Below are 110,241 nucleotides of genomic sequence, written 5' to 3' on the forward strand. Positions count from 1 at the left end.
AGATTATCGCTGGACGTGATGCGGTGAACGCGGGTGGCTCGTCCGGCATTGCGGAACAGGCTGACCAGGCGTTCGGCCTCGTTCTGCGAATCCTCGAGGATCAGCAGCCGTATGGTTTTTTTTTCGATGGCCATGAGGTTTTGCTTGGAAGGCGCCGAAGAGCGGGCGCAAAAAGGCGACGGATGGTCTGTTCCGGCAATCTACAGCGACTTCCAGAGTGAGTCAAAGTCTTCATCCCCGCCCTTGCCAGGCTCCTTCGGTGCTGTGACGGAGGTCCCGGATGGGGCCTTGGTCTCGTCCAGTGCGCGGTACTCGAACTGGCTGAAACTGCCGGTGCTGGTCTGCTTGCGACTGAGTATGGCGCGGGTTTCGTCGCCATTGTGGTTGATCACCACCTTGTTGCTCTCCTGGAAGGGCAGGCGAGGTGTGATCAGCGTAGCCGGGCGCGAGATCACGCGAATCTCCGGCAGCAGCAGGGCACGCAGGTACTGGCTGTTCTGTTCGCTCTTGCGTACCAGTTGGACACCGCAAGGCTGTGCATGGGGCGCGATCAACTCGATGCCCATCTGGGTACCGCCGCCGCGTACCTGGCGGATCCAGCGCACCAGCGCCACGCTCCAGCCCTGATCGGGGGCGTCCTGGGTGCCCAGCAGTTCGCCCGCCTGCAGCTGCACCGGGACTTCCTTGGGCCAGCTCAGGCAATAACCGCCCGGGCTGTGATTAACGATAGGCAGCTCGTAGCTGGGATAGGCGTCCGTCACTTCCTCGACGGGTTGCTCCCCGGCCTTCGCGGACTTGTACTGGATCTCCTCCATGGGAATGCCGTGTTCCCATTGGCTCTCGCGTTGGGCATCGAAGGCCACTGCCCAGACATCCGGGCCGCTGCCCGAGCCCAGTTTGTTGGCCTTGAACTGGGCGCTGCGCGGCGCCTCCTCGTGCTTCAGTACCTCGGAGAAGCTGCGCTTGCCGGCCAGATTGAAGTGCACGGCCGACATGCCGATGCACAGGGTCAGGCTGCCGCGGCCCGGGTTGCGCTGGAAGGTGCGCTCGGCGATGTCGCCCCAGGCCGAGGCCAGGTGCTGCAGCAGGTCCGGCGGCATGCCTTCGGGTACCTGCAGGCGGCGTGGTTCGCTGCTGTCCGGCGGCAGCAGGAGATGTTCCTTGAGGGCATCAACCAGCGCATGCGGATCGAGGCCCAGCAGGTTGTGCAGTTCGGCGTCACCGAACAGCGACTTGTAGCGGGGCGGGCCATCCAGTTGCGGGGCGATGGCGAACAGGCTGTTCGGATCATCGGCGCGGTGCAGGCTGGCTAGCGAGCTCCAGCTTTCCAGGGCCTCGGCCAGGCGCGCAATGCCACTCTGGCGCATCTGATTGCAGCGCGCGCAGCCGAGCAGCAAGGCGCCGAGGTAGATCTGCTCCTGGCTAAGGCTCTTGCCATTGCGGGCCAGGCCATCGCGCACCTGTACCTGCTGCAGGCCATGCAGGCGAGCGATGCGGTACAGCTGGTGCAGTTCCAGCCACAGGCCTTCGGGGACCGGGCAGTACAGCTGACTGGCGCGCATCAGTGGGCCGCACAGGGCATGGCTGGCACGCTGCAGGGCAACGGTCAGCAGCTGTGCGCGCTCCTTGGCGAAGCGTGGCAGTTCCTGGGTGATGATCAGCTTGTAGCCGATGGCCATGTGGTTCTGCAGGGCCTGGCACAGGTTGGCCACCTTGCGCGGACGCTCATCGAGCACGATGGACTGATTGAGGAAGTGGCGCTCCAGATGGCTGGTGACGAAGTACACCTCGGGGCGCAGCAGTTCGAGCAGTTGCAGGCGGTTGTCGCTGGGCGTGATCAGCTGGTTCAGCTCGATCAGGCTCTGGTACAGCTGGCGCGCGGTCTCGCCGATGTTGGCCTTGGGCAGAGCGGCGATCCAGCGCTTCAGCTCGCGCGGGTTGGCATCACAGAAGGACAGGCCCTGTCTGTCAGGAGTGGGGACGCGAAGGAGCAGGTGAGGGCTCTGTTTATCCATACCAGGGTGAGGTCCGTAACTGGCGGGGCGGCGTCCTGGCCACCGGGTTTTTTCGGAACTCTAGCAGCATCGCGGCAGGGCCGCAGCCCTGCTCGGGACAATTGCGGAGTCTTGCTGATTCGGACTCCGAGCTCCTCTGGATGTTCCTTAAGCCGTTTCGCCGAGGCCGCCGCCGATTCCCTGGCAGCAGCCTGGCGAGAAGGCTCAGCTGCGCGGCAGGGCCAGCGCCTGGCCCATGCGTACCGGGCTGCCGGCGACCACGCCCTCGGCCCACTGCACCTGTTTCGGCCCGAACAGCACGATGGCGGTGGAGCCCAGTTTGAAGCGGCCCAGTTCGCCGCCTTTGCTCAGCTCGATGGCGGCGCGGGCGGCCTCGTCGTAACGGGTGGTCTTCAGCTCGCGCTTGGGCGGAGTCACCAGGCCGGCCCAGACCGTCTCGACGCTGGCGACGATCATGGCGCCGACCAGCACCACGGCCATCGGGCCGCGCTCGGTATCGAACAGGCAGACCACGCGCTCGTTGCGGGCGAACAGCTCTGGCACGTTCTCCGCGGTGGTCTGGTTGACCGAGAACAGGCGTCCCGGCACATAGACCATCTCCTTCAGCGTGCCGGCCAGCGGCATGTGCACGCGGTGATAGTCCTTGGGCGACAGGTAGACGGTGGCGAAGTCGCCGCCCATGAATGGAGCGGCGCGCTCGGCATCGCCGCCGAGCAGCTCCTGCACGCTGAAGCTGTGGCCCTTGGCCTGGAAGCAGCGACCCTGCTCGATCGGGCCGAGCTGGCTGATCGCGCCGTCGGCCGGGCAGAGCACGGCGCCGGGTGTCTCGTCCAGCGGGCGGGCGCCGTCTTTCAGGGCGCGGGTGAAGAAGGCGTTGAAGTGCTCGTAGGCAGTCAGCTCCTCGACTTGGGCCTCGGCCATGTTGACCTGGTACTGCTTGGCGAACCAGCCGATCAGGCGATCCTTGAACCAGGCGGCGCGGCACTCGGCGGCGAAGCCGATCAGGCGTGACAGCAGGTGGTGCGGCAGCAGGTACTGGCTGAGGATAAACAGGCGCTGTTTCATCGGTATTCCTTGCATCAATGTTCGATCGGGGTGTCGGGCAGATTGCCCCATTCGGACCAGGAGCCGGCATAGGCCTTGACTCGCGGATAGCCCAGCGCCTTGGCCACCAGGTAGGTGAAGCCGGAGCGGCGATGGGTCTGGCAATGGGTAATCACTTCCTTGTCCTTGGTAATGCCAAGGCCTTCCAGGACCTCGGCCATGTCGGCACGGATGCGCAGACCGCGCTGCGGGTCCATGCCGGCGGTCCACTCGAAGTTGACCGCGCCGGGCACGTGGCCGCCGCGTGCGGCGAGCACCTTTTCGCCGCTGAATTCGGCTGGCGAGCGGGCATCCCATACCGCCAGGTCGGTTGCACCCAGGCGGCGCTGCAGATAGGCGCGGCTGGCGGTGGGGCCGTCATGCAGGGTCAGGTGCGCAAGGCCGGCGGCGGCCGGCGGAGTCGTCTGGCTCAGTTCACGGTCTTCGCTCAGCCAGGCCTGCAGACCGCCGTTGAGGAAGTGGTAACGGCCGTGGCCGATCACGTCGAGCAGCCAGATGAAGCGTCCGGCCCAGCCGCCGCCCTCGTCGTCATACACCACGTAGACCGCGTTGGCGTTGTGGCCCAGCTCACCGAACAGGGCCTCCAGCTGCGCCTGCTCCGGCAACAGACCGGGCGCCGGCGGCTGGCCCAGCTGGGTGCGCTTGCTGTCGACCCAGCGGGCGCCGGGTATGTGCCCCTCGGCATAGCGGGCCGCCGGGCTCAGGTCGACCAGAATCAGCTCGGGTGCCTGCAGGCGGGTAGCCAGGTCGGCCGGCTCGATCACCAGCGGCAGGCCGGAGAAGGCGGGCATGCGGAGCCTCCGGAAATGGGAAAGGACGGATTGTAGCGGAAAGGTCAGGTGCCGCGGCGGGCAAAGGTGGCCAGGGCGCGCTCGATGCATTGCACGGTTTTGCCGAACACCTGCAGGGGCGTGGCGCCGATCTCACCGCCGCCCTGGTCCGCCACCAGCAGCATCACCACCCGGCCATTGCTGGCCAGCGAGCGCAGCAGCAGGTGTTCGCCATCGAACAGGGCCTTGAGCGTCCCCGGCAGCAGGGCGGAGACCTGGGCCAGGTTGGCCGGGTTCAGGCGCAGCTGGCCGGGTTCGGCCAGCAGGCGGCGCAATACCTGGCTCTGCGCCGGATCCAGGCGCAGCTGCGCCGCCGCGTCCGGCAGGCCGGCGACCTGCTGGGCCTGCAGGCGGCTGTGGGTGCGGTCGGCCAGCAGTATCAGTACCCGCTGCATGCCACTGGCCTGCAGGGCCTGGCAGGCGCTGTCGGTCAGCTGCAGCACGTTGGCGAATGGCGAGGGTTGCGCCAGCAGCTTGGCGCAGTGCTGTTTCCACAAGTCCAGCTGCGGATTGACCGCCGGGGCGGGTGCCTGCAGGTCCTTCAGACGACAGGCATCCCATGGCCACAGCAGCGCCTCGGCCGGGTGCCATAGGTCAGGCATTTCGTACTGGCGAGCGCTCTGCGCGGCCTGCTGGTGAACCAGTTGCTGCATCTCCGGCAGGGCGACCTGCAGGTACAGTCCGGTCAGGCGCTGCCAGCGCAGGTGGTGCTCACAGGCCCAGTTGTGGTGGCTGGATAGGGCCAGGCCGTTGGCCAGCAGGATGCTGTTGCCGGGCTGGGTCAGCCAGCGGCGCAGGTTGGTGTCTTCGTCGAGCAATTGCTGCTGGTGCAGTGGATGCTCGTTGTCGCGGGCGATGTGCAGGGCCTTGACCAGCAGGCGGCGGTCCTCGACCAGCAGGCGATAGCCCTGGACGATCCACTCCGGCATGCGCCAGTGCCGGGCCAGGGTCAGGCACAGCGCCGGCAGCGACACGCCGAGCAGTTCGCGCTCGACCTTGCAGGGCGGCTCGCCCCGCCCGAGCACGCGGCGCTCCCAGGCCTCGAACAGCTGCGGGTGTATGGCCACCAGCGGCCACAACGGGGCGAGGAACAGCAGGCTGCCCCAGTGAATTTCCTGCCACAGACGGGCCAGGCGCCCGGCGAACAGACCGTTGGCCTGCTGCGTGGCGTGCAGGCTGATCAGCTGCAACTGGCGCAGGGGCAGGGAGATCTGCGCCTCGTCCAGCACCGGCATCTGCTCGAGAAGCGTTTCCGCACGTTTCAGGCCGAGGCGGTTGAGCGCCATCTCCAGGCTTTCGGCCGGTTCGCCGAGGCTGCCAGTGTGCCGGTTGGTCTCGCGCAATACGGCGAGGGCGATGGCCGGGCTGTCCTGCATCTGCTCGGCGATCTCGCGCAGGGACTTGCGGCTGTCCTGCAGGGCACGGCGAACCGCCTCGTGGTGGCGGGCGGCGATGGGCAGGCGAACCTCGTCCAGCTGCTTGAGCCAGGCGTCGAGGCTGCGCGGTATGGGCTTGTCTGTGGGCATGCGGGTTGAGCCAAACTGGCTTTTCGCCTTTACTGCCTATAGTCTGGCGCAATACTTCCGATAATTAGAAGGGTTGTTTTACAGAACCCTTTCGACTGGCTCTTCAAGCTTAAATTCCCATGGTCAAGATCATCGGCATCCTGGTTGTTTTCGGCTGCGTTTTCGGCGGCTTCATTCTGTCCGGCGGCAAGTTCATGGCGCTGGTGCACCCCTTCGAGGTGATGATCATCGGCGGCGCCGCCCTGGGGGCCTTCCTCCAGGCCAACCCCGGCAGCGCCTTCATGACCGTGTTCAAGAAGTCGCTGGCGATGTTCAGCAGCCGCTTCACCCACGCCTTCTACCTGGAAGTGCTGAAGCTGCTCTACGAGATCCTCAACAAGAGTCGCCGCGAGGGCATGATGGCCATCGAGGCCGACGTCGAGGACCCCAACGCCAGTCCGATCTTCAGCAAGTACCCGGCCATCCTCAAGGATGCGCAGATGACCGCGTTCATCTGCGATTACCTGCGCATCATGTCCTCCGGCAACATGGCGCCCCACGAGCTGGAAAACCTCTTCGACATGGAGATTTCCAGCCTGAAGGAAGAACTGGAGCACCCGGCCCATGCGGTGTCCAAGGTGGCCGACGGCATGCCGGCAATGGGTATCGTGGCGGCAGTACTGGGTATCGTGATCACCATGTCCATCCTCGCCACCGCCGACAACGCGCAGATCGGTGAGAAGGTGGGTACGGCGCTGGTCGGTACTTTCCTCGGCATTCTCGCCTCCTACGGTTTCTTCGCCCCGCTGGCCGACGCCCTGACGCATGACGCCAAGGAAGAGCTGAACCTCTACGAATCGATCAAGGCCACCCTGGTGGCATCCGCCTCCGGCATGCCGCCGACGCTGGCCGTGGAATTCGGCCGCAAGGTGTTGTTGCCGGCGCATCGGCCGAGCTTCAGCGAGCTCGAACAGGCCATGCGTGGCAACTGAGTTGGGTTGCTGAACCATGGAGAACAACCAGCCGATACTGGTCAAGCGGGTCAAGAAGGTTGCTGGCGGCCACCACGGTGGCGCCTGGAAGATCGCCTTCGCCGACTTCGCCACGGCCATGATGGCGTTCTTCATGGTGATGTGGCTGATGTCCTCGGCCACGCCCGAACAGAAGAAGGCCATTTCCGGCTACTTCCAGGACCCCATTGGCTTTACCGAAAGCGCCAGCCCCTATGTCATCGACCTAGGCGGTACGCCGACCCCGGCGCCCGACCGCACCCTCAACCCCGAGCTGAAGGATGCGCCGGACGCCGCCGAGGCGGCGGTCGATGCCAAGGACGACCAGGCCGAGATGGACGCCAGTCAGGCCGAGACGCTGGCCGAGCAGGTGGAGCGCGAGCGCCTGGAGCTGTTGCTGCAGGAGCTGCAGACCAAGGTCGACGAAGACCCGCAGCTGCAGAAGTTCAAGGACCAGATCCTCTTCGAGATCACCCAGGATGGTCTGCGCATCCAGATCATGGATGCCGAGAACCGGCCGATGTTCGATATCGGCAGCGCCCGTCTGCAGCCCTATTTCGAAGACATCCTGCTGATCCTCGCCGAGACCATCAAGGCGGTGCCGAACAAGATCAGCGTCAGCGGCCATACCGACGCCAAGCCTTTCGCCGGTCAGGCCGAGTTCGGCAACTGGGAGCTGTCGGCCAGTCGTGCCAACGCCGCGCGGCGCACCCTGGTCGCCGGCGGCTACCCGGAGCCGCGGGTGGCGCGGGTGGTGGGCTATGCCTCGTCGGCACTGTTTGATCGCAAGGACCCGTTCAATCCGGTGAACCGCCGGATCGACATCATCGTCCTGACCAAGAAGGCTCAGCGCGCCATCGAGGGCGAGCAGGATGGTGACGGCACCGCCGAGGCCGCCGAGCCGCCAGCGCCCACCGAGGCGGTGGCGCCGGGCTCGGAGCCGGCGGCGCCGGGCGAGCCGGCCCAGGCGGATGAGCTGCGCCAGCGCCTGAACATCTTCGAGGACGGCGCGCTGCAGTTCGACCAGCCCCAGGAATGAAAGAGGCCGCGATCATCGCGGCCTCTTCGTTTTCCGTCTCTATCAATAATCGGGTTCGGGCAGGCTGGCCAGGATATGCCGGTAGCTGGCCATCCGCTGTGGCTGGATACGTCCGTCTTCCAGGGCCTTGAGCAGGGCGCAGCCCGGTTCGCGGTCATGCTTGCAGTCGCGGAAGCGGCAGGTACCGAGCAGGTCGCGGAACTCGATGAAGCCGGCTTCCACGTCGTCACGACTGACATGGCCGAGCCCGAACTCGCGGATACCGGGCGAGTCGATCAGCTCGCCGCCGCCGGGGAAGTGGAACAGTCGTGCGGTGGTGGTGGTGTGGGTGCCCTTGCCGGTGACTTCCGACAGTGGCCCGACGCGGGTATCGACGCCCGGCAGCAGGCTGTTGACCAGCGACGACTTGCCCACTCCGGATTGACCGACGAATACGCTGACGTGGCCGTCCAGGCGCGCCCGCAGCTGATCCATGCCGTCGCCTTCGTGGGCCGACACCTCCAGCAGCGGATAGCCCAGCTGACGGTAGGTGGTGAGCAGGCCGTTGAGGTGTTCGGAGTTCTGCTCGTCAACCAGGTCAGCCTTGTTCAGCAGCAGCTGCGGCTGGATGCCGGCGTGCTCGGCGGCGATCAGGTAGCGGTCGATCAGGTTGGCGTGGGCGTGCGGCAGCGGGGCGAAGACGATGACGATCAGATCGACGTTGCCGGCCACTGGCTTGAGCACGCCACGCATGTCCGGGCGGCACAGCTCGGAAGTGCGTGGCAGTTGGGCGACGATCACCCCGTTGCCCTGGTTGCCGGGGCGCCACACCACGCGGTCGCCGGTGACCAGCGTTGGCAGGTTGGCGCGCAGGTGGCAGCGCTGCACCTGGCCGGCGAGCTCGCCTTCCAGCGCCTCGACCTCGACCTGGACGCCGAAGTGGGCGATCACCAGGCCTGTCTGCTCAGGGCCCAGGTCGCCACCCTCCAGCTCTTCGAGCATGCGCGATTCACGCTTGGCGGCACGAGCGGCGCGCTCTTCCTGGACCTTGTCGATGCGCCAGTTCTGCCGGCGGGTGAGTTGGCGTTTGGCCATGGCCTTTCCGATCAATAAGAAAACGGCGGCGAGTTTAGCACGGGGTCCGGCTGGCCCTGGCCTCGGCCTGCTGGTACAACAGGCGCCATGCTCGAACTCCTGCGCTCCCGCTATCCCGCCGTCCTCGCCCTGCTGGCCCAGTTCCTGGCCGTGCTCGGCGTGGCGCTGGCGCTGTTTGTCCTGGCGCAGCTGGGGAGCTGGCGCCCGACCCCTTGGCAGGCCGCCCTGGTGCAGGGCGTGCTGGCGGCTGCTCTGGGTCACTGGCTGGGGCTGCGCCGCTGGTGGCTGCCGCTGAACCTGGCCTTCGTTCCCGGCTTGCTGGCGCTGCAGAGCCGCGAGTGGCCGGCCTGGTGGTTCCTGGCCGCCTTCGTCGTGTTGCTGCTGATCAACTGGAACAGCTTCCGCGAGCGGGTGCCGCTCTACCTGAGCGGCGCACGTACCCGCCAATGCCTGAGCGAGCGGCTGGCGGGCTTGCCTGCCGATTTTCATTTCGTCGACCTGGGCTGTGGCCTGGGCGGCGCCCTGGTGCAGCTGGCGCGCGACTACCCGGCAGCGCGACTGACAGGAGTGGAGACGGCGCCGCTGGTGTTCCTGCTGGCCTGGTTGCGCTGCCTGCCGTATCGCAACTGCCAGGTGCGCTACCGCAGCCTGTGGCAGGAAGACTTGGCCGCCTACGATGCGGTGTACTGCTTCCTCTCGCCGACGCCCATGGCCGATCTGTGGGCCAAGGCGCGCCGCGAGATGCGCCCGGGCAGCCTGCTGATCAGCAATAGCTTCGAGATCCCGGGAGTCGCGCCCGGCGAGATCATCGAGCTGAATGACTGGCGCGATTCGCGGCTGCTGCTCTGGCACCTCTGAGCGGCTAAACTGGCGCCAATCTAGAAGGAGCCGAACTCATGCCGCAGAACCCCAACAACCTGATCTGGATCGACCTGGAAATGACCGGGCTGGAGCCGGAGCGGGACGTGATCATCGAGATGGCCACCATCGTCACCGACAGCGAGCTGAACATCCTCGCCGAGGGCCCGGTGATCGCCGTGCACCAGAGTGACGAGGTGCTGGCCGGCATGGACGAGTGGAACACCCGCACCCATGGCGACAGCGGCCTGACCCAGCGCGTGCGCGAGAGCAAGATCGGCCCGGCCGAGGCCGAGGCGCAGACCATCGCCTTCCTCGAGCATTGGGTGCCCAAAGGCAAGTCGCCGATCTGCGGCAACAGCATCGGCCAGGACCGCCGCTTCCTCTACAAGTACATGCAGAACCTGGAAGCCTACTTCCACTACCGCTATCTGGACGTGTCGACTCTGAAGATCCTCGCCGGCATGTGGGCGCCGCAGGTCAAGGACTCGTTCCAGAAGCAGGGTACCCACCAGGCGCTGGACGACATCCGCGAGTCCATCGCCGAGCTCAAGCACTATCGTCAGCACTTCCTCAAGGTCTGACCCCGAACGAAAAGGCCCGCTTAATGCGGGCCTTTTTCATGGTGCCGGGCCAGCGCCCATTCGACATGCTCGCGCACCAGCGCCGAGGGGTGTTCGCGCCGGACCTTGAGCGCCTCCAGCACCGGGATGCTCGACGGCGCATTGCCCAGGCCCACAGCCAGGTTGCGCAGCCAGTTCTCGTAGCCGGTTCGGCGCAGCGGCGAGCCTTCGGTGCGGCTGAGAAACTCCTCCTCGCTCCACAGAAACAGCTCGGCCAGCGAGCTGTTGTCCAGGCCATGGCGCGGCTGGAAGTCGCCCTGCTCGGTGGGGCGGGCGAAGCGGTTCCACGGGCAGACGATCTGGCAGTCGTCGCAGCCGAACACCCGATTGCCGATCGGCGCGCGCAGCTCCTCGGGAATCGGGCCCTTGAGCTCGATGGTCAGGTAGGAAATGCAGCGCCGCGCATCCAGCACGTAAGGGCCGACGAAGGCGTTGGTCGGGCACACGTCCAGGCAGGAGCTGCAGCGTCCGCAGTGCTCGGTCGCGTGTGGCGGGTCCACCGGCAGGGGAATGTCGACGAACAGCTCGCCGAGGAAGAACCAGCTGCCGGCCTTGCGGTTGAGCACCAGGGTGTTCTTGCCGATCCAGCCGAGGCCGGCCTTTTCCGCGATGGCCTTTTCCAGCACCGGGGCGCTGTCGACGAAGGCGCGGTGGCCGAACGGGCCGACGGCGCCCTGGATGCGTTCGGCCAGTTGCTGCAGGCGCTTGCGGATCAGCTTGTGGTAGTCGCGGCCCAGGGCATAGCGCGACACATAGGCGCTCTCCGGCTCGGCCAGGCGCTGGGCCATCTGCGTGTCGCCGGGCATGTAGTCCATGCGCAGTGACACCACCCGCAAGGTTCCGGGCACCAGCTCGTCCGGGTGCGAGCGCTTGCTGCCATGGGCGGCCATGTATTCCATCTCGCCCTGGTAGCCGGCGTCCAGCCAGCGCTGCAGATGCTGCTCGTGCTCGCCCAGCTCGACATCGGCGATGCCGACCTGCTGGAAGCCCAGCTCGCGTCCCCAGTCCTTGATGGACTGCGCCAGTTGAGCGAGGTCGAGGTGCGAATCGGGCATGACGGGACGGCAGGGCAGGGGAGATGGGTATAATTCTGCCAGACCTCGCCCGAATCGCCGAACCATGCCTGTCAGTCACGACCTGCCTCTTCCTCTCTTTACCGCCGCCCAGGTGCGCGAACTGGACGCCCGCCTGATCGCCGCCGGCACGCCTGGCTTCGAATTGATGCAGCGCGCCGCCCATGCCGCCTGGCGCGCGTTGCGTCAGCACTGGCCGCAGGCCGGGGCAGTCACCGTGCTGGCCGGTGCCGGCAACAACGCTGGCGACGGCTACCTGGTGGCCGAGTTGGCGCATAGATTCGGCTGGAGCGTGCGGGTGCTGGCCGTTGCTGCGCCGGAGATGCTGACCGGTGGTGCCGCGGCGGCTCGCGATGCGGCGCGGGCGGCCGGAGTCGCCATAGATGGTTGGAGCGACAGCAGCGAATTGCGCGGCGTACTGGTCGATGCGCTGCTGGGCACCGGTTTCAAGGGCGATCTGCGTCCGCCCTACGACTCTGCCGTCGAGGCGATCAATGCTTCCGGCTTGCCGGTGCTGGCGCTGGATCTGCCTTCCGGCCTGTGTGCCGATACCGGGCGAGTAGCCGAGCAGGCGGTGCGCGCCGATCTGACCGTCAGCTTTATTGGTCTCAAGCTCGGCCTGTTCACCGGCGATGCACCTGACTGGGTGGGCGAGCTGTTGTTCGACGACCTGCAGGCCGATCCGCAGTTGGTCGCCCGGCAGCCATACGCGGCGCTGCGCCTGGCCGGCACTGTGCTGCCGCAGCCGGCGCCGCGCGCCCGTACCGCGCACAAGGGCCAGTTCGGTCATGTGCTGGTGATCGGCGGCGATCGTGGCTTTGGTGGTGCCGCCTTGCTCAGTGCCGAGAGCGCCCTGCGTGCCGGTGCCGGCCTTGTGTCCTTGGCGACCCGTCCGGAGCATGTGGCGGCCAGCCTGGCGCGCCTGCCGGAAGTGATGTGCCAGGCCAGCGAGTCCACCTATCAGCTGCCAGGCCTGTGCGAGCGCGCGGATGTGCTGGTGGTCGGTCCCGGTCTCGGTCAGCGCGCCTGGGGGCGCAGCCTGCTCAGCGCGGCAGCGGCCAGTCCGCGGCCACAGGTGTGGGATGCCGACGCGCTCAATCTGCTGGCGGATGGCGCCGTGACGCTGCCGGCCGACAGCGTGATCACCCCGCACCCGGGCGAGGCCGGCCGGCTGCTCGGGCGCTCGACCGCCGAGGTGCAGTTCGATCGTCCTGCTGCGGGACTGGCACTGGCGCAGAAGTATCAGGCGGTGGTGGTGCTCAAGGGCGCCGGCAGCCTGGTGGCTGCGCCGGATGGTCGTCTGCGCCTGTGCGACCGCGGCCATCCTGCCATGGCCACCGCTGGCCTGGGCGATGTGCTGGCCGGCCTGATCGGCGCCTTGCGCGGTCAGGGTCTGGACGCCTTCGACGCCGCCTGTCTTGGCGTCTGGCTGCATGCCTGTGCTGGCCAGCGGCTCGGCGAGCAGGGGCGCGGCCTGGCGGCCAGCGATCTAATTCCGACCATTCGTCAGTTGTTGCAGGAGCATGCGCCGTGTTTAAGGTGATCCGGTCTGAGGCGACCCCGTCAGAAGTGACCCTCTATGCCGAGGGGGAAGACGCCATGCACGAGCTGGGTGCCCGCATCGCCCAGGCGACCGGCGGTCGTGGAGTGATCTACCTGCATGGCGATCTCGGCGCCGGCAAGACCACCCTGTCGCGCGGCATCCTGCGTGGCCTGGGGCATGGCGGGGCGGTGAAGAGCCCGACCTTCACCCTGGTCGAGCCCTATGAGCTGGGCGAGTTGCGGGTGTTCCATTTCGACCTGTACCGCCTGGCCGACCCGGAGGAGCTGGAGTTCCTCGGCATCCGTGACTACTTCGAGGGTGACGCGCTGTGCCTGATCGAGTGGCCGCAGCGCGGCGCCGGCGTTTTGCCAAAGGCGGACCTGGACATTACCATTAGCCCGCAAGGAGTCGGCCGCGCGCTGCAGTTGCAGCCACATAGCGCGAGGGCCGAGGCGTGGTGTGCTGCCTTATAAGAGTTTGTAAATAAAAATGGGGAAGGCTATGCGCATGCGTGCGCTGTTTGGCGGGATCGGGGTAATGCTGGCCGCGCTGGCTGCCGATGTACTGGCCGCCACGGAAATCCGCAGCGTGCGGCTGTGGCGTGCTCCGGATAACACGCGCCTGGTCTTCGATCTGTCCGGCCCGGTGCAGCACAGCGTGTTCACCCTGGCCGCCCCCAATCGCATCGTCATCGACGTCAACGGCGCCCTGCTCTCCACCAAGCTGGAGCAGCTTTCGCTGAGCAATACCCCAATCACCGGCATCCGTTCTGCCCAGCGCTCGCCCACCGATCTGCGCCTGGTCCTCGACCTGGCCGCCACCGTGACGCCGAAAAGCTTCAGCCTGGCGCCCAACCAGCAATACGGCCATCGCCTGGTAGTCGACCTGTTCGATCAGGAAGCCGGCGCGGCGCCCAGCGTGCCCCAGGCGCCGCAGGTCAACTCGCCCAACGTCGCCAGCAATCCGCCGCCCGTGGTCGCCGCCCCTGGCGCCGCGCCGGCCAAGCTGCCGCCGGTACCGGGCGGCAAGCGCGATATCGTCATCGCCATCGACGCCGGCCATGGCGGCGAAGACCCCGGCGCCCTCGGCCCGGGCCGCAAGATTTACGAGAAGAGCGTGACCCTGGCCATCGCCAGGGAGCTGCAGCGCCAGATCAATGCCGAGAAGGGCTTCCGTGGCGAGCTGGTGCGCACCGGCGACTACTTCATTCCGCTGCGCAAGCGCACCGAGATCGCCCGCAAGAAGGGTGCCGACCTGTTCGTCTCCATTCACGCCGACGCCGCGCCGCGGGCTGCCGCCTTCGGTGCCTCGGTGTATGCCCTGTCCGACCGTGGTGCGACTTCGGAGACGGCGCGCTGGCTGGCCGACAGCGAGAACCAGTCCGACCTGATCGGTGGCGCCGGCAGCGTCAGCCTGGACGACAAGGACCGCGTGCTGGCCGGCGTGCTGCTTGATCTGTCGATGACCGCCTCGTTGTCCTCCAGCCTCAACGTGGGGCAGAAGGTGCTGAGCAACATGGGCAGCATCACCTCGCTGCACAAGCGCCGGGTCGAGCAGGCCGGGTTCATGGTGCTGAAGTCGCCGGACATTCCCTCGATCCTGGTTGAGACCGGTTTCATCTCCAACCCTAACGAGGCGAAGAAGCTGTCCACCGTGGCTCACCAGCAGGCCCTGGCGCGCTCCATCACCGCGGGCGTGCGGCAGTTCTTCCAGCAGAACCCGCCGCCCGGCACCTACATCGCCATGCTGCGCGACTCCGGCAAGATCGCCGCCGGCCCGCGCGAGCATGTAGTCAGCTCCGGTGAGAGCCTGGCGCTGATCGCCCAGCGCTACCAGGTCAGCCTGGCGTCGCTGCGCAGCGCCAATTCGCTGAAGAATGACACCATCAAGGTCGGCCAGACCCTGAGCATCCCGGCCACCGCCCTGGCGGCCCAGCCATGAGCGAGCTGCGGCGCATCCAGCTGCTGAGTCCGCGGCTGGCGAACCAGATTGCCGCCGGTGAAGTGGTCGAACGCCCGGCCTCGGTGATCAAGGAGCTGCTCGAAAACAGTCTGGACGCCGGGGCGCGCCGGGTTGATGTTGAAGTCGAGCAGGGCGGCATCAAGCTGCTGCGGGTGCGCGACGACGGTGGTGGCATTCCCGCCGACGATCTGCCGCTGGCCCTGGCGCGTCACGCCACCAGCAAGATCCGCGAATTGGAAGATCTGGAGGCAGTCTGTAGCCTGGGTTTCCGCGGCGAGGCGCTGGCTTCGATCAGCTCCGTCGCCCGCCTGACCATGACCTCGCGCACCGCCGATGCCGAGCAGGCCTGGCAGGTGGAGACCGAGGGACGCGACATGGAGGCGCGGGTGCAGCCCGCGGCGCACCCGGTCGGTACCTCGGTGGAAGTGCGCGACCTGTTCTTCAATACCCCCGCGCGGCGCAAGTTCCTGCGGGCGGAAAAGACCGAATTCGATCACCTGCAGGAAGTCATCAAGCGCCTGGCCCTGGCCCGCTTCGACGTGGCTTTCCACCTGCGTCACAACGGCAAGACGGTGTTCGCCCTGCACGAGGCGCCGGACGCCATCAGTCGCGCCCGCCGCGTGGCCAGTGTATGCGGCCCGGCCTTCCTCGAGCAGGCGCTGCCGATCGAGGTCGAGCGCAGTGGTCTGCGCCTGTGGGGCTGGGTCGGCCTGCCGACCTTCTCGCGCAGCCAGGCGGACCTGCAGTATTTCTACGTCAATGGCCGCATGGTGCGCGACAAGCTGGTGGCCCACGCCGTGCGCCAGGCCTATCGCGACGTGCTATTCAACGGCCGTCACCCGACCTTCGTGCTGTTCCTCGAGATCGATCCGGGCGTGGTCGACGTCAACGTGCACCCGACCAAGCACGAGGTGCGTTTCCGCGACAGCCGCATGGTCCACGACTTCCTCTACGGCACCCTGCACCGGGCGCTGGGCGAAGTGCGCCCGGAGGATCAGTTGGCGGCGCCTGCCGCCGTGCAGCAGATGGTTCGCCCCAGCGGCCTGGCCGCCGGCGAATTCGGCCCCCAGGGTGAGATGGGCCTGGCTGCCCAGGTGCTGGAGCAGCCGCTGGCCCAGGTATCGGTCTGGCGTTCGCCGGGCGCCGGCTACCAGGCGCCGCGTAGCGAATCAGCGTTACCGGCGGCCGAAGCCCAGGGTGCGTATCGCGAGTATTTCGCGCCGTTACCCGAGTCGCCGGCGCCGGTCGGCCTGCCGCAGAGCCAGGGCGATATCCCGCCGCTGGGCTATGCGCTGGCGCAGCTCAAGGGCGTGTACATCCTCGCAGAGAATGCCGTCGGTCTGGTGCTGGTGGACATGCATGCGGCCCACGAACGCATCACCTACGAGCGCCTGAAAACTGCCATGGCCAGTGAAGGCCTGCGCGGTCAGCCGCTGCTGGTGCCGGAATCCATTGCCATGAGCCAGCGCGAGGCCGATTGCGCGGAGGAGCATGGCCAGTGGTTCCAGCGCCTGGGCTTCGAGCTGCAGCGCCTGGGCGAGGAAAGCCTGGCGATCCGGCAGATTCCGGCGCTGCTCAAACAGGCCGAGGCCACCCAACTGGTACGCGATGTGCTCGCCGATCTTCTCGAATACGGCACCAGTGACCGCATCCAGGCTCATCTCAACGAGCTGCTGGCGACCATGGCCTGCCATGGCGCCGTGCGCGCCAACCGCCGCCTGACCCTGCCCGAGATGAACGCCCTGCTGCGCGACATGGAGCACACCGAGCGCAGCGGCCAGTGCAACCACGGTCGCCCGACCTGGACGCAGCTGGGCATGGACGATCTCGACAAGCTTTTCCTGCGCGGCCGCTGAGGCCGCGGCTCCGCCATGACTGAGTGCCTGCCTCCCGCCATCTTCCTGATGGGGCCGACTGCTTCCGGAAAGACCGATCTGGCTCTGGCGCTCGCCGACGAGCTGCCCTGCGAGTTGATCAGCGTCGACTCGGCGCTGATCTACCGCGACATGGACATCGGTACGGCCAAGCCGGACAAGGCCACGCTGGAGCGCTATCCGCACCGCCTGGTGGATATCCGTGACCCATCCGAAAGCTACTCGGCGGCCGAATTCCGGGCCGACGCGCTCGCCGCCATGGCGGAAATCACCGCGCGCGGGCGCATTCCCCTGCTGGTGGGCGGCACCATGCTGTATTACAAGGCGTTGCTGGAGGGGCTGGCGGACATGCCCAGTGCCGATCCGGCGGTGCGTGCCGAGCTGGAGGCCTGGGCCGCTGCCGAGGGATGGGAGGCGCTGCACCAGGAGCTGGCGCGGGTCGATCCTCAGTCCGCGGCGCGCATTCACCCGAATGACCCGCAGCGCCTCACCCGGGCCCTGGAGGTCTATCGGGTCAGCGGCCTCAGCATGAGCGCACACCGTGAGCGCCAAACGGCTCAAAATAGCGGCTCAGAGGCGCCTGGCGCGGGGCAATTGCCTTATACTGTCGCGCAATTCGCCATTGCTCCCGAGCAGCGCCAGGTGCTGCACGAGCGGATCGCTCGTCGATTTCACCTGATGCTGGAACAGGGCTTTGTCGAAGAGGTCGAAGCGTTGCGCCAGCGGGGCGACTTGCACGCGGGGCTGCCATCGATCCGTGCGGTGGGCTATCGCCAGGTATGGGATTACCTGGAGGGTGGCCTGAACCGCGAGGAAATGACGGAGCGGGGGATCATCGCCACGCGTCAGCTGGCCAAGCGCCAGTTCACCTGGCTGCGTGGCTGGGAAAACCTGCATTGGCTGGACAGCCTGGCCAGTGACAATCTGATGCGTACCTTGAAATACCTGAGGGCGGTCTCCATATTGTGATGAGACCCGTCTATTCGCCGTCTATCCTTGGCTTTTGAGGCTTATACGGCATAAGCCATCTTTGCTTTACTACATTTGACCCTTAAGGAGTGCGGCACATGTCAAAAGGGCATTCGCTACAAGACCCTTACCTGAATACCCTGCGTAAGGAACGCGTACCGGTTTCTATCTATCTGGTGAACGGCATCAAGCTGCAGGGCCAGATCGAATCCTTCGACCAGTTCGTGATTTTGCTGAAGAACACTGTCAGCCAGATGGTCTACAAGCACGCCATTTCCACCGTGGTGCCGAGCCGCCCGGTGCGCCTGCCTAGTGCGACCGAAGGCGAGCAGGTCGAGCCGGGCAACGCCTGATAGGAGCCTGACTTGTTCTTCGAGCGTCACGGCGGTGGTGAACGGGCCATCCTTGTCCATCTGGAAGGCGGCAACCCCGAGGCGGCCGAAGACCCGCAGGAGTTTCAGGATCTGGCGTTGTCGGCGGGTGCCGACATGGTGGCTCTGGTCACCGTGTCGCGGCACATGCCTACCGCCAAGTTCCTGATCGGCAGCGGCAAGGTCGAGGAGTTGCGTGACCTGGTCAAGGCCGAAGAGGCCGAGCTGGTCATCTTCAACCACACCCTCACGCCCAGTCAGGAGCGTAACCTCGAACGCGTCTTCGAGTGCCGCGTGCTCGATCGCACCGGTCTGATCCTCGACATCTTCGCCCAGCGCGCGCGCACCCACGAGGGCAAGCTGCAGGTCGAACTGGCGCAGCTGGACCATATGAGCACGCGCCTGGTGCGCGGCTGGACCCACCTCGAGCGGCAGAAGGGCGGTATCGGCCTGCGCGGTCCAGGTGAGACCCAGCTGGAAACCGACCGCCGCTTGCTGCGCGTGCGCATTCGGCAGATCAAGCAGAAGCTGGAGAAGGTACGCAGCCAGCGCGAGCAGGCTCGCCGCGGCCGTCGGCGTGCGGACATTCCTTCCGTTTCCCTGGTCGGCTACACCAACGCCGGCAAGTCCACCCTGTTCAATTCACTGACCACTTCCGAGGTCTATGCGGCCGACCAGTTGTTTGCCACTCTCGACCCGACCCTGCGCCGGCTGGAGCTGGATGACCTGGGGCCGGTGGTGCTGGCCGATACCGTGGGGTTCATTCGTCACCTGCCGCACAAACTGGTGGAGGCGTTTCGCGCCACGCTGGAGGAGTCGAGCAACTCCGATCTGCTGCTGCACGTGATCGACTCCCATGAGCCGGAGCGTGACCAGCAGATCGAACAGGTCATGGCGGTGCTTGGCGAAATCGGTGCCAACGAGCTGCCGATGCTCGAGGTGTACAACAAGATTGATCTGGTCGAGGGCGTCGAGCCGCAGATTCAGCGCGATGGCGATGGCAAGCCCGAGCGGGTATGGCTGTCGGCGCGCGATGGCAAGGGCCTGGAGCTGCTGCGCCAGGCGGTCGCCGAGCTGCTCGGCGAGGATCTGTTTGTCGGCACCTTGCGTCTGCCGCAGCGCCTGGGGCGCCTGCGCGCGCAGTTCTTTGCGCTGAACGCGGTACAGAGCGAGGCGCATGACGAGGCGGGCGACACTCTGCTGGCGATCCGTCTGCCGCGCGCCGAGCTCAATCGCCTGGTCAGTCGTGAGGGGATGAAGCCGCAGGACTTCCTCGAGCAACACACTTTGCAATAAAGCCCGCGCCGTCGCTTTTGCGGCGACTTGGGGGCTTTCTGTAGCATGGGCCGGCGCGCCGCGGGCGCGTCTTCGCTTTATTTGATGGAGAGCGCTATGGCTTGGAATGAGCCGGGTGGCAACTCGAACAACCAGGATCCCTGGGGCGGCCGCAAAGGCGGTGGACGCCAGGGCCCGCCTGACCTCGACGAAGCCTTCCGCAAGCTGCAGGAGAGCCTCAACGGCATCTTCGGCGGTAAAAAACGTGACAGTGACGGCCAAGGCGGCGGATGGGGCATCCTCCTGATCGGCGCGGCGCTGCTGTTCGCGGTCTGGCTGTGGAATGCCATCTACATCGTCGATGCCCAGGAGCAGGCGGTGGTTCTGCGCCTCGGCAAGTACCACGAGACGGTCGGCCAAGGCTTGAACATCTACTTCCCGCCGATTGACAAGAAATTCCAGGAGAACGTGACTCGCGAGCGTTCCTTCTCCAAGGAAGGGCAGATGCTCACCGAGGACGAGAACATCGTCGAGGTGCCGCTGACCGTCCAGTACAAGATCAGCAATCTCAAGGACTTCGTGCTCAACGTCGATACTCCCGAGATCAGCCTGCAGCATGCCACCGAGAGCGCCCTGCGCCACGTTGCCGGCTCCACCTCGATGGACGAGGTCATCACCCTCGGCCGCGAGCAGATGGGGCTGGAGGTCAGCAAGCGTCTGCAGGACTTCCTCGATAACTACGGCACCGGTATCACCGTCACCCAGGTCAACATCCAGCGCGCCACGGCTCCAGCCGAGGTCAAGGATGCCTTCGACGACGTGATCCGCGCCCGTGAAGACGAGCAGCGCGAGAAGAACCAGGCCGAGACCTACGCCAACGGCGTGGTGCCCGAGGCCCGTGGTCAGGCCCAGCGCATCATCGAGGACGCCAATGGCTACCGCGATGAAGTGGTGGCCCGTGCCCAGGGTGAGGCCGACCGCTTCAGCAAGCTGCTGACTGAGTACCGCAAGGCGCCGGAAGTGACCCGTCAGCGTTTGTATCTGGACACCATGCAGCAGGTCTTCAGCAGCACCAGCAAGGTGCTGGTGACCGGCAAGGAAGGGCAGAACAACCTGCTCTATCTGCCGCTGGACAAGATGATCGATAGCCGTGGTGGTGCAGGTGCCAACGCTGCAGGCGCGCCGAGCGCCAGTGGTGACGCCGGCGCCCGTGTCATCAATAACATCGAGCGTGGCGATCTGCGCACCAGGGAGAGCCGCTGATGAGCAACAAATCGCTGTTTGCCCTGATTGCCGGGGTAGTGGTTGCCGTTCTGGCGTGGAACAGCCTGTACATCGTTACCCAGACCGAGAAGGCCGTCCTGTTGCAGTTCGGTAAGATCCAGGTGGCCGACGTGCCGCCGGGTCTGCACGTCAAAGTCCCGGTGATGAACCAGGTGCGCAAGTTCGATGCGCGTCTGCTGACCCTGGAATCGCCGATCCAGCGCGTGCTGACCCTGGAGAAGAAGGCCGTGATGGTCGACGCCTACGCCAAGTGGCGAGTCGCCGATGCCCAGCGCTACTACACCGCGACCTCCGGCATCCGTCAGATCGCCGATGATCGTCTGTCACAGCGCCTGATCACCGCGCTGGCCAACCAGTTCGGTACCCGCACCCTGCATGAAGTGGTCTCCGGTGAGCGTGACGCGCTGATGGCGGCCATCACCAAGTCGCTCAACGGCATGGCGCAAAAGGAGCTGGGCATCGAGGTGGTGGACGTTCGCGTCAAGGCTATCGACCTGCCGAAAGAGGTCTATCGCAGCGTGTTCGATCGCATGAGCTCGGAGCGTGAACGTGAGGCCCGCGAGCATCGTGCCAAGGGCCGCGAGCTGGCCGAAGGTATCCGTGCCGACGCCGACCGGCAGAAGCGCGTGATCCTCGCCGAAGCCTATCGCGAGGCCGAGGAAATCCGCGGTGATGGCGACGCCAAGTCCGCCGCGATCTATGCCGGAGCCTACGGCCAGGACGCCGAGTTCTATGCGTTCTACCGCAGCCTGGGCGCCTATCGCGACAGCTTCTCGAGCAAGAGCGATGTGCTGGTGCTGGATCCGGATAGCGAATTCTTCCGCTATCTGCAGCAGTCCAAACCCTGATTGAGGTCACCCCGAGGCGGCCGTTCGGCCGCCTCGGGGTGACCTCCGGGGAAAACGTGTTATCATGCGGCAGCCGGGAAAAAGCCCGGCTTTTTTGCGTCTGCGGGAATCATGTGGCAGGAACTGGGCATCGCGTTTTGTCTGATGTTGGTGCTGGAAGGCATCCTGCCCTTCCTCTATCCGCGGCGTTGGCGCGGAACGATCGCGCAACTGGCACAACTGCCCGACCGGCAGCTGCGTCTCATGGGGCTGGCCAGCATGCTGCTGGGGACCACCCTCCTGTATCTGCTTCACTGAAGGCTGCCGCCCGTACCGAGAGGGGAATGGCGAAATGGCAACGGTAGACCGCTGGCTGCTGCCAGATGGCATCGAAGAAGTACTGCCGCCGGAAGCGGCACTGATCGAGGCGGCGCGCCGTCAGGTGCTGGATCTGTTCCAGCGCTGGGGCTACGAGTTCGTCGTCACTCCGCACATCGAATACCTCGAGTCCCTGCTCACCGGTGCCGGCCAGGACCTGGATCTGCGCACCTTCAAGGTGACCGATCCGCTGTCCGGACGGCAGATGGGCTTCCGCGCCGACATCACGCCGCAAGTGGCGCGGATGGATGCGCACACCCTGCGTCGCGAAGGCCCGAGCCGCCTGTGCTATGCCGGCAGCGTGCTGCACGCCAAGCCGCGAGCACTCGCCACCTCGCGCAGCCCGATCCAGCTGGGCGCCGAACTGTACGGCGACGCCAGCCCGGCCAGCGATGTGGAAGTCATCAGCCTGATGCTCGATACCCTGGACCTGGCCGGTGTGCCGGATGTGCACATGGACCTCGGTCATGTCGGCATCTACCGCGGCCTGGCCCGCGCCTCCGGCCTGTCCGGCGAGGCCGAGCAGCAGCTGTTCGACGCCCTGCAGCGTAAGGCCATCGACGAGGTCGACGCGCTCACCGAATCCCTGCAACCGCACCTGGCCAACATGCTCCGTGCGTTGGTCGAACTGTGTGGCGGTCGCGAAGTGCTGGACCTGGCCCAGGCCTGCCTGGTCGAGGCGCCGGCCGAAGTGCATGCCGCGCTGGATCAGCTGGTGGCCATCGCCGACCAGCTGGAGCTGCGCTACCCGGAGTTGCCGCTGTACTTCGATCTCGGCGAGCTGCGTGGCTACCACTACCACACCGGTGTGGTGTTCGCTGCGTTCGTGCCGGGCGTCGGCCAGTCGATCGCCCAGGGCGGCCGTTACGACGACGTCGGTGGCAATTTCGGTCGGGCGCGCCCGGCCACCGGTTTCTCCACCGATCTGAAGACCCTGGTCACCCTCGGCGACATGCGTGTTGACGAGCCGGCCGCCGGGGTCTGGGCGCCGGATCATCACGATCTGTACCTGTGGCAGGCCGTACAGCGCCTGCGCAGCGAAGGCGTACGAGTGGTCCAGGCTCTGCCTGGACAGGATGTAAGCGCGGCGGGCGAGGCGGGTTGTGATCGCCTGCTGCAGCTGCGCGATGGACGTTGGCAGTTGGCGCCGCTGGCTTCCTGATGGTTTTCCGTCGGCTATGGCCGGCATCGAGCTTCCAAAGAGGACAAGTGTTATGGGTAAGAATGTCGTGGTCCTGGGCACCCAGTGGGGTGATGAGGGCAAGGGCAAGATCGTCGATCTGCTGACCGAGCAGGCCGCCGCGGTAGTGCGCTACCAGGGCGGTCACAATGCCGGCCACACGCTGGTGATCGACGGCGAGAAGACCGTGCTGCACCTGATCCCGTCCGGCATCCTGCGCGAAGGTGTGCAGTGCCTGATCGGCAATGGCGTGGTAGTCGCCCCCGACGCCCTGATGCGCGAGATCACCAAGCTGGAAGAGAAGGGCGTACCGGTGCGTGAGCGCCTGCGCATCAGCCCGTCCTGCCCGCTGATCCTGTCCTACCACGTGGCCCTCGACCAGGCCCGCGAGAAGGCCCGTGGCGACGCCAAGATCGGCACCACCGGTCGTGGCATCGGCCCTGCGTACGAAGACAAGGTGGCCCGTCGCGGCCTGCGCATCGGTGACCTGTTCCACCGCGAACGCTTCGCCTCCAAGCTGGGCGAGCTGCTGGACTACCACAACTTCGTGTTGGTCAATTACTACAAAGAGCCGGCCATCGACTTCCAGGCCACCCTGGACGAGTGCATGGCGTTCGCCGAGCTGCTGCGCCCGATGATGACCGACGTCACCGCTGACCTGCACGAGCTGCGCCGCGCCGGCAAGGACATCATGTTCGAAGGTGCCCAGGGCTCGCTGCTGGACATCGACCACGGCACCTACCCGTACGTCACCAGCTCCAACACCACCGCCGGCGGCACCGCCACCGGCTCCGGTTTCGGCCCGCTGTACCTGGACTACATCCTCGGTATCACCAAGGCCTACACCACCCGCGTCGGCTCCGGCCCGTTCCCCACCGAGCTGTTCGACGAGACCGGCGCCTTCCTGGCCAAGCGTGGCCACGAGTTCGGTTCGACTACCGGCCGTGCCCGCCGCTGTGGCTGGTTCGATGCCGTGATCCTGCGTCGCGCCATCGAGATCAACAGCATCTCCGGTCTGTGCCTGACCAAGCTGGACGTGCTCGACGGTCTGGAAAGCATCAGCATCTGCACCGGTTACAAGGGCGCCCAGGGCAACCTGCTGGTGGATGCGCCGACCGACGCCGACAGCTATATCGGTCTGCAGCCGGTGTACGAGGAAATGCCGGGCTGGAGCGAGTCGACTCTGGGTGCCAAGAGCCTGGAAGAGCTGCCTGCGGCCGCTCGTGCCTACATCAAGCGGGTGGAAGAGCTGGTCGGCGCGCCGATCGACATCATCTCCACCGGCCCGGACCGCAACGAGACCATCGTTCTGCGTCACCCGTTCGCCTGATACCACTGTCACGAAAAAGGCCGCTCTGAGCGGCCTTTTTTGTGGGCGCGATTCCAGCGGAGCAAATCGCGGGCAATAAAAAGGCCGGCTTGTGGCCGGCCTTCAGGGGGTGGTACTGGCTTATTTTTGGTAAGCCGCTACCGCCTTCAGAATTGCTTGGCGGGCTTCGTCGGCGTTGCCCCAGCCTTCGACCTTGACCCACTTGCCCTTCTCGAGATCCTTGTAGTTCTCGAAGAAGTGCTTGATCTGCTCCAGCAGCAGAGCCGGCAGATCGGTGTATTCCTGCACGTCCTTGTAGATCACGCTCAGCTTGTCGTGCGGGACGGCGATCAGCTTGGCGTCACCGCCGGCTTCGTCGGTCATGTTCAGCACGCCGACCGGACGGCAGCGGATGACCGAACCCGGGGCTACCGGATACGGGGTCACGACCAGCACGTCGAGGGGGTCGCCGTCGTCGGCCAGGGTGTGCGGGATGAAACCGTAGTTGGCCGGGTAGAACATCGGGGTGGCCATGAAGCGGTCGACGAACAGGCAATCGGTGTCGTGATCGATTTCGTATTTGATCGGCGCGTGGTTGGCCGGAATCTCGATGGCGACGTAGATGTCGTTCGGCACGTCTTTGCCGGCCGGGACTTTGCTGTAGCTCATGGTGGATACCCCAGGGTTGGGCCAAAAAAGTGGGCGGATTATAGGCACATTCCGGTGACGTTACTACGCCCGCGTGCTCATCCGTTGGTCGTGTCGCGATAGTCCGGATGGCTTTCCTGCAAGGTGCGCAGGCGCGTCAGCGGGTCCTGGCGGTAGAAGGCGGCGAGCTGGCCGTAGACGGCCGGGAAGGCCTCCTGCAGCAGGTCGGGCGCGGTGAAGAAGTACTCGCTGGTGACGGCGAAGAACTCGGCCGGGTTCTCCGCCGCGTAGGGATTGATGGCGGTTTCCGCCTCAGGGTCGGCATCGAGCTGGGCATTCATGCCGTCATAGGCGGGCTGCATGGCCTGCGCCCAGGCCTGGATGCGCATGTCGCGGTGCAGCGGCGGCAGGCCGTTGGCGTCGCCGTTGAGCATGTCCAGCTTGTGCGACAGCTCGTGGATCACCAGGTTGTAGGCATCCCAACCGCCGCCAGCTTGCACCCCGGGCCAGGCGAGGATCACCGGGCCCTGTAGCCAGGCCTCGCCGCTACGCTCATCGTCCCACTCGTGTTCGATGCCGCTGGCATCGCGATGGCGCTGCGGGCTGACGAAATCGTCCGGGTACAGGACGATCTCGTGGAAGCCCTGATACCAGTCCTGGTCGGCCAGATGCAGCAGCGGCAGCTCGGCCTGGGCGGCCAGGGTCAGGCGGTCGACTTCGTCCAGCTCGACGCCGGGCAGGGCAGTCAGGCGCTTGTGATGGAGAAACAGGATGGCGCGCTGGAACAGACGCTGTTCCTCGGCCTCGCTCAGGCCGTCGAGAATTGGCAGGCGCGCGCGTGCCTCATGCCAGTGGCGGGTCGTGTAGGGCGAGCGGGAGAGGATGCGCTGGCGGCGCCAGGCGCGGAACGACCACATGGGATGTCTCAAGGATGCGGCGGACGGGACGGTCCCATCCGCCGGCCGGTCAGTCGCCCAGTTCCAGGGTGTAGTTCTTGAAGCGGGTGTCTTCGCGGAAGCCGATGGACTCGTAGGTCTTCTGCGCCACCTCGTTGCTCACGCTGGTGGCTACGCGCATGCGCACGGCGTTGGTTTCCTTGGCCATCTGCTTGGCGGTCTGCAGCAGACGGTCGGCGACCAGCATGCGGCGGGCGTCCTCGGCAACGAAGATGTCGTTGAGGATCCACACGCGCTTGAGCGACAGCGAGGAGTAGCTGGGGAACAGCTGGCAGTAGCCGAGCAGCTTGTCCTCGTCGTCGGCCAGGGCCAGGTAGATGATTGATTCCTTGCGCTTGAGGCGGGTCTCGAGGAACTTGCGCGAGGAGTCCGGGAACGGCAGCTCGCCATAGAACTCACGGTACTTGATGAACAGCGGGGTCAGCAGGTCCAGGTGCTCCAGGGTGGCTTGGACAATGCGCATGGCGGGCCTCGGCGTTTATGGAGTGGTGAAATTGGCACTGTGCCAATGGTCGGGTCGATGCTGCCGAAAGCGGATGGAAAGCGCAATCCAAGCAAGCGTTTGATTATGCCCAGGGCTCGGGCCGGCGGCGCCGTCCGCTCTGCGACGGCACTCACCGGCCCGCCCGAGATTATTCATAGGCGACCATGCAGGGCCTCGGTGAACAGTTTGGCGACGTTCTCCTCGGTCAGTGGCAGTGGATTTCCTCCTGCGGAGGGGTCGACCACCGCCATCTGCGCGATCAGCGCGGTCTTGCTGTCGTCGACGCCGAGCTCGGCCAGGCTGTGCGGCACGCCGGTGTCGGCACGCAGTTGCAGGACCAGGTCGAGGAAGCTGTCGAAGCCCGGATTGGCCAGTTGCAGGTACGCGGCCAGGCGGGTGATGCGCTCCTCGATGGCGCTGCGGTTGAACTTCAGCACATAGGGCATCAGCGTGGCGTTGGTCATGCCGTGGTGGGTGTCGTACAGCGCGCCGATCGGGTGGGCCAGGGCATGCATGCCGCCGAGGCCTTTCTGGAACGCGGTGGCGCCCATGGCGGCGGCGGCGAGCATGTCGGCGCGGGCGTCGAGATCATCCGGCTGCTTGACCGCTTTCACCAGTGCGCCCTTGACCAGGCGCATGCCCTCCACCGCGATGCCGTCGGCCAGCGGGTGGAAGCCTGGCGCGCAGTAGGCTTCCAGGCAGTGGGAGAAAGCATCCATGCCGGTGCCGGCGGTGATGAACGCCGGCATGCCCACGGAGAGCTCAGGGTCGCTGATGACGATGCGCGGCATCATCTGCGGATGGAAGATGATGCGTTTGGTGTGGCTGCGCTCGTCGGTGAGGATGCCGGCGCGGCCGACTTCCGAGCCGGTGCCGGCGGTGGTCGGCACGGCGATCACCGGGGCGATGCCGCGTGGATCGGCGCGGGTCCACCAGTCGCCGATATCTTCGAAGTCCCATACCGGTCGCGCCTGTCCGCTCATGAAGGCGATCAGCTTGCCCATGTCCAGGCCGCTGCCGCCGCCGAAGGCAACCACGCCGTCGTGCTTGCCGTCGCGGTAGGCGGCCAGGCCGGCGTCGAGGTTGCTCTCCACCGGGTTGGGCTTGAGGTCGCTGAACAGGGCGGCGCCGAGGCCGGCTTGCTTGAGTGAGTCGAGGGCGGCGGTGGTGATCGGCGCGCCGCCCAGGCCGCGGTCGGTGACCAGCAGCGGGCGCAGCATGCCGACGCTCTTGCACAGCTCCGGCAGCTCCTGGATGCGGCCGGCACCGAAGCGCACCGAGGTCGGGTAGTTCCAGTTGGCGGTCTTGCTCATGGCTAACTCCTGGTCAGAGCTGGTGGCGCAGGTGGAAGGACTTGGGCCGGGTCAGGTGCTCGTAGCCCAGGCGCGACAGCGTGGCGCCGCGCCCGGTGTGCTTGACGCCGGTCCAGGCCAGGCCCGGGTCCAGGTAGTCGCAGCGGTTCATGAACACGGTGCCGGTCTCCAGCTGTTGGCCGATGCGTTCGGCTGCGTCGAGGTCCTCGGTCCAGATGGCCGCGCTGAGGCCGTAGGGGCTGTCGTTCATCAGGGCGATGGCCTCGGCCTCGCTGGCCACCGGCACGATGCCGACCACTGGGCCGAAGCTCTCGTCGCGCATCACCGCCATCCCGTGGTTGACTCCGGTCAGCACCTGCGGCGCCAGGTAGGCGGTGCCAGGTGCATCGTTGGCGAAGCTGGCGGGGTCGATCAGCGCCTTGGCGCCTTTCGACTTTGCCTCGGCGATCTGCCCGCGAACGAATTCGGCGGCGGTGCTGCGCACCAGGGGGCCGAGGGTGGTGGCCTCGTCCAGTGGACTGCCCAGCACGTACTGCTTGGTCAGCTCGACGAAGCCCTCGACGAAGGCCGGATAAAGAGATTTATCCACATAGATGCGCTCGATGCCGCAGCAGCTCTGCCCGGAGTTGAAGAAGCTGCCGTCCACCAGGTTTTCCACCGCGTGGGCCAGGTCGGCGTCGCTGCGCACGTAGGCCGGGTCCTTGCCGCCCAGCTCCAGGCCGACGCCGATGAAGTGGCCGGCGGCGGCGCTTTCCATCAGGCGGCCGCCCTCCACCGAGCCGGTGAAGTTGACCTGTTGCACCTGGCCGGAGGCGATCAGGGTCGCGGTCTGGCCGTGGTCCAGCACCAGATTGTGGAACAGTCCGGCCGGCAGCCCGGCGCGGCGGAAGGCTTCGGCGAAGCGCTCACCGACCAGCAGGGTCTGGCTGGCATGCTTGAGCAGCACGGCGTTGCCGGCCATCAGCGCCGGGATGATCGCGTTCACCGCGGTCAGGTAGGGATAGTTCCACGGCGCCACCACCAACACGGTGCCCAGCGGTTCGCGGCGGATATAGCGGCGGAAGCCATCCTTGGCATCGGGCACCACATCGGCCAGGGCGCTCTCCGCGATGCCGATCATATGGCGCGCGCGCTCCTCGAAGCCGCGCAGCTCGCCGGCGCCGAAGCGGATCGGGCGGCCCATCTGCCAGGCCAGCTCGGGGACTATCTCGTCCTTCATCGCCAGCATGGCGTCCACTGCCTTCAGGCAGTAGCCGGCGCGCTGGCTGATGGAGAGTTCGCGCCAGGCGCGCTGGGCCTGGGTCGCGGCCGCCAGGGTCTGTTCTAGAGCGCTGCTGCTGGCGATGGGGCGTTCGGCGTAGAGGCTGCCGTCCACCGGTGAAATCAGACGAATGCTGTTCATCTGCTGCTCTCCCTGTCAGTAGCGCTCGAAGCCGCGGCGCAGTTCCCAGTCGGTCACCCGGCGGTCGTATTCCATCTGCTCCCAGCGTGCGGTGTGCAGGTAATGCTCGACCACGTCGTCGCCCAGAGCCTGGCGCAGCAGCTCCGAGCGGTCGAGGGCGTCGGTGGCGCCGCGCAGGGTCTTGGCCACTTCCGGCAGTTCGTCGTTCTCGTAGGCGTCGCCGGAGAAGGGCGCCGGTAACTCCAGCTGTTCATCGATGCCGGCCAGGCCGGCGGCGATCAGCGCGGCATAGGCCAGGTAGGGATTGAGATCGGCGCCGCCGATTCGGCACTCGATGCGGATGCCCTTGCTGTCCGCGCCGCACAGGCGGAAGCCGGCGGTGCGGTTGTCGCAGCTCCATACCGCGCGGGTCGGGGCGAAGGTGCCGGCCTGGAAACGCTTGTAGGAGTTGACGTAGGGCGCGAGGAAATAGGTGATGTCGCTGGCGTACTTGAGCTGGCCGGCCACCCACTGGCGCATCAGCTTGGACATGCCGTACTCGCCGGCCGGGTCGTGGAACAGCGCCTGTTCGCCGTCGAGGCTGAACAGCGAGTTGTGGATGTGGCTGCTGGAGCCGGCCAGGTTGTAGTTCCACTTGGCCATGAAGGTGACGGCCTTACCCTGCAGTAGGGCGATTTCCTTGCAGGCGTGCTTGATGATGCTGTGCCGGTCGGCCATCACCAGCGCCTCGGCGTAGCGCACGTTGATTTCTTCCTGGCCAGGCCCCCATTCGCCCTTGGAGTTCTCCACCGGGATGCCGGCGGCCTGCAGGTGCTTGCGGATGGCGCGCATCACCGGTTCCTCGCGGATGGTCTGCAGGATGCTGTAGTCCTCGATGTAGTAACCGGCTGTCTTGGGGTTCTGGTAGTGCTGGGTGTGGATGTCCTCGTAGCTCTGGTCGAACAGGTAGAACTCCAGTTCCGAGGCGAACATGCCCTTGTAGCCGCGCTCGGTGAGGCGGGCGATCTGCCGTTTGAGGATGCCGCGCGGGCTGTGCGGCAGGTCGTGATGGTGGTGGTCCTGCACGTCGCACAGCACCAGGGCCGTGCCTTCTAGCCAGGGCAGCACGCGCATGGTGGACAGGTCGGGCTTGAACACGAAGTCGCCGTAGCCCTGCTTCCAGCTGGCAGCGGCGTAGCCGGGCACCGGCTCCATGTCGATGTCGTCGGCCAACAGGTAATCGCAGCCGTGGGTTTCCTCGTAGGCGCTGTCGAGGAAGAACTCGACCTGGAAGCGTTTGCCGATCAGGCGGCCCTGCATGTCGACCATGCAGGCCAGGACGGTGTCGATCTTGCCGGCTACGGCGAGCTCGCGCAGGCCGGCCAGGGTGAGGTGGGCAGTCATTCCGTTGGTCTCCAGAAAAGATCGGCCGCACCCACGGGCGCGGCCGGGGCTCATCAGTTATTGGTTTTGTCTTTTTCGCGCTGTTCCATGGCGAATTCCTCTTCTGGCGAGAGGATCAGGCGATGGCGGCCGACGATGGCGAAGTAGGTGATGCCGATGGCGAACCACACGGCCACCCAGAACACGCCGAGGGTGTAGGCCGGGTCGCCGGTGAGCTGGAAGTACAGGGTCACGGCGGCGATCAGCATGGTCAGCACGGCGCCGGGCACGCCCAGCGGGCTGCGGTAGGGGCGCTCGATGTCGGGCATCTTGCGGCGCAGCAGGATGAACGACAGGGCCTGCATGAAGTAGGAGAACATGGCGCCGAACACCGCCATGTTGAGCAGGGTGCCGCCGATCACCGCGCCGCCCTTTTCCTCACCGAAGATGAACCACAGGGTCATCATTACCGCCAGCGCCATCAGGCTGCCGATCAGCATGGCCACGTGCGGGGTCTTGCGCTGGCCATGGGTGATCGACAGTTGCGGCAGGAAGTAGCCGGCGCGGCTCAGCGAGTAGATCTGCCGGCCCATGGCGAAGATGATGGTGTGGAAGCTGGCCACCAGGCCGAGCACCGCCACCAGCGCCAGCAGCTTGGCGATGTCGTCACCGTAGATGGCCTTGAAGCCGTCCAGCAGCGGCTCGCCGGAGGAGCCCAGGGCATGCGCGCCCACGCCGGTCACCGCCGGGTTCAGCCAGAGGATCATGAAGGCCGAGAGGATCAGGGTGAACATGCCGAGGATGATGCCCTTGGGCATGTCGCGTTTCGGGTCGACCGACTCCTCCGCCGCCAGCGGCAATTGCTCGATGGCGAGGAACAGCCACACCGCGAAGGGCATCGCCGCCAGCACGCCGAGCAGGCCGTTGGGCAGGAACGGGCCGTTGCCTTCCGGCAGTTCGACGCCGCCCGGGCCGACGTTCATGGCGAAGCGGTTGAAGTCGATGTGCGGCAGGGCGCTGATCCAGAACACCACCAGGCAGGCCAGCGCCAGCAGGGTGACCACCAGGGTGACCTTGAACGACAGCTCCACGCCGATCACGTTGAGCCAGATGAACACCACGTAGAAGCCGATCCACCACAGCGGCTGGTACTCGCTGGGGGTACCGAAGATGCTCCCCATGTAGCTGCCGATAAAGAACACGATCACCGCCGGGGTGAGCACGTACTCGACGTTCTCCGCCAGGCCGGTGAGGAAGCCGCCCCAGGGGCCCATGGCGCTGCGGGCGAAGGAATAGGCGCCGCCGGTGTGGGGCAGGGCCGGCGACATCTCCGCCAGGGAGAAGGTCAGGCCCAGGTACATGATGGCGATGATGATGGCGGCGATCAGCATGCTGCCCCAGCCATTGGCCAGGCCGAAGTTCCAGCCGGAGAAATGGCCGGAGATCACCGCGCCGACGCCCAGCGCCCAGAGCGACCAGACGCCGGCATAGCGGCGCAGGCCGCGTTGTTCGAAGTAACTCTTGTCGACCGTGGTGTAACTGACTCCCGATTGCTGCTTCATGGTCCTCTCCTGCATTTCGCGTTGGCTCGGGTTCTTGTAGGAATTGCGGCCTTGCTTGAAACGGGATGGAGCACAGCGGCTGACAGCGGGAGGATGCACGGAGGAGAAGCCCGGACGGGCTCGAGAGCCATGCGCGCATGGCGGGTTTGTTGCTCCCCCGGATGCCGGGAAAGTTTCCCGGCGAGATCAAAGCGCAGACGGACATCCGGTCGCTGACAGCTTGCGGGCATGGACAACGAGGAACCTCATGCCGTCCCGGTGTTCCGAGACTCCTGACACTCTAGTCGAGATTTCGCGGGGCAGTACGGCAGCCTGTCAGGTGCCACCCTGTGCTACCCTGCGGCCAGTTCTGCCGGGGCCTCCCGGCCTGTTTCGAGGTCATCGATGCACATTCATATTCTCGGTATCTGCGGCACCTTCATGGGCTCCCTAGCGGTATTGGCCAAGGAGCTGGGGCACCGCGTCACCGGCTCCGACGCCGGCGTCTACCCGCCCATGAGTACCCAGCTCGAAGCTCAGGGCATCGAGCTGATGCAGGGCTACCTGCCCGAGCACCTGCAGCCGGCCCCCGACCTGGTGGTGATCGGCAACGCCCTGAGTCGCGGCAACCCGGCCGTGGAATACGTGCTCAACCAGGGCCTGCCCTATGTCTCCGGCCCGCAGTGGCTGGCCGACCACGTGCTGCAGGGCCGCTGGGTACTGGGCGTGGCCGGCACCCACGGCAAGACCACCACCACCAGCATGCTGGCCTGGGTGCTGGAGCATGCCGGCATGAGCCCGGGCTTCCTGATCGGGGGTGTGCCGCAGAATTTTGGCGTCTCCGCGCGCCTGGGCGGCACGCCGTTCTTCTTGGTCGAGGCCGACGAGTACGACAGCGCCTTCTTCGACAAACGCAGCAAGTTCGTGCACTACCGCCCGCGCACGGCGATCCTCAACAACCTGGAGTTCGACCACGCGGACATCTTCCCGGACCTGGCGGCCATCGAACGGCAGTTCCACCACTTGGTGCGCACCGTGCCGGGCGAGGGCCTGATCATTCATCCGCAGGCCGAAGAGGCCCTGGCGCGGGTGGTCAAGATGGGCTGCTGGACCCCGGTGCAGACCACCGGTGCCGGCGGCCAGTGGCAGGCGCGCCTGCTCAGCGAAGACGGCTCACGCTTCGAGGTGGTGTTCGACGGCAAGGTCGAGGGCACCGTGGAGTGGGGATTGACCGGCCAGCACAACGTGGCCAATGCCCTGGCCACCCTGGCGGCTGCGCGGCATGTCGGCGTGGTGCCGGAACTGGGCATCGCCGGCCTGTCCACCTTCAAGAGCGTCAAGCGGCGCATGGAGAAGGTCGCGGAAGTGAAAGGCGTGACCATCTACGACGACTTCGCCCACCACCCGACCGCCATCGCCACCACCCTCGACGGTCTGCGCAAGCGCGTCGGCGACGCGCCGGTGATCGCGGTGATCGAGCCGCGCTCCAACTCCATGAAGCTTGGCGCCCACCGCGACGGCCTGCCGGATTCCGTGGTGCAGGCCGACCAGGTGTTCTGGTACGCCCCGGCCAACCTGGGCTGGGACCTGGCCGCCACCGTGGCCGGCTCCAAGGTGCCGACCCAGGTCTGCGACTCGCTGGAAGCGATCATTGAGGGCGTCAAGGCCGTAGCTGCACCTGGCACCCAGGTGGTGATCATGAGCAACGGTGGCTTCGGCGGCCTGCATGGCAAGCTGGCAGCTGCCCTGGAGGAATGACGATGGCAGGTCCGGAACGCATCACCCTGGCCATGACCGGCGCCTCCGGCGCCCAGTACGGCCTGCGCCTGCTCGACTGCCTGGTGCAGGAAGACCGCGAGGTGCACTTCCTGATCTCCAAGGCCGCGCAGCTGGTGATGGCCACCGAGACCGACGTGACCTTGCCGGCCAAGCCCCAGGCCATGCAGCAGTTCCTCAGCGAATACACCGGCGCCGCGCCCGGGCAGATCCGCGTATATGGCAAGGAAGACTGGATGGCGCCGCCGGCCTCCGGTTCCGGTGCGCCGAGCGCCATGGTGGTGGTGCCGTGCAGCACCGGCACCCTGTCGGCCATTGCTACCGGCGCCTGCAACAACCTGATCGAGCGCGCCGCCGACGTGGTGCTCAAGGAGCGTCGCCAGCTGATCCTGGTGCCGCGTGAGGCGCCGTACTCCAGCATCCATCTGGAGAACATGCTTAAACTGTCCAACCTCGGCGTGACCATACTGCCCGCGTCTCCCGGCTTCTATCACCAGCCGCAGACCCTGGACGACCTGGTCGACTTCGTCGTCGCGCGCATCCTCAACTGCCTGGGCATCCCCCAGGACATGCTGCCGCGTTGGGGCGAGCATCATCTGATCAGCGGCGAGGACTGAGCATGCGGGCTGCAATGTACGCCGGCCTCCTGGCCTGCCTGCTGTTGCCCGGCTGCGCCAGTGTGCGCACCCTGGACGCGGCCAAGCCGGGTGCGCCGATCATCTACTCCGGCACCCGCCTGGACTGGTATTCGCTGCACGGCGGCTGCTGCCCGGTGGAGCGCTTCGGCGCCGAGGCGCCCAAGTACGCCGGCCTCGACCTGCCATTCGCTGCATTGCTGGAGACCCTGCTGCTGCCCTTCGCCGTGGCCGCCGAGCTTGGGGTGGGGCTCGGGGTCAGCGGCGGTATCTGATCAGCTGGCCCAACCGCGCCAGACCCAGGTCATCGGCCGCGGGCCCGGCAGGTAGCTGCTTTGCACTTCCTTGATCTGGAAGCCGCCGGCGGCGAGCAGGGCGGGAATGTCGCGGTTGAGGTGGCAGCCACCGGCCAGCGGTTTCCACAGCGGGGTGATGCGGTCCTGCCAGGCTCGTACCTTGGCATCCGGCGCGCTGCCATGTTCGCTGAACAGGAACCTGCCGCCGGGCTTGAGCACCCGGCGCATTTCCTTCAGCGCGGCCAGTGGATCGGGGATGGTGCACAGGGTGAAGGTGCAGACGATGCTGTCGAAGCTGGCGTCGGCGGCCTGGATCTGCCCCAGTTCCAGGGCGACCATCTCCACCGGGATGCCGATACCTGCGGCGCGCTGGCGGGCCAGGGTCTGCATCTGCGCAGCCGGGTCGACGCCGACTATGGCACTGACCTTCTGCGCATCGTAGAAGCTGAGGTTGAGACCGGTGCCGATACCTATCTCCAGCACCCGGCCTTCGGCCAGCGGCACGACCTGGGCGCGGGTCTTCATCACCTGGCCCATGCCGCAGGCGAAGTCGATCAGGCGCGGCAGGATCTTCTCGTCGTAGAACTTCATCAGCGCCCGAGGCGCCGTAGTTCGTCGGATTCGACGATGCGAATGCCGTCGTTCTCCTCCAGCGCCAGGCGCCACAAAGCTCGGGCCAGGGCAGCGACCTCGATGCCACGGTACTTGCCGGGGATCCAGCGCAGCAGCGGGGCGGCGAGGCGCTCGCCGAGGCGGAACTCGCGGCGCGGGCCGAGCAGCAGCGACGGGCGCACGATGGTCAGCTGCGGCCAGTCCATCGCCTTGAGCGCCTCCTCGGTTTCACCCTTGACCCGGTTGTAGAACACCGAGGAGCCTGGATCGGCGCCCAGGGCGCTGATCACCAGCAGGTGGCGGGTGCCCAGTTCGCGGGCGCGGCGGGCGAAGGCCAGCACCAGTTCCTGGTCGACGGCGCGGAAGGCCTCCTGCGAGCCGGCCTGGCGAATGGTGGTGCCCAGGCAGCAGAAGGCCGCATCAATCTGCCCGTCGAGCTGCGGCAGCAGATCGCGCAGTTGGCCGACCGGGTTATCCAGATGCGGGTGTTCGGCCAGCGGGCTGCGGCTGGGGGCCAGCACGCGGCTGATGGTCGGCTCGCTGAGCAGGCGGTCGAGCAGGTATTCGCCAGTGAGACTGGTGGCTCCGGCGAGCAGTATGTGCTGGGGCGTCAGGTACATGCTGGTCCTCCGCTATTACTTATCAGCTTAGAGCGAATCGGCAGAAGCGTCCTGAAATTGATCGCCAATTACTGAGCCTTCGTCGCTGCGGTCAGCGCCTGCTCGGCTTGCTGCCTGCGCAAGCGTTTCCAGTGTTCCAGCACCGCCTGCGGCGCCCATAGCTGCGGCTCGGAGGGCTCGAAGTCATCGGCCTTCTCGCGTTCGGCGACCTTGGCCTTGGCCAGTTCGAAGGCGCGGCTCAGATCGTCGGTCTCGTTCAGCGCATCGGCGAACAGGGCGCGGCCGAAATAGGTGAAGTCGTTCTCCTCGGAGCAGCCGAAGGACACCCGGTCGGCCCTGGCCGCAGTCATCACCAGGGTCTTGTCGTTCTTCAGCGACGGAATGAAACCGCCGGAATAGCAGGCCGAAATCACCACTACCTTGTGGCGGTCGCGCAAGGGTTCGAGCAGCTCAGCAAATTCGCTGGCCGGCAGATCGGCCAGCTGCAGGCGCGGCTGGTCGATGCTCAGTTGATGGTCGCTCGAGCCATGGCTGGTCAGGTAGAGGAACACCAGGTCCTCCGGACCGCTGCGCTGGGCCAGCGCCTGCACGGCGCGGGTCAGGCTCTCGCGGGTGGCCAGCGGGCGATCGGCCAGATGGTCACGATGGTTGGTCAGGGTGACGTTGCCGCGGGCGCCGAAGCGCTCGCGCAGCAACTTGCTGACGTAGTCGGCCTCGCGCAGGAATACGCTCTGCTTGCCGTCGCCGGCCAGGGTCAGGCTGTACAGCTCGACGGCCGGGGTGGAGGCGGGCAGGGCATCCAGCGCCTGTTGCAATAGTTGACCCTGCTGCAGCAGACCGAGTTCCAGCGGGTCCGGTCGGGCCTCACCGTCGGCCTGGCGGATCAGCTCGCCGCCGCGCCAGGTGCCCGAGGTGCGGCTGCCATCCAGTGCGGTCAGCTCGCCCGCGCCGGCGTACTGGCCGTTGGCGAACTGGCCCTGGTAGACGCTACCGTCGGCCAGGCTCAGTTTGCCCTTACCGTGGTACTGCCAGTGGCGGAACTCGCCTTCGTAGTGGCGGCCGTCGGCACCGCGGAATTCGCCCCTGCCGGTCAGGCCGCCGTCCTCGAAGCGACCGCTCCAGACTTCGCCTTCGCCATTCTGATAGCGGCCCTTGCCGTGGAACATGTCGTTGCGGAAGCCGCCGCTGTAGCGCTCGCCGTCTTCGCCCTGGTAGCTGCCTTCGCCTTGCAGCATGCCGTTCTTGAAGGTGCCGCTGAACTGGCCCTCGGCATTCTTGCGCACGCCCTCGCCCTGCGGCTCGCCGCGCACGAAACGGCCCTGGTAGCTGCTGCCATCCGGCCATTCGAGGGTGCCGAGGCCGTGGTAGCGATCGTCGCGGAACTCGCCGCGGTAGCTGGCGCCGCCCTGCTGCAGGTGGCCTTCGCCGTGCATGTTGCCTTGCTTGAAACCGCCCTGGTAACGGGTGCCTTCGCCATAGACGAATTCGCCCTGGCCCTCGAACAGGCCGAGGTGGAATTCGCCCTTGTAGCGCTCGCCGTTGGCGCCATGCCATTCGCCGGGGCCTTCGAGCAGGCCATCCTTGAAGCGACCCTGGTAATAGGTGCCGTTGGCGTAGTCGATGCGGCCCTCACCCTGCAGACGGCCGTCGATCACCTCGCCGCGATAGCGGCCGCCATCGGGCAGCACGGCATCGGGGGGTAGCAGTGGTTCGCCATCGCCACAGGCGGCGAGCAGCAGAGCGAGGGAGAGCGGGGCTAGGCGGCGAAGCATGGCGGACGTCCTGGTCGGGGCATGCGCCGAGTATGCCAGTGCACAATGCAAACGGGGCGCCTGAGCGCCCCGTTTCTGCGATGCCCGTCAGGTCAGACGAAGCACAGCGACAGCGATTCGGCGATGTAGGCGGGTTTTTCCTCGCCTTCGATCTCCAGGGTGGCCTCTACCTTGAACAACCACTGCCCGGGCCGCTTCTCGGTGATATCGAGCACCTTGGCGGCCAGGCGCACACGCGAGTCGACCTTCACCGGCTGGATGAAGCGCACGCTATCCAGACCATAGTTGACGGCCATCTTCAGGCCCTCCGGTGCGAGCATGAGCTTTTCCATCAGCACCGGGATCAGCGACAGGCTGAGGAAGCCGTGGGCGATGGTGGTGCCGAACGGGGTGTGCTTGGCCTTCACCGGGTCGACGTGGATGAACTGATGGTCGCCGGTGCATTCGGCGAACTGGTTGATGCGTTGCTGATCGATGGTCAGCCATTCGGAACGTCCGAGTTCCTTGCCTACATAGTCTTGCAGTTGTGCTACGGGTACGAGCGGCATAGATCCTCCTTGAGGATGCGCGGTTATTTGTTGTTTTTGATGAACCAGGCTGGGCCTAGAACAGCATGGGCCGCGGGGGTGGGTCAAGCCGAAAGTCGCGGTTTATGGCGCACCCTCAGGCGTGTCTATAATGGCCGTCCTTTTGCAGCCGGAGTCCCTTGCATGCTGCTTCGCGGCCTGACCTGGCTGGTGCTGTTCCAGTTGCTCGGCACCGCCCTCAATGCCCTCGCCCTGCCCATGTTGCCGGGGCCGATCATCGGCATGCTGCTGCTGTTCGTGTTCCTCCTGCTGCGCGGCGAGGTGGGCGAGCCGATGACCGAGGCGGCCGCCGGCCTGCTGCGCTACCTGCCGCTGCTGCTGGTGCCGCCGGCTGTAGGCGTGATGGTCTACGCCGAGCAGATCGCCGCCGATTTCTGGGCCCTGGCCGGCGCGCTGGGCCTGTCTCTGTTGATCTCCATGCTGTTCGCCGGCTGGCTGATGCAGAAGCTGATCGAGCGCCAGGCGCGCCGCGAGGAGCGCCCATGAGCCTGGACTGGCACGGCGCGTTGCAGGCGCTGGTGCACCACCCGCTGTTCGGCGTCGGTATCACCCTGGCCGTGTATCAGCTGGCGCTGGCCGCCTACGAGCGCACGCGCTGGGTGTTCCTGCAGCCGGTGCTGGTGTCGATGACGGTGCTGATCGGCGTGCTGCTGATGGCCGGGCTGACCTACCAGGAGTACCGCGAGAGCACCTTCCTGCTCAGCGTGCTGCTCGGCCCGACCACCGTGGCCTTGGCCGTGCCGCTGTTTCTCAACCTCAAGCGCATCCGCCAGCTGTTCTGGCCGACGCTGATCACCCTGCTCGTGGCCGGCGCCTTCGCCACCGCGCTGGGTGTGGCGCTGGCCTGGGCCTTCGGCGCCGAACGCATGATGCTGATGACCCTGGCGCCGAAGTCGGTGACCTCGCCCATCGCCATGCTGGTGGCCGAGCAGATCGGCGGCGTGGCGGCCCTGGCCGCGGTGTTCGTGTTGATCACCGGGGTGCTGGGCGCCATGTGCGGGCCCGAGCTGCTGCGCCGCGTCGGTGTGCGTCACCCGGCCGCCCAGGGCATGGCCCTCGGCATCACCGCCCATGCGGTGGGCACGGCGCGGGCCCTGCAGGAGAGCGAGGAAAGCGGCGCCTTCGCCGCCCTGGCCATGAGCCTGATGGGCATGCTGACCGCCGTGGTGCTGCCGCTGGTGGTGGTCCTGGTCGCCTGAGGAGTTGCCCATGAACTATCCGCTGTTCCCCCTCAATACCGTGCTGTTCCCCGGCTGCATCCTCGATCTGCAGATCTTCGAGGCGCGCTACCTGGACATGGTCAGCGCCTGCATGAAACGCGGCGAGGGCTTCGGCGTGGTCACCATCCTCGAAGGCCGGGAAGTCGGCGAAGCTGCCAGCCGCTTCTCGGCGCTTGGGTGCGAGGCGCTGATCCGCGATTTCCAGCAGCGCTCGAATGGCCTGCTCGGTATCCGTGTCGAGGGCGGCCGGCGTTTTCGCGTGGACGGGGTGGAGGTGCAGGCGGACCAGCTGACGTTGGCCCAGGTGGATTGGCTCGACGAGCCGGACGATGCGCCGCTGCTGGCCGAGCACGCCGACCTGGCCGCGCTACTGGCAGCCCTGGCCGAACACCCGCTGGTGGCCGGGTTAGCCATGGGCGGTGTGGTCGCCGGCCAGCAGGTCCTGGCCAATCAGCTGGCCTACCTGCTGCCGTTCGCCACCGAGCAGAAGCTGCAGCTGTTGCAACTGGACGATCCGCTGCGCCGTCTGCAGCAGATCCAGGTGCTGCTCGACCAACTGCAGGGCGAGATGACTGCGTAAGTGCAGCCGCTCTTTTCCTGCGCCACTATTCAATAACGGTACTGCTGGATCGCCTCCGGCAGCGCCCAGGCGCTCACACCACCGAGCAGGGCCAGGGTAGCGGGCAGAACCAGCCACCAGACTCGTGCACCCAGCGGGCGCATCGGCTCGCGGCGTTGCAGCCAGGCCAGGCTGGCGGCGCACACGCTGCCGGCGAGTAGGGCGCCCGCGAGGATGTCGGTCGGCCAGTGCACCCCCAGATAAACCCGCGAGGCAGCGATGCTCAGCGCCGGCAGGCTGGCCAGCAGCAGCCAGGTCAGGCGCGTGCGTGCCGAGGCGCCGCGGCCAGCCAGTACGCCCAGGGCGAGGAACAAGGCGAACGCCGCCGAACTGTGGCCGCTGGGCAGGCTGAAGGTTTCCAGTGGCTGGTGCAGTACATCCGGGCGGGCGCGGGCGAACAGCTGCTTGAGGCCGGTGGTGGCCAGGGCAGTGAACAGGGTGCAGCTGGCCAGGAATATCGCCGCATGGACGCGTCGCGACAGCAGCAGAAGCAGGGTCACCAGCACGCCGGCCGCCACCTGGGTGCGGAAGTCGCCGAGTCCGGTGATCAGGATGGCCAGGCTGTCGACGCTGGCGCTGCGGTGCTCCTGGACCAGGGCGATCAGGCCCTGATCCAGGGCGTCGAGATGCGGAATGCCGACCAGCAGGGACAGCAGCAGTACGGCGCTGAAGGCGGCCGCCGCCGGCACGGTCCAGCGCTGTTCGCGCAGGCTGCTGAGTATCAGCACCACCAGCATCAGGCCGACGCCGGCGGCGACTATGCCTGCGGCGGTCCAGAATCCTTCCGGCAGCGGCAGGCGGATGGCGGCGCCGGTAGCCCAGCCCGGTAGGATGTAGGCGATTGCCCAGCCGGCGGCGGCCAGCATACTGACCAGGAAGAAGCGCACCACGGGCATGTCGAGCATGCCGGCCACCAGCGGCAGCATCGGCCGCAACGGGCCGATGTAGCGGCCGACCAGCAGGCTGGCCACGCCATAGCGCTGGAAGTAGTGCTCGGCGCCGTTCAGCCATTCAGGATGGTCGCGCAGCACCGGCAGGCCGCGGATGCCCTGGTGGAAGCGCCGACCCAGGCCATAGGAAATCGCATCGCCGAGCAGGCCGCCGGCATAGGCCAGCAGCAGGGTTTCGCTCAGGCCCAGGGCGCCGCTGCCTGCCAGCACGCTGAGGGTGAACAGCAGCACGGTGCCGGGAATCAGGATGCCGGCCACGGCCAGGCACTCCAGGCAGGCGGCCAGGAAGATGGTCAGGCCCAGCCATTCCGGGTTGGCCTCCAGCCAGTGCGACAGGGTCGCGAACCATTCGCTCATGCTTACAGCTCCTCGGGGTTCAGCAGAATGTAGTCGCGACCTTCGACCTGGCCACGGCGCAATGGGTTGCGTGTGCAATGGCGGGCGTAGCCGGCGTCGACGAAACGGTAGGGCAGCTGCTCGTCGCGGCCCAGGGGGATGCCCAGGCGGGTGGTCTGGATCACCTGTACCGGGCGCTGGCCGACGTCTTCGACGAACAGGCGCTCGGGATCGAATCGCTGTGCATCCCACTCCGGCACCTTGAGGCCCAGCGCCTTGCACAGCAGGGTCTGCCCGGCGCACAAGCGCTCCGGATGGCGGTGGTCACCGCCGGCGGCTGGGTTGTTGGCCTGCATGCGCTGCAGGGCATCACCGGCGCAGTGCTGGTCAAGCCAGGGCACGGCCGACTTGATCAGCACCGCATTGCCGGGGCCCTGGGCGCTGAAGTTCAGCGAGTCGCCGCCGCGGGCGTAGTACATGTAGATGTGTCCGCCATCGAGAAACAGCGCGCGGCGCTTCTCGGTGTAACCGAGCGAGGCGTGGCTGCCCTTCTCGGCCAGGTAGTAGGCCTCGGTCTCGATGATCCGCGCCGCCAGCCAGTGGCCCTGGTGGCAATGGCGGATGACCTTGCCCAGCAGCGCACGGGCGAGCAGCTGGGCGTCGCGGTCGAAGAAGCTGTCGGGCAGCGCGGCGGCTGCGGGCCAGGGCAGGGCAGTCATCGGTGATCCGGAGCGTGAAAAGGCGCGATCTTAGCAATGCCCGCCGGCAGCGGCCGTGAATCTTGTTCCGCGATGTTGCACGGGTTGCACCATCCGCCCGGCAGTGCTGGGCGTGGCGGGGTGCGCCCGCTATAATCAGCCACTTTTTCCAACTGCCAGACCTCCGCCGACCATGACCGAGTCCGTGCTCGATTACATGACCCGCCTGGGCCGCGCCGCGCGCGCCGCCTCGCGGGTGCTCGCCCGGGCCAGCACCGCGCAGAAGAATAGCGCCCTGCAGGCCGCCGCCAATGCCCTCGACGCCGCCCGCGCCGAGCTGGCCGCCGCCAACGAGCTGGACCTGGCCGCCGCGCGCGCCAATGGCCTGGAACCCGCCATGGTCGACCGCCTGGCGCTGACGCCGAAGGTAATCGACTCGATGATTGAAGGCCTGCGCCAGGTCGCCACCCTGCCGGACCCGATCGGCGAGATCCGCGACATGCGCTTCCTGCCGTCGGGCATCCAGGTCGGCAAGATGCGTGTACCGCTGGGCGTGATCGGCATCATCTACGAGTCGCGTCCCAACGTGACGATCGACGCCGCCAGTCTGTGCCTGAAGTCCGGCAATGCCACCATCCTGCGTGGCGGCTCTGAGGCCATTCATTCCAATCAGGCCATCGCCCGCTGCATCCAGCTCGGCCTGGCCGAAGCCGGCCTGCCGGCCAGTGCCGTGCAGGTAGTGGAAACCACCGACCGCGCTGCCGTTGGCGCGCTGATCACCATGCCCGAGTTCGTCGATGTCATCGTCCCGCGCGGCGGCAAGGGCCTGATCGAGCGCGTCAGCCGCGATGCCAAGGTGCCGGTGATCAAGCACCTGGACGGCGTCTGCCATGTCTACGTGGACAGCGCCGCCGACCTCGACAAGGCCATCCGCGTCTGCGACAACGCAAAGACCCAGCGCTATTCGCCGTGCAACACCATGGAGACGCTGCTGGTGCATGCCGGCATCGCCGCCCGAGTGCTGCCGCCGCTGGCCGCCATCTACCGCGACAAGGGCGTGGAACTGCGCGGCGATGTCGCGACCCGCGCGCTGCTGGGTGGCGATGTGCTGGAAGCCACGGAAGACGACTGGTACGCCGAGTACAACGCGCCGATCCTGGCGATCCGCATCGTCGAGTCGCTGGACGCGGCCATCGAGCACATCAACCAGTACGGCTCGCAGCACACCGATGCGATCATCACCGAGAACTTCAGCGACGCCCGGCGCTTCCTCACCGAAGTGGATTCGGCGTCGGTGATGGTCAACGCCTCGACCCGTTTCGCCGACGGTTTCGAATACGGCCTGGGCGCGGAGATCGGCATCTCCACCGACAAGCTGCACGCCCGTGGCCCGGTCGGCCTGGACGGCCTGACCAGCGAGAAGTACGTGGTATTCGGCGACGGGCATATTCGTACCTGATGGGGCGCACCTGATGGCGCGACGTAGCGACGCCCGACGCATCGGAATACTGGGCGGCACCTTCAATCCGGTGCATATCGCCCACCTGCGCGGGGCGCTGGAAGTGGCCGAGTTCATGGCCCTGGACGAGCTGAGGCTGATCCCCAGCGCTCGTCCGCCGCACCGCGAGGCGCCGCAGGCCACGGCCGAGCAGCGTCTGGCCATGGTCGAGCTGGCGGTGGCAGGCGAGCCGCGGCTGACGGTCGATGACCGTGAGCTGAAGCGCGACAAGCCGTCGTTCACCTTCGACACCCTGGAATCGGTGCGTGGCGAGCTGGCGGCGGACGATCAATTGTTTCTCCTGCTGGGCTGGGATGCCTTCTGCGGGTTGCCGACCTGGCATCGCTGGCAGGAGCTGCTGGGGCACTGCCATATCCTCGTGCTGCAGCGGCCGGATGCCGACAGCGAGCCGCCCGAGGCGCTGCGCGACCTGCTCGCCGGGCGCAGCGTGACCGATCCGCACGACCTCTCGGGGCCGGGCGGGCAGATCAGTTTCATCTGGCAGACGCCGCTGGCGGTGTCTGCCACCCTGGTTCGCCAGTTGCTGGCACAAGGGCGTTCGGTGCGTTTTCTGGTGCCCGACGCCGTATTGGCCTATATCCATGCGCACGATCTGTACCGTGCGAAAAACGATTCATGAGGTAACGATGCAAAACGAAGAACTGGTCAAGGTCGCCGTCGCGGCCCTGGAAGACATGAAAGGCGCCGACATCACCACCATCGATGTGCGCGGCAAGACCAGCGTCACCGATTTCATGGTGATCGCCAGCGGTACCTCCAGCCGCCACGTCAAATCGATGGCCAACGAAGTGCTGGAGAAGGTCAAGGAGCAGGGCGTGCGCCCGATCGGCAACGAAGGCCTGGACGGCGGCGAGTGGGCCCTGCTCGACCTGGGCGACGTGGTGGTCCACGTGATGCAGGTTGCCACCCGCCAGTTCTATGATCTGGAGCGCCTGTGGCAGGGCGCCGAGCAGAGCCGCGCGCAGCACCAGGATCCGGCCGAGTAAGCCTGCCTCGTGCGTATCAAGCTGATCGCCGTCGGCTCGCGCATGCCGCGCTGGGTGGAGGAGGGCTGGCAGGAGTACGTCAAGCGCCTGCCGTCCGAGCTGCCGCTGGACCTGGTGGAAATTCCGCTGACCACCCGCGGCAAGAATGCCGACGTCACTCGCCTGATCCGTCAGGAGGGTGAGGCCATGCTGAGCAAGGTGCAGGCCGGTGAACGCATCGTGACCCTGGAGGTCACAGGCAAGCCCTGGAGTACCGAGCAGCTGGCCGCGGAGCTGGAACGCTGGCGCCTGGATGCGCGCACCGTCAACCTGATGGTCGGCGGCCCCGAGGGGCTGGCGCCGGAAGTGTGCGCGCGCAGCGAGCAGCGCTGGTCGTTGTCGCCGCTGACCCTGCCGCACCCGCTGGTGCGCATCCTGGTCGGCGAGCAGATCTACCGGGCCTGGACTGTGTTGTCCGGCCACCCGTATCACAAGTAAGCAGTAGTCGATGCCGCAACCCATTCGCCTGAAGGACCACGAGAAGGACGCCCGCCTGGTGCGTCGGCGCGTGGTCGTGGGCGGCATCGCGGTGCTGCTGCTGACCTGCGTGCTGGTGGCGCGCATGTATTACCTGCAGGTGATCCAGTACGACCACCACACCACCCTGGCGGAAAACAACCGCATCCACGTGCAGCCGATCCCGCCGACCCGCGGGCTGATCTTCGACCGCAACGGGGTGATCATCGCCGACAACCGCCCCAGCTTCAGCCTGACCCTGACCCGCGAGCGCGCCGGCGACTGGCAGCAGGCGCTGGACGTGATAGTCGAAGTGCTGGAGCTGACCGCGGACGACCGCGCCCTGTTCGAGAGGCGCATGCGCCAGGGGCGCCGGCCGTTCGAGCCGGTGCCGGTGCTGTTCGAGCTGTCCGAGGAGCAGATCGCCCGTATTGCGGTGAACCAGTTCCGCCTGCCCGGGGTGGAGGTCAGCGCCCAGCTGGTGCGCCACTATCCGCAGAAGGAGCGCTTCGCCCATTCGGTGGGCTATGTCGGGCGGATCAACGAGAAGGAGCTCAAGGAACTCGACCCCACCGACTACGCCGGCACCCACCATATCGGCAAGACCGGTATCGAGCGCTTCTACGAGGAGCTGCTGCACGGCCAGGTCGGCTACGAGGAGGTCGAGACCAACGCCCGTGGCCGCGTGCTTCGGGTGCTCAAGCGTACCGACCCGACCCCCGGCATGGACCTGACCCTGAGTCTCGACGTGCGCCTGCAGGAGGCCGCCGAAAAGGCCTTGGCCGGTCGTCGCGGCGCGCTGGTGGCGATCGAGCCGGCCAGCGGCGATGTGCTGGCCATGGTCAGCCTGCCGAGCTTCGACCCCAACCCTTTTGTCACCGGCATCGGCTTCCAGGCCTATGCCGAGCTGCGCGACTCCATTGACCGGCCGCTGTATAACCGCGTGCTACGTGGCCTCTACCCCCCAGGCTCGACCATCAAGCCGATGGTGGCGGTGGCCGGCCTGGACGCCGGGGTGATCACCCCGCAGACCCGGGTGTTCGACCCCGGCTATTACCAGCTGCCCGGTCACAGTCACAAGTACCGCAACTGGAACCGCTCGGGCGACGGCTCGGTGAACATGGAGTTCGCCATCATGCGCTCCAACGATACCTATTTTTACGACCTCGCCCGCAAGATGGGCGTGGATCGCATGCACGAATACATGACGCGCTTCGGCCTGGGTCAGAAGGTGGCCCTGGACATGTTCGAGGAGACCGCCGGGCTGATGCCCTCGCGTGAGTGGAAGCGCGCGCGCTACCGCCAGGCCTGGTACCCGGGCGAGACGCTGATCCTCGGCATCGGCCAGGGCTACATGCAGACCACACCGCTGCAGTTGGCCCAGGCCACGTCGCTGATGGCCACCCGCGGCAAGTGGATACGCCCGCACCTGCTGAAGACCGCCGAGGGGCAGACGCCGCAGCAGCTGATGGCCGATGGCGCCATGGAAGGGGTGGAGACTCCGCCGGACATCCTGCTGCGCGACGACAAGTTCTGGGACTACGGCCGCCAGGGTATGGAGGCGGTGATGCACGGCCCGCGCGGTACCGCGGCCAAGGTCGGCGCCACCGCCGTCTACCGCATTGCCGGCAAGAGCGGTACGGCCCAGGTGGTGGCAATCAAGCAGGGCGAGAAGTACGACCGCAGCAAGGTCCACGAGCGCCATCGCGACCACGCCCTGTTCGTCGCCTTCGCCCCGGCCGAGGCGCCGAAGATCGCCGTGGCGGTGATGGTGGAGAACGGCGAATCCGGCTCCGGCGTCGCTGCGCCGGTGGTCAAGCAGGTGATGGATGCCTGGCTGCTCGGCCCCGACGGCCAGCTCAAACCCGAGTATCGCCCGCCGGTGCCGGTAACCGAAGAGGCCAGTGCGCAGCAATGAAACGCCAGGAATTCGACCGCAGCATCTCCGACGAGGACGTGTTCAAGCGCCGCGCCAGCCTGCTGCAACGCCTGCATATCGACGGCTGGCTGGTGCTGATCCTGCTGGCGCTGTGTGCCGGCAGCCTGTTCGTTCTCTATTCGGCCAGTGGCAAGAACTGGGATCTGGTGATCAAGCAGGGCACGTCCTTTGGCATCGGCCTGGTGGCGGCTTTCGTCATCGCCCAGTTCGAGCCGCGCTTCATGGCACGCTGGGTGCCGCTGGCCTACCTGGCCGGCGTCGGCCTGCTGGTGGCGGTGGAGGTGATGGGCCACACGGCGATGGGCGCCACCCGCTGGATCAACATTCCCGGGGTGATCCGTTTCCAGCCCTCGGAATTCATGAAGATCATCATGCCGGCGACCATCGCCTGGTACCTGGCGCGGCACAACCTGCCGCCCAAGCTCAAGCACATCGCCATCAGCCTGGTACTGATCCTGGTGCCCTTCGTGCTCATCCTGAAGCAGCCGGACCTGGGTACCGCCCTGCTGATTCTCGCCTCGGGTGCCTTCGTGCTGTTCATGGCCGGCCTGCAGTGGCGCTGGATCATCGGCGCGGTGGCGGCGGTGGCGCCGATCGCCGTCGGCATGTGGTTCTTCGTGTTGCGCGAGTACCAGAAGCAGCGAGTGCTGACCTTCCTCGATCCGGAGAGCGATCCGCTGGGGACCGGCTGGAACATCATCCAGTCCAAGGCCGCCATCGGCTCCGGGGGAGTCTTCGGCAAGGGCTGGCTGCTCGGTACCCAGTCGCACCTGGATTTTTTGCCGGAAAGCCACACGGACTTTATCATTGCCGTGCTGAGCGAGGAGTTCGGCATGGTCGGGGTGTGTATCCTGCTGTTCGTCTACCTGCTGCTGATTGCCCGGGGACTGGTGATCACCGCACAGGCGCAGACGCTGTTCGGCAAGTTGCTGGCCGGCAGCCTGACCATGACGTTCTTCGTCTACGTATTCGTTAACATCGGCATGGTCAGTGGCCTGTTGCCGGTGGTGGGGGTGCCCCTGCCCTTTATTAGCTACGGCGGAACCCATCTGGTGACGCTACTGTCTGGGTTTGGGGTTTTGATGGCGATCCAGACGCACCGCAAGTGGATCGCCCAGGCATGACAAGAGTGCAGAATTTGAAGCAAGCAATGCGCAGCTGGGGAGTGGCCATGGTGGCGCTGCTCGGCGTGGCCGGTCAGGTCCAGGCCGCCGGGGAATATCAGGGGTCGCCCAAGGTCGCCGAGTTCATCGGCGAGATGACCCGCGACTACGGCTTCGCCGCTGAACAGCTGACTGGGCTGTTCGATCAGGTGGAGCGCAAGCAGGCGATCCTCGATGCCATCTCCCGCCCGGCCGAGAAGGTCAAGCCGTGGAAGGAATACCGGCCGATCTTCATCACCGAGGCGCGCATCAGCAAGGGCGTGGACTTCTGGAACAAGCATGCCGCGGCCCTAGCTCGTGCCGAGCAGGAGTACGGCGTGCCGGCCCAGGTGATCGTCTCGATCATCGGCGTGGAAACCTTCTACGGCGGCAACACCGGCAGCTGGCGCGTGCTCGATGCGCTGTCGACCCTGTGCTTCGACTACCCGCCGCGCGCCGAATTCTTCTGCCAGCAGCTGCGCGAATTCCTCATCCTGGCCCGCGAGCAGCAGGTCGATCCGCTCACCCTCAAGGGTTCCTACGCCGGTGCCATGGGCCTGCCGCAATTCATGCCGAGCAGCTTCCGCGCCTACGCCGTGGACTTCGACGGTGACGGCCACATCGATATCTGGACCAATCCGGTGGATGCCATCGGCAGCGTCGCCAGCTACTTCAAGCGCCATGGCTGGACCACTGGCGAACCGGTGGTCAGTCGTGCCCAGGTCAAGGGCGAGCAGGCCGACAGCGGCCTGACCCAGGGCCTCGATCCGGTGAAGAACGTCGGCGAGCTGCGCGCCCTGGGCTGGACCAGCGGCGACGTGCTGCGCGACGACATTCCGGTCACCGCCTTCCGCTTCGACGGCGCCGAAGGCCAGGAGTACTGGATGGGCCTGCCCAACTTCTACGTCATCACCCGCTACAATCGCAGCGCCATGTACGCCATGGCCGTCCATCAATTGTCCGGCGAGCTGGTCGCCAAGCGGGGTCGTCCTTGAAGTCCGTCCTGCGTACCCTGACCATCACCGCCCTCGGGCTGGCGCTGGTCAGTTGCTCCAACAATCGCGCTCCGCAGCCGGTTGCACCGGGCTCGCAGCCGATCTCCGGGCCCGGCGACTACAGCCGCCCGCATCGCGACGGCGCGCCCTGGTGGGACGTCGACGTGTCGCGCATCCCCGACGCCGTGCCCATGCCGCACTACGGCAACTACAAGGCCAACCCCTACACGGTGATGGGCAAGACCTACTACCCGATCCGTGACAGCCGTCGCTACCTGGCCACCGGCACCGCCTCCTGGTACGGCACCAAGTTCCATGGCCAGGCCACCGCCAACGGCGAGGCCTACGACCTGTACGGCATGACCGCGGCGCACAAGACCCTGCCGTTGCCGAGCTACGTGCGGGTGACCAATCTGGACAACGGCAAGACCGTGATCCTGCGGGTCAACGACCGTGGCCCGTTCTACTCCGACCGCATCATCGACCTGTCCTTCGCCGCCGCGAAGAAGCTCGGCTATGCCGAGAGCGGCACCGCGCGGGTCAAGGTCGAGGGCATCGACCCCCACGAGTGGTGGGCCGCCCAGGGGCGTCCGGTGCCCATGGTGCTGGCACAGCCGAAGATGGCCAGCCAGGGGGCTCCGGCCGTCGCCGAGCCGGTGGCGGTGGCCCAGAGCCAGCCGATCGAGCAGTACACTCCGCCGCCTGCGCAGCATGCAGCCGCCGTGCTACCGGTCCAGATCGACGTAAAAAAAAACGCTTCGCCCGCAGTCTCTGGCCTGTATCTCCAAGTGGCCGCCTTCGCCAATCCGGACGCTGCGGAGCTCCTCAGGGCCAAGCTGAGCCAAACGGTGCCTGCCAAGGCGTTTATCAGCTCGGTGGTGCGCAACCAGCAGACCTTGCACCGGGTACGCCTGGGGCCGGTCGAAACCCAGGCTGAAGCCCTGCAGCTGCAGGACAGCGTGCGCCTGGCCAACCTCGGCGATCCCGCCCTGGTCAAGCCGGACTAGAACTTCGTGCGTCGCCCTCCGGGGCGGCGGTGAATGCAGGCGGGCCCCGGCCCGCCTGTGCCATTGTTGAATAGCTATTTCAGAGAGACGGATGAACATCGCCCGCTTTGCCCAACGCCTTTCCCTGCTCGTCACCCTGCTGGCCGGTCCCTACGCCGCATCCGCCGACTCGGCCATTCCCTCGCCGCCGCAGCTGGCCGCCAAGTCCTATGTGCTGATGGACGGCGCCAGCGGCAAGGTGCTGGTGGAGAACAACGGCGACCAGCGTCTGCCGCCGGCCAGCCTGACCAAGCTGATGACCGCCTACATCGCCACCCTGGAAATCCGCAAGGGCAAGATCGGCGAGCAGGACCTGGTCACCGTCAGCGAGCACGCCTGGCGCACCGGCGGTGCCGCCTCCGGTGGCTCCACCATGTTCCTGCCGCTGAACAGCCAGGTGAAGGTCGACGACCTGCTGCACGGCATCATCATCCAGTCCGGCAACGACGCCAGCATCGCCCTCGCCGAGTACATCGCCGGCAGCGAAGATGCCTTCGCCGACATGATGAACGAGACCGCCGAGAAGCTGGGCATGAAGAACTCGCACTTCATGAACGCCACCGGCCTGCCGCACCCGGAGCACTACTCCAGCGCCCACGACATGGCCATCCTGGCCCGCGCCATCATCAACGAAGACCAGCAGCACTACGCGATCTATTCGCAGAAGGAGTTCTTCTGGAACAACATCAAGCAGGGCAACCGCAACCTGCTGCTGTGGCGTGACAGCACGGTCGACGGTTTGAAGACCGGCCACACCGAAGAAGCCGGCTTCTGCCTGGTGGCCTCCGCCGTGCGCGAAGGCGCGCGCATGATCACCTCGGTATTCGGTACCGACAGCGAGAAGACCCGCGCCGCCGAGACCCAGAAGCTGCTGACCTACGGCTTCCGCTTCTTCGAGACGCAGACCTTCTACAAAGCTGGCCAGGAACTGGCCCAGGCCCAGGTCTGGAAGGGCACCACCCGCCAGGTCAAGGCCGGCCTGGCCCAGGACCTCAGCCTGACCCTGCCCAAGGGCCAGGTGAAGCAGCTGCAGGCCAGCATGGTGCTGGAACCGCAACTGGTGGCCCCGCTCAAGGTGGGTGACGTGATCGGCAAGGTCGAGGTCAAGCTCGGCGCCGAGGTGGTGCACAGCGCCGACCTGATCGCCCTGGAGCCGGTGGAGGAGGGTGGTTTCTTCCGCCGCCTGTGGGATAGCATCCGCCTGTTCTTCTACGGACTGTTCAACTAAAGAGTCGTCTGGCGGTCTTGAAACGCCGCCGTTCGAGCCCCATAAAGGGGCTAGCTGAAGACTGACAAGGACGCCCCGGAATCGGGGCGTTCGCATTTCACGGGTGAGCAACCCGGAGCGACCGCGATGACAGATACCGAAGTACAAGCCCCGAAAATCGAATTCCCCTGCGAGCGCTACCCGATCAAGGTGATCGGCGAGGCCGGCGAAGGCTTTTCCGATCTGGTGGTCGAGATCATCCAGCGCCATGCTCCTGGCTTCGACACCACCAGCCTGGTGGTGCGTGATAGCCGCAACGGTCGCTTCCTCTCCGTGCAGGTGCTGATCACCGCCACCGGCGTGGAGCAGCTACAGGCGATCCATGTCGACCTCAAGGCCACCGGCCGCGTACACATGGTGCTCTAGTGGCTGAGCTCGTCGTGCGTCACCTGGGGTTGGCGGAATACCTGCCGACCCTGGAAGCCATGCGCAGCTTCACCGCCGAGCGTGATGAGCAGACTGCCGACGAGATCTGGCTGCTGCAGCATCCCCGCGTGTTCACCCAGGGGCAGGCCGGCAAGGCCGAGCATCTGTTGGCACCTGGCGATATCCCGGTGGTGCAGGTCGAACGCGGTGGCCAGGTCACCTACCATGGCCCCGGTCAGTTGGTGGCTTACCTGATGCTCAATCTGCGTCGGCAGAAGCTGGGCGTGCGCGAGCTGGTCACTGCCATGGAGAACGCGCTGGTCGATGTGCTGGCCAGCTATGGCGTGGAGGCGGCACCCAAGGCCGATGCCCCGGGCGTCTACGTTGCCGGCGACAAGATCGCTTCGCTGGGCCTGCGGGTACGCAACGGCTGCTCGTTCCACGGCCTGGCGCTGAATGTCGACATGGACATGTCGCCGTTCCAGCGCATCAACCCGTGTGGTTACGCCGGCCTGAAGATGATCCAGCTCAAGGATCTGCTGGAGGCGCCACCCTCGCTCGACGAGGTAGGCGAGCGCCTCGAGCGTGCACTGCGCGAGCGTCTGGGTTACGTCTGAGGTAGAGATGGACACCAAGCAAAAAGGCCCTGGGGCGGAAGCCACAGGGCCTTTTCTGTTTTCGGGCTGAGGGTCATTTCAGATTGAGCGCCGGAATCAGGCTGTCGTCCTGCTGCTGGCCGGGTACCGGCACGGGGGCGGCCAGGCCCAGGTTGTTCTTCTCGAACACCCGGTCGGCGCGGTAGCTGGAGCGTACCAGAGGGCCGGCGGCGACTTCCATGAAGCCTTTTTCCAGGCCGATGTCGCGGAAGCGGTTGAACTCCTCAGGGCTGACCCAGCGCTGCACCTTCAGGTGGTTGCGCGTGGGTTGCAGGTACTGGCCGAGGGTGAGGATGTCCACGCCGATGGCGCGCAGGTCATCCATGGTCTCGATGATTTCCTCGTCGGTCTCGCCCAGGCCCAGCATCAGGCTGGTCTTGGTGATGACGGTGGGGCGATGGCGCTTGGCGTGCTCCAGCACCTTCAGGGTCTTCTCGTAGCCAGCACGTGGATCGCGTACCACGTGGGTCAGGCGCTTGACCGTCTCGACGTTCTGGGCGAACACCTCCAGGCCGGAATCCACCACGCGGGCGATGGCCTCATGATCACCGTCGAAGTCCGGAGTCAGCGCTTCTACCACTACCTGGGGCGTATTGGCCTTGATCGCCTGAACGCAAGCGGCGTAATGAGCGGCGCCGCCGTCGGGCAGGTCGTCGCGGTCCACCGAGGTCAGCACGATATAGCGCAGGCCCATCAGTTCCACCGACTTGGCGGTGTTCTGCGGTTCTTCCAGGTCCAGCCAGCCGTTCGGGTTGCCGGTGTCGACCGCGCAGAAGCGGCAGGCGCGTGTACAGACCGAACCCATCAGCATGATGGTGGCAGTGCCGTTGGACCAGCATTCGCCCATGTTCGGGCAGTGGGATTCCTGGCAGACAGTGCTCAGGCGATGCTCGCCGACATTGCGCTTGACCGCGTCGAAGCGGCTGCCGCTTGGCGCCTTGACCCGCAGCCAGCTCGGCTTGGGCTCGACGACCTGCGGTTCGGCCGAGGCGCGGCGCTTCTGGCCATCCTTGATCGCGGTGATCCCCTGGGGGGTGCGGAATTTCTCGCCGCTGGATACGGGCTTGGACGGGACGGTGTCGGACATCGAGATCTCGGCTCCGGTAGGAGGCTTCGGTAGCGGGGCTTTTGGCCGGCTGGCAGTCTACCACGGATGGCTTGCCTGCGGCTTCCGGCCCTTGTCCGACGTGCTCTGCGGCCCTGAAGGCACTGGTGCCCGACAAGCTGTCAGGCAGCGCTTGCGTTGCGTTTCTCCCCGCGCAGCTCAGGGTGCTGCCGGGTGTGCCGATCAGGTCTTCAACTGGCTGGCGAACTGCTCCACCGCCTGTACCACCTGCTTGGCGCCGTCTTGGATCTCGACGATCACCGCGCCGGCCTCGTTGGCCAGGCTCAGACCCTGTTCGGCCTGCTGACGACTGCTGGCCATGCTGTCCACGGCGCTTTGTGCCAGGTGCTGGTTCTTCTGCACCACCTCGACGATCTCTTCAGTGGCCTGGCTGGTACGCCCGGCCAGTTGGCGCACCTCGTCGGCGACCACGGCGAAGCCGCGGCCCTGATCGCCGGCCCGGGCCGCCTCGATGGCGGCATTGAGCGCCAGCAGGTTGGTCTGGTCGGCGATGCCGCGGATGGTCTGCATGATGGTGCTGATCAATTGCGACTGCTTGCCCAGAGCCTCGATGCCGTCGCTGGCTTCCTGCATCTGGCGGGCGATGCGCTGCATCACCTCGACTGTCTGGCGCACTACGGCGGCGCCCTTGTCCGCGCTGCCGTCGGTGTGTTGGGAAATGCTGTAGGCGATGTTCGCCGCCTCGGCCACCGCCTGTTCCTGGTTGACCTGGTCGGTGATCACGGTGGCGAACTTGACCACCTTGTACAACTTGCCGTGGGGATCGTGGATCGGGTTGTAGGAGGCCTCCAGCCAGACCTCCCGGCCGTGGCTGTCGACCCGCTTGAAGCGTCCGGCGACGAACTCGCCACGGTTCAGGCGCGCCCAGAATTCGCGGTAGGCCTGGGAGTTGTACTCCTCCGGGTCGCAGAAGGTACGGTGGTGCTTGCCCTGGATCTGCTCCAGGCGATAGCCCATGCCGCTGAGGAAGCGCTCGTTGGCGGTCAGCACTTCGCCGGCCAGGTTGAACTCGATCACCGCGGTGGAGCGCAGCAGGGCGTCGATCAGCCCCTCGTGCTCGCGGGACGAGGTGATGGTGCGGGTCAGGTCGTTGGCGCAGAGGGTGAAGTAGGCCAGATTGCCCTGGCCGTTCAGCACCGGCTGCCAGATGGCGCGCAACCAGGCTTCTTCGCCGTTGCCGCGCAGCAGGCGATAGGCGCCGCTGATGTGCTCGTTCTGGCGCCGGGCCTGCTGCAGCTTCTGATAGTTGGCCTCCTGGTGGAAGGAGGGCGGGATCAGCGATTCCAGGTTGCGGCCCAGCAGCGCTTCGCGCTGGTAGAGCATTTCGCCGAGGAAGTTGTCGTTGGCGTAGCGCACCCGGCCATCGGGCTCAATCTCCAGCACCATCATCTCGCTGTAGATGGAGTCCCTGATCTGACGCATGCTGGCGAGCTCCTCGCGTAGCTGCGCCACTTCTTCTCTCAGCTTGTTGTTGAACATCGAAGGCACCTTTGGGCAGAGAACCTGGTGATCGCGTGAGTCATCGTCTCTAGTGATCGACCGCCAGCAGGAAATCCACAGTCCCCGCAGTGTAGTCTCCGATCAGCTGTCTTCCTTTCCTCTGCGAGACCCCGATGTCGCGAACCGAACTTGTCCTGCCGCTGCCCGCCGACTACCGCGTCGGCGACCTGCTGACCTTCCACCGCCGCGATACGGAGGCGGTGGCTGAGCGAGTGGGCGACAACAGTCTGGACAAGGGCATTCTCTGGCAGGGTGTGCCTGCGTGCCTGGGTATGCGCTTCGCGGAGGGGCAGGTGCGGGTGACGCTGGAGGTCGATGGCGTGGCGGCGGCCGACCCGGCGCCGTTGCGCACCTTGGCCGAACGCATGCTGGGACTGACCCAGCCGGTCGCCGCTTTTGAGGCGGCCCAGGCGGGACATCCGTTGCTCGGCGGTTTGATCGCCGCCAATCGGGGCCTGCGGGTGCCGCAGTCGGCCTCGCCGTTCGAGGCCCTGAGCTGGGCCATCAGCGGCCAGCAGATCAGTCTTCCGGTGGCGATTTCCCTGCGCCGCAAGCTGATCCAGCTGGCCGGTCGAGCGCATTCCAGTGGGCTGATCTGCTATCCGGACGCGGCGGCGGTGGCGGCGCTGGACGAGGATACGCTGGGGCGCTCGGGCTTCTCCCGGGCCAAGTCCCAGTGCCTGCTGCTCCTCGCCCGCGAGATAGTCGAGGGACGCCTGCCGCTGGAGGACTGGCTGGAGGATGCGCCGGCCGAGCTGATCGGCGAGCGTCTGTTGGCGCTGAAGGGCATCGGCCCCTGGACGGTGGACTACGCGCTGCTACGCGGCTTCGCCCGCCTGGACGGGTCGCTGCATGGCGACGCCGCGGTGCGCCGCCAGTTGCAGCGTCTGCTGGGCGCGGAGGACAAGCTGAGCCAGCCCTTCGTGCGTGACTGGTTGCTACCCTTCGCGCCCTGGCGGGCGCTGGTGGCTGCCCATCTGTGGGCGATGCAGTAGCTCGATCAGCGCCTGCTCAACGGCTCGCGAGCTAGAGTCGGGCCAGGCCTCTCTCCAATAATGCCCGGCCGGCGCGCAGCAATCCTTGCTTAGCGCAGCTGTTGCAGCAGTGCCGGCGTCGGATAGCCGTCGGCCGGCAGCCCCAGGCTCTGCTGGAAGGCGCGCACGGCGCGGCGCGTATTGGCACCGATGATGCCGTCGGCCACGCCGGGCTCGTAGCCCTTGGCGGTCAGCCCCTCCTGCAGCTCGATGCGCTCGCTGCGCCCCAGCGGGCGCTCGTCCTTCGGCCAGTTGGCCAGCAGCGGCCCGCCGCCATTCAGGCGCTGGCCGAGCAGGCCCACCGCCAGGGCATAGGACGAGGAGTTGTTGTACTTGAGGATGGCGCCGAAGTTGCGGAACACCAGGAAGGCCGGGCCGCGATGGCCGGCCGGCAGCAGCAGGTAGCCGGTGTCGTTCGGGTCGACGTTGGTCGGCGTGCCTTTCACCCCGTAGCTGTACCACTCGGTGTAGGTCTTGCGGATCTCGGTATCGGCCAGGGCGTAGTCGAAGCCGGTGGGCAGGGCCACCGGGATGCCCCAGGCGCGACCCTTCTGCCAGCCGGACGCCTGCAGATAGTGGGCGGCCGAGGCCAGGGCGTCGGCGCTGGAATTCCAGATGTCGCGGCGGCCGTCGCCATCGAAGTCCACCGCGTGGGTCAGGTAGGTGGTCGGTATGAACTGGGTCTGACCCATGGCTCCGGCCCAGGACCCGCGCAGGCCGCCGACACTGATGTCGCCGCTCTGCAGGATCTGCAGGGCTGCCAGCAGCTGGTCTTCGGCGAACTGCGGGCGGCGCCCCTCGTAGGCCAGGGTGGCTAGGGAGCGGATCACCGACTGTTCACCCATGAACTGGCCGAAGCTGCTCTCCATACCCCAGATGGCCACCAGAGTCTCGCGGTCGACGCCGTAGCGCTGCTCAATGGCGTCCAGGGTGGCGGCGTGCTCTGCGAGCAGGGCCTGGCCCTTGCGCACGCGCACTGGCGAGATGGCGCCATCCAGGTATTCCCATACCGGCCGGGTGAACTCCGGCTGGGCGCCGTCGGCCTTGACCACGCTAAGGTCAGGGGCGATGCCGGCGAAGGCCTGGTCGAACAGCTGGGCGTCGATGCCGCCGCGCAGGGCCTTGATGCGGAAGCGGTCGCGCCAGTCCTCGAAGTTCAGTGCCGGCGCCTGTTGTACGGCGGCCTGGACCTGGGCGCTGCTTGGCTCGATGCGTTGCGGCTGCGCACCTGGCTTGCTGGAGACCAGTTCGGGAGCGGGATTCGGGGTTTCGGCGCAGGCGCCGAGGAACAGGACGGCGCCGGCGAGCAGGCAGCTCAGGCGGCCGTTGGCGGAGAGGTGGAACATCGTGCGGTGTCTCGGTCTTGCCAAACAGACCGCGACCTTAACATGCCCGGCGGCTTTCAGAACCCTTGTGGGATGCCGGTGTGATGCGGGTGGAGACTCAGGCGGCGAGATTTGCCAGGGCCAGAATGCAAGAAGCCTCCCAGTGGGAGGCTTCGCGGCGGTAGCTGCCTTTGCCTTTTTTCGGCTGTTCCTGGCGGCTGCGGAACAGGGGGTGGGCGACTATGGACTTGGCCTTGTTCGGCCGCTTGGGGGCTTTCTTGCTCATCGGAATGGTCCTCGTACGCCCGCGTGATTGCGAGCGGCGCGGACTATGCGCCGATGGTTAAAAAATGTCCATAGATGCGGTTTGCTTGTATGGAGGGAGGTACGCCGAGCGGGCTTCTGGTGTACTGCCTGCGGCGAGTACAACCTACGTTCGAGCGCGTCGGTAACCTGGTTATTCGCTCAGTTTTGTAGGGTGGATAACGCGAAGCTTATCCACCAGGGCATAACGGCGACACCGCGCTCAGGGCGCGCCCGGGCTGTGTCCGATGGTGGAAAACGCTGCGCGGTTTTCCACCCTACATGGAGTCCCAGCCAGTAGGGGGAGGGCGCTATTCGCTGAGCGGCAGGCGCTGGCCGGCCATCAGCAGGGCCAGGCGTGCCAGGCTGCTCCAGGGATCGCCGGCGGCTTGGCCCTTGACTTGAGCGTCGATGCGCTGTGCGTCGATCAGCAGCTGGTTCCAGCGCGCGGCGGTGTGGCGTTGCACGGCCTTGCTGATCAGCGGGCGGCGCTTGTCCCAGATCGGTGGGCGGGCGCTGGCGAAGGCCTTTTCCAGCGGCACGCCCTGGCTGAACTGCAGGGCGATGCCGGCCAGTTGGCGCAGCTCGCGGGCCAGCATGACGACGATGAACAGCGATTCCACGCCCTCGCCGCGCAGGCCTTCGAGCATGCGCAGGGCATGGGCTGCCTCGCCGTTGAGCACGGCGTCGATCAGGCCGAACACGTCGTAGCGCGCGCTGTCGGCCACTGCCGCCTGCACGGTGCTGGCGTCGATCTGGTTGCCTTCGGCGAGCAGCTTGAGCTTCTCGATCTCCTGGGCGGCGGCCAGCAGGTTGCCTTCCACCCGTGCGGCGATCAGTTCCACCGCTTCCTGGCTGGCGGCCAGGCCGGCCTGGGACAGGCGCTGGCGAATCCAGCTGGGCAGCTGGCCGATCTCGATCGGCCAGATCTGCAGGAACTGGCTGTGCTGGCCCTCGATCAGGGCCTTGGCCCATTTGGTCTTCTGCGTGCTGCCGTCGAGCTTGGGCAGGCTGATCAGCAGTACCGTGTCTTCCGGCGGCCGCTCCAGGTATTCGAGGATGGCGGCGGTGCCCTTGTCGCCGGGCTTGCCGTTGGCGATGCGCAGCTCGATCAGGCGCTTCTCGGCGAACAGCGACAGGCTGGCGCCGGCTTCATAGAGCTGGCCCCAGTCGAAGCTGGCCTCGGCATGGAACACCGTGCGCTCGCTGAAACCCTGCTGGCGGGTGGCGGCGCGGATAGCGTCCTCGGCTTCCTGGCACAGCAGCGGCTCGTCGCCGCTGACCACGTAGACCGGGGCCAGGCCGCCTTGCAGGTGTTTGCCGAGTTGCGCGGGATTCAGTTTCATCGAGAGCCGGGTTGCATCGGGGATCTAACGGGTTCGCTTGTGAAAAGGGCCGGTTGCCCGGCCCTCTTGTGTTACTGCTTGATCGGCAGCTCGATCGGCGACTGCAGCGGCGCCGATTCCTGCTCGGCGCGGCGGGCGGCCGCGGCGGCTTCTGCTTCGGCCTGGGCGCGGGCCTCGGCCTCCTGCTGCAGTTGTTCCAGCTGGGCAGGGGTCAGCAGTTGCAGGCGCAGGGACATCTGCTGAATCAGCTCGCGGCGCATTTCCTGGCGCAGCTGGGCGGACTCCTGGCCGGAACCGATCAGGTTGTTCTCGTCATGCACGTAGACGCTCTGTACTTCCAGCTTGTCCCTGAGCAGCAGCAGGTTCTTCTCGCCGCGGATCTCGTAGTCCAGCTTGGTGGTCAGCTCGTACTCGGCGCTGCGGGCGCTGCTGGTGACGCTGGCGGTGCGCTGGGTTTCCTGCTCGTTGGCCAGGAACAGGCGATAGGGCGCGCCGTTGTGCACCTTCACGCCGCTGTTTTCCAGCAGCTGCTTCAGTTGCTTGGCGGTTTCGCCGTAGGCGTTGCGTGCCTGCAGGTCGATTTCCTTGAGGGCGAACTCGGCGGTGCCGGTGCCGCGCAGCTGGAAGCCGCAGGCGCTGAGCAGGACGGCCAGACCGATTACCACCAGATTCCGTTTCATCATTCTCTTCTATCCCCTTGGAGAGTCACGGCGCCACGCAGGCATGGCGCCGAGCTTAATCAGTTGGCGAGCGTTTTCAATTGGCCACGATGTTGACCAGCTTGCCCGGCACGACGATGACCTTGCGAATGGTCACACCCTCGGTGAAGCGCAGCACGTTCTCATTGGCGCGGGCGGCTGCTTCGACCTCTTCGCGGCTGGCACTGGCCGGCACTTCGATCTGGCCACGCAGCTTGCCGTTGACCTGGATCACCAGGGTCAGGCTGTCCTGCACCAGGGCCGACTCGTCGACCTGTGGCCACTGGGCGTCGATGATCGCGCCGTTCTTGCCCAGTTGCTGCCACAGTTCATGACAGATGTGCGGGGTGATCGGCGCCAGCAGCAGGGCCACGGCCTCCAGGCCTTCCTGCAGCAGGGCGCGATCCTGGGCGGTTTCGCTCGCGGCCTTTTCCAGCACGTTCATCAGCGTCATCACCTGGGCGATGGCGGTGTTGAACTTGTGGTGCAGGCCGACATCGTTGCTGGCCTGCTTGATGGCCAGGTGGATGGCGCGGCGCACGGCCTTCTGCTCGTCGTTCAGGCTGCTCTTGTCGAGCTCGCCCGGCAGGCCGGCGCTGACATGGCTGTGGGCCAGGCGCCAGACGCGACGCAGGAAGCGGTTGGCGCCCTCGATGCCGGCGTCGGACCACTCGCAGCTCATGTCGGGCGGCGAGGCGAACATCATGAACAGGCGGCAGGTGTCGGCGCCGTAGGCGTCGATCATGGCCTGCGGGTCGACGCCGTTGTTCTTCGACTTGGACATCTTCTCTGTGCCACCGATTTCCACCGGCAGGCCGTCGGACTTCAGCTTGGCGCCGATGACCTTGGCCTTGGCGTCGCGCTCGACTTCCACGTCGGCCGGGTTGAACCAGTCCTTGCCGCCGTTTTCCAGGGTGCGGTAGTAGGTCTCGGCGACCACCATGCCCTGGGTCAGCAGGTTCTTGAACGGCTCATTGGAGCTGACCAGGCCTTCGTCGCGCATCAGCTTGTGGAAGAAGCGCGCGTACAGCAGGTGCAGGATGGCGTGTTCGATGCCGCCGATGTACTGGTCGACCGGCAGCCAGTGGTTGGCCGCGGCCGGGTCGACCATGCCGCCGGTGTAGTTCGGCGAGGCGTAGCGGGCGTAGTACCAGGACGACTCGACGAAGGTGTCCATGGTGTCGGTTTCACGCTTGGCCGCGCTGCCGCATTTCGGGCAGGTGCACTCGTAGAACTCGGGCATCTTGGCCAGCGGCGAGCCGGCGCCATCCGGCACCACGTCTTCGGGCAGCACCACCGGCAGCTGGTCGTCCGGCACCGGCACGTCGCCGCAGCTGGCGCAGTGGATGATCGGGATCGGGCAGCCCCAGTAGCGCTGGCGGCTGATGCCCCAGTCGCGCAGGCGGAACTGGGTCTTGCGCGCGCCGTGGGCGCTGGCTTCCAGGTCGGCGACTATGGCGTCGAAGGCCTCGGTGAAGTTCTTGCCGTCGTACTTGCCGGAGTTGATGGTGACCAGGCCTTCCTTGTCGCCATACCAGGCCTGCCATTGGGCGGCGTCGTAGTCCTTGCCTGCGCCGGCATAGACCTGCTTGATCGGCAGGCCGTACTTGTTGGCGAACTCGAAGTCGCGCTCGTCATGGGCCGGCACGGCCATCACCGCGCCTTCGCCGTAGCCCCACAGCACGTAGTTGGCGACGAACACCGGCAGCTTGTCGCCGGTCAGCGGATGGAGGACGAACTGGCCGGTGGCCACGCCCTTCTTCTCCATGGTCGCCATATCGGCTTCGGCCACGGAGCCGGCCTTGCATTCGGCGATAAAGGCGGCGATGGCCGGATTGCTCTCGGCGGCGCGCTGGGCCAGCGGGTGCTCGGCGGCCACGGCCACGTAGGTGGCGCCCATCAGGGTGTCGGGACGGGTCGAATAGACCTTCAGCTGGCCGTCGATGCCAATGCTGGCGACGTCGTAGTCGAACACGATGTCGGCGCCGAAGCTCTTGCCGATCCAGTTGCGCTGCATGGTCTTGACCTGTTCCGGCCAGCCAGTCAGCTCGTCCAGGCTACTCAGCAGCTCATCCGCGTAGGCGGTGATCTTGAAGTAGTACATGGGGATTTCGCGCTTCTCGATCAGCGCGCCGGAACGCCAGCCGCGACCGTCGATGACCTGCTCGTTGGCCAGTACGGTTTGGTCCACCGGGTCCCAGTTGACGGTACCGTTCTTGCGGTAGATCACGCCTTTCTCGAACAGCTTGGTGAACAGCCACTGTTCCCAGCGGTAGTAGTCCGGCTTGCAAGTGGTGACTTCGCGGGTCCAGTCCACCGCCAGACCCAGGCTTTGCAGCTGGCTCTTCATGTAGGCGATGTTTTCGTAGGTCCACTTGGCTGGCGCCACCTGGTTCTTCATCGCGGCGTTTTCCGCCGGCATGCCGAAGGCGTCCCAGCCCATCGGTTGCAGCACGTTCTTGCCCTGCATGCGCTGGTAGCGGGCGATCACGTCACCGATGGTGTAGTTGCGCACGTGGCCCATGTGCAGCTTGCCGCTCGGGTAGGGGAACATCGACAGGCAATAGAAGGTTTCCTTGCCCGGCTGTTCACTCACGACAAAGGATTTCTGCGCGTCCCAGTGGGACTGCGCGGCGGCTTCGATTTCACGGGGCGAATACTGTTCGTGCATGGGCTTTCGGCGCTGAAAATGAGGGCTTTCGAGAAACGCCGTAGCATACATGACCCCCCTCGATTCAGGGAAACCCTGATTCGCGCCTCGCCCAGCCGTTCCGCCGTTTGTCGCGGCGTGCGGCCTCGGCTGCGGCCGGCGCTAAGCTTTGCAGAGAGAGGCGCGATGTAGGTGCCCGGTCGAGGTGATGGATGGCTGAGTTGCGGCGTGCGGAGGTTGGGGGCGGGCTCTATGAGCGGCTGCTACAGCGCCTGGCGCTGGCCCTGGAGGAAGCGGATACCGCGACCCGCCTGCACGAAGTGCCACCGGAGGAACTGGAGCTGCGCGGCTTGACCCCCGCGGAGCTGGAGTTGATCCGCGCCTATCTCGATCGCGATCTCAATTGGCTGCGCGGCTGGCATGCTGCCGCCGAAGAACTGGCGCTGATCGAGCAGCAACCGGCGAGCGTCAAACCAACTGGCAAGCTGCCGGGACGGGTGGCTAGCAAGCCGCTGCCGCGCGGCAAACCAGTGATCAAGAAACGCCAGCAACTCTGTTGTGCACTGTGCGGTGCCGCCGCTCAGGTACAGCGCGGCGAGGGCGTGTTGCCGTGCAACTCCTGCGGCTCCAAGCTGTTCCGGGCGGGGCAACCCCGCTAGTCTTCGCGGGCACTGGAGGTGCCCATGGAACTGCGCTTTATCCTCAAACAACTCATCCTTCCCCCTGGCGGCCTGATGCTGCTGATCCTGCTGGCCTGGCTGCTATGGGTTTGGGCGGGGCGGCCGCGGCTGGCGGCGTTTTGCCTGCTGTTCGGCCTGGGTGGGTTGTGGCTGCTGAGCCTGCCGGTGGTGATGGAGTGGTCGGCGCGCCTGCTCGAGCGTGAGCCGGCGCTGGCCGAGGCGCAGTGGGCCGGGCTGGCGCAGCGGGCCGAGGTGATCGTGGTGCTGGGTTCGGGGCGCGAGGAAGCCGACCCGGCCTGGGGCAGTGACCAGCCCAGCGGCACCGCCATCGAGCGCCTGCGCTACGCGGCGCGGCTACATCGAGCGTCCGGCTTGCCGGTGCTGATCAGTGGTGGCCTTCACTACGGTCAGCCACCCAGCGAGGCGGCGATGATGGCCGAGGTGCTGCAGCGCGATTTCGCCGTGCCGACCCGCTGGCAGGAGGAGCGCAGTCGCACCACCTGGGAAAACGCCCAGTTCAGCGCGCAGTTGCTTAAGGCCCAGGGCCTGAGTCGCGTGGTGCTGGTGACCCAGGCGGCGCATATGCCGCGCTCGCGCTGGTGCTTCGAGCGCGCCGGGCTGGAAGTGGTGACGGCGCCGCTGGGCTTCCTCGGCGTACCCAACGAGCGTCCGTTGGGCGGCTGGCTACCGGAGGGCAAGGCCTTGTGGCAGAACACCCGGCTGCTCAACGAGGCGATGGGGCTGGCGGTCTATCCGCTGCTGTATCGCTGAGTGCGCCGATTGGGTTTGCTAGGCGTGAGCTCTGCTCGCGAGCGACATCCTGGCTGCCGGTCGCCGCGAGCAAAGATCGGCCTATTCAGGCGGCCTGTACGGCGGCGTCGGTGCGCGTCGCGCGGCGGCGAGCGACGAACGCCCAGCCCATGAACAAGGAGCACAGCGCAATCAGCGGCCAGGCGCGCCAGATCAGATAGGGCGTGAGGCCCTGCATCGGTTGCACTTCGCCGTAAAGCACGGCCTGCTGGAACTGCGGGATCTGCGCGGTGATGCGACCTTGCGGGTCGATCAGCGCGGTGACGCCGTTGTTGGTGGCGCGGATCATCCAGCGTCCGGCTTCCAGGGCGCGCATCTGCGCCATCTGCAGGTGCTGCAGCGGGCCGATGGAGGTGCCGAACCAGGTGTCGTTGCTCACCGTCAGCAGCAGATCGCTCTGCGCGGCCAGGCCGGCGGCGAACTCCGGATAGACAACTTCGTAGCAGATGAACGGCGCGATCTTCAGGCCCTTGGCCTGCAGCGGGCCTTGATCGGATGGGCCGCGGGCGAAGTCGGACATGGGCAGATCGAAGAAGGCGATCAGCCCGCGCAGCACTTCCTGCAACGGCACGTATTCGCCGAACGGCACCAGCTTCTGCTTGAGGTAGGTGCCTTCGCCCCAGCCGGTCACGGTGATCGCGTTGTAGTAGCGCTTCTCGCCGCGCTCGTTGCTCTGGCGTACCGGCACACCGGTGATCAGGGCGGCATCGCGGTCGACGGCGACCCGGCCCATCACCTTCAGATAACCTTCGGCGAATTCCTTGAGCACCGGTACGGCGGTTTCCGGCCAGACGATCAGGTCCGCCGGCCGGCTGGCCAGGGTCATGTCGCGGTACAGGGCCAGCTGGGCGTCGAGCTGGGCCGGGTCCCATTTCATGTTCTGTTGCACATTGCCCTGGATCGCCGCGACCTTCAGTGGCTCACCCTTGCTGGCGGTCCAGGCGTGATCCTGCAGTGCCAGACCGGCGATCCAGGGTGCCAGCAGCAGAGCTAGACCGGCGGCCGCGCGCGGTTTATCGCCTAGCAGGCGTGGCAGATTGACCAGCAGCGCGGCGCTCAACGCCAAGGTCAGCGATAGCAGCCACATGCCGCCGACCGGCGCCAGTCCGGCCAGCGGGCCGTGCACCTGGCTGTAACCGGAGAAGAGCCAGGGGAAGCCGGTGAGGAACCAGCCGCGGAAGGCTTCCTGGGCCAGCCACAGGGCGGCAAAGGCCAGAGCGTCGGTCAGTGGCGCGTCGTTGCGGCGCAGCCAGCGTGCCCAGAGCCAGGCGGGTAGCGCGAAGAACAGGGCGACGCCGGCGCAGAAGCCGAAGGTGAGGAAACCGGCCAGGGCCGGTGAGGCGGCGCCGTAGTCGTGGATGCTGACGTAGATCCAGCTGGTGCCGGCGAGGAACAGACCGAGGCCGTAGAGCCAGCCGCGCAGCAGGGCCTGGCGCGGGTTCAGTTCACGCAGGCCGAGATAGAAGATGGCGATGGCCAGCAGGGCCAGCGGCCAGATATCGAAGGGAGCCAGGGCCAGGGTGGTGCAGGCGCCGCCGGCGATAGCCAGCAGGTTGCCCGGCCAGCCGGGTTGGGTGATCCAGCGCATCGTGCGTCCTTGATCGGGAATTCTGGCCGGCAAGGGTACTGGAAGGGCGGGGAGGCTGGAAGTCGAGCGGCTTGGGAGGGCGGGGCATCTTGCCCCTGAGGAGTAGTGTTGGCTGGAGCGGAGCGTAGCCCGGACTTCAGTCCGGGGCATGGCAGCCTGTTTCCCGGACTGAAGTCCGGGCTACGAATCTATAGCGTGGAGTTGCCTGGAAGACCCTCACCCCTGGCCCCTCGGCTTTGGCTTCCTGCGCCGCCCTACCTCCTGCATCCATGCAGTCGTCTCCCGGAGGGAGAGGGGGTGGGCGATCAGCGTTCCAGCGGAGTCAGGCGCAGTAGGTGCACCCGGCGGCTGTCGGCGTTGAGCACGCGGAAGCGGTACTCGCCGATCTCGGTCACTTCGTTGCGCTTGGGCAGGTGGCCGAAGGCGTTCATCACCAGGCCGCCGACGGTGTCGAACTCGCTGTCGGGGAATTCGGTGTCGAAGGTCTGGTTGAAGTTATCGATCGGGGTCAGTGCCTTGATCAGGAAGTCGCCGGACGGCAGCGGCTTGATGTAGCTGTCTTCCTCGACGTCATGCTCGTCCTCGATGTCGCCAACGATCTGCTCCAGCACGTCCTCGATGGTCACCAGGCCGGCGACGCCGCCGTACTCGTCGATGACCACGGCCATGTGGTTGTGGTTGGCGCGAAACTCGCGCAGTAGCACGTTGAGGCGTTTGGATTCGGGCACGAAGGTGGCCGGGCGCAGCAGATCCCTGATGTTGAACGGCTTGTCGCCGTTGATGATCAGCGGCAGCAGGTCCTTGGCCAGGAGGATGCCGATCACCTCGTCGACGCTCTCGCCGATCACCGGGTAGCGCGAGTGGGCGGAGTCGATGATGGCCGGGAGGAACTCGGCCGGGCTCTGGCTGGCCTTGATGCTGACCATCTGCGAGCGCGGCACCATGATGTCGCGCACCTGCAGGTCGGCGACCTGGATGGCGCCCTCGACAATGGTCAGGGCTTCGCTGTCGAGCAGCTTGTTCTGGTGCGCTTCGCGCAGGACTTCCAGCAGTTCCTGGCGGTTTCTCGGCTCATGAGCAAAAGCCTGGGTCAGTTTGTTGAACCAGGACTTCTGCTCGTTGCTCGATCGATCTTCGCTCATGGTGTTTCTCGGGGCCTTCTATGGCAGTTATTCGTCGGCTGCGTAGGGGTCGGGGTGGCCCAGTTCGGCCAGCAATTCCCGTTCCAGTGCTTCCATTTCCTCGGCTTCCTCATCTTCGAGATGATCGTAGCCGAGCAGATGCAGGCAGCCGTGGATGACCAGATGCGCCCAGTGCGCCTCCGGCGTCTTGCCCTGTTCACGGGCCTCGCGCTCGACCACCGGCGCGCAGATCACCAGATCGCCGAGCAGCGGTATATCGAGGAACTCGTCCGGCACATCGGCCGGGAAGGACAGCACGTTGGTGGCGTAGTCCTTGTGCCGCCAGGTGTGGTTCAGCTCGCGGCCCTCGGTCTCGTCGACCAGGCGAATGGTCATTTCCGAGTCGGTCGTGCGCTGGCGCAGGGCGAGCTCGCACCAGCGGCGCAGCTGTTCCTCGCTGGGCAGGTCGGTGGCGCTGGAGGCGTTCTGCAGGTCCAGTTCAAGCATCGGCGTGGCCTTTGCCTTCGTCCCTGCGCTCGCCCTGCTCCTCGAAGCGCTCGTAGGCCTCGACGATGCGCTGCACCAGTGGGTGGCGCACCACGTCCTTGGGCTTGAAGTGGGTGAAGCTGATGCCCGGCACGTCCTTCAGCACGTTCATCACGTGGGCCAGGCCGGACTTGGTGCCGCGCGGCAGGTCGACCTGGGTGACGTCGCCGGTGATCACGGCGGTGGAGCCGAAACCGATACGGGTGAGGAACATCTTCATCTGCTCGAGCGTGGTGTTCTGACTCTCGTCGAGGATGATGAAGCTGTTGTTAAGGGTGCGGCCGCGCATGTAGGCCAGCGGGGCGATCTCGATCACCTGCTTCTCGATCAGCTTGGCCACGTTATCGAAGCCGAGCATCTCGTACAGCGCGTCGTAGAGCGGGCGCAGGTAGGGGTCGATCTTCTGCGCGAGGTCGCCGGGGAGGAAGCCGAGCTTCTCGCCGGCCTCGACCGCCGGGCGCACCAGGAGGATGCGCCGCACCTGTTCGCGTTCCAGCGCGTCCACCGCGCAGGCCACCGCCAGGTAGGTCTTGCCGGTACCGGCTGGGCCGATGCCGAAGTTGATGTCGTTGTCGAGGATCGCCTTGACGTAGCGCTGCTGGTTGGCGCCGCGCGGCTTGATCACGCCCTTCTTGGTGCGCAGGGCGACGCCGGCGTCGGCCTTGCCGCTGTCCAGCGCTTCCAGGCCGGACTCCTGCAGGTACAGGTGAACCATCTCCGGCGACAGCTCGGCACTCTTGGTCTCGCGGTACAGGCGGCGCAGCAGGTTCTCGGCGGACTGGGTGTGCTTGCTCGGGCCGACCAGTTCGAACTGATTGCCGCGGTTGCGGATCTCGATGGCCAGGCGTTGCTCGATCAGGCGCAGGTGCTCGTCGAATTGCCCGCAGAGGTTGGCGAAGCGGCGTGCTTCGTAGGGTTCGAGGGTGAAGCGATGCGGTTCTATGGGAGCGTTCAATGGGGTCCGGTTGCCGCTGTACGGCGGGAGTGATGGTCGAAGGATAACCCCAGGCGCCCGAGGGTGAAAGTTCGGGCGTCCGGCATTTGGCTAGCCGTTAGTCGATAAGGGTGCCGCGCAGGGAGTTGGGCAGCGCCTCGTAGATTTCCACGTCGACGAACTGGCCGATCAGGCTCGGGTTGTCGCAGCGGAAGTTGACCACGCGGTTGTTCTCGGTGCGGCCCTGCAGCTGGCCTGGGTCGCGCTTGGCATAGTCGGTGACGAGGATGCGCTGGGTGGTGCCGACCATCCGTCGGCTGATCTCGAAGCCCTGCTGGCTGAGGCGGCCGTTGAGAATCTGCAGGCGCTGCTTCTTCACCTCGTCCGGCGTGTCGTCGACCAGATCCGCCGCCGGGGTGCCCGGGCGCGAGCTGTAGATGAAGGAGAAGGAGAAGTCGAAACCGACGTCCTCGACCAGCTTCATGGTCTGCTCGAAGTCCTTCTCGGTCTCGCCGGGGAAGCCGACGATGAAGTCTGAGCTGATGCAGATGTCCGGCACCGCCGCCTTCAGCTTGCGGATGCGCGACTTGTATTCCAGCGCCGTGTGGTTGCGCTTCATCGCCGCCAGCACGCGGTCCGAGCCGGACTGCACCGGCAGGTGGAGGAACTTCACCAGCTGCGGGATATCGGCGTGGGCCTGGATGATGGCGTCGGAGAACTCCAGCGGATGGCTGGTGGTGTAGCGGATGCGCTCGATGCCGTCGATGGTCGCGACCGCGTAGAGCAGGTCGGCGAAGTCGGCGATGTCACCGTCCGGGGTCGCGCCGCGGAAGCCGTTGACGTTCTGCCCGAGCAGGGTGACCTCCTTGACGCCCTTCTCGGCCAGCTGGGTGATCTCCAGCAGCACATCGCCGAGCGGGCGGCTGACTTCCTCGCCGCGGGTATAGGGCACCACGCAGAAGGTGCAGTACTTGCTGCAGCCTTCCATCACCGAGACGAAGGCGCTGGGGCCGTCGACGCGTGGCTCGGGCAGGCGGTCGAACTTCTCGATCTCGGGGAAGCTGATGTCGATCTGCGCCTTCTTGGTGCTGCGCGCGGCGTCGATCATCTCCGGCAGGCGGTGCAGGGTCTGCGGGCCGAACACCACGTCGACATAGGGTGCGCGCTCGCGGATGGCGGCGCCTTCCTGGCTGGCCACGCAGCCGCCGACGCCGATCACCAGGTTGGGGTTGTCCTGCTTCAGGGCACGCCAGCCGCCCAGCTTGGAAAAGACCTTCTCCTGAGCTTTTTCGCGGATCGAGCAGGTATTGAGCAGGATCACGTCGGCTTCCGCCGGGTTCTCCGTGACTTCAAGGGCCTGGTGTTCACCCAGCAGGTCGACCATGCGCGAGCTGTCGTACTCGTTCATCTGGCAACCGTGGGTCTCGATATAAAGCTTCTTGGCCATCTGCGTGCGTCGGGGTAATCGGATAGGACCGCGTATTATAGGGGGCGACCTGCGGCGTTCCTAGCGTTGCCTGTCCGGCCCCTGTAAGATCGCGCCCCCGATTTCCAGTCGTCCTCTATCCTCCTTCCTATGAGCAAGCGCGAACCCATCTACAAGGTGATTTTCCTCAACCAGGGCCAGGTGTACGAGATGTACGCCAAGCAGATCTACCAGAGTGATCTGTGGGGCTTCCTGGAGGTGGAGGAGTTCGTCTTCGGCGAGCGCACCCAGATGGTGGTCGATCCCAGCGAGGAAAAGCTCAAGGCGCAGTTCGAAGGTGTAGTGCGCAGCTTCGTGCCGATGCACTCGATCGTGCGCATCGACGAGGTCGAGCGCCTGGGTACACCGAAGATCAGTGAGGCCAGGGGCGGCGGCAACGTGATGCCGTTCCCCATGCCGATGCCGGAGAAGTAGGCGGGACTTCTTAAGGGGCGAAGGCCGGAGCCTGCGGGCCGATGCTGGTGCCCGGTGCGCTGGGTGCGGGGCTGAAGCCGGACGGCGCGCCGCTGTCGATGTGCTGAAGCTCCAGCAGGTAGCTGCGGAAGATCTGCCCCAGCACCTGGCTGGCGGCCTGCAACTCCTCGCGCTGCATGCGCTCGGCTACCTGGTCGGCGCTGTCCATCGCCTCGTCCGAGCCATTCACCGCCGCCATTTTCAGCACGATGTAGGCCTGCACGTTGTTGGCCGGCACGCCTTCGCCATGGAAGAACATGTTGCCCAAGCGCAGCTGGGCCTGGGCGTTGCCCTGCAGCGAGGATTGTTCGAACCAGTGCAGGGCCTGGGGCAGGTCGCGCGTGGTGCGCTTGCCATCGTAGAAGAATTCGCCGAGTTCGAGCTGGGCCTGGGTATCGCCCTGCTTGGCCATTTCCTGGCAGGCGGCGAGGGCCTGGGGCAGTTCTTCGGGGGAGGCGTTCAGCGAGCAGCGCCCGATGGCGGGCACCAGCAGGGAATTGTCGCCCGCGCTGGCCAGCAGCGGAGCAACGAGCGACAGGCAGCCCAGGATCAGGGTGCGGCCGGTGCGATTCATGGAAATCCAAGTGCCTCGCGAAACAGGCGGGCCTCGTGCCCGGCCGGCGAAACGCGCCGGCCATCACATTATGTGATAAGCCGGGCCGTCCTTACAAAGTCTTTACCGGGATTTCCTCGCGCGCCGGTGTGCGCAGCACCATGAGCAGCCAAGCCAGCAGCGGGTAGGCCGGGGTCAGCAGGGCGTGGAACAGGTCGACGCGGCGTAACGGGCCGATAAAGCCTTCGGTGCCTACGGCCAGGCCGGCGACCAGGAACAGCCCCACCACGCCGATTGCCTGCAGGCCCGGGCGCAGCTGCGGCCACTGGCTCAGGCCGGCGTAGAGAATCAGCAGCAGGGTGGCCAGGTTGAGCAGCAGGCGATAGTGCTGGTCCACGCCCAGCACGCGTGCGCCGATGAACAGGCCGACCAGCACCAGCAGCCACACCGTCCAGATCGAGCGGGCCCAGGCCAGGCCACGCGATAGCGCGAAGGCGGCCAGACCCAGCAGCGGCAGACCGAGGGCGGCGCTGAGCTGGGTGAAGGATCGGTGCTTGTCGATCCAGCTCGGGTCCAGGCCGTAACGCACCGCGCCGCATAGCGCCGCCGTGGCGGTTAGGCCAAAGCCCAGCAGCAGGGCGCGCATCACCGGTTGGTCGGTGAAGATCGGGCGCAGCCACAACAGGCTGGCCAGGCAGGCCATTGCCAGGATTCCATCGCTGAGCGCGGTGCTGTACTGCATCACTTAAGCCTGGCGAAGGCGCGCTCGGCGGCGGCGAAGGTGATTTCCAGCTCCTTGTCGCCATGGGCGATGGAGGTGAAGCCGGCCTCGAAGGCGCTCGGGGCCAGGTACACGCCGCCTTCCAGCATCAGGTGGAAGAACTTGTTGAAGCGCGCTGCGTCGCTGGCCATCACATCACTGAAGGTGACGATGTCGTCGGCGCCGCTAAAGTACAGGCCGAACATGGCGCCGGCCTGGGTGGTGACGAAGGGGATGCCGGCGGCATCGGCGCGCTCCTGCAGGCCCGCCAGCATGCGGCTGGTGAACTCGGAGAGCTCGGCGTGGAAGCCGGGGCGGCTGATCAGCTTGAGGGTGGTCAGGCCGGCGGCCATGGCCAGCGGGTTACCGGACAGGGTGCCGGCCTGGTAGACCGGGCCGAGCGGGGCGATGCATTCCATGATCGCGCGCTTGCCGCCGAAGCAGCCGACCGGCATGCCGCCACCGACGATCTTGCCGAAGGTCGACAGGTCCGGCACCACACCGTATTGGGCCTGAGCGCCGCCGAGGGCGACGCGGAAGCCGGTCATCACCTCGTCGAAGATCAGTACCACGCCGTGCTTGTCGCACTGCTCGCGCAGGCCTTCGAGGAAGCCCGGCGCCGGCGGTACGCAATTCATATTGCCCGCGACGGGTTCAACAATGATGCAGGCCACGGTCGAACCGACCTCGGCCAGGGTCTTCTCGACGGCGGCCAGGTCGTTGTAGGGGAGGGTCAGGGTGTGTTTGGCGAAGTCCGCCGGCACGCCGGCCGAGCTCGGCACGCCCTGGGTCAGCAGGCCGGAGCCGGCCTTGACCAGCAGGCTGTCGGAGTGGCCGTGGTAGCAGCCTTCGAACTTGATGATCGCGTCGCGGCCGGTATGGCCGCGGGCCAGGCGTATGGCGCTCATGGTCGCCTCGGTGCCGGAGCTGACCATGCGCACCAGCTCCATGGACGGCACGATGGAGCAGACCAGCTCGGCCATCTCCACTTCCAGCGCGGTCGGCGCGCCGTAGGACAGGCCGTGTTCCAGCTGCTTGCGTACCGCGTCCAGCACCTGCGGGTGGGCGTGGCCGAGGATCATCGGACCCCAGGAACCGACGTAGTCGACGTAGCGCTTGTCGTCCTCGTCGACCACATAGGCGCCTTCGGCGTGTTTGAAGAACAGTGGCGTGCCGCCGACGCTGCGGAAGGCGCGTACCGGGGAGTTGACGCCACCGGGGATGTGTTTCTGGGCGTTGGCGAACAGGGTCTCGGAGCGGGACATGGCAGGCCTCTCGAATCAGGAAGTGGGGAACAGTGCGCTGAAGGCGCGAGCGCGGGCTTCCACCTCGGTGGCGGAGGGCGCGGAGAACAGGGCGTGGATCACTGCCAGCAGGTCGGCGCCACGGGCGATCAGATCGGCGCCGTTATCCAGGCTGACGCCGCCGATGGCGGTGATCGGCAGGGCGAAGCGGGCGCGGGCCTGCTCCAGTAGTTCGGGCGTGGCGCTCGGCGCGCCGGGTTTGGTCTGCGACGTGAAGAAGCGGCCGAAGGCGATGTAGCTGGCACCTTCGCTTGCGGCCCGTTCGGCCAACTCCAGGCTGGCGTGGCAGGTGCCGCCGATGATTGCCTGGCGCCCGAGCAGGGCGCGGGCGGCGGATAGCGAGCCGTCGCCCTGGCCCAGGTGCAGGCCGACGCCAAGGCGCGCGGCCAGCTCGGCGTCGTCATTGATGATCAGGCTGGCGCCGTGGCGCGCGCACAGTTCGGCAAGCTGCGAGGCCTCGCGCAGGCGGCGGGCCTGGTCGTCGGACTTGTCGCGGTACTGCAGCAGGCGCGCACCACCTTTAAGAGCCGCTTCGACATACGGCAGCAACTTGCCGTCGGCCAATAGCTGGCTATCGGTGATGGCGTAGAGGCCGCGCAGCTTCACGAGCGGCCCGTCACAGGGAGAAGTCCAGTGGCAGGCGGCGCGGCACGAACTGGCCGCGGCCGGGCTGCTCGGCGTCACGCAGGGTGCGCCAGGTGTAGTCCAGGGCGCTGCGCACGGCGCTGACCACTTCCTCGCCCAGGGCCAGGCGACCGGCCAGGGTGCTGGCCAGGGTGCAGCCGGAGCCGTGGTAGCTGCCCGGCAGGCGGGCGCAAGTAAAGGTGTGGCGATCGCCGCCGCGCACGTAGAGGCGGTTGTGTACTTCGGCCTCGTCGCCATGGCCGCCGGTGATCAGCAGGTTCTGGCAGAAGGGCGAGAGCTTCTCGGCGCATTCGTCCGGCGTGCCCTCGGGCAGTTCGGCGAGGATGCGCGCCTCCGGCAGATTCGGCGTGGCGGCCGCGGCGATCGGCAGCAGGCGTTCGCGCATGGCGTAGCCGACGTCGTCCTTGCCCAGCGAGCCGCCGCCGCCGGCGCGCAGCACCGGGTCGCACACCAGCGGTACGCCGGGCAGCAGCTGCATGATCTCGACCACGGTGTCGACCATCTCCACCGAGCCGAGCATGCCCAGCTTGACGGCTGCCACCGGCAGGTCGGCGATGATGGCGCGGGCCTGGGCCAGCACCCAGTCGCGGTCGAGCACGCGGAAGTCGCTGACATTGACCGTGTCCTGCACGGTCAGCGCGGTGACCGCCGGAGCGGCGTGGCAGCCCTGGGCGAGCAGGGCTTCGATGTCCGCCTGCAGGCCGGCACCACCAGATGGATCGTGGCCGGACAGGCAGAGGACGACGGGGCGGGAGTTGTGTCTGTTCATGGCCGGCGAGCTTACCACCTGGCGGCGGGAGGCCCAATCGCCGGGGCGTGACATCTTGTCCGGGGCGACGAATTTTTACCCGGGGCCCTGTGATAAAGTTTCGCCCCATATAAATCAGAAGGATTCTGTGCGCCGTCCGCAAGGGGGAGAGGGCCCCGGGACGGCTGCGCACGAGTTCATGCGGGGCTGCATGCGTTACTGGGTTTTTCTCCTTCTATTCGGCTGGTCCTGGCTGGCGCATGCGGTCGAATTCGACGAGCACGCCCGTTACCTGACGCTCGGCTCGAAGATGCAGGTGTTCGAGGATGTGCGCGGTGACGCCAGCATCGAGCAGGTCAGCTCCGCCGCCCTGGATGCCAGCTTCCGCGACAACGGCAAACCGGTACTCAACGCCGGCTACTCGCGCTCGGTGTTCTGGCTGCGGGTCGACCTGCTGTACAACCCTGTGCAATCGACCAAGCCGAAGAACTGGCTGCTGGAACTGGCCTACCCGCCGCTCGACCACCTGGAGCTGTACCTGCCCGATGGCCAGGGCGGCTATCGCCTGGCCGCCCGCACCGGCGACTCGCTGCCGTTTTCCAGCCGGCAGATCAAGCAGAACAACTACCTGTTCAATCTCGAACTGACGCCGGGCCAACCCCAGCGCGTCTACCTGCGCGCGCAGAGCCAGGGCTCGATGCAGATGCCGCTGGGCCTGTGGGCGCCGGACGCCTTCATCGAGGCGCAGCCGGCGCGCATCTACACCTTCGGCCTGATCTACGGCGTGCTGTTGGTGATGCTGATCTACAACCTGTTCATCTTTCTCGCCGTCCGCGACACCAGCTACCTCTACTACATCCTCTATATCGCCTCGTTCGGCCTGTACCAGGTCTCGGTCAACGGCGCCGGCATCCAGTACTTCTGGCCGGACGATCCTTGGTGGGCCAACGCCTCCACGCCGTTCCTGATCGGCTCGGCGGCGCTGTTCGGTTGCCAGTTCGCCCGCAGCTTCCTGCACACCGCCGACCACAGCCCCTGGGTCGATCGCCTGCTGCGCCTGCTGATGGCAACCGGCGGACTGGTGATGGTGCTGGCGCTGACCACCAGCTACGCCAGCGCCCTGCGCCTGGCCACCCTGCTGGCGCTGGCCTTCACCGTGGTGATCTTCAGCGCCGGCGTGCTGGCCTGGCTGCGCGGCATGCGCGTGGCGCGCTACTTCATCATCGCCTGGTCGGCCTTCCTCGCTGGCGGGGTGATCAACACCCTGATGGTGCTGGGCTACCTGCCCTATACCTTCTTCACCATGTACGCCAGCCAGTTCGGCTCGGCACTGGAAGTGGGCCTGCTGTCCCTGGCCCTGGCCGACCGCATCAACGCGATGAAGGAAGAGCGCGCGCGCATCCTCCAGGAAGCCGGCCGCGAGCTGGAGGTGCTCAACCGCGAGCTGGCCGACAGCAACCGCCTGAAGGACGAATTCCTCGCCACCGTCACCCACGAGCTGCGCACGCCGATGAACGGGGTGATCGGTTCACTGGAGCTGATGCAGACGGTCAAGCTGGACGTCGAACTGGAGCAGTACCAGCGCACCGCCGCCAGCTCGGCGCGCGACATGATGCGCATGGTCAACGACATCCTCGCCCTCACCGAATTGCAGGCCGGCAAGCTCTACCCACGGCGCGAGCCGTTCAGCCTGCGCGGCCTGGTCGACGGCCTGCGCGCCCAGTACGGCGGCAAGGCGGCGGAGAAGGGCCTGCAGTTCGTCGTCGAGCTGGAGGACAGCCTGCCCGACACCCTGGAAGGCGACGCCGCCAAGCTGACCCAGGCCCTGGGCTACCTGCTGGACAACGCGGTCAAGTTCACCCACCACGGCCAGGTCACCTTGCGCGTCGGTGCCGCCGGGCCGCTGGCCGGCAGCATGCCGCTGCGCCTGGAGGTGCTGGATACCGGCATCGGCTTCATCGCCCCGCAGGACGGCAACCTGTACCAGCGTTTCCATCAGCTGGATGGCTCCATGACCCGCCAGTACGGCGGCCTGGGCATCGGTCTGGCGATCTGCCGGCAGCTGGTGGAATTGCTCGGCGGCAGCCTGCAGCATCAGTCGCAGCCCGGCCGCGGCAGCGCCTTCGCCATCGCCCTGCAGCTCGACCTGCCGGCCCAGCGCCAGGACGTCGCTCCGGCTCCGCGCCGGGTCGGCGGCCAGCCGCAGCGCCGCGCCGAGCAATGCACCGTGCTGATCGTCGAGGACAATGCGATCAACCAGCTGGTGACCCGCGGCATGCTGCTCAAGCTCGGCTACCGGGTGCGCACCGCCGACAACGGCGTCGAGGCCCTGGAAGTGCTGCGCAGCGAGCCGATCGACGCGGTGCTGCTGGACTGCCAAATGCCGGTGATGGACGGCTTCGCCACCTGCCGCGCTCTGCGCAACCTGCCCGGCTGCGCCGAGACCCCGGTGCTGGCCATCACCGCCCACAGCCACAGCGGCGACCGCGAGCGCTGCCTGGCCGCCGGCATGAGCGACTACATGGCCAAGCCGGTGAAATTCCTCGAGCTGCAGGCACTGCTGCACGACTGGGTGCTGTGCCGCGCGCCTACCTGATCCGCCTTCCCCACTAAGCAACGATCCGGCCGCACTTTGGCCGAATCGTCGTTTTCATCAAGAAGTGAATCGTGATTCACTGATCTGAATTCATGAATCTGGATTCAGCTCATGGCCTATCGCACCACTGCCGCCCGTATCGACCGTGCCCAGGAACTGCGCGAGCGCATCCTCGTCTGCGCCCATGGCCGGGTCGCCGACGGCGGTTTCGCCAACCTGACCATGCAGGCCCTGGCCGAGGATGTGGGCATAGCCACCGGCAGCCTGTACCGCCACTTCAGCGGCAAGGGCGAGTTGGCGGCGGAAGTGTTCAGCGATGCCTGCCGCATCGAGGTGGACGCCCTGGCCGAGATCCTGCGCGGCCCCGGTAGCGCCACCCAGCGCCTGGCCGCCGGCCTGGAACAATTCGCCGCCCGCGCCTGGCACAGCCGGCAGCTGGCCTTCGCCCTGATCGCCGAGCCGGTGGAACCGGAAGTGGACGAGCAGCGCCTGCTGTTCCGCGAGGCCTACGCCGAACTGTTCGTCGACCTACTCGAAGAGGGCGTGCGCAGCGGCGAGTTCCGCGTGGCGCAGGTCAACCTGGTCGCTGCCTGCCTGGTCGGCGCCATCGCCGAGGCCCTGGTCGGCCCGCTCTCGCCACCGGCCCGCGCGGCCCGTGATGCCGGCCTGCCGGCAGCGGACCTGGCCACCATCAGCCAAACCCTGGTCACCTTCTGCCTGCGCGCCGTTGGCGCTTCGGAGTCCTGATATGTCCCTGCAGCAATTCGCCGAAACCCACGAAGTGTTCAACCAGGTGCCGTCGCTGGACGGTGCGAACCTGTACCGCCTCGACCTGCCGTTGCAGGAGTGGACCCGGCGCTTCGGCGGCGGTTGGGCCGAGGATAAGCTGCACGCCTACGGCGCGCTGGCTGGCGGTCCGCTGATGCAGGCCGGCTTCCTGGCCAATGAGAACAAGCCGGTGTTCAAGAGCCATGACCGCTATGGTAATCGTGTCGATCTGGTGGAGTTCCACCCGGCCTATCACGAGCTAATGCGCACGGCCATCGAGCACGGCATCCCGTCGCTGCCCTGGACCGACCCGCGCGAAGGTGCCCAGGTGGCCCGCGCCGCGCTCAACTACCTGCACAACCAGCCGGAGGCCGGTAACGCCTGCCCGCTGACCATGACCTACGCCGCCGTGCCGGCGCTCAAGTTGCAACCGGAGCTGGCCGAGATCTGGCTGCCGAAGATCCTCGCCACCGAGTACGACCCGCGCAACATCGGCATCGAACAGAAGGCCGGGGTCACCATCGGCATGGCGATGACCGAGAAGCAGGGCGGCACCGACGTGCGCGCCAACACCACCAAGGCCCACCCGGTCGGTATTCCCGGCCCGGGCCAGGCCTACGAGCTGGTCGGCCACAAGTGGTTCTGCTCGGCGCCGATGTGCGACGCCTTCCTGACCCTGGCCTACACCGACAAGGGCCTGTCCTGCTTCCTGTTGCCGCGCCACCGTCCGGACGGCACGCGCAACCAGTTCTACATCCAGCGCCTGAAGAACAAGCTGGGCAACTGGGCCAACGCCTCCAGCGAGGTGGAGTTCCGTGGCGCCCTGGCCTGGATGGTCGGCGAGGAAGGCCGTGGCGTGCCGACCATCATCGAGATGGTCTCGCTGACCCGCTTCGACTGCATGATCGGCTCCAGCAGCCTGATGCGTCAGGCCCTGACCCAGGCCGCGCACCACTGCGCGCACCGCAAGGTCGGCGGCCGTGTTCTGGCCGAACAGCCGCTGATGCAGAACGTGCTGGCCGACCTGGCCCTGGAAAGCGAGGCGGCCCTGGCCTTGACCATGCGCATGGGCAAGGCCCTGGACAACCCGCACGACGAGCAGGAGGACAAGTTCGCCCGCCTGGTCACCGCCATCGGCAAGTACTGGGTCTGCAAGCGTGCCCCGGCAATGATCAACGAGGCTCAGGAGTGCATGGGTGGCGCCGGCTATGTCGAGGAAACCATCCTGCCGCGCCTGTACCGCGAGGCGCCGGTCAACTCGATCTGGGAGGGCTCGGGCAATGTGCAGTGCCTGGACGTGCTGCGCGCCCTGTCCAAGGAGGCCGGCGTGCTCGAGGCGCTGTTCGCCGAGCTGGGCGACGGCCACGGCGATGCGCGGCTGAAAGCGCATATCCAGCAGCTGCAGGCGGACTTCCGCGACACCGCCGATATCCAGTACCGCGCCCGCCAGCTGACCGAGGACGTGGCCGTGGCCTTGCAGGCCAAGCTGCTGCTGGAAGCCGGTAACGCCACCGTCAGCGATGCCTTTATCGCCAGCCGCCTGGCTGATGGAGGGCGAGTCTACGGCACCCTGCCACGCGGCGTGGATGCCGAAGCACTGGTGGCGCGCAGCACACCGCACCTGGTCTGATTCCTGAGCCCGGTGGTGAACGAGTAGCCCGGATGTATCCGGGAAAGCCGGTCGCTCCAAGCACCCGGATGGCATCCGGGCTACCAAACCTAGGCTCCATAACCTGCGCGGGGCTTCGATCGTTTCAGGCGTTTTGCTGGCGCCGCCGGTAGGCCAGGTAGATCAGCGCCAGCAGCGCGGCCAGCGCGCTCGGCCCGAGCAGGCAACGGTAGCCCCATGCCTGGTAGCCGAGGGCGCCGAGCAGGCCGCCACCGATGAAGCCGCCGATCAGGATCAGATACAGCAGGATGCGTCGCCGATCCGCCGGCTGCCCACGCATCTTGAGGCCGAGCATGATGCCGAGGTCGGTGAACAGCCCGGTGACGTGGGTGGTGCGCACCACCGCGCCGCTGTAGGTACTGGTCATGGCGTTCTGCAGGCCGCAGGCGGCCGAAGCCAGGTAGTGGCCGAGGCCGCTGCCGCGCTCCAGCATCAGCATCGCCAGCAGCAGGACCAGGCTCTCGGCCAGCAGCGCCACGCCGTAGCGGCGACCGAGCTTGAGTGACTGGTTGCCGATGACGCAGCCGCTGACAGCGGCGCCGACCACGAAGCTCAGCAGGATCATCAGCAGGTGCAGCGCGCTGCCCAGTTGCCCCTGGGCCAGCTCCACGCCGAGCTGGCTGGAACTGCCGGATAGATGCGACACGCCCTGGTGGTTGAAGCCGAGCAGAGCGATGGCATTGACGCTGCCGGCGATCAGGGCCAGGCAGAAGCCGCCGATTTCCACCCAGCGTGGTAACTGATTGATCATGCTGTGACGTCCCCCCGGCCGTCATCTCCGTTATGCCCTAAATCACCGCAGGCTTGCCATTGGTCCTTGGCATAAAGGGGCGAGTGTAGGCAGCCGCGCCAGGGCCAGATGCCGAGCTCAAGGTCGCGTATGTGCTTATGCCGGGCATGGTGCGATGTTCGCCCGGGGGCGCATGAGCGGTCGGGCGTCATCACTCGGGGCGGCGTGTTCCAGATGGGTTGCGCCGACGTTAGGGCAGCGCTCCTAGCGGCGCTGCCAGATCATCCTGCCGGTGTTGCTCTCGGTCACCAGGTACGGCGTGCTGAAGTGGTAGCGCGCCGCCGGCTGGTAGTCGGCGGCACCTTTCAGCTGCACCAGCAACAGGCCTTTGTCGCTGCGCCAGCGCCCGCTGTACTGCAGCTCGCCGGGACGGTCGTAGCTCCACTCGCTGCCGCCCGCCACGCTGCGGCGCCACTGGTCGATGCTGCCATCGGCGCGAATGCGCAGAGTGGTGACGGTGGTCATCGAAGCGAATTCCAGGCCCTCGCTGTTGGTCATCTGTTCATAGATCCAGGTGCCGACTAGGGCGGCGTCCTGGTTCGGGTCGGGCGGCGCGGGCGCCGGCCCCACGCGCTGGAACATAGCCTCGCGCACCTGCGTCTCGCCGCTGCGCGGGTCGCGGGCGGCCAGGCTGGTGGCGAGCATGCCGTTGGCGTAGTTGCCGTTCATGTTGGCCAGCGCCTGGCCGGAACTCGGGTCGCTGATCTGCGCCTGCAGCGCCTGGCCGTCGAAGCTGCCGCTGACCTTGAGGCGCAGGTGCGGCCCCTCCCGGTATTCGCCTTCCACCTGTTGGCCCTGGCTGCGCAGGACCAGCTCGGTCGACTGGTTGTCGACGGTGGCCTGGTACAGACCGTCCAGCTCGGCGGCCAGGCTGTGGCCGGTGACGCAAATGAGCAGACAGCAGATCGACAGGGCGCGCACTGTGGCTTTCCTCGGGGTGGATGAGAAGAGCCTAGATGGTTCTCGGTGGCCTTGCCTTGGCTCTCATCGTCGAGCAACCGGCGCTGGCGAGGCGACCGTCGCAAGGCGCAAGATAGGGCCGTGATCCCAGCCAGGAAGCTGCCCGTGACTGCCATGCCGCATACCGATTTCGTCGTCACCGCCACCGCCGAGGAGGCCGTCGACCGCCTCGCCGACCTGCACCGCCAGGCCACCGGCGGGCTGAGCCAGGCGCTGAGGAACTACCTCAAGGAACGCAGCGTGCCGAGCCAGGCCGAGCGCGCTTTGTTCCGCTACCCCGAGTTGCGCCTGACCTACCTGTGCCAGGGCGAAGTACCGAGCACCGTGCGCGCCTACGCCAAGGTCCAGGTGCCGGGCACCTACCGCGCTACCGTGACCCAGCCGGAAGCCTTCCGTGGTTATCTGCTGGACCAGCTGCGGCCGCTGATGCAGGACTTCTCGGTCACCGTCGAAGTGGGCTTCAGCCAGCAGAACATTCCCTATCCCTACGTGGTCGAGCAGGGCGACGAGCTGGCCGGCAGCGGGGTCAGCGCCGCCGAACTGGCGCGGGTGTTCCCCAGCACCGACCTGTCCGCCGCCACCGACTCGGTGGCCGACGGCCTGTACGGCTGGGGTGACAGCAGCGACCTGCCGCTGGCGCTGTTCGACGCCGCACGCACCGACTTCTCGCTCAAGCGCATCCAGCACTACACCGGCAGTGACTGGCGCCATGTGCAGCCGTGGATCCTGCTGACCAACTACCATCGCTACGTCGACCAGTTCATTCGCCACGGCCTGGAACAGCTGCGCGACAACCCGCGCTTCCAGCGCATGGTGCTGCCGGGCAACGTGATCATCGAGCGCGGCACGTCCGAGGAGGATGCCCAGGCGGTGGCCGACGCGGTGGTCTGGCATCGCTATCAGATGCCGGCCTACCACCTGATCGCCAACGACGGCCACGGCATCACCCTGGTCAACATCGGCGTCGGCCCATCCAACGCCAAGAACATCACCGACCACCTGGCCGTGCTGCGCCCCCATTGCTGGCTGATGATCGGCCACTGCGGCGGCCTGCGGCAGTCGCAGACCATCGGTGACTACGTGCTGGCCCACGCCTATATGCGCCGCGACGGCATCCTCGACCGGGTGCTGCCGCCGCATATCCCGATTCCGGCGCTGGCCGAGGTACAGCAGGCCCTGCAGGAGGCGGCCGCGACCGTCACGGGGGAAAAGGGCGAGACCCTGAAGAAGCGTCTGCGCACCGGCACCGTGCTGACCTACGACGACCGCAACTGGGAGCTGCACTGGGCCCACGAGCGGCCGCTGATCAACCTGGCCCGCGCGGTGGCGGTGGACATGGAGAGCGGCACTATCGCCGCCCAGGGTTATCGCCTGCGGGTGCCCTACGGCACCCTGCTGTGCGTGTCGGACAAGCCGCTGCACAGCGAGATCAAGCTGCCCGGCTCGGCCACTGGCTTCTACCAGCGCGCGGTCAGCCAGCATCTGTCAATCGGTATCGCCGCCCTCGACCTGCTGCGCTGCCAGCTCGACTCGCTGCACTCGCGCAAGCTGCGCAGCTTCGACGAGCCGCCGTTCCGCTGATCGAGTGGCGTGAGGGTGGGATCATCCGCCTTGCGCGTAGCCCGGATTGCATCCGGGCTACAACTGCGGTGTGTTGCCTGCGGTGATACAGCCCACGGGGCGTCGGGTCAGGCGCTTTTGCGCAGGCGCAGGTGCAGCAAGGGGAAGGGCCGGTCGGCACCGTCCAGTGGCGAGCGGCCGATCTGCTCGAAGCCCTGGCTGAGGTAGAAGGCCACGGCGCCGGGGTTCTGCTCGTTGACGTCGACCAGGCGCACGCCGTCGCGGTCGATGGCGTGGTGCAGCAGCGCCTTGCCGAAGCCCCGACCATGGGCGGTCGGGTCGACGAAGAGCATTTCCAGGCGATCCTCTGCGGAGCCGGCAAAGCCCTGCACGCGGCCCTGCTCGTCGCGCAGGCAGGTCAGTCGTACCAGGTCGAAATACTGCTCACCGAGCATGCGCCGGTAGAACTGGATGTCCTCCTCGGCGAGGAAGTGGTGGGTGGCGCGTACCGCCGCCTCCCACACTTCCAGCAGGCGCGGCCGGTCGGTGCCGTCCACCGCACCCAGGTGCCAGGCGGCGTTACGCCGCCAATGAAACAGGTCGGTCATTTGCTGGCGTCCAGCACCACCCGGTAGCGCGCCTTGCCGGCGCGCAGGTGGTCGAGTGCGGCGTTTACCTGGCTCATGGGGAAGTGCTCGACCTGCGGCAGGATCTGATGGCGGGCGCAGAATTCGAGCATGGTCGCCATGGTCTTCGGTGAGCCCACCGGCGAGCCGGACAGGCTCTTCTGCTGCGGGATCAGACTGAACACATGCACCGGGATGGCACTCGGGACGATGCCAACGAAGTGCAGCCGGCCCTTGCCGCGCAGGGTGGCGAGCAGGGCGTTCCAGTCCAGGTCGGCACTGGCGGTGACCAGCAGGAAGTCGAGGGTGCCGGCAATCGCCTTCATCGCGGCGCTGTCGGTGGACGCTACCACCTTGTGCGCGCCCAGGCGCTTGGCCTCGTCCTGTTTGCTCAGCGAGGAGGTGAAGGCAGTGACCTCGCAACCCCAGGCATTGAGGAAGCCCAGGGCCAGGTGGCCGAGGCCGCCGATGCCGACCACGCCGACGCGGTCGGTGGGCTTCACGTCGAAGTCCAGCAGCGGGCTGAACACGGTGGAGCCGGCGCAGAACAGCGGGCCGACCAGCGCCGGGTCGAGGCTTTCCGGCAGCGGCACGGCCCAGGCCCAGTGCGAGCGTAGACGGTCGGCGAAGCCGCCATGACTGCCGACGATGGTCGGCTTCACCGTGCGGCACAGCTGGTGCGAGCCTTCCATGCATGAGCCGCAGTGCATGCAGCTGCCCTTGTACCAGCCGATGCCTACGCGCTGGCCGAGCTTGGGGCCGCGTACCTGCTCGCCCACGCGGACGATGGTGCCGACCACCTCGTGGCCGGGAATGAAGGGGTAGCGGGCATTGCCCCACTCGTTGTCGATCATCGACTGGTCGGAATGGCAGATGCCGCAGTACTCCACCGCCACTTCGACTTCTTCGGCGCCCAGTGGGCCCGGGTCGTAGCTGTGGCGCTCCAGCGGCGCGCCCGGCGCGGTGGCGGCCCAGCCGGTGAAGGTGGCGAGTTCGTTGCTCATGGCGGCATCCTCTGCGGTCGATTCGATGGGAGCAGCTTAGCCCGACGAGCGGCCGATTGGACCATCATCAGCGATCCTGATGATGCTCGGTTACACTGCGCGCTCTGCAATCGCACCGGAACCCGCATGCCGCGCCCGCCCCGTTCTCCCGCTTCACGCCGTCCCGGCTCCGGTCCCGGTCCCGCCTCCGCGCCACGGCGGGTGGCCAAGGCGCCGCCGGCCGAGCCGCGGCTGATCGTGCTGAACAAGCCGTTCGACGTGCTCACCCAGTTCAACGACGAACAGGGCCGCGCCACCCTCAAGGATTTCGTGCCGGTCCCCGGCGTCTACCCGGCCGGGCGTCTGGATCGCGACAGCGAAGGCCTGCTGCTGCTGACCAACGACGGCCGCCTGCAGGCGCGCATCGCCGACCCCAAGCACAAGCTGGCCAAAACCTACTGGGTGCAGGTGGAAGGCGAGCCGAGCGAGGAGCAATTACTCCAGCTGCGCGAGGGCGTGCAGCTCAACGACGGCCCGACCCTGCCGGCCGAGGCGCGCCTGCTGGATGAGCCGCAGCTGTGGGAGCGCAATCCGCCGGTGCGTTTTCGCAAGAGCGTGCCGACCGCCTGGCTGGAACTGGTGATTCGCGAAGGGCGCAATCGCCAGGTGCGGCGCATGACCGCCGCGGTCGGCCTGCCGACGCTGCGCCTGGTGCGGGTGCGCATCGGCCCGTGGAGCCTGGAGGGGTTGCAGCCGGGCGAGTGGAAGGATCTGCCGCCGCGGCTGTAGGAGCCCTTTCATGTGGGAGCGGCTTTGGCCGCGATAAGGAAGCCGAAAAAGCCATCGCGGCCAAGGCCGCTCCCACGGAGGTTCGTCGCGGGCCTCAGCCGTGGATGCCGCGGCTCATCTCGATGAGGTAGGTGATCAGCGGCTTGGCCAGGAAGGCGAACAGGCACAGGCCCAGGCCGAGGAACAGGATCGCGGTGCCGAGGCGGCCGGCCTTGGACTTCTTGGCCAGGTCCCAGATGATGAAGAACATGAACACCATCAGCCCGCCCACCAGGACGTACATCATCAGGGCTTCGAACTGTTCGGTTTCCATGGTGGCCTCGCGGGTATGACTGGGACTTCGACGGGGCGGCGATTATACGCGCGCCGTCGCTGTCCGCAGTAGACGCCAGCCGGCCCTGCGGCGTTCAGCCGCGCAGGTGCTCCAGCGGCAGCTCGGTGCTGGACAGCACCTGGTTGAGCACGAAGCTGGAGCGCACGCTGGTCACGCCCTCGATGCGGGTCAGCTGGCCGAGGAGGAATTTCTGGTAGTGGTCCATGTCCGGCACCACCACCTTGAGCTGGTAGTCGGCGTCCATCCCGGTCACCAGGCTGCACTCCAGTACCTCGGGACATTGGCGAATCACCGACTGGAAGTGTTCGAAGCGCTCCGGGGTGTGGCGGTCCATGCCGATCAGCACGAACGCGGTCAGCGAAAGGCCGAGTTTCTTGCGGTCCAGTAGCGCCACCTGGCGGGCGATGTAGCCGTCGTCCTCGAGCTGCTTGACCCGGCGCGAGCAGGGCGAGGGCGACAGGCCGATGCGCTCGGCCAGCTCCTGATTGGAGATGCGCGCATCGCGCTGCAGCTCGGCGAGGATGCGCAAGTCGTAGCGGTCGAGTTTGTTCATTGTGCGGCTTCTTTGTGTTCGGATTGCGCTGAATAATCGCTCAGTGAGTGAATATTGCGCAAGTGATGGGTTGATGAGCAATATTCGCAATCCTTCGGCGCGCCGCGCTGGTTAAGCTTTCCCTCAGTTTCATGGCCCGGACGTTATGTCCACCCGCGGCGCCCAATCAGGTGCCGCGGCGCCGGCGGTCCTACCGGATCGTGCAGGCCCCCGGGTCCGCACCGCTCAACCAGGCGGGCGAGGAAAGCGGCGACACGATTGCCAGTGCCGGACAAGCAGTTCTAGGGGGGAGGCCGAGAGGCCTCCCCCTTTTCTTTGCGCTTGCGGCAAGATTGGCCCATGCACCTTAGTGATGATCTGCGCCGCCGCGCCGGCCTGTTGTTGTGGGGCTTCGCCCTGCTGTGCGCCTGTTGGCTGGCGTTGCGGGCCGGCGAGCGGCCACCTGTGGCCACTACTCGCGAAGAGCGGGTGGAGGTGGCGTTCGTCACCCTGGGCAAGTCTGTCCGCCGTGCTCCGCTGGTACTGCTCGGCGATTCGATCAGCGCCGGCCACATCTGGAGCGCCGGTAGCGGCTGCGCGGCGCCGCTGAACCTGGCGGTGTCCGGGGCGCAGAGTGGCGACCTGCTGCGCCACCTGCATCTGGTGGAGTCCGCCGGCGCCGAGCAGGTGTTGCTGTTGATCGGTATCAACGACCTTCGCCATGGCGTGAGCTACGAGCGCCTGCTGGCCAACTACCGCGAAATTCTGTTGCGTCTGCAGGCGCAGGGCGTGACGCCGCTGCTGCAATCCACTCTGCGGGTGACGCCGCTGCATGAGCATCACCAGGCGCTCAACCAGCAGGTCGCCCGCTTGAACGAGCAGCTGCGTGCCTGGGCGCGGGAGCAGGGCTGGCAGTATCTGGATGTGCAGGCCGTCCTCGATGGGCGCAGCTACCGGGGCGACGGCCTGCACCTCAACGCCCGTGGCTATCGGGCGTGGGAGCAGCTGCTCGCGCCCGTTCTGCGCAAGCGGCTGTGTGCGGAATCAGACCAGGCCGGCCAGCTGCAGAAGCCACCAGGCCAGAATGAGCATTTGCACCAACAGGCCGGCGAAGCGCAGCCAGACGAACGGCACGCTGGTGCTGATCAGGTGCATGGCTGACTGGAACAGGCGCGCGCCGAGTAGCACGCAGGCCAGTGGGTCGGTGATCGCGGTCTGCCCGGCGTGCATTGCGTAGAGCAGCACGGCGGCCTGTAGCGGCAGGTTCTCCAGGCTGTTGGCGTGGGCCCGCACCAGGCGCTGGCCGAATGCACTCGGCGTATTGCTGCCGTCCGGAGCGAAGGCGTTGACCTTCACCCTGCCGCCGAGCACGAACAGGCCGCGCTGGTTGATGATCAGGAACATCAGTAGCAGCGGCCAGGCAACCAGGCCGAGCAGGGCGATAGCGGAGGGTGAAAGGGTCATGCGGCACCTCGTCTTGTTGTTGTGCCGGCAGTCTAGAGAAATTAGAGCAATTGCTCTAGTCGATTCTTTACCGCTTTCCGCCTGCTCTTTACCCAGGCTTTACCCTGCCCGGCGCGGTGATCGGGGAGACTGGCGCCCACTCGTTCAGGAGCGCCATAGCGATGCGCAGCTTCTGCTGCTCGGCCTGACGCCGTTGATCCCCAGACCGTCAGCGGGCGACGACCTCGCTCGGGTCGGCATGCACCAGCACCTCGGCGCGGGGAAACTCGGCGCGGATCGCCTGCTCCACCAGCACGCAGAGGCGATGCGCCTCCCTTAGGCTGAGCTCGTCCGGCAGTTCCAGGTGCAGCTGGACGAACCAGCGGGTGCCGGAGATGCGCGTGCGCAGGTCATGAGCGCCGAGCACGCCGGGCACCGCGCAGGCCAGCGCGTGCATGCGCTCGCTGACGTCGGGCGCCAGCTCCTCGTCCATCAGCACTGCCACCGCCTCGCGCACGATGCTGATCGCGCTCCACAGAATGTACGCGGCGATGCCCAGGCCGAATAGCGCGTCCATCTGCTGCCAGCCATAGGCCGCCAGCACCAGGGCGAGCAGGATGCCGGCGTTGAGCAGCAGGTCGGAGCGATAGTGCAGCGAGTCGGCGCGGATGGCGGTGGAGCCGGTGACGCGCACTACGTGGCGCTGGAACAGCAGCAGGGCGAGGGTCAGCACCAATGACAGCAGCATCACCGCGATACCCAGGGCTTGGGCGCCGAGGGGTTCCGGATGCTGCAGGTGCTGCCAGGCCTGCACGGCCACCAGCACCGCACTGGCGCCGACGAACAGCGCCTGGGCCAGGCCGGCCAGGGCCTCGGCCTTGCCATGGCCGTAGCGGTGGTCCTCGTCGGCCGGGCGCAGCGCGTAGTGCACGGCAATCAGGTTGAGCAGCGAGGCGGCGCCATCCAGCAGCGAATCGGTAAGGCCGGCCAGCAGGCTGACCGAACCGCTCAGCCACCAGGCCACGGCCTTGGCACTCGCCAGCAGAAGCGCGGTGACCAGGGCTGCGGCCGTGGCCTGGCGCAGCAGGCGGGCGTGCTGTGGCGCGATGGTCATGCTGATGTGGGTGAGGGAGATGGGCGCCGCAGCCGAGCGGCGGGCGCCCTGGGCATCAGGCGGCCGGGCGCAGGCCGTAGGCGGCCAGTTGCTCGACGCTACCGTTGTGCTGGATCAGACGCGGGTCGTCCAGCGGCAGGTCGCGGCCGATTTCGCGATGGAGGATGGCCTTGAGCTTGATCTGGTCGACCTTGCCGTCCGCGCCGATGGCCTCGCGCAGTTTCTCCGGCGCCACCGAATACTGGTCGTTGGGCAGGTAGATGGCGCCGGTGGCGAAGTCGATGCCGAAGGCGATCAGGCCAGGGATCACGTAGAACAGGATGCCGATGGCATTCAGGCCGGCCACCACCGGGTCGACCTGGCCTTCGATCTGGCCACGGCGGTCCGGGAAGAACAGCGTGCCGCAGGCGGCCAGCTGGGTCAGCAGGGTCGCGGCGAGAACGCCGCCGATAACGCGGGAATGCATGCGCATGGGCACCTCCTGGAAATGGTGCGGCACTATACCAAGGCCGTCATTGCAGTTGGATGCCCGGCACCGCGCTTCGGTTCGGCTTTATAATCGCCGGCTGTTTCGGAGAGACCATGAACCGCCTGCCCATCGACGACGTTTTGCCCGCCCTGCGAGCTGCCCTGGCCGAGCGCCACGAGGCCGTGCTGGAGGCGCCGCCCGGCGCCGGCAAGACCACCCGCGTGCCGCTGGCCCTGCTCGACGAGCCCTGGCTGGCCGGGCAGAGCATCCTCATGCTCGAACCGCGGCGCCTGGCTGCACGGGCCGCCGCCGAGCGGCTGGCCAGCGAGCTGGGCGAGAAGGTCGGCGAGACGGTGGGCTATCGCATTCGCCTGGACAGCAAGGTCGGGCCGCGCACCCGCATCGAGGTGGTCACCGAGGGCATCCTTGCCCGCCGCCTGCAGGATGATCCGGCGCTGGAAGGCGTTGGCCTGGTGATCTTCGACGAGTATCACGAAAGGTCTCTCGACGCAGATCTGGCCCTGGCGCTGACCCTCAACGGCCGCGAGCTGTTGCGCGACGAGCCGCTCAAGGTCCTGCTGATGTCCGCGACTCTGGAAGGCGAGCGCCTTTCGGCGCTGCTCGGTGATGCGCCGGTGGTCTCCAGCGAGGGCCGCACGCACCCGGTGGAAATGCGCTGGGGCGCGCCCTGGCAGCCTGGCGAGCGCATCGAGCAGCGGGTCGCGCAGACCGTGTTGGAAGCGCTGGCGGATGAGCCGGGCAGCCTGTTGGTGTTCCTCCCTGGCCAAGCGGAGATCCGCCGGGTGCACGAGCAGCTCGAGGAAAGCCTCGCCGGTCGTGCGGAGATTTTGCTCTGTCCGCTGCACGGCGAGCTGGAGCTCTCGGCCCAGCGCGCCGCCATCGAGCCGGCACCGGCCGGCAAGCGCAAGGTGGTGCTGGCCACCAATATTGCCGAGACCAGCCTGACCATCGACGGCGTGCGAGTGGTGGTGGATGCCGGCCTGGCACGGGTGCCGCGCTTCGACCCGGCCAGCGGCATGACCCGCCTGGACACCCAGCGCATCTCCCGCGCCTCGGCCACCCAGCGCGCCGGCCGTGCCGGGCGTCTGGAACCGGGGGTGTGCTATCGCCTATGGTCGCAGACCCAGCACGAACAACTGGCCGCCTATGGTGCGGCGGAAATTCTTCAGGCCGACCTCGCCGGCCTGGCCCTGCAGCTGGCGCGCTGGGGTGTCGAACCAGCCGAGCTGGCCTGGCTCGACCTACCGCCGGCCGCCGCCTTCACCCAGGGTCGCGATCTGTTGCAGCGGCTCGGTGCGCTGGACGAGCGCGGCGCGCTGAATGCCCATGGCCAGGCCATGGCCGAGCTGCCGGCCCATCCGCGCATCGCCCACCTGCTGTTGCGTGGCCAGGCCCTCGGCCTCGGCACGCTGGCGGCGGACCTGGCGGCACTGCTCGGCGAGCGCGACATCCTGCGCGGTGGCGGTGCCGATCTGCACAGTCGCATGAGTCTGCTGGCCGGTGAGTCGCGCGCCTCCGGTGGTTCGCGTGGCGGCGTGCAGCGCGCGCGCCAGCTGGCCCGGCAGTTCCGCGGCTATCTGCGCGGCAAGGCCGATGAGGCCGTGGCTGACCCCGAAGACCCGCGTTGGCTCGGCGCGTTACTGGCTTTCGCCTACCCGGACCGGGTGGCCCGCCAGCGCAAGGCCGCCGGTGGCGACTACCGCCTGGCCAATGGCCGCGCCGCGCAGTTCGGCGAGCCGGATGCGCTGATGAAGCACGAGTGGCTGGTGATCGCCGACCTTGGCAGCCGCCAGGGCCAGCGTGAGGAGCGTATCTACCTGGCGGCCGACCTCGACCCGGCGCTGTTCGACTCGGTGCTGGCCGAGCAGGTGAGCGTGCGCGAGGAGCTGGAGTGGGACGAGCGCGAGGGCGTGTTGCGCGCCGAGCGCCAGCGCCGTGTTGGCGAGCTGGTGCTCAGCCGCGAGGCGCTGACCGGCCTGGACGAGGCCGCACGCGGCCGCGCGCTGCTCGGCCTGGTGCGGCGCAAGGGCCTGGAGCTGTTGGCGTGGACGCCCGAGCTGCGCCAGTGGCAGGCGCGGGTGGCACTGCTGCGCGGTCTGGACCTGCAGCAGAAAGGCGACAGCGAATGGCCAGACCTGAGTGACGCCGCGCTGCTGGCAACGCTGGAGGACTGGCTGCTGCCGTACCTGGGCAAGGTCAGCCGGCTCAGCCACTTCGCCAATCTCGACTTGCCGAGCATGCTCGCCGGCCAGCTGCCCTGGCCGCTGCCGCAGCGCCTGGACGAGCTGGCGCCGAAGCACCTGCAGGTGCCGTCGGGCTCGCGCATCGCTATTGATTACAGAGAGTCGCCGCCGGTGCTGGCGGTGCGTCTGCAGGAGTTGTTCGGCCTGGCCGCCACCCCGCGTATCGCCGGTGGCCGCCAGGGTGTGCTGCTACATCTGCTGTCGCCGGCGCGGCGGCCGGTGCAGGTGACCCAGGACCTGGCCAGTTTCTGGGCCAACACCTATATCGAGGTGAAGAAGGATTTGAAGGGGCGTTACCCCAAGCACTACTGGCCGGACGACCCTTTGGTGGCCGAGCCGACGGCGCGAGCCAAGCCGCGCGGCACCTAGTCGACCTGCATCTTCTCGCCGGCGGCCTGCAGCTCCTCGTAGGCGCGGTCCAGGTCGTCCAGCAGGAGCTGGCCGCCGGCGGCGTGACGCGAGGCGATCAGGCGCAGCTGGATGTGCTGCAGCACCGTGTAGGGCAGCGGCGACAGGCCGAGGGCCCTGCGGGTCTGTTCCACCGGGGCCTGGTAGTCGAGTAGATAGTCGCCGCGCTTGCGCAGCAGCATCTCCAGGGCCGAGGCATGGGTGCTGGTGCGATGGGTGCTGATACTCATGGTTGGATCGGCGAGCAGGTCGTTGACCTGCTTCCAGTAGCTGTAGCCGGTGATGACGATGATGCCCTTGTTGCGCAGGCCTTCGGGAATCTTTGGTGGCGGCGTGTCCTGGCGGTGGTACAGCGCCAGGCTGAGGTTGCCCATGCTGTGCCGGGCCTCGTAGGTATGGCCTTCCAGCTCGGTCTTGCCGCCGGCGCCGGCCCACAGTTGCACGCTGCCATCCTGCAGCCCCGCGTACAGGCGCGCGCCGGGCAGCGAGCGGTACTCGCCGCGGTAGCCGGCATGGCGCAACAGGCGTTCGGTCAGGGCAAGGATGGAGCCGCGCGGCTTGCCGCTTTCGTCGGTCCAGGAATAGGGCGGAAATTCGTAAAAGCCGACGGTTACCGTCGGATCGGGCGCGTTCTGCGCCAGGGCGCCAGCACAGCAGAGCCATGCCAGCAGGGCAGGGAAGAGGGTTCTGCGCATCGTCTACCGCGCGGCTCGGAGGCCGTCTTGTTGTTCGTTCTGGCCCCGAGCATGGCGGCAGCCGCCGGCTTTGTCCAGAGCCTCGAAACAACTGCCTGCATGGCTCGCGAAGCCGCGGCCTGGCTGGCTCTCGAGCTATGCTAAGCGCAGCGGCGCCACGCTGAGCTACCATGCCAGGCAGAAATGGGAGAACACATGTACCAGCCATTCGCCGTGCAGTTCGAGTGTGCCATCTCGCTCCAGTCGGTGCGCTAGATCATGCGGCGCGCGCTCGTCCTGTTGCTGTTCAGCGGCTGCGCCTCGGCGCAGCAGGCGGGCGAGCCTTTGCGCGTGGTCACCGACTACTGGCCGCCGTTCCGCATGCAGGGTGCCGGCGGCCAGCTGGAAGGGCTGGATATCGATCTGCTGGACGAACTGCAGCGGCGCACCGGTCTGCGCTTCGAAGTGCGCCTGCAGCCGTGGGCGCGGGCCCTGGAAGACATGCGTCGCGGTCAGGCCGACCTGATGACCGGTCTGGCGCGCACGCCGGAGCGCGAGCAGTACATCGACTATCTGGAACCCACCTACCATGCCTGCGCGCCGCGCCTGTACGGCGCCCCCGAACGCGCGGCCATCGGCGACTACGCCCAGCTGGGCGGCATGCGTATCGGCTACGTGCTGCAATCGGCCTACTTCGAACCGTTCGATTCGGATGCGGCGCTGCACAAGGTCGGTGTGAAGAACGAGGAGCAGCTGCTGCAGATGCAGGTGCGCGGGCGAGTCGAGCTGATGATCGGTACCGACTGTCAGGTGGACTTCCAGCTGCGCGACCCGATGCTGTCCCGCCAGCTGGTCAAGCTGGCCTACCTGCCGCCGGCCCAGACCCGGCTGTATCTCGGCCTGTCGCGCACTGGTCGCGGCGCAGCGGAGCGCGAGCTGCTGACCCGCACCCTGCAGCAGCTGCTGCAGGACGGCTGGATGGAGCGGGCGGCCCAGCGCTATCGCTGAGCTGGCGGGTTCTCTAAGAACTCAGTGGTTGTGCGGCTCGACGTATAGCTCGTAGACCAGTTCCATGTCCCAGTAGGCCGCCTCGATCTTGTGCCCGTCCAGATCGCGGACGAAGCAGCCGTAGTAGGGCTCGCCATAGTGCGGGCGCGGGCCGGGCGGGCCGTCCGGGCTGGCGCCGGTCTCCAGGGCGGCCTCGTAGAAGGCGTGCACCGCCTGCTTGTCCGGCGCGACGAAGCCGAAGTGGGTGCCGTTGCCGACATTCGCCGGCTGACCATCGATCGGCGTCTGCACCCAGAACTCCGGGTACTCGCGGCCCCAGGCCACGGCGCCGGGGTGTTCGAGGATGCGCTTGCAGCCGAGAGTGGCCAGCACCTTGTCGTAGAAGGCCACGGCCTTGTCGAACTGGTTGGTGCCGATGGACACGTGGGACAGGATGCTGGGGTTCTGTTCGGACATGAGGATTCTTCCCTGGTAAGTCGGACGCCCCAAGCCTAGCAGTTGATCCGCGGGTTTTCTGTCGGGCGGGTCAGCTACTGTGACTGTCTTCGGTCGGCCGCTGGCTGCACAGCATGTAGCAGCGGAACAGCACCACGCTGGAGAACAGCTGGAGGAAGCCGTTGACCACATCCAGCAGCAGGCTGCCGACCGCGTCGGGCTGCTCGCCGAGCAGCTGCAGGGTCCAGTCGTCCAGCAGCCACAGCGGCACGATCACCAGCAGCACGCAGGCGAGCAGCGACCAGAAGTGGCCGATGCTGAGCAGGAAGCTCTCGCGCATCGCCTGCAGCGGCGACAGCCCACGCAGCACCAGGAGGTACTCGGCGAACGCCAGCTTGACCATCACCCACAGCGCCAGCGGCAGCAACAGCGCGCCACTGAGCATGATCAGCAAAGTGCTCAGCCCGGCCAACACGGCGAACGCCGGCCACAGCGGCAGGGCGGCGGCCAGCAGGTTGCGTACCGCCGGACGCTGGCCCTGGCTGCGGGCGTCGAGGAAGAGGATCAGCGCGGCGCTGTACAGCGGATAGAAGAACAGCCCGACCAACAGCTCGTAGGCCGGCGCATGGCCGGGGTCGGTAAACCCGGCAACCAGCGCACGCACCAGGCATTCGGCGGCGATCAGCGGCAGGCACAGCGGCGCGATGCTGGCCAGGTGGCGGCTGAAGAACTGGAAGGAGTCACGTAGAACGGTAAGCGGGTTCATCGGCAGGCATCGCGGCAGTACTTCATGAAGTCACTTTAGCCGATGGGTGGGGGCGACGAACATGCTGGCCAATGACGCATAATGCCGCTCCCTTTTTGCCAGGCGTCGCCGTGAAGAAGATCGCCCTGTTCGCCGATGTGCAGAACCTCTATTACACCGTGCGCCAGGCCCATGGTTGTCACTTCCACTATGCCGAGCTGTGGCGCCAGGTGGCGGCGCTGGGCGAGATCGTCGAGGCGCGCGCCTATGCCATCGACCGCGGCGACGCCAAGCAGCGCCAGTTCCAGCAGATCCTGCGCAACCTCGGCTTCGAGGTGCTGCTCAAGCCCTATATCCAGCGCAGCGATGGCTCGGCCAAGGGCGATTGGGACGTCGGCATCACCCTGGATGTGATGGAGGCCGCCGAGCGAGTGGACGAGGTGGTGCTGGCCTCCGGCGATGGCGACTTCGACCTGTTGCTGCAGCGGGTGCGCGAGCGCCGCGGTGTGGCCAGTACCGTGTATGGCGTGGCCGGGCTCACCGCTAATTCGCTAATTCGTGCCGCCGACCGCTTCGTGCCGGTCGAGGGCGCCCTGCTGTTGAAAAACTGAATTGCTGAAGAACTGAGGAAGACCGATGCCAGAACGCATCGCTGTGATCGACTTCGAGACCACCGGCATGTCGCCGGCCCAGGGCGCGCGACCGACCGAGATCGGCGTAGCCATGATCGAGGATGGGCGCATCGTCGCCCGTTACCAGAGTCTGATGAACGCCGGTGCCTGGGTGCCGCCGTTCATCGAACAGCTGACCGGCATCAGCAATGCCATGGTCCGCAGTGCGCCGCCGGTGGCCGAGGTAATGGCCGAGGCCGCAGAGTTCATCGGCGATGCGCCGCTGCTGGCGCACAACGCGGCGTTCGACGCGAAGTTCTGGGATGCCGAACTGGGCCTGGTGGGCCGCCGCCGTGGTCGCGACTTCGCCTGTTCGCTGCTGCTGTCGCGGCGCCTGCTGCCGGAGGCGCCGAGCCACAGCCTGGGCAATCTCAACCGCTGGGTCGGTCTGCCCAGCACCGGCCAGGCCCACCGCGCGCTGGCCGATGCGGAGATGGCGGCCAACCTGACCCTGCACCTGCAGGAGTTGCTGTGGGAGCGCCACGATATCCGCGCCGACCACGACTACCTGTGCGGCCTGCAAAAGCTTTCGGCGGCCAAGGTGCGCACGCTGCTACGCGCCAGCGTCTAACACGCGCAGGCCTGCGGGCTTGTTCGCAAACAAAAAGCCCCGGCGGTGCCGGGGCTTTTTTGCAGCTGCTGCGGATCAGTGGTGCTCGCGAGTAGCGCGGAACTTGATGTCCGGCCAGCGCTCTTCCATCAGGCTCAGGTTCACGCGGGTCGGGGCCAGGTAGGTGAGATGGCCGCCGCCGTCCACCGCCAGGTTCTCGAACGCCTTGTCCTTGAACTCCTTGAGCTTCTTCTCGTCGCTGCACTCGATCCAGCGGGCCGACCAGACGGTGATCGCCTCGTAGGCGCACTCGACCTTGTACTCCTCCTTCAGGCGGCTGGCGACCACATCGAACTGCAGCACACCGACGGCGCCGAGGATGATGTCGTTGTTGCGCTCGGGGAAGAACACCTGAGTGGCGCCTTCCTCGGCCAGTTCCTGCAGGCCCTGGCGCAGCTGCTTGGACTTCAGCGGGTCCTTCAGGCGCACGCGGCGGAACAGTTCCGGAGCGAAGTGCGGGATGCCGGTGAAGCCCAGTACCTCGCCTTCGGTGAAGGTGTCGCCGATCTGGATGGTGCCGTGGTTGTGCAGGCCGATGATGTCGCCGGCGTAGGCCTCTTCCAGCTGCTCGCGCTCGCTGGAGAAGAAGGTCAGGGCGTCGGCGATCTTCAGGTCCTTCTTGATGCGCACGTGGCGCATCTTCATGCCTTTCTCGTACTTGCCCGAGCAGATGCGCATGAAGGCGATGCGGTCGCGGTGTTTCGGGTCCATGTTCGCCTGGATCTTGAACACGAAGCCGCTGAATTTCTCTTCCACCGGCTCGACCACGCGCTCGTGGGCGGCGCGCGACAGCGGCTTGGGCGCCCAGTCGACGATGCAGTCGAGCACCTGGTCGACGCCGAAGTTGCCCAGCGCGGTGCCGAAGAACACCGGGGTCATCTCGCCCTTGAGGAACGCGGCCTGGTCGAACTCGTGGCAGGCGCCCTGGACCAGATCCAGCTCGTCGAGGAAGCGTTCGTAGAGGTCACCCAGGTGGGCGCGGGCCTCGTCCGAGTCCAGTTTGTCGATGACCTTCTGCTCGGTGCGCTCGTGGCCGTGGCCCGGCGTGTAGACGATGATCTTGTCCTGAGCCAGGTGGTAGACGCCCTTGAAGTCGCGGTAGCAGCCAATCGGCCAGGTGATGGGCGCGGCCTTGATCTTCAGTACCGCCTCGATCTCGTCGAGCAGCTCGATGGGGTCGCGGATATCGCGGTCCAGCTTGTTGATGAAGCTGACGATCGGCGTGTCGCGCAGGCGGCAGACCTCCATCAGGGCGATGGTGCGCGGCTCTACGCCCTTGCCGCCGTCGAGCACCATCAGGGCGCTGTCCACTGCCGTCAGGGTGCGATAGGTGTCTTCCGAGAAGTCCTCGTGGCCGGGGGTGTCGAGCAGGTTGACCATGTGCGCCCGGTAGGGGAACTGCATCACCGAGGTGGTGATGGAGATGCCGCGCTGCTTCTCCATCTCCATCCAGTCGGAAGTAGCATGGCGGTCGGATTTCCGCGACTTCACGGTCCCTGCGACCTCGATCGCTTTGCCCATCAGCAGCAGCTTCTCGGTGATGGTGGTCTTACCGGCGTCGGGGTGGGAAATGATCGCGAACGTGCGGCGTTTGGCGACTTCGGCGGCCTGGATGGTCATGGTCTATGCCTGCGGGAAAGCGGTGATAAGGCGCCGGGCGCCAGGAAAGCGCGCGATTATAACGGCAACCGGCCCCTCGAGGCAGGCCGGGCGTCATCCCATTCCCGATAGAGCCCGTTCAGTCCTCGTGCCGCTCCAGGAGAGGGCTGCACACCAGCCGACCGTCTGGCGGTGGCCGCCATAGCCCTTGCGCCTGTTCGTCGCCCAACATCCAGCGCCCGAGCGATCCAAAACTGAAAGGGCGCCACCTGCCTGCCTGTAGATGCACCTCTCATGGCCCTTGCCGGGCGTTATTCGGACCCGAATAGCGGCTGATTTTTCGCGTTCGTAGCATGGATACAGGGCTTCCTGGCGATCCAGCGCGCTCAGGCGCGCGGCACCCGCACGGCCTATTCCACCGAAATAATAAGAAAGGCGGGCATGACAATGGCGGCAGTTTCCAGATTCGCGTTCAAGGGTATTTGCCTGGCGGCACTTGCGTTCTCCATGGCGTATTCCGGCAGTGCGCAGGCGGTGCAGGCCAGGGATTACATCCCGCTGCCGGATGGCACATCGGTCGTCCAGTTCCTGCATTTGCACGGTACCGGCGATGAGCTTTATTCGCGTGGTCACAAGGTGTCGGATGACTTCGACCTGAGCTCGGATATCAACGTGCTGATGCCGGTCTACTACTCGACCCTGTTTGGCATGCCGGCCATTTATGAGGCCATCATTCCGTTTGGCCGCGCCAGTGTCACCGGCGATGCCGTCGCCACCGTCGACGCGAAGTACAAGCGCAGCTCAGGGCTGGCGGACCCCTCCATTCTGGTGGGGTTCTGGCCGATCCATGACGAGGCCTCGAAAACCTGGCTGGGCGTCAGCGGCTGGGTGACCGCTCCGCTGGGTGAGTACGATGCGGACAACATCATCAACCTGGGCCGTAATCAGTGGGCGTTCAAGGCACAGGTGGGGCTGGTCAAGGGCTTCGGCGATTTCCGCGCAGAGCTGATCCCCTCGGTCGAGTTCTATTCGCACAACGACGATCATGTGGGTAGCCAGAACCTGAAGCGCGATCCGCTTTACGCCGTGGAAACCCACTTCAGCTATGACGTGAATCCCTCGTTGCTGGTGTCCCTGGATGCCTTCCATTCACGTGGTGGAGCGACCGAGGTTTCCGGGGTGACCCTGGATCGTGACGTCAGCTCCACCGCCTTGCAGCTGACGACGCGCTTTGCCCTGGCCCCCAATCAGTTCCTGCATGTGCAATACCTGCAGGACGTTCGCGTCAAGGAAGGCCCGAAGGTCGACAACCGCTTCAGTGTCCAGTTCACCCATGCCTTCTAACCCGGCGGCAGGCCCTGGCGGGTGGTGGCAGCTCAACGATGACGTTATTGGGTGAATCGCATATGAAAAATTCCAGGCTTCTCATAGTCGGCTTGTTGTTGGTGCTGCTGGGCAGCTTCACTGCTTCGCGCATCCAGTCGGGCAGTGGGGCGATCGATGTTGTCGATGTGGTGATTGCCGGCAAGAACGGCGCGCGCTTGAGTGCGCTCATGTTTGTCCCCGAAGGCGTTAGTGCCAGCACGCCGGCCCCGGCGGTGGTCATTGCCCATGGTTATGTGAACCAGAAGGAGGTCATGAGCAATTTCAGTCTCGAGTTCGCGCGGCGCGGTTACGTGGTGCTGGCACCGGACCTGTCCGGGCATGGCGGGTCGCAGGTCATTCCCGATGATGGCAGCCGGGGCGTGGGCGACATGCTGCGCTACGTGCACGCCTTGCCCTTCGTCCATCCCGATCATGTCGGTCTGGTTGGGCATTCCATGGGGGGCTGGTCTGTCGTCACCGCGGCGCTGGAAAACCGCGAGCTGGTGAGAACCGTGGTGGTGGTAGGGTCGTCTCAGGGCGGGCACGAGGCCGGCTTCATGCTCGGTGCGCCGAGCGTATCCAAGGATGCCGGTTTCAACTTCGGCGTCGAGTTCGGCAAGTACGACGAGTTCGTGGCGATCAACTACTTCGACCAGAAGAAGGCAGTCGACTTCGTTGACAGTCAATGGCTGAAAAGTCCGTTCAACACCGAAGAGAGAGTCGTGCTGGGCAAGGCATATGGTGATTTCGCCAGAGGCACGGGACGCATTGCCACGCAGTCAGCCGAGACGCATGCCGGCGTGCACCAATCCAGCAGCGCCATTGCCAATGTTCTGGGCATGTTCCAGCGGTCGTCGCCGGCGCCGCTGCAAAAGGACCCCTTGGATCAGGTCTGGCAGTTCAAGGAGGCCGCCAGTCTGGTTGCCTATGTCGGGTTGATCCTGTTCATGCTGGGCCTGTTGATCAAGCTGTTGGCGATGCAGCCGCTGAGCGCCGTCGCGCAACCGGTTCCCCCCAGGGCGCCGCAGTCACCGCTGGTGTATGCCGCCTGCGCTGTGCTGATTGTCGCTGCTGTGGCGCTTCTGCTAGTGCCTTTGCAGATGTGGGCGATGCACACGCTGGGTGTCAGCGATACCTTTCCGCTGCTGTTCGCCAATACCTCGATTGTCTATTTCGGTGCTATCCAGTTGGGCTTCCTTGGCCTGTTCTGTATCTGGCACCTGCTGATCGGCCGCAGGCGTGGCGAGACGCTGCTGACCTACGGGCTGTCCACCAACCCTGCAGTGATGGAGTTCGACTGGCGCTATCTGGCCAAAGCGCTGAGCGTGGCGCTGATCACGGTCGCCGGAGGTTATATGCTCCTGGCCTGGATCTATGGCTTCTGGCATGTCGACGTGCGCTGGTGGATGCTGCTGATCCGGCCGCTGGAGGCCCATCGTTTCAGCGTGGCGTTCGCCTATGTCATTCCGTTCGTGGCGATCTTCTTCATCAACAACCTGCTGGCCTTTGGCTGGTTGCGCCTGAAGGACTTCGGCAGTGATCTGCGCAACAACCTGATCTGGACGCTGGCGCTGTTCGTGGTCAACTCCCTGGGTGTGGCACTGGTCATCGCGGCGCAAATGGGCTCGCTGTACACCACGGGGCAGCCTTATATCGGCGAGGTGGGCTATGACACCCTGATGGTCATTCTGGGTAACGGCTTCCTCCCGCTGTTCGCCGTGACCAGCGTGTTCTCGACCTATTGCTACCGACGTACGGGCAACATCTATACCGGCGCACTGCTCTGCGGGCTGCTGACCACCTGGATGGTTGTCTGCTATCAGCCGTTCTGACACGGCGCGCGTATAGCAAGGCCAGCCCTGTTAAGAGGGCTGGCCTTTCTGTTTGGCTGGCAGATGGAGCGTTCCGGGGCAGATGGCGCTCAGGCGCGCGCGGCGGCGGGCAAGACGATCCGCGTCTGGAGGCCCTTGCCGAACAGGCGGCCGGGTGGGACGCCCCACATGGAGCAGAAATAGTTGCTGTAATGGGGCTGGTCGGAGAACCCCGCGTTCAGCGCCGCGTCCGTGAGGTTTTCTCCCCGTCCGATGGCCAGCACGGACTCGTAGAGCCGGTGCCAGAGACGGTAGCGGCGGATGGGCACGCCCGTCTGCAGCTTGAACAACTGCACCAGTCGCGGCACCGACAGCTCTGCCATTTCCGCCAGCGCCGCCACCGGCAGGTTCTCCTGGAAGGACTGCTTGATGGAAGCGACCACCTGGGTGATACGCCCATCGATGGTCGAGACGCCATCGCCGTTCGCGTAGCCATAGGCGAGCAGGCGGTCCAGCCGATAGTAGGCATCGTCGGAACTGGCCGGCTGTCTGTACAAGGCGCTCAGTTCCTCCTTGAAATCCGCCTCGGCGCGCAGCTCGACCCCAATGCCCTCGGACTCGCCGCGCAAGCAGCCGCCGATATGCAGATAATCCTCGCCGAAGACATCGAGATGGCAGATCGCAACTACCTCACCGCGCGAATCTATCCTCACCGATTGCCCCGCCGGAATCACGAAGCTATGGCAGCGCGTGACCTGCTTTCCGGCGCTGAAGACAATCGGTTTGCCCAGGCTGACCACCAGGGTGGCGGCGCCATAGGCCACGCGCACAGGATCGGACAACAGCCCAAGAAAGAGGGTGCGCTTGCTCCAGGGGTACATGAGCGTTTCCCTGGCGTGCTGGTGATAAACGTCCATCACAGGTTGCCTCCCGAGGCGGGCGGTGAAGAGCGATCGGCCGCTCGCGATATGCGAGTCGCACGATAGCGGCGGCTGGCGGGCACGGCCAGCGTGCCATCCGCCACCAGCTTGCGTGGTGATCCGGCCGCCATCATCAAAAATTACAATCCCTGCTTTTTTTCACCCGCTAAGGTGGCAGCGCAACACCGGAACGCGTGCCGCAGAGCGCTCGCCGGGCCGAACAATAAGAAAGAAAACTATCGGATACGCTCATGTCCTTCAGCCGCCCCCAGCCTGAAATCCGGTCGCGCCGGACGCCCCGGCAGCATCGTTCAGTCATGACGGTCGATGCAATCCTGGAAGCAGCCGCCACCCTGTTTGCCCGCGATGGATTCGAGCGGGCCAGCACGACCCGGATCGCCGAGCTGGCGGGGGTCAGTGTGGGCTCGTTGTACGAGTATTTCTCCAACAAGGACTCGTTGCTGGCGTATCTCATCAAGCGTCACTGCGACCAGATGCTCGAGCATGTCGCGCAGCGGCTGCAGGCGATGCCGGAGCGCCAGGTGATGGCCGCGCTCGCGGTGTTCATCGATTCGATCCATGAGAGTTACGCGATCAACATTCCCCTGCAGCGGGTGCTGATCGAACACCTGGGCAGGATCAGCAAGCCGCATCATTTCGAACGCGTATCCGGCGCGCTGATCAGCTTGCTCGAAGAGCATCTGCACGGTTGCGCCGAAGAGCTGTCCGGGGCCAATGTTCGTCGGGCGCTGTATGTTGTCGAGTGCATCGTCGAGTCCTTGATTCACCGTTCCATCCTGTTCGACGCGCATTTCTTTCATTGCGAACTCAAGGAGCAACTGCTGACCATGTCCGCCAACTGTCTCGGTCTCGCCACGGCGCGCAACTGAGCGGGGCGGCAGGCGTCGGGCCGCGCTGACGCGACCGGGCCAAACGTTGCAGGCTCTTTGCTTCAGACCTTCAGTCTGCCGACCTGGCCGCGTAACCGGTTGGCGAGCTCCAGCAGCTCGGTGCAGGCCTGGCGGGTTTGCTGGGCCGCATCGACACCGAGGTTGGTCGTGTCGTGGATTCGAGTGATGCTGCGATTTATCTCCTCCGCCGTGGCCGCCTGTTCTTCCGTCGCGCTGGCGATCTGCAGGGTCATCTGGCTAACGGTTGTCACCGAGTAAATGATCTGCTCCAGCGCCTGCCCGGCGCGTGTCGAGTCCTCCACCGGGCGCTTCGCGGCGTCGACGTTGGCAGATATCTGCTCGGTCGCACGGCGTGCGCCCTGCTGCACCCGCTCGATGATTTCCTTGATCTCCAGGGTCGATGCCTGGGTCCGCATGGCCAGGGTGCGCACTTCGTCGGCCACCACGGCGAAGCCCCGACCATGTTCGCCGGCTCTAGCCGCCTCGATAGCTGCGTTGAGTGCGAGTAGGTTGGTCTGCTCGGCGATAGAAGTGATGACGTCCAGTACCCTCTCGACCCTGGCGGAGTCCCCCGCCAGCTGCTCGACGACGACGGCGCTGTCGGCCAGCGCGTGGGAAAGCGTCTGAATCGAGCTGATCGTCGCCTGTACCACTTCGCGTCCATCGGCGGCTTGCCGCTCGGCATGCTGGGTGGCCGTGGCGGCGGTCGAGGTGTTGTGGGCCACTTCCTGTACCGTGGCCACCATCTCGCTCATGGCCGTCGCCAGGCTGTCCGTCTCGCTGTGCTGGCTGTGCATTCCCTGCTGGGCGTGAAGCGTGATCGTTTCCAGCGTGCCGCTGGTTGCCGATATGAGATTGCTGGCGTCGGCCATGCTGCAGGTTATCTGGTGAGCAGCCTGCATCAGATGGTTGAAGTTTTTGGACATCCCGCTCAGCTCGTCATCGCCTTCGACCGGCAGGCGCAGGCTGAGGTCGGTCGTGCCTCGGGTGGCGCCGGCCAATGCCCTGGCGGTATCGGCCAACGGCCGGATGATGCTGCCAGCGAAGAGCCAGGCAAGCACACCGATGGCTGCGAGGGCCAGGCCGGCGGCAATGGCCGGACCGATGAGGGCCCGATTGACGACGTCGCGGACGTCCTGAGGGTGAATCCCGCTGACCAGCACCCAACCCCAGGGGGCGAACAGTTTTGCTTCCGAGATCTTGCTTTCGGGCGTATCGGACCCCGGGCGCGGAAACGCATATTCGACCACAGTGCCGCCGTGGCGCTGGGCGCCGCCGACAATATCGCGGACGAACAGTCGGCCCTGGGCGTCCTTGAAGTCGAAGATGTTCTTGGCATTCAGCTCGGGGGCGGTGGGGTGCATCACCATGATGTAGTCGAGGCCGGTGATCCATAAATAATTGTCGCCCAGGTAGCGTATGGTGCCTATCACCTCGGCGGCCTGCCGCTTTGCCTCGGCGAGACCAATCTGCCCGGCCTGAACCTGCCGGTCATGGTGATCCAGAATATTGGCGGCGGTTGTAAGCGCCGCCCCCACGCCGCCCATCTTCTCGTCGAACAGGTTCTGGTGCAGCACGCGGCTGAACCACAGGCTCAAGACCACCATCAATATGGCCATGCTGCTGACCAGCATGACCACTCGGGTACTGATGCGAAAGCTTCTGAGGGTTGGCAAGGTAGGCCCCTGGTTGTTGAGTTTTTGACAGGGCTGGACGCGGCGTCCTGCGAGGTGGGGGCCGGCCGTTCGCCGAGTGCCACCGCGGGGCGCTGTTCGAATGGCGAGGTGGTGGCGGCCGCCAGCTGCATCGGGGGGACGGGTTACAGGGTGTTTTTCAGCACCGAGCCCATGGTGAACGACCCCAGATTGCTCTGTCCGCCATCGATGACGACCACCGTTCCATTGATGTAGCTGGCGGCCCCGCTGGCCAGGAACAGCGCGAGATTGGCGACCTCCTCGCGCCGCCCGGCCCGCCCGGAAGGTATGCCCTGCAGCAGCTGGGCCCAACTTTGCTCACCCTCCGGTGTCAGCCGACTCATGCCCTCGGTCTGATCGACCGGGCCGGGAGCAATGGCATTGCAGCGTATGCCCTCTGCGGCCCATTCCACGCTCAGTGACCTGACCAGCATCTCGACACCGGCCTTGGCGGCGCAGACATGCGCCTGGCCAAACATGGGCAGGCTGGACTGGACGGCGGAAATGGCCAGGAGGTTGGCTGGGCGGCGAAGGAAATCGTATGCCGTGCGGAAGGTGTTGAAGGTGCCCATCAGGTCGATATCCACCACGGTGCGGAACCCGTTGGCGGACAGTTTATTGGCCTTGGCGACGAAGTTGCCGGCGGCGCCCGCCACACAGATGGTGATCGGCCCGAAGCGCTGGCAGGCTTCAACCATGGCCTGGGTGAGCGCTTGTATGTCGCGCACATCCGCGGAGAAGCCCGCCGCCGTCCCGCCGGCAGCATTGATTTCGGCTGCGGCAGCCTGGGCTTTGTCCAGGTTGCGGCCGACGATCGAGACGCTGGCCCCTTGGGCGGCGAACAGCTGGGCGATGCTCAGGTTTATCCCGCTGCCCGCGCCGGTGAGAAACGCGTGCTGACCTTGCAGTACTTCACGACCGAATATCTGTGTCATGGCTGTTCCAGTTCATTCGCCGCTGCGGTTGGAAGGATGTAGTGCGCGAACTGTTTGCGTAGCTCGGTCTTGAGCAGCTTTCCCGTGGCGCCATGGGGCAGGCGCTCGACCAGTTCGATGGCATCGGGCACCCACCATTTTGCCAGGCGCTCGCTGAGGAACGCCTTGAGTGCCTGGGCGTCGAGATTCGAGCCATCGCGGGTGACACAGACCAGCAGCGGCCTTTCGACCCATTTCGGATGCGGGATGCCGATGACACCGGCCTCCAGAACATCCGGGTGCGCCGTAGCGGCATCCTCGAGTGTCACCGAGCTGATCCATTCCCCACCGGACTTTATGAGGTCCTTGCTGCGGTCGACGATCTGCATGAAGCCGTGGGGGTCGATCGTTGCAATATCGCCGGTGTCGAACCATCCGTCCGGGCGTGCGCCGGCGATACCGCCCGCATAGGTGTCGACGACCCAGGGGCCGCGTACCAGCAGATGGCCAGCGCTCTTGCCATCCCAGGGCTGCTCTTCGCCGGCTTCGTCCTCAAGCCGGAACAGGATGCCTGGAATAGCTCGGCCCTGTTTCTTCTTGAAGGCCAGGGTCTCGACGGGTTGCTGTCGAGAGGCTGGGGTCGGCTGGTTGACGGCCCCGGTCGGGCTGATCTCGGTCATGCCCCAGGCGTGCAGTACCTCCACGCCGTGAAGCTCCTCTAGGGTGTGCAGCATGCTTTCCGAGGCGGCTGAGCCGCCGATCAGCGCGCGCTCGAGAGAGGAAAAGCCGTGCCCCGACTTTTTCACGTGCTCGAGTATGCCCAGCCAGACTGTTGGCACGCCCGCCGCCAGGGTGACTTGCTGCTGTTCGCAGAGGGTGTAGAGGCTTTGGCCGTCCAGGTATTCGCCGGGAAACACGATACGGGCGCCCACCAGCGGCAGGCTGTAGGGCAGGCCCCAGGCGTTGACATGGAACATTGGCACGATCGGCATGACGGTTTCCCGCGCGGACAGCCTGAAGGAGTCGGGCAGGGCGCTGGCATAGGCGTGCAGCACCGTCGAGCGGTGGGAGTAGGTCACCCCTTTGGGTTTGCCGGTGGTGCCGGAGGTGTAGCACAGGCCGCACGGGCTGTTTTCATCCAGCGTCGGCCAGTCGAGGGTGCCGTCGGATTCGGCGGCCAGCAGGCGTTCGTAAGCCTGCAGGTCCACCCGGGCGGGCGGCCAGTCGGTCGCCGAGTCGTCAAGCACGATGAAGTGCTCGACGCTTTGCAGTTCGGACAGCAGTTCCATGACCAGTGGCAGGAAGGCGCGGTCGAAGCACAGCACTCGGTCCTGGGAGTGGTTGGCGATCCAGGAGACATCCGCTGCGTGCAGACGTGGATTGATCGTATGGCAGACCAGTCCCATGCCAGCGGTGGCGTAGTACAGCTCAAAGTGCCGGTAGTTGTTCCAGGCCAGGGTCGCGATGCGATCGCCCTGTTGCAGATTCAGACGGGCCAGGGCCCTGCCCAGCTGGCATATGCGCCGGTAAGCGCTGGCATAGGTGTAGCAGTGCAGCTGGTTGCTGGGCTCTCGGCTGACGATCTCGGCCTGGGGGTGATTGGATGCGGCGTGCCTGATGATGCTGATCACGTTCAGAGGCACTTCCATCATGCTGCCTAGCATCGTCTTTTCTCACCCGCGGGCTGATTGGGAAGTGAAATTCTAAGAAGCGCTGCTGGGCCCCGCTATTCGGGTCATGACAGCGGCGGCGAGGCCGTCCGGCCAGGGGTTCTGGCGGGGGGGTATGCCCGCTAATTCAGGTTTCGCGCGGGCAGAGGTTCTGCATTTCCGGAGGGGCTCCTTGCCCGGGCGGGTAGCAGGTTGATACCGAGTCCTCGGGAGGGGCTGGCTTTGGCTCATGGCGGAGTATCTCGGCGGAGGGGCTGCGGTTGCTATTCGGTTCCGCAAGGGGCGCGTCCCGGGTCTTGCCTGTCGCATCTTGTGATCAGGGCGATTTGTGCAGCATTTCGGACGTTTTGTTAAGGATCGAAAACAGTCAATCAGGCAGGCGACAACCGGGTGCAAAAGCGCGGCAATTTTCGGTTGATCTGTGGGGCTCATGGTCCTAAAGTTCGCGCCCGAACGCTCATGCTGGAAACGATCCATCCGGCTCAAGTACTGACGACGAGAGACTCGGAGGCACTTGCAGAACCACCCTGGCGTTGTTGCTCCGCCTTGCCGTAGTCGGTCTACTGTCTGCGGCGAAGCGCCTAGCCATGATGATTCTGCAAGTGCCTCCGGGGCCACTACGGCAACTCGGCGACATGCCTTGGGAAGTAGGCGAACCAAAGTGGGGAAACTGATCAGGCGTTCGCGGCTCGAAACACAGAGCCACTCCCTCTTTCAATAACGTGTTTTGCCATTTGGAGTCCCGAGCATGTCGATCAAGGTCGAAGACTATTTCGCACCCGAAACTTTCAAGCGCATGAAGGCGTTTGCCGATCAGCAGGAAACCCCCTTCGTGGTGATCGACAAGCAGACCATCTCCAATTCCTACGATCAGCTGGTCAACTGCTTCCCCTTCGCCAAGATCTACTACGCGGTGAAGGCCAACCCGGCCATCGAGATCACCGAGCTGCTGCGTGACAAGGGCTCCAACTTCGACATCGCCTCGATCTACGAGCTGGACAAGGTCATGAGCGCCGGCGTCGGCCCGGAGCGCATCAGCTACGGCAATACCATCAAGAAGGCCCGCGACATCCGTTACTTCTTCGAGAAGGGCGTACGCTTGTTCGCCACGGATTCCGAGGCCGATCTGCGCAACATCGCCAAGGCCGCGCCGGGCGCCAAGGTCTACGTACGTATCCTCACCGAGGGCTCGACCAGCGCCGACTGGCCGCTGAGCCGCAAGTTCGGCTGCAACCCGGACATGGCCCTGGACCTGCTGATCCTGGCCAAACAGCTGGGCCTGGTGCCGTATGGCATCTCCTTCCACGTCGGCTCGCAGCAGCGCGACATCGACGTGTGGGACGCGGCGATTGCCAAGGTCAAGGTGATCTTCGAGCGTCTGAAGGAAGAAGACGGCATCACCCTGCAGATGATCAACATGGGTGGCGGCTTCCCGGCCAACTACATCCAGCGCACCAACGACCTGGAGACCTACGCCGAGGAGATCACCCGCTTCCTCAAGGAAGACTTCGGTGACGAGCTGCCGGAGATCATCCTCGAGCCGGGCCGTTCGCTGATCGCCAACGCCGGTATTCTGGTCAGCGAAGTGGTGCTGATCGCGCGCAAGTCGCGTACCGCCGTGGAGCGCTGGATCTACACCGACGTGGGCAAGTTCAGCGGCCTGATCGAAACCATGGACGAGTCCATCAAGTTCCCGATCTGGACCGAGCGCAAGGGCGAGATGGAAGAAGTCATCATCGCCGGCCCGACCTGCGACAGCGCCGACATCATGTATGAGAACTACAAGTACGGCCTGCCGCTGAACCTGGCCGCCGAGGACCGCCTGTACTGGCTGTCCACCGGCGCCTACACCACCAGCTACAGCGCGGTGGAATTCAACGGCTTCCCGCCGCTGAAGGCCTTCTACCTGTAAGCCTGTGTGGTAAAGCAAAGGCCCGCCTCGTGCGGGCCTTTTCGTTGCTGGACTAGGCTGAGTTGCACGGCCTGGCGATTTACGCGATAACGCGCGACTTCCAGGAGGAGCGCAGATGTCCCGAATACTGCTGAACTGCGACATGGGCGAGAGCTACGGTGCCTGGCGCATGGGCGACGACGAGCACGCCATGCCGCTGGTGGACCAGGCCAACCTGGCCTGTGGCTTCCACGCTGGCGATCCGCTGATCATGCGGCGTAGCGTGGCCCTGGCCGTGCAACACTGCGTGAGTATCGGCGCCCATCCTTCCTATCCCGATCTGCAGGGCTTCGGCCGGCGCCACCTGAGTTGTTCGCCGGACGAGGTCACCGCCCTGGTGCTGTATCAGCTCGGTGCGCTGGATGCCTTCTGTCGCGCGGCCGGTGCCGAGGTCTCCTACGTCAAACCGCATGGCGCGCTGTACAACGACCTGGTGCGCGACGATGCGCTGCTCGACGCGGTGCTGGCGGCCTGCGCCTCGTATCGCCAAGGCCTGCCGCTGATGGTGCTGGCCCTGGCCGACAATACGCGCGAGCGCCGCCTGGCCGAGGCGGCCGGCGTGCCGCTGCTGTTCGAGGCCTTCGCCGACCGCGCCTATCTCGCCGACGGCCAGCTGGCGCCGCGGCGCCTGGCCGGTGCGGTGCACCAGCAGCCCGAACGCATCCTCGAGCAGGCCCTGGCCATCGCCGCCGGCGAGGCCTTTGCCGATATCGATGGCAAGCCGTTGCAGCTGCAGGCCGACAGCCTCTGCGTGCATGGCGACAATGCCGAGTCGCTGGCCGTGCTGCGTCGCCTGCGAGCGCAACTGTGATCCGCCTCGAGCCGGCCGGCGCCGAAGCCCTGTTGCTGGTGCTTGCCGAACAGCCGGCGCCCGACCTGCCGCTGCGCATCGCCACGCTGGCCGAGCGCATTCGTCAGGAGCTGGGGCCGCTACTCACCGATCTGGTGCCCGGCTGGACCAGCCTGCTGCTGCACTACGACCTGCTGCGTACCAATCACCTGCAACTGGCCGAGCGGCTCACGCCCCTGCTGGATGCCTGGCTGGCCGCGCCTGTGGTGAGCGATGCGGGGCGTCTGCATGAGATTTCCGTGTGGTACGCCGGCGAGGATCTGGCCGAAGTGGCGCGCAGCTGCCGGCTGTCGGTGGAGCAGGTGATCGAACTGCACAGCGCCACCGAGTATCGGGTCGGCGCCATCGGCTTTGCTCCCGGCTTCGCCTATCTGGGTGAGCTGCACGAGCGCCTGGCCCTGCCGCGCCGGGCTACACCACGCACCTTGGTACCGGCCGGCAGCCTGGCCATTGCCGAGCGGCAGACCGCCGTCTACCCGCAGGCCTCGCCCGGAGGCTGGCATCTGATCGGGCTGAGCCCGTCGCCCCTGTTCGACGCGGCCCGCACGCCGCCTTGCCCGCTGGCGCTCGGTGATCGGGTGCGTTTTCTGCCCATCGACCAGGCGCGCTACCGCGCCGAGCTGCGTCAATGAGTGGCCTGCTCGTGGTGCGTGCGGGACCGCAGAGCCTGCTGCTGGATGGCGGGCGCTCTGGCTGGCAGCACCTCGGGGTCTCTCCCGGCGGTCCCCAGGACCTGCACGCGGCGGCCTGGGCCAATCGCCTGCTGGGCAACCCGCCGGGCACGCCGTTGCTGGAGATCGCCCTGGGCGATGTGGAGCTGCACAGCCGCGTGGATACCTGGCTGGCCCTGACTGGTGCCGATGTGCCGTTGAGCGTCGATGGTCGGGCGCTACCCGGCTGGTCACGCTTTGCCGTGCATGCCGGCCAGCGGGTGCGCCTGGGTTATGCACGCAGTGGTCAACGTGCCTATCTGGCGGTAGCGGGTGGTTTTCGTGCTGCGCCGCTATTGGGCAGTGTCAGCACCCAGCTGCGTGAGGGGCTGGGCGGCCTGGATGGCCGGGGTAGCAAGCTGACCGCCGAGGATGAACTGCCCTGTGGTTCGGCTCATTTCGCCTGCGCCGCCAGCGTGCCATGGCCCTATCTGCCGGACTATCGCG

The 110,241-nt window shown here is 66.3% G+C and carries 108 protein-coding genes and 2 pseudogenes (2 of these 110 running past the window's edge); 54 read left to right on the forward strand and 56 right to left on the reverse strand.

The annotated features are described in order from the left end of the window. The 5 genes from IB232_RS18840 to IB232_RS18860 form a co-directional block, all read right to left on the reverse strand. Positions 1–134: the start of an EAL domain-containing protein gene (locus IB232_RS18840; protein WP_192400122.1), read on the reverse strand. Its footprint begins 1,933 nt before the window's first position; the window shows 134 of its 2,067 coding nt (coding positions 1–134); its start codon is at positions 132–134; the stop codon falls past the left edge of the window. Positions 135–200: 66 nt separating this feature from the next. Next, positions 201–2,015 carry a molecular chaperone gene (locus IB232_RS18845; protein ID WP_192400123.1) on the reverse strand — a complete coding sequence of 605 codons (1,815 nt, stop codon included), beginning with the start codon at positions 2,013–2,015 and terminating at the stop codon, positions 201–203. Between the two features lie 204 nt (positions 2,016–2,219). Next, positions 2,220–3,086, reverse strand: coding sequence for an archaetidylserine decarboxylase (gene asd, locus IB232_RS18850; protein ID WP_192400319.1), 867 nt, complete (start codon positions 3,084–3,086; stop codon positions 2,220–2,222). An 8-nt stretch (positions 3,087–3,094) separates the two neighbouring features. Continuing rightward, positions 3,095–3,910 carry a rhodanese-like domain-containing protein gene (locus IB232_RS18855; RefSeq protein ID WP_192400124.1) on the reverse strand — a complete coding sequence of 272 codons (816 nt, stop codon included), beginning with the start codon at positions 3,908–3,910 and terminating at the stop codon, positions 3,095–3,097. 44 nt (positions 3,911–3,954) lie between these two features. Continuing rightward, positions 3,955–5,475, reverse strand: a complete 1,521-nt coding sequence (locus IB232_RS18860; RefSeq protein WP_192400125.1) for an HDOD domain-containing protein — start codon at positions 5,473–5,475, stop codon at positions 3,955–3,957. Positions 5,476–5,594: 119 nt separating this feature from the next. Here IB232_RS18860 and motA point away from each other — a divergent pair, with 119 nt between their 5' ends. Continuing rightward, a complete protein-coding gene (motA, locus tag IB232_RS18865) occupies positions 5,595–6,446 on the forward strand; it encodes a flagellar motor stator protein MotA (RefSeq protein WP_137975086.1) in 852 nt (283 codons plus the stop codon). Positions 6,447–6,462: 16 nt separating this feature from the next. Next, a complete protein-coding gene (gene motB, locus IB232_RS18870; protein WP_192400126.1) occupies positions 6,463–7,503 on the forward strand; it encodes a flagellar motor protein MotB in 1,041 nt (346 codons plus the stop codon). 42 nt (positions 7,504–7,545) lie between these two features. Here motB and rsgA read toward each other — a convergent pair whose 3' ends face one another. Next, the gene (rsgA, locus tag IB232_RS18875) at positions 7,546–8,577 is read right to left on the reverse strand and encodes a small ribosomal subunit biogenesis GTPase RsgA (RefSeq protein ID WP_192400127.1); all 1,032 of its coding nucleotides are present in this window, start codon (positions 8,575–8,577) and stop codon (positions 7,546–7,548) included. Between the two features lie 87 nt (positions 8,578–8,664). On the opposite strand from rsgA, the gene IB232_RS18880 reads away from it, so the two are divergent. Further along, positions 8,665–9,435 carry a class I SAM-dependent methyltransferase gene (locus tag IB232_RS18880; protein WP_192400128.1) on the forward strand — a complete coding sequence of 257 codons (771 nt, stop codon included), beginning with the start codon at positions 8,665–8,667 and terminating at the stop codon, positions 9,433–9,435. A gap of 38 nt (positions 9,436–9,473) precedes the next feature. Further along, positions 9,474–10,019, forward strand: coding sequence for an oligoribonuclease (gene orn / locus IB232_RS18885; RefSeq protein WP_192400129.1), 546 nt, complete (start codon positions 9,474–9,476; stop codon positions 10,017–10,019). Positions 10,020–10,039: 20 nt separating this feature from the next. Here the strand turns inward: orn and queG are convergent, their stop codons facing one another. Beyond that, the gene (gene queG / locus IB232_RS18890; RefSeq protein WP_192400130.1) at positions 10,040–11,113 is read right to left on the reverse strand and encodes a tRNA epoxyqueuosine(34) reductase QueG; all 1,074 of its coding nucleotides are present in this window, start codon (positions 11,111–11,113) and stop codon (positions 10,040–10,042) included. 64 nt (positions 11,114–11,177) lie between these two features. Between queG and IB232_RS18895 the strand changes: the two genes are divergently transcribed. From IB232_RS18895 to IB232_RS18950, 12 genes are all read left to right on the forward strand, one after another. Continuing rightward, positions 11,178–12,674 carry an NAD(P)H-hydrate dehydratase gene (locus IB232_RS18895; RefSeq protein ID WP_192400131.1) on the forward strand — a complete coding sequence of 499 codons (1,497 nt, stop codon included), beginning with the start codon at positions 11,178–11,180 and terminating at the stop codon, positions 12,672–12,674. Between the two features lie 56 nt (positions 12,675–12,730). Then, positions 12,731–13,147, forward strand: a complete 417-nt coding sequence (gene tsaE / locus IB232_RS18900; protein ID WP_137975131.1) for a tRNA (adenosine(37)-N6)-threonylcarbamoyltransferase complex ATPase subunit type 1 TsaE — start codon at positions 12,731–12,733, stop codon at positions 13,145–13,147. A gap of 16 nt (positions 13,148–13,163) precedes the next feature. Next, complete coding sequence (locus IB232_RS18905; protein ID WP_225592424.1) at positions 13,164–14,615, forward strand: N-acetylmuramoyl-L-alanine amidase; 1,452 nt, start codon at positions 13,164–13,166, stop codon at positions 14,613–14,615. Further along, positions 14,612–16,492, forward strand: coding sequence for a DNA mismatch repair endonuclease MutL (mutL, locus tag IB232_RS18910; RefSeq protein WP_192400133.1), 1,881 nt, complete (start codon positions 14,612–14,614; stop codon positions 16,490–16,492). The genes IB232_RS18905 and mutL overlap by 4 nt, the downstream gene beginning before the upstream one ends. Positions 16,493–16,507: 15 nt before the next feature. Then, positions 16,508–17,479, forward strand: a complete 972-nt coding sequence (miaA, locus tag IB232_RS18915; RefSeq protein ID WP_192400134.1) for a tRNA (adenosine(37)-N6)-dimethylallyltransferase MiaA — start codon at positions 16,508–16,510, stop codon at positions 17,477–17,479. Positions 17,480–17,577: 98 nt separating this feature from the next. Then, entirely contained in the window at positions 17,578–17,832 is a 255-nt protein-coding gene (hfq, locus tag IB232_RS18920; protein WP_021701802.1) for an RNA chaperone Hfq, read from the forward strand. 12 nt (positions 17,833–17,844) lie between these two features. Then, on the forward strand, positions 17,845–19,146 hold the full coding sequence (hflX, locus tag IB232_RS18925) for a ribosome rescue GTPase HflX (RefSeq protein ID WP_192400135.1): 1,302 nt from the start codon (positions 17,845–17,847) through the stop codon (positions 19,144–19,146). 96 nt (positions 19,147–19,242) lie between these two features. Then, positions 19,243–20,388 carry an FtsH protease activity modulator HflK gene (gene hflK, locus IB232_RS18930; protein ID WP_192400136.1) on the forward strand — a complete coding sequence of 382 codons (1,146 nt, stop codon included), beginning with the start codon at positions 19,243–19,245 and terminating at the stop codon, positions 20,386–20,388. Further along, positions 20,388–21,257: a protease modulator HflC gene (hflC, locus tag IB232_RS18935; protein WP_192400137.1), complete on the forward strand. Its 870-nt coding sequence runs from the start codon at positions 20,388–20,390 to the stop codon at positions 21,255–21,257. Before hflK ends, hflC begins: the two co-directional genes overlap by 1 nt. Before the next feature lie 111 nt (positions 21,258–21,368). Further along, on the forward strand, positions 21,369–21,554 hold the full coding sequence (locus tag IB232_RS18940) for a DUF2065 domain-containing protein (RefSeq protein ID WP_137975073.1): 186 nt from the start codon (positions 21,369–21,371) through the stop codon (positions 21,552–21,554). Positions 21,555–21,588: 34 nt separating this feature from the next. Continuing rightward, the gene (locus tag IB232_RS18945) at positions 21,589–22,776 is read left to right on the forward strand and encodes an ATP phosphoribosyltransferase regulatory subunit (protein ID WP_192400138.1); all 1,188 of its coding nucleotides are present in this window, start codon (positions 21,589–21,591) and stop codon (positions 22,774–22,776) included. 52 nt (positions 22,777–22,828) lie between these two features. After that, positions 22,829–24,124 (forward strand): adenylosuccinate synthase, encoded by a 1,296-nt coding sequence (locus IB232_RS18950; protein ID WP_192400139.1) that lies wholly within the window; start codon positions 22,829–22,831, stop codon positions 24,122–24,124. A gap of 120 nt (positions 24,125–24,244) precedes the next feature. Here the strand turns inward: IB232_RS18950 and ppa are convergent, their stop codons facing one another. The 7 genes from ppa to IB232_RS18985 all read right to left on the reverse strand — a co-directional run bounded on the left by ppa (position 24,245) and on the right by IB232_RS18985 (position 31,830). Then, on the reverse strand, positions 24,245–24,772 hold the full coding sequence (ppa, locus tag IB232_RS18955) for an inorganic diphosphatase (RefSeq protein ID WP_021701809.1): 528 nt from the start codon (positions 24,770–24,772) through the stop codon (positions 24,245–24,247). Positions 24,773–24,849: 77 nt separating this feature from the next. After that, complete coding sequence (locus IB232_RS18960; RefSeq protein WP_192400140.1) at positions 24,850–25,668, reverse strand: zinc-dependent peptidase; 819 nt, start codon at positions 25,666–25,668, stop codon at positions 24,850–24,852. 49 nt (positions 25,669–25,717) lie between these two features. After that, positions 25,718–26,170 carry a GNAT family N-acetyltransferase gene (locus IB232_RS18965; protein ID WP_137975069.1) on the reverse strand — a complete coding sequence of 151 codons (453 nt, stop codon included), beginning with the start codon at positions 26,168–26,170 and terminating at the stop codon, positions 25,718–25,720. 173 nt (positions 26,171–26,343) lie between these two features. Then, the gene (locus IB232_RS18970; protein WP_192400141.1) at positions 26,344–27,504 is read right to left on the reverse strand and encodes an iron-containing alcohol dehydrogenase; all 1,161 of its coding nucleotides are present in this window, start codon (positions 27,502–27,504) and stop codon (positions 26,344–26,346) included. A 13-nt stretch (positions 27,505–27,517) separates the two neighbouring features. Further along, positions 27,518–28,906: an aldehyde dehydrogenase family protein gene (locus IB232_RS18975; RefSeq protein WP_192400142.1), complete on the reverse strand. Its 1,389-nt coding sequence runs from the start codon at positions 28,904–28,906 to the stop codon at positions 27,518–27,520. 15 nt (positions 28,907–28,921) lie between these two features. Next, entirely contained in the window at positions 28,922–30,289 is a 1,368-nt protein-coding gene (locus tag IB232_RS18980; RefSeq protein ID WP_192400143.1) for a glutamine synthetase family protein, read from the reverse strand. A 53-nt stretch (positions 30,290–30,342) separates the two neighbouring features. Then, a complete protein-coding gene (locus IB232_RS18985) occupies positions 30,343–31,830 on the reverse strand; it encodes an amino acid permease (protein ID WP_192400144.1) in 1,488 nt (495 codons plus the stop codon). Positions 31,831–32,214: 384 nt separating this feature from the next. Here IB232_RS18985 and mpl point away from each other — a divergent pair, with 384 nt between their 5' ends. From mpl to IB232_RS19000, 3 genes are read left to right on the forward strand one after another with little or no spacing between them, the layout of a single operon-like run. Then, positions 32,215–33,567 carry a UDP-N-acetylmuramate:L-alanyl-gamma-D-glutamyl-meso-diaminopimelate ligase gene (gene mpl / locus IB232_RS18990; RefSeq protein WP_192400145.1) on the forward strand — a complete coding sequence of 451 codons (1,353 nt, stop codon included), beginning with the start codon at positions 32,215–32,217 and terminating at the stop codon, positions 33,565–33,567. 2 nt (positions 33,568–33,569) lie between these two features. Then, positions 33,570–34,202 (forward strand): flavin prenyltransferase UbiX, encoded by a 633-nt coding sequence (gene ubiX / locus IB232_RS18995; protein WP_192400146.1) that lies wholly within the window; start codon positions 33,570–33,572, stop codon positions 34,200–34,202. A 14-nt stretch (positions 34,203–34,216) separates the two neighbouring features. Next, positions 34,217–34,495, forward strand: coding sequence for a YceK/YidQ family lipoprotein (locus IB232_RS19000; RefSeq protein WP_225592425.1), 279 nt, complete (start codon positions 34,217–34,219; stop codon positions 34,493–34,495). Here the strand turns inward: IB232_RS19000 and IB232_RS19005 are convergent, their stop codons facing one another. The 4 genes from IB232_RS19005 to IB232_RS19020 form a co-directional block, all read right to left on the reverse strand. Further along, a complete protein-coding gene (locus IB232_RS19005) occupies positions 34,496–35,107 on the reverse strand; it encodes a class I SAM-dependent methyltransferase (protein WP_192400148.1) in 612 nt (203 codons plus the stop codon). Continuing rightward, positions 35,107–35,748 (reverse strand): oxidoreductase, encoded by a 642-nt coding sequence (locus IB232_RS19010; protein ID WP_192400149.1) that lies wholly within the window; start codon positions 35,746–35,748, stop codon positions 35,107–35,109. Before IB232_RS19010 ends, IB232_RS19005 begins: the two co-directional genes overlap by 1 nt. Positions 35,749–35,816: 68 nt before the next feature. Then, entirely contained in the window at positions 35,817–37,520 is a 1,704-nt protein-coding gene (locus IB232_RS19015; protein ID WP_192400150.1) for a C13 family peptidase, read from the reverse strand. A gap of 92 nt (positions 37,521–37,612) precedes the next feature. Then, positions 37,613–38,068 carry a MaoC family dehydratase gene (locus IB232_RS19020; protein ID WP_137975058.1) on the reverse strand — a complete coding sequence of 152 codons (456 nt, stop codon included), beginning with the start codon at positions 38,066–38,068 and terminating at the stop codon, positions 37,613–37,615. A gap of 162 nt (positions 38,069–38,230) precedes the next feature. On the opposite strand from IB232_RS19020, the gene IB232_RS19025 reads away from it, so the two are divergent. Genes IB232_RS19025 through IB232_RS19035 form a run of 3 tightly spaced genes read left to right on the forward strand, consistent with a single transcriptional unit; the run spans position 38,231 to position 39,907 of the window. Next, complete coding sequence (locus IB232_RS19025) at positions 38,231–38,593, forward strand: CidA/LrgA family protein (RefSeq protein ID WP_192400151.1); 363 nt, start codon at positions 38,231–38,233, stop codon at positions 38,591–38,593. A gap of 2 nt (positions 38,594–38,595) precedes the next feature. Further along, positions 38,596–39,306, forward strand: a complete 711-nt coding sequence (locus IB232_RS19030; RefSeq protein ID WP_192400320.1) for an LrgB family protein — start codon at positions 38,596–38,598, stop codon at positions 39,304–39,306. Positions 39,307–39,316: 10 nt separating this feature from the next. Continuing rightward, complete coding sequence (locus tag IB232_RS19035) at positions 39,317–39,907, forward strand: LON peptidase substrate-binding domain-containing protein (protein ID WP_192400152.1); 591 nt, start codon at positions 39,317–39,319, stop codon at positions 39,905–39,907. A 29-nt stretch (positions 39,908–39,936) separates the two neighbouring features. On the opposite strand, the gene IB232_RS19040 is transcribed toward IB232_RS19035, so the two are convergent. Both IB232_RS19040 and IB232_RS19045 read right to left on the reverse strand, forming a co-directional pair. Then, complete coding sequence (locus IB232_RS19040; protein ID WP_192400153.1) at positions 39,937–41,253, reverse strand: bifunctional DedA family/phosphatase PAP2 family protein; 1,317 nt, start codon at positions 41,251–41,253, stop codon at positions 39,937–39,939. A 2-nt stretch (positions 41,254–41,255) separates the two neighbouring features. Then, a complete protein-coding gene (locus tag IB232_RS19045; protein ID WP_192400154.1) occupies positions 41,256–41,951 on the reverse strand; it encodes a DNA-3-methyladenine glycosylase in 696 nt (231 codons plus the stop codon). Positions 41,952–42,123: 172 nt separating this feature from the next. On the opposite strand from IB232_RS19045, the gene IB232_RS19050 reads away from it, so the two are divergent. The 11 genes from IB232_RS19050 (at position 42,124) to lipB (ending at position 52,302) form a co-directional block, all read left to right on the forward strand. Then, entirely contained in the window at positions 42,124–43,389 is a 1,266-nt protein-coding gene (locus IB232_RS19050; protein ID WP_192400155.1) for a glutamate-5-semialdehyde dehydrogenase, read from the forward strand. 13 nt (positions 43,390–43,402) lie between these two features. Next, complete coding sequence (nadD, locus tag IB232_RS19055; RefSeq protein WP_192400156.1) at positions 43,403–44,068, forward strand: nicotinate-nucleotide adenylyltransferase; 666 nt, start codon at positions 43,403–43,405, stop codon at positions 44,066–44,068. A 7-nt stretch (positions 44,069–44,075) separates the two neighbouring features. Beyond that, positions 44,076–44,435: a ribosome silencing factor gene (gene rsfS / locus IB232_RS19060; protein WP_137975051.1), complete on the forward strand. Its 360-nt coding sequence runs from the start codon at positions 44,076–44,078 to the stop codon at positions 44,433–44,435. Between the two features lie 9 nt (positions 44,436–44,444). Further along, positions 44,445–44,912, forward strand: a complete 468-nt coding sequence (gene rlmH / locus IB232_RS19065; RefSeq protein ID WP_192400157.1) for a 23S rRNA (pseudouridine(1915)-N(3))-methyltransferase RlmH — start codon at positions 44,445–44,447, stop codon at positions 44,910–44,912. Between the two features lie 10 nt (positions 44,913–44,922). Continuing rightward, positions 44,923–46,848 carry a penicillin-binding protein 2 gene (gene mrdA, locus IB232_RS19070; RefSeq protein WP_192400158.1) on the forward strand — a complete coding sequence of 642 codons (1,926 nt, stop codon included), beginning with the start codon at positions 44,923–44,925 and terminating at the stop codon, positions 46,846–46,848. Then, on the forward strand, positions 46,845–47,993 hold the full coding sequence (gene rodA / locus IB232_RS19075; protein ID WP_192400159.1) for a rod shape-determining protein RodA: 1,149 nt from the start codon (positions 46,845–46,847) through the stop codon (positions 47,991–47,993). The genes mrdA and rodA overlap by 4 nt, the downstream gene beginning before the upstream one ends. Beyond that, complete coding sequence (mltB, locus tag IB232_RS19080; RefSeq protein WP_412547748.1) at positions 47,990–49,006, forward strand: lytic murein transglycosylase B; 1,017 nt, start codon at positions 47,990–47,992, stop codon at positions 49,004–49,006. Before rodA ends, mltB begins: the two co-directional genes overlap by 4 nt. Further along, positions 49,003–50,013, forward strand: coding sequence for a septal ring lytic transglycosylase RlpA family protein (locus IB232_RS19085; RefSeq protein WP_192400161.1), 1,011 nt, complete (start codon positions 49,003–49,005; stop codon positions 50,011–50,013). Before mltB ends, IB232_RS19085 begins: the two co-directional genes overlap by 4 nt. Before the next feature lie 91 nt (positions 50,014–50,104). After that, entirely contained in the window at positions 50,105–51,280 is a 1,176-nt protein-coding gene (locus IB232_RS19090) for a D-alanyl-D-alanine carboxypeptidase family protein (RefSeq protein ID WP_192400162.1), read from the forward strand. Positions 51,281–51,406: 126 nt separating this feature from the next. After that, positions 51,407–51,685, forward strand: a complete 279-nt coding sequence (locus IB232_RS19095) for a DUF493 domain-containing protein (RefSeq protein ID WP_192400163.1) — start codon at positions 51,407–51,409, stop codon at positions 51,683–51,685. Beyond that, positions 51,685–52,302, forward strand: a complete 618-nt coding sequence (gene lipB / locus IB232_RS19100) for a lipoyl(octanoyl) transferase LipB (protein ID WP_192400164.1) — start codon at positions 51,685–51,687, stop codon at positions 52,300–52,302. The genes IB232_RS19095 and lipB overlap by 1 nt, the downstream gene beginning before the upstream one ends. 73 nt (positions 52,303–52,375) lie before the next feature. Here the strand turns inward: lipB and lipA are convergent, their stop codons facing one another. The 3 genes and pseudogenes from lipA to IB232_RS24035 form a co-directional block, all read right to left on the reverse strand. Further along, positions 52,376–53,428 (reverse strand): lipoyl synthase, encoded by a 1,053-nt coding sequence (gene lipA, locus IB232_RS19105; protein ID WP_192400165.1) that lies wholly within the window; start codon positions 53,426–53,428, stop codon positions 52,376–52,378. A 201-nt stretch (positions 53,429–53,629) separates the two neighbouring features. Continuing rightward, a complete protein-coding gene (locus tag IB232_RS24030; RefSeq protein ID WP_412547751.1) occupies positions 53,630–54,190 on the reverse strand; it encodes a methyl-accepting chemotaxis protein in 561 nt (186 codons plus the stop codon). Continuing rightward, positions 54,170–54,946 (reverse strand): annotated as a pseudogene (locus tag IB232_RS24035) (PAS domain-containing protein); the annotation flags it as partial. The gene IB232_RS24030 and the pseudogene IB232_RS24035, both read right to left, overlap by 21 nt. Before the next feature lie 134 nt (positions 54,947–55,080). Between IB232_RS24035 and IB232_RS19115 the strand changes: the two are divergent. Then, positions 55,081–55,962: a DNA-3-methyladenine glycosylase family protein gene (locus IB232_RS19115; RefSeq protein ID WP_192400167.1), complete on the forward strand. Its 882-nt coding sequence runs from the start codon at positions 55,081–55,083 to the stop codon at positions 55,960–55,962. Between the two features lie 89 nt (positions 55,963–56,051). On the opposite strand, the gene IB232_RS19120 is transcribed toward IB232_RS19115, so the two are convergent. The 5 genes from IB232_RS19120 to leuS all read right to left on the reverse strand — a co-directional run bounded on the left by IB232_RS19120 (position 56,052) and on the right by leuS (position 62,344). Further along, a complete protein-coding gene (locus tag IB232_RS19120; protein WP_192400168.1) occupies positions 56,052–57,347 on the reverse strand; it encodes a lytic murein transglycosylase in 1,296 nt (431 codons plus the stop codon). Positions 57,348–57,444: 97 nt separating this feature from the next. After that, positions 57,445–57,612, reverse strand: coding sequence for an alternative ribosome rescue factor ArfA (gene arfA, locus IB232_RS19125; protein WP_192400169.1), 168 nt, complete (start codon positions 57,610–57,612; stop codon positions 57,445–57,447). Between the two features lie 328 nt (positions 57,613–57,940). Next, positions 57,941–58,975, reverse strand: a complete 1,035-nt coding sequence (holA, locus tag IB232_RS19130) for a DNA polymerase III subunit delta (protein WP_192400170.1) — start codon at positions 58,973–58,975, stop codon at positions 57,941–57,943. Between the two features lie 71 nt (positions 58,976–59,046). Then, a complete protein-coding gene (lptE, locus tag IB232_RS19135; protein ID WP_192400171.1) occupies positions 59,047–59,658 on the reverse strand; it encodes an LPS assembly lipoprotein LptE in 612 nt (203 codons plus the stop codon). A 73-nt stretch (positions 59,659–59,731) separates the two neighbouring features. Next, positions 59,732–62,344, reverse strand: a complete 2,613-nt coding sequence (leuS, locus tag IB232_RS19140; RefSeq protein ID WP_192400172.1) for a leucine--tRNA ligase — start codon at positions 62,342–62,344, stop codon at positions 59,732–59,734. Positions 62,345–62,535: 191 nt separating this feature from the next. Between leuS and IB232_RS19145 the strand changes: the two genes are divergently transcribed. Continuing rightward, the gene (locus IB232_RS19145) at positions 62,536–62,982 is read left to right on the forward strand and encodes a hypothetical protein (RefSeq protein ID WP_192400173.1); all 447 of its coding nucleotides are present in this window, start codon (positions 62,536–62,538) and stop codon (positions 62,980–62,982) included. 24 nt (positions 62,983–63,006) lie between these two features. Next, positions 63,007–63,774, forward strand: coding sequence for a YdcF family protein (locus IB232_RS19150; protein ID WP_192400174.1), 768 nt, complete (start codon positions 63,007–63,009; stop codon positions 63,772–63,774). Between the two features lie 85 nt (positions 63,775–63,859). Here the strand turns inward: IB232_RS19150 and lnt are convergent, their stop codons facing one another. From lnt to miaB, 5 genes are all read right to left on the reverse strand, one after another. Next, positions 63,860–65,401, reverse strand: a complete 1,542-nt coding sequence (gene lnt / locus IB232_RS19155; RefSeq protein WP_192400175.1) for an apolipoprotein N-acyltransferase — start codon at positions 65,399–65,401, stop codon at positions 63,860–63,862. 305 nt (positions 65,402–65,706) lie between these two features. Then, complete coding sequence (locus IB232_RS19160; protein ID WP_192400176.1) at positions 65,707–66,543, reverse strand: HlyC/CorC family transporter; 837 nt, start codon at positions 66,541–66,543, stop codon at positions 65,707–65,709. Between the two features lie 27 nt (positions 66,544–66,570). After that, positions 66,571–67,029: an rRNA maturation RNase YbeY gene (ybeY, locus tag IB232_RS19165; RefSeq protein WP_192400177.1), complete on the reverse strand. Its 459-nt coding sequence runs from the start codon at positions 67,027–67,029 to the stop codon at positions 66,571–66,573. Then, positions 67,022–68,023 carry a PhoH family protein gene (locus tag IB232_RS19170; protein ID WP_192400178.1) on the reverse strand — a complete coding sequence of 334 codons (1,002 nt, stop codon included), beginning with the start codon at positions 68,021–68,023 and terminating at the stop codon, positions 67,022–67,024. The genes ybeY and IB232_RS19170 overlap by 8 nt, the downstream gene beginning before the upstream one ends. A 97-nt stretch (positions 68,024–68,120) precedes the next feature. Beyond that, positions 68,121–69,449 carry a tRNA (N6-isopentenyl adenosine(37)-C2)-methylthiotransferase MiaB gene (gene miaB, locus IB232_RS19175; RefSeq protein WP_192400179.1) on the reverse strand — a complete coding sequence of 443 codons (1,329 nt, stop codon included), beginning with the start codon at positions 69,447–69,449 and terminating at the stop codon, positions 68,121–68,123. A gap of 129 nt (positions 69,450–69,578) precedes the next feature. Between miaB and IB232_RS19180 the strand changes: the two genes are divergently transcribed. Then, a complete protein-coding gene (locus IB232_RS19180; RefSeq protein WP_192400180.1) occupies positions 69,579–69,902 on the forward strand; it encodes a DUF1820 family protein in 324 nt (107 codons plus the stop codon). A gap of 10 nt (positions 69,903–69,912) precedes the next feature. On the opposite strand, the gene IB232_RS19185 is transcribed toward IB232_RS19180, so the two are convergent. The 5 genes from IB232_RS19185 to IB232_RS19205 all read right to left on the reverse strand — a co-directional run bounded on the left by IB232_RS19185 (position 69,913) and on the right by IB232_RS19205 (position 73,972). After that, positions 69,913–70,515 carry a tetratricopeptide repeat protein gene (locus IB232_RS19185; RefSeq protein WP_192400181.1) on the reverse strand — a complete coding sequence of 201 codons (603 nt, stop codon included), beginning with the start codon at positions 70,513–70,515 and terminating at the stop codon, positions 69,913–69,915. Positions 70,516–70,606: 91 nt separating this feature from the next. Further along, entirely contained in the window at positions 70,607–71,236 is a 630-nt protein-coding gene (locus tag IB232_RS19190) for a hypothetical protein (protein ID WP_192400182.1), read from the reverse strand. Then, positions 71,236–72,519: a glutamate-1-semialdehyde 2,1-aminomutase gene (gene hemL, locus IB232_RS19195; protein ID WP_192400183.1), complete on the reverse strand. Its 1,284-nt coding sequence runs from the start codon at positions 72,517–72,519 to the stop codon at positions 71,236–71,238. Before hemL ends, IB232_RS19190 begins: the two co-directional genes overlap by 1 nt. A 15-nt stretch (positions 72,520–72,534) precedes the next feature. Then, complete coding sequence (gene thiE / locus IB232_RS19200; RefSeq protein ID WP_192400184.1) at positions 72,535–73,164, reverse strand: thiamine phosphate synthase; 630 nt, start codon at positions 73,162–73,164, stop codon at positions 72,535–72,537. A 10-nt stretch (positions 73,165–73,174) separates the two neighbouring features. Continuing rightward, positions 73,175–73,972 carry a hydroxymethylpyrimidine/phosphomethylpyrimidine kinase gene (locus IB232_RS19205; RefSeq protein ID WP_192400185.1) on the reverse strand — a complete coding sequence of 266 codons (798 nt, stop codon included), beginning with the start codon at positions 73,970–73,972 and terminating at the stop codon, positions 73,175–73,177. Between the two features lie 190 nt (positions 73,973–74,162). Here IB232_RS19205 and IB232_RS19210 point away from each other — a divergent pair, with 190 nt between their 5' ends. From IB232_RS19210 to IB232_RS19220, 3 genes are all read left to right on the forward strand, one after another. Then, positions 74,163–76,547, forward strand: coding sequence for a hybrid sensor histidine kinase/response regulator (locus tag IB232_RS19210; RefSeq protein WP_192400186.1), 2,385 nt, complete (start codon positions 74,163–74,165; stop codon positions 76,545–76,547). Positions 76,548–76,658: 111 nt separating this feature from the next. Continuing rightward, positions 76,659–77,294, forward strand: coding sequence for a TetR/AcrR family transcriptional regulator (locus tag IB232_RS19215; protein WP_192400187.1), 636 nt, complete (start codon positions 76,659–76,661; stop codon positions 77,292–77,294). A 1-nt stretch (position 77,295) separates the two neighbouring features. Then, positions 77,296–78,945 carry an acyl-CoA dehydrogenase family protein gene (locus IB232_RS19220; protein WP_192400188.1) on the forward strand — a complete coding sequence of 550 codons (1,650 nt, stop codon included), beginning with the start codon at positions 77,296–77,298 and terminating at the stop codon, positions 78,943–78,945. Between the two features lie 124 nt (positions 78,946–79,069). On the opposite strand, the gene IB232_RS19225 is transcribed toward IB232_RS19220, so the two are convergent. Both IB232_RS19225 and IB232_RS19230 read right to left on the reverse strand, forming a co-directional pair. Continuing rightward, a complete protein-coding gene (locus IB232_RS19225; protein WP_192400189.1) occupies positions 79,070–79,735 on the reverse strand; it encodes a YoaK family protein in 666 nt (221 codons plus the stop codon). A gap of 243 nt (positions 79,736–79,978) precedes the next feature. After that, on the reverse strand, positions 79,979–80,695 hold the full coding sequence (locus IB232_RS19230) for a hypothetical protein (RefSeq protein WP_192400190.1): 717 nt from the start codon (positions 80,693–80,695) through the stop codon (positions 79,979–79,981). A gap of 153 nt (positions 80,696–80,848) precedes the next feature. Between IB232_RS19230 and amn the strand changes: the two genes are divergently transcribed. Continuing rightward, complete coding sequence (gene amn, locus IB232_RS19235; protein WP_192400321.1) at positions 80,849–82,315, forward strand: AMP nucleosidase; 1,467 nt, start codon at positions 80,849–80,851, stop codon at positions 82,313–82,315. 107 nt (positions 82,316–82,422) lie between these two features. On the opposite strand, the gene IB232_RS19240 is transcribed toward amn, so the two are convergent. Both IB232_RS19240 and ahr read right to left on the reverse strand, forming a co-directional pair. Continuing rightward, positions 82,423–82,902 (reverse strand): GNAT family N-acetyltransferase, encoded by a 480-nt coding sequence (locus IB232_RS19240; protein WP_192400191.1) that lies wholly within the window; start codon positions 82,900–82,902, stop codon positions 82,423–82,425. Then, entirely contained in the window at positions 82,899–83,924 is a 1,026-nt protein-coding gene (gene ahr / locus IB232_RS19245) for an NADPH-dependent aldehyde reductase Ahr (RefSeq protein WP_192400192.1), read from the reverse strand. The genes IB232_RS19240 and ahr overlap by 4 nt, the downstream gene beginning before the upstream one ends. Before the next feature lie 201 nt (positions 83,925–84,125). Here ahr and IB232_RS19250 point away from each other — a divergent pair, with 201 nt between their 5' ends. After that, positions 84,126–84,692 (forward strand): pseudouridine synthase, encoded by a 567-nt coding sequence (locus IB232_RS19250; protein WP_192400322.1) that lies wholly within the window; start codon positions 84,126–84,128, stop codon positions 84,690–84,692. A 94-nt stretch (positions 84,693–84,786) separates the two neighbouring features. On the opposite strand, the gene IB232_RS19255 is transcribed toward IB232_RS19250, so the two are convergent. Then, the gene (locus tag IB232_RS19255) at positions 84,787–85,005 is read right to left on the reverse strand and encodes a DUF2788 domain-containing protein (protein ID WP_137975006.1); all 219 of its coding nucleotides are present in this window, start codon (positions 85,003–85,005) and stop codon (positions 84,787–84,789) included. Between the two features lie 94 nt (positions 85,006–85,099). Beyond that, a complete protein-coding gene (locus IB232_RS19260; protein ID WP_043308345.1) occupies positions 85,100–85,579 on the reverse strand; it encodes an Lrp/AsnC family transcriptional regulator in 480 nt (159 codons plus the stop codon). A 339-nt stretch (positions 85,580–85,918) separates the two neighbouring features. Here IB232_RS19260 and IB232_RS19265 point away from each other — a divergent pair, with 339 nt between their 5' ends. Further along, positions 85,919–86,719 (forward strand): GDSL-type esterase/lipase family protein, encoded by an 801-nt coding sequence (locus IB232_RS19265; RefSeq protein ID WP_192400193.1) that lies wholly within the window; start codon positions 85,919–85,921, stop codon positions 86,717–86,719. On the opposite strand, the gene IB232_RS19270 is transcribed toward IB232_RS19265, so the two are convergent. The 3 genes from IB232_RS19270 to IB232_RS19280 form a co-directional block, all read right to left on the reverse strand. Beyond that, positions 86,603–87,022: an MAPEG family protein gene (locus IB232_RS19270; protein ID WP_192400194.1), complete on the reverse strand. Its 420-nt coding sequence runs from the start codon at positions 87,020–87,022 to the stop codon at positions 86,603–86,605. The genes IB232_RS19265 and IB232_RS19270 overlap by 117 nt on opposite strands. A gap of 208 nt (positions 87,023–87,230) precedes the next feature. Continuing rightward, a complete protein-coding gene (locus IB232_RS19275) occupies positions 87,231–88,115 on the reverse strand; it encodes a cation diffusion facilitator family transporter (RefSeq protein WP_192400195.1) in 885 nt (294 codons plus the stop codon). A 55-nt stretch (positions 88,116–88,170) separates the two neighbouring features. After that, positions 88,171–88,587: a polyribonucleotide nucleotidyltransferase gene (locus IB232_RS19280; RefSeq protein ID WP_192400196.1), complete on the reverse strand. Its 417-nt coding sequence runs from the start codon at positions 88,585–88,587 to the stop codon at positions 88,171–88,173. 110 nt (positions 88,588–88,697) lie between these two features. On the opposite strand from IB232_RS19280, the gene hrpB reads away from it, so the two are divergent. Further along, the gene (hrpB, locus tag IB232_RS19285; protein ID WP_192400197.1) at positions 88,698–91,217 is read left to right on the forward strand and encodes an ATP-dependent helicase HrpB; all 2,520 of its coding nucleotides are present in this window, start codon (positions 88,698–88,700) and stop codon (positions 91,215–91,217) included. Here the strand turns inward: hrpB and IB232_RS19290 are convergent. Next, positions 91,214–91,951: a substrate-binding periplasmic protein gene (locus IB232_RS19290; protein ID WP_192400198.1), complete on the reverse strand. Its 738-nt coding sequence runs from the start codon at positions 91,949–91,951 to the stop codon at positions 91,214–91,216. The genes hrpB and IB232_RS19290 overlap by 4 nt on opposite strands. Positions 91,952–92,209: 258 nt before the next feature. Between IB232_RS19290 and IB232_RS19295 the strand changes: the two genes are divergently transcribed. Then, entirely contained in the window at positions 92,210–92,938 is a 729-nt protein-coding gene (locus IB232_RS19295; protein ID WP_192400199.1) for a substrate-binding periplasmic protein, read from the forward strand. A gap of 21 nt (positions 92,939–92,959) precedes the next feature. Here the strand turns inward: IB232_RS19295 and IB232_RS19300 are convergent, their stop codons facing one another. Further along, complete coding sequence (locus tag IB232_RS19300; protein WP_192400200.1) at positions 92,960–93,394, reverse strand: VOC family protein; 435 nt, start codon at positions 93,392–93,394, stop codon at positions 92,960–92,962. 70 nt (positions 93,395–93,464) lie between these two features. Beyond that, positions 93,465–94,139, reverse strand: a complete 675-nt coding sequence (locus tag IB232_RS19305; protein ID WP_192400201.1) for a hypothetical protein — start codon at positions 94,137–94,139, stop codon at positions 93,465–93,467. 71 nt (positions 94,140–94,210) lie between these two features. Between IB232_RS19305 and IB232_RS19310 the strand changes: the two genes are divergently transcribed. Both IB232_RS19310 and IB232_RS19315 read left to right on the forward strand, forming a co-directional pair. After that, positions 94,211–94,729 carry an NYN domain-containing protein gene (locus IB232_RS19310; RefSeq protein ID WP_192400202.1) on the forward strand — a complete coding sequence of 173 codons (519 nt, stop codon included), beginning with the start codon at positions 94,211–94,213 and terminating at the stop codon, positions 94,727–94,729. A 25-nt stretch (positions 94,730–94,754) separates the two neighbouring features. Next, positions 94,755–95,360 (forward strand): PolC-type DNA polymerase III, encoded by a 606-nt coding sequence (locus IB232_RS19315; protein WP_192400203.1) that lies wholly within the window; start codon positions 94,755–94,757, stop codon positions 95,358–95,360. Positions 95,361–95,435: 75 nt separating this feature from the next. Here the strand turns inward: IB232_RS19315 and IB232_RS19320 are convergent, their stop codons facing one another. After that, positions 95,436–97,019 (reverse strand): peptide chain release factor 3, encoded by a 1,584-nt coding sequence (locus IB232_RS19320; protein WP_192400204.1) that lies wholly within the window; start codon positions 97,017–97,019, stop codon positions 95,436–95,438. A 420-nt stretch (positions 97,020–97,439) separates the two neighbouring features. On the opposite strand from IB232_RS19320, the gene IB232_RS19325 reads away from it, so the two are divergent. After that, positions 97,440–98,342: a transporter gene (locus tag IB232_RS19325; protein WP_192400205.1), complete on the forward strand. Its 903-nt coding sequence runs from the start codon at positions 97,440–97,442 to the stop codon at positions 98,340–98,342. 62 nt (positions 98,343–98,404) lie between these two features. Further along, positions 98,405–100,195, forward strand: a complete 1,791-nt coding sequence (locus tag IB232_RS19330; protein ID WP_192400206.1) for an alpha/beta hydrolase — start codon at positions 98,405–98,407, stop codon at positions 100,193–100,195. 89 nt (positions 100,196–100,284) lie between these two features. Here the strand turns inward: IB232_RS19330 and IB232_RS19335 are convergent, their stop codons facing one another. Then, positions 100,285–101,091 (reverse strand): helix-turn-helix domain-containing protein, encoded by an 807-nt coding sequence (locus IB232_RS19335; RefSeq protein WP_192400207.1) that lies wholly within the window; start codon positions 101,089–101,091, stop codon positions 100,285–100,287. A gap of 254 nt (positions 101,092–101,345) precedes the next feature. On the opposite strand from IB232_RS19335, the gene IB232_RS19340 reads away from it, so the two are divergent. Continuing rightward, the gene (locus IB232_RS19340) at positions 101,346–101,984 is read left to right on the forward strand and encodes a TetR/AcrR family transcriptional regulator (protein ID WP_192400208.1); all 639 of its coding nucleotides are present in this window, start codon (positions 101,346–101,348) and stop codon (positions 101,982–101,984) included. 62 nt (positions 101,985–102,046) lie between these two features. On the opposite strand, the gene IB232_RS24040 is transcribed toward IB232_RS19340, so the two are convergent. The 4 genes and pseudogenes from IB232_RS24040 to IB232_RS19355 all read right to left on the reverse strand — a co-directional run bounded on the left by IB232_RS24040 (position 102,047) and on the right by IB232_RS19355 (position 106,277). Beyond that, positions 102,047–102,931 (reverse strand): methyl-accepting chemotaxis protein, encoded by an 885-nt coding sequence (locus tag IB232_RS24040; RefSeq protein WP_412547752.1) that lies wholly within the window; start codon positions 102,929–102,931, stop codon positions 102,047–102,049. Beyond that, positions 102,905–103,639 (reverse strand): annotated as a pseudogene (locus IB232_RS24045) (cache domain-containing protein); the annotation flags it as partial. The pseudogene IB232_RS24045 and the gene IB232_RS24040, both read right to left, overlap by 27 nt. A gap of 185 nt (positions 103,640–103,824) precedes the next feature. Further along, positions 103,825–104,634, reverse strand: a complete 810-nt coding sequence (locus IB232_RS19350; RefSeq protein WP_192400210.1) for an SDR family oxidoreductase — start codon at positions 104,632–104,634, stop codon at positions 103,825–103,827. Then, entirely contained in the window at positions 104,631–106,277 is a 1,647-nt protein-coding gene (locus tag IB232_RS19355; RefSeq protein WP_192400211.1) for a long-chain-fatty-acid--CoA ligase, read from the reverse strand. The genes IB232_RS19350 and IB232_RS19355 overlap by 4 nt, the downstream gene beginning before the upstream one ends. Positions 106,278–107,031: 754 nt before the next feature. On the opposite strand from IB232_RS19355, the gene IB232_RS19360 reads away from it, so the two are divergent. From IB232_RS19360 to IB232_RS19375, 4 genes are all read left to right on the forward strand, one after another. Beyond that, entirely contained in the window at positions 107,032–108,195 is a 1,164-nt protein-coding gene (locus IB232_RS19360) for a type III PLP-dependent enzyme (protein WP_043309189.1), read from the forward strand. Between the two features lie 115 nt (positions 108,196–108,310). Continuing rightward, complete coding sequence (locus tag IB232_RS19365) at positions 108,311–109,045, forward strand: 5-oxoprolinase subunit PxpA (protein ID WP_192400212.1); 735 nt, start codon at positions 108,311–108,313, stop codon at positions 109,043–109,045. Beyond that, complete coding sequence (gene pxpB, locus IB232_RS19370) at positions 109,042–109,716, forward strand: 5-oxoprolinase subunit PxpB (RefSeq protein ID WP_192400213.1); 675 nt, start codon at positions 109,042–109,044, stop codon at positions 109,714–109,716. Before IB232_RS19365 ends, pxpB begins: the two co-directional genes overlap by 4 nt. Beyond that, positions 109,713–110,241 carry the 5' portion of a biotin-dependent carboxyltransferase family protein gene (locus IB232_RS19375; protein ID WP_192400214.1) on the forward strand. It continues 392 nt past the right edge of the window, so the window shows 529 of its 921 coding nt (coding positions 1–529); its start codon is at positions 109,713–109,715; its stop codon lies beyond the right edge, outside the window. Before pxpB ends, IB232_RS19375 begins: the two co-directional genes overlap by 4 nt.

It is taken from the genome of Pseudomonas sp. PDM15 (genome assembly GCF_014851565.1).
GTDB lineage: Bacteria > Pseudomonadota > Gammaproteobacteria > Pseudomonadales > Pseudomonadaceae > Aquipseudomonas.

What these genes read in the sequence shown, in the direction of transcription:
- IB232_RS18845 (WP_192400123.1), bottom strand. Translation starts at nt 2,015, where the DNA reads ATGGATAAACAGAGCCCTCACCTGCTCCTTCGCGTCCCCACTCCTGAC.
- IB232_RS18855 (WP_192400124.1), bottom strand. Translation starts at nt 3,910, where the DNA reads ATGCCCGCCTTCTCCGGCCTGCCGCTGGTGATCGAGCCGGCCGACCTG.
- IB232_RS18860 (WP_192400125.1), bottom strand. Translation starts at nt 5,475, where the DNA reads ATGCCCACAGACAAGCCCATACCGCGCAGCCTCGACGCCTGGCTCAAG.
- motA (WP_137975086.1), top strand. Translation starts at nt 5,595, where the DNA reads ATGGTCAAGATCATCGGCATCCTGGTTGTTTTCGGCTGCGTTTTCGGC.
- motB (WP_192400126.1), top strand. Translation starts at nt 6,463, where the DNA reads ATGGAGAACAACCAGCCGATACTGGTCAAGCGGGTCAAGAAGGTTGCT.
- rsgA (WP_192400127.1), bottom strand. Translation starts at nt 8,577, where the DNA reads ATGGCCAAACGCCAACTCACCCGCCGGCAGAACTGGCGCATCGACAAG.
- IB232_RS18880 (WP_192400128.1), top strand. Translation starts at nt 8,665, where the DNA reads ATGCTCGAACTCCTGCGCTCCCGCTATCCCGCCGTCCTCGCCCTGCTG.
- orn (WP_192400129.1), top strand. Translation starts at nt 9,474, where the DNA reads ATGCCGCAGAACCCCAACAACCTGATCTGGATCGACCTGGAAATGACC.
- queG (WP_192400130.1), bottom strand. Translation starts at nt 11,113, where the DNA reads ATGCCCGATTCGCACCTCGACCTCGCTCAACTGGCGCAGTCCATCAAG.
- IB232_RS18895 (WP_192400131.1), top strand. Translation starts at nt 11,178, where the DNA reads ATGCCTGTCAGTCACGACCTGCCTCTTCCTCTCTTTACCGCCGCCCAG.
- tsaE (WP_137975131.1), top strand. Translation starts at nt 12,731, where the DNA reads ATGCACGAGCTGGGTGCCCGCATCGCCCAGGCGACCGGCGGTCGTGGA.
- IB232_RS18905 (WP_225592424.1), top strand. Translation starts at nt 13,164, where the DNA reads ATGGGGAAGGCTATGCGCATGCGTGCGCTGTTTGGCGGGATCGGGGTA.
- mutL (WP_192400133.1), top strand. Translation starts at nt 14,612, where the DNA reads ATGAGCGAGCTGCGGCGCATCCAGCTGCTGAGTCCGCGGCTGGCGAAC.
- miaA (WP_192400134.1), top strand. Translation starts at nt 16,508, where the DNA reads ATGACTGAGTGCCTGCCTCCCGCCATCTTCCTGATGGGGCCGACTGCT.
- hfq (WP_021701802.1), top strand. Translation starts at nt 17,578, where the DNA reads ATGTCAAAAGGGCATTCGCTACAAGACCCTTACCTGAATACCCTGCGT.
- hflK (WP_192400136.1), top strand. Translation starts at nt 19,243, where the DNA reads ATGGCTTGGAATGAGCCGGGTGGCAACTCGAACAACCAGGATCCCTGG.
- hflC (WP_192400137.1), top strand. Translation starts at nt 20,388, where the DNA reads ATGAGCAACAAATCGCTGTTTGCCCTGATTGCCGGGGTAGTGGTTGCC.
- IB232_RS18940 (WP_137975073.1), top strand. Translation starts at nt 21,369, where the DNA reads ATGTGGCAGGAACTGGGCATCGCGTTTTGTCTGATGTTGGTGCTGGAA.
- IB232_RS18945 (WP_192400138.1), top strand. Translation starts at nt 21,589, where the DNA reads ATGGCAACGGTAGACCGCTGGCTGCTGCCAGATGGCATCGAAGAAGTA.
- IB232_RS18950 (WP_192400139.1), top strand. Translation starts at nt 22,829, where the DNA reads ATGGGTAAGAATGTCGTGGTCCTGGGCACCCAGTGGGGTGATGAGGGC.
- ppa (WP_021701809.1), bottom strand. Translation starts at nt 24,772, where the DNA reads ATGAGCTACAGCAAAGTCCCGGCCGGCAAAGACGTGCCGAACGACATC.
- IB232_RS18960 (WP_192400140.1), bottom strand. Translation starts at nt 25,668, where the DNA reads ATGTGGTCGTTCCGCGCCTGGCGCCGCCAGCGCATCCTCTCCCGCTCG.
- IB232_RS18965 (WP_137975069.1), bottom strand. Translation starts at nt 26,170, where the DNA reads ATGCGCATTGTCCAAGCCACCCTGGAGCACCTGGACCTGCTGACCCCG.
- IB232_RS18970 (WP_192400141.1), bottom strand. Translation starts at nt 27,504, where the DNA reads ATGAGCAAGACCGCCAACTGGAACTACCCGACCTCGGTGCGCTTCGGT.
- IB232_RS18975 (WP_192400142.1), bottom strand. Translation starts at nt 28,906, where the DNA reads ATGAACAGCATTCGTCTGATTTCACCGGTGGACGGCAGCCTCTACGCC.
- IB232_RS18980 (WP_192400143.1), bottom strand. Translation starts at nt 30,289, where the DNA reads ATGACTGCCCACCTCACCCTGGCCGGCCTGCGCGAGCTCGCCGTAGCC.
- IB232_RS18985 (WP_192400144.1), bottom strand. Translation starts at nt 31,830, where the DNA reads ATGAAGCAGCAATCGGGAGTCAGTTACACCACGGTCGACAAGAGTTAC.
- mpl (WP_192400145.1), top strand. Translation starts at nt 32,215, where the DNA reads ATGCACATTCATATTCTCGGTATCTGCGGCACCTTCATGGGCTCCCTA.
- ubiX (WP_192400146.1), top strand. Translation starts at nt 33,570, where the DNA reads ATGGCAGGTCCGGAACGCATCACCCTGGCCATGACCGGCGCCTCCGGC.
- IB232_RS19000 (WP_225592425.1), top strand. Translation starts at nt 34,217, where the DNA reads ATGTACGCCGGCCTCCTGGCCTGCCTGCTGTTGCCCGGCTGCGCCAGT.
- IB232_RS19005 (WP_192400148.1), bottom strand. Translation starts at nt 35,107, where the DNA reads ATGAAGTTCTACGACGAGAAGATCCTGCCGCGCCTGATCGACTTCGCC.
- IB232_RS19010 (WP_192400149.1), bottom strand. Translation starts at nt 35,748, where the DNA reads ATGTACCTGACGCCCCAGCACATACTGCTCGCCGGAGCCACCAGTCTC.
- IB232_RS19015 (WP_192400150.1), bottom strand. Translation starts at nt 37,520, where the DNA reads ATGCTTCGCCGCCTAGCCCCGCTCTCCCTCGCTCTGCTGCTCGCCGCC.
- IB232_RS19020 (WP_137975058.1), bottom strand. Translation starts at nt 38,068, where the DNA reads ATGCCGCTCGTACCCGTAGCACAACTGCAAGACTATGTAGGCAAGGAA.
- IB232_RS19025 (WP_192400151.1), top strand. Translation starts at nt 38,231, where the DNA reads ATGCTGCTTCGCGGCCTGACCTGGCTGGTGCTGTTCCAGTTGCTCGGC.
- IB232_RS19035 (WP_192400152.1), top strand. Translation starts at nt 39,317, where the DNA reads ATGAACTATCCGCTGTTCCCCCTCAATACCGTGCTGTTCCCCGGCTGC.
- IB232_RS19040 (WP_192400153.1), bottom strand. Translation starts at nt 41,253, where the DNA reads ATGAGCGAATGGTTCGCGACCCTGTCGCACTGGCTGGAGGCCAACCCG.
- IB232_RS19045 (WP_192400154.1), bottom strand. Translation starts at nt 41,951, where the DNA reads ATGACTGCCCTGCCCTGGCCCGCAGCCGCCGCGCTGCCCGACAGCTTC.
- IB232_RS19050 (WP_192400155.1), top strand. Translation starts at nt 42,124, where the DNA reads ATGACCGAGTCCGTGCTCGATTACATGACCCGCCTGGGCCGCGCCGCG.
- nadD (WP_192400156.1), top strand. Translation starts at nt 43,403, where the DNA reads ATGGCGCGACGTAGCGACGCCCGACGCATCGGAATACTGGGCGGCACC.
- rsfS (WP_137975051.1), top strand. Translation starts at nt 44,076, where the DNA reads ATGCAAAACGAAGAACTGGTCAAGGTCGCCGTCGCGGCCCTGGAAGAC.
- mrdA (WP_192400158.1), top strand. Translation starts at nt 44,923, where the DNA reads ATGCCGCAACCCATTCGCCTGAAGGACCACGAGAAGGACGCCCGCCTG.
- rodA (WP_192400159.1), top strand. Translation starts at nt 46,845, where the DNA reads ATGAAACGCCAGGAATTCGACCGCAGCATCTCCGACGAGGACGTGTTC.
- mltB (WP_412547748.1), top strand. Translation starts at nt 47,990, where the DNA reads ATGACAAGAGTGCAGAATTTGAAGCAAGCAATGCGCAGCTGGGGAGTG.
- IB232_RS19090 (WP_192400162.1), top strand. Translation starts at nt 50,105, where the DNA reads ATGAACATCGCCCGCTTTGCCCAACGCCTTTCCCTGCTCGTCACCCTG.
- IB232_RS19095 (WP_192400163.1), top strand. Translation starts at nt 51,407, where the DNA reads ATGACAGATACCGAAGTACAAGCCCCGAAAATCGAATTCCCCTGCGAG.
- lipA (WP_192400165.1), bottom strand. Translation starts at nt 53,428, where the DNA reads ATGTCCGACACCGTCCCGTCCAAGCCCGTATCCAGCGGCGAGAAATTC.
- IB232_RS19115 (WP_192400167.1), top strand. Translation starts at nt 55,081, where the DNA reads ATGTCGCGAACCGAACTTGTCCTGCCGCTGCCCGCCGACTACCGCGTC.
- IB232_RS19120 (WP_192400168.1), bottom strand. Translation starts at nt 57,347, where the DNA reads ATGTTCCACCTCTCCGCCAACGGCCGCCTGAGCTGCCTGCTCGCCGGC.
- arfA (WP_192400169.1), bottom strand. Translation starts at nt 57,612, where the DNA reads ATGAGCAAGAAAGCCCCCAAGCGGCCGAACAAGGCCAAGTCCATAGTC.
- holA (WP_192400170.1), bottom strand. Translation starts at nt 58,975, where the DNA reads ATGAAACTGAATCCCGCGCAACTCGGCAAACACCTGCAAGGCGGCCTG.
- lptE (WP_192400171.1), bottom strand. Translation starts at nt 59,658, where the DNA reads ATGATGAAACGGAATCTGGTGGTAATCGGTCTGGCCGTCCTGCTCAGC.
- leuS (WP_192400172.1), bottom strand. Translation starts at nt 62,344, where the DNA reads ATGCACGAACAGTATTCGCCCCGTGAAATCGAAGCCGCCGCGCAGTCC.
- IB232_RS19145 (WP_192400173.1), top strand. Translation starts at nt 62,536, where the DNA reads ATGGCTGAGTTGCGGCGTGCGGAGGTTGGGGGCGGGCTCTATGAGCGG.
- IB232_RS19150 (WP_192400174.1), top strand. Translation starts at nt 63,007, where the DNA reads ATGGAACTGCGCTTTATCCTCAAACAACTCATCCTTCCCCCTGGCGGC.
- lnt (WP_192400175.1), bottom strand. Translation starts at nt 65,401, where the DNA reads ATGCGCTGGATCACCCAACCCGGCTGGCCGGGCAACCTGCTGGCTATC.
- IB232_RS19160 (WP_192400176.1), bottom strand. Translation starts at nt 66,543, where the DNA reads ATGAGCGAAGATCGATCGAGCAACGAGCAGAAGTCCTGGTTCAACAAA.
- ybeY (WP_192400177.1), bottom strand. Translation starts at nt 67,029, where the DNA reads ATGCTTGAACTGGACCTGCAGAACGCCTCCAGCGCCACCGACCTGCCC.
- miaB (WP_192400179.1), bottom strand. Translation starts at nt 69,449, where the DNA reads ATGGCCAAGAAGCTTTATATCGAGACCCACGGTTGCCAGATGAACGAG.
- IB232_RS19180 (WP_192400180.1), top strand. Translation starts at nt 69,579, where the DNA reads ATGAGCAAGCGCGAACCCATCTACAAGGTGATTTTCCTCAACCAGGGC.
- IB232_RS19185 (WP_192400181.1), bottom strand. Translation starts at nt 70,515, where the DNA reads ATGAATCGCACCGGCCGCACCCTGATCCTGGGCTGCCTGTCGCTCGTT.
- IB232_RS19190 (WP_192400182.1), bottom strand. Translation starts at nt 71,236, where the DNA reads ATGCAGTACAGCACCGCGCTCAGCGATGGAATCCTGGCAATGGCCTGC.
- hemL (WP_192400183.1), bottom strand. Translation starts at nt 72,519, where the DNA reads ATGTCCCGCTCCGAGACCCTGTTCGCCAACGCCCAGAAACACATCCCC.
- IB232_RS19205 (WP_192400185.1), bottom strand. Translation starts at nt 73,972, where the DNA reads ATGAACAGACACAACTCCCGCCCCGTCGTCCTCTGCCTGTCCGGCCAC.
- IB232_RS19210 (WP_192400186.1), top strand. Translation starts at nt 74,163, where the DNA reads ATGCGTTACTGGGTTTTTCTCCTTCTATTCGGCTGGTCCTGGCTGGCG.
- IB232_RS19215 (WP_192400187.1), top strand. Translation starts at nt 76,659, where the DNA reads ATGGCCTATCGCACCACTGCCGCCCGTATCGACCGTGCCCAGGAACTG.
- IB232_RS19220 (WP_192400188.1), top strand. Translation starts at nt 77,296, where the DNA reads ATGTCCCTGCAGCAATTCGCCGAAACCCACGAAGTGTTCAACCAGGTG.
- IB232_RS19225 (WP_192400189.1), bottom strand. Translation starts at nt 79,735, where the DNA reads ATGATCAATCAGTTACCACGCTGGGTGGAAATCGGCGGCTTCTGCCTG.
- amn (WP_192400321.1), top strand. Translation starts at nt 80,849, where the DNA reads ATGCCGCATACCGATTTCGTCGTCACCGCCACCGCCGAGGAGGCCGTC.
- IB232_RS19240 (WP_192400191.1), bottom strand. Translation starts at nt 82,902, where the DNA reads ATGACCGACCTGTTTCATTGGCGGCGTAACGCCGCCTGGCACCTGGGT.
- ahr (WP_192400192.1), bottom strand. Translation starts at nt 83,924, where the DNA reads ATGAGCAACGAACTCGCCACCTTCACCGGCTGGGCCGCCACCGCGCCG.
- IB232_RS19255 (WP_137975006.1), bottom strand. Translation starts at nt 85,005, where the DNA reads ATGGAAACCGAACAGTTCGAAGCCCTGATGATGTACGTCCTGGTGGGC.
- IB232_RS19260 (WP_043308345.1), bottom strand. Translation starts at nt 85,579, where the DNA reads ATGAACAAACTCGACCGCTACGACTTGCGCATCCTCGCCGAGCTGCAG.
- IB232_RS19265 (WP_192400193.1), top strand. Translation starts at nt 85,919, where the DNA reads ATGCACCTTAGTGATGATCTGCGCCGCCGCGCCGGCCTGTTGTTGTGG.
- IB232_RS19270 (WP_192400194.1), bottom strand. Translation starts at nt 87,022, where the DNA reads ATGACCCTTTCACCCTCCGCTATCGCCCTGCTCGGCCTGGTTGCCTGG.
- IB232_RS19275 (WP_192400195.1), bottom strand. Translation starts at nt 88,115, where the DNA reads ATGACCATCGCGCCACAGCACGCCCGCCTGCTGCGCCAGGCCACGGCC.
- IB232_RS19280 (WP_192400196.1), bottom strand. Translation starts at nt 88,587, where the DNA reads ATGCGCATGCATTCCCGCGTTATCGGCGGCGTTCTCGCCGCGACCCTG.
- hrpB (WP_192400197.1), top strand. Translation starts at nt 88,698, where the DNA reads ATGAACCGCCTGCCCATCGACGACGTTTTGCCCGCCCTGCGAGCTGCC.
- IB232_RS19290 (WP_192400198.1), bottom strand. Translation starts at nt 91,951, where the DNA reads ATGCGCAGAACCCTCTTCCCTGCCCTGCTGGCATGGCTCTGCTGTGCT.
- IB232_RS19295 (WP_192400199.1), top strand. Translation starts at nt 92,210, where the DNA reads ATGCGGCGCGCGCTCGTCCTGTTGCTGTTCAGCGGCTGCGCCTCGGCG.
- IB232_RS19300 (WP_192400200.1), bottom strand. Translation starts at nt 93,394, where the DNA reads ATGTCCGAACAGAACCCCAGCATCCTGTCCCACGTGTCCATCGGCACC.
- IB232_RS19305 (WP_192400201.1), bottom strand. Translation starts at nt 94,139, where the DNA reads ATGAACCCGCTTACCGTTCTACGTGACTCCTTCCAGTTCTTCAGCCGC.
- IB232_RS19310 (WP_192400202.1), top strand. Translation starts at nt 94,211, where the DNA reads ATGACGCATAATGCCGCTCCCTTTTTGCCAGGCGTCGCCGTGAAGAAG.
- IB232_RS19315 (WP_192400203.1), top strand. Translation starts at nt 94,755, where the DNA reads ATGCCAGAACGCATCGCTGTGATCGACTTCGAGACCACCGGCATGTCG.
- IB232_RS19320 (WP_192400204.1), bottom strand. Translation starts at nt 97,019, where the DNA reads ATGACCATCCAGGCCGCCGAAGTCGCCAAACGCCGCACGTTCGCGATC.
- IB232_RS19325 (WP_192400205.1), top strand. Translation starts at nt 97,440, where the DNA reads ATGACAATGGCGGCAGTTTCCAGATTCGCGTTCAAGGGTATTTGCCTG.
- IB232_RS19330 (WP_192400206.1), top strand. Translation starts at nt 98,405, where the DNA reads ATGAAAAATTCCAGGCTTCTCATAGTCGGCTTGTTGTTGGTGCTGCTG.
- IB232_RS19335 (WP_192400207.1), bottom strand. Translation starts at nt 101,091, where the DNA reads ATGGACGTTTATCACCAGCACGCCAGGGAAACGCTCATGTACCCCTGG.
- IB232_RS19340 (WP_192400208.1), top strand. Translation starts at nt 101,346, where the DNA reads ATGTCCTTCAGCCGCCCCCAGCCTGAAATCCGGTCGCGCCGGACGCCC.
- IB232_RS24040 (WP_412547752.1), bottom strand. Translation starts at nt 102,931, where the DNA reads ATGTCCAAAAACTTCAACCATCTGATGCAGGCTGCTCACCAGATAACC.
- IB232_RS19350 (WP_192400210.1), bottom strand. Translation starts at nt 104,634, where the DNA reads ATGACACAGATATTCGGTCGTGAAGTACTGCAAGGTCAGCACGCGTTT.
- IB232_RS19355 (WP_192400211.1), bottom strand. Translation starts at nt 106,277, where the DNA reads ATGCTAGGCAGCATGATGGAAGTGCCTCTGAACGTGATCAGCATCATC.
- IB232_RS19360 (WP_043309189.1), top strand. Translation starts at nt 107,032, where the DNA reads ATGTCGATCAAGGTCGAAGACTATTTCGCACCCGAAACTTTCAAGCGC.
- IB232_RS19365 (WP_192400212.1), top strand. Translation starts at nt 108,311, where the DNA reads ATGTCCCGAATACTGCTGAACTGCGACATGGGCGAGAGCTACGGTGCC.